The following is a 112954-nucleotide window of genomic DNA, read 5'->3' as shown; positions in this document are numbered from 1 at the left end:
GGCCGGCGCCGCCGTGGGAGTTGCCGCCGTCCTCGATGTACTTGAGGAAGGCGATGACGTTCTCCTTCTCCTGCGGGGTGAGGTTCTGGTCGTTGAACACCGGCATCGACTGCGGGCCGGTGAGCATCGCCTCGTAGATGTGCTGCGGCTCCACGCCCATGAGGGTGGGGGCGTACTTGCCGCGGGTCAGCGCTCCCCCGGTGCCCGAGGAGTTGTGGCACATGGCGCAGTTGGTGCGGTAGGCCGCGCCCCCGGCGGCGATGTCGGCCCCCTCCAGGTCGAGGTACTCCTCGTCGGGCACGTCCGGGCCGGGACCCAGGGAGTCGACGTAGGCGGCCAGCTGGGAGATCTGCTCCTCGCTGAACTGGACCTGCGCGGCGTTGCGCTCGGCCTGCACGCCCGGCGCGGGCAGCGGCATACGTCCGGTGGAGACCTGGAAGTCGACCGAGGCCGCCCCGACACCGATCAGGGAGGGCCCGATCGGGTCCACGCCCTCGGCGTTGGTGCCGTGGCAGGTGGCGCAGTTGGCCAGGAACAACTGCTCGCCGGCCTCGACGTCCTCCTGGGTGGCGGTGGCGGCGGAGGTGCCGGGGGCGGCCTTGGGCGCGAAGGCTGCGTAGGCGGTGCCGGTGAAGGTCAGGCCCAGGAGCAGCAGCACCAGCAGCGCGAGGGGGCTGCGGCGACGTGCGGCGAGAGAACTCACTCGTCGATCCTTCCGAGGGTGATCGGGGTGGGCGGGTGGGCCGCTGTCGGCCGCGGACGGGGTCATGGTGTCACTGGAGCAGGTAGATCACGGCGAACAGCGCGATCCACACGACGTCGACGAAGTGCCAGTAGTAGGAGGTCACGACCGCGCCGGTGGCCTGGGCGTGGGTGTACCGCTTGGCGGTGAAGCTGCGGCCGATGATGAGCAGGAAGGCGATGAGACCACCGGTGACGTGCAGCCCGTGGAAGCCGGTGGTGATGTAGAAGACCGACCCGTAGGGGTCGGCCGTCGGCGTGACCCCCTCGCTGGTGAGCGTGGCGTACTCCCAGACCTGGCCGGCGATGAAGGTGGCCCCGAAGAGGTAGGTCAGCACGTACCACTCGCGCATGCCCCAGCCCTCGGCCCCCAGCGGGTTGCCGATCTTGAAGATGCTGCCGGTGCGGTGCGGGATGCCGCGCTCGGCCTTCCACACCCCGAACTGGCACCAGAGCGAGGAGATCACGAGGATCATCGTGTTGATCGTGGCGAACGTGACGTCGAGGTACTCGGTGCGCTCGGCCCACATGTCCGGCGAGACGGACCGGATGGTGAAGTACATCGCGAACAGACCGGCGAAGAACATGATCTCGCTGGAGAGCCAGACCATCGTCCCGACCGCCGTCATGTTGGGCCTGGTCGCAGGCCCGTGCATGGTCGCGTGGAACCGGTCCGCGTCGGTCATCGTTGCTGCAGGTGTCGTCGCCACCCGGACATTATGGCCCAACGTCGTAGATGAATGTGCACCCCCGGCCCGCGTGCCGCCCCCGGATGTGCCGCCGGGGCACGGATCCCGTGGTCGGAGGCGGTCGCGGCAGGGGTCGGCCGACCTCCCGGCGGGCCCCAAGGTTGGACGACCGGGGCCGACGGCCCGGGCCGCCCACCCGCTACGATCGTGCCCATGACCGTCACCCCCGCCGCGTCCCAGCACCCTGACACCCAGGCCCGCAGCATCTCGGTCCTGCTCTTCAGCGACGACCGCTCGGTGCGCGACCAGGTCCGGCTCGGGGTGGGCGACCACCCGGCCGACGACGTCGTCGTGGAGCGCTGGCACGAGTGCGCGACCGCCCCGGCCGTGGAGGCCGCGGTCGACGAGGGCGGCTACGACGTGCTCATCCTCGACGGCGAGGCCCAGCCCTACGGCGGGATGGGTCTGGCGCGCCAGCTCAAGAGCGAGGTCTTCGACTGCCCGCCGATCGTCGTGCTCACCGGCCGTCCCGTCGACGGCTGGCTGGCGACGTGGTCGCTGGCGGACGCGGCCGTGCCGCGCCCCTTGGACCCCGAGAAGCTGGCCGACACCGTCGCCCACCTCGCCCGCCGGTGACCGGCGGAGCGACCTCCCCCGCCGGCGACGCCGCCGCGACCACCTGGCCGGACCTGCTGACCGCGCTCGTCGGCCGGCACGACCTGTCCCGCGAGGACACCCGCTGGGCGATGGACCGGATCATGTCGGGCGAGGCCGGCCCCGCCCAGGTGGCCGCCTTCCTCACCGGGCTGCGCGCCAAGGGTGAGACGGTCGAGGAGATGGTGGGCCTGTCGGGCGTCATGCTCGAGCACGCCCAGCAGCTGACCGTCGAGGGACCCACGATCGACATCGTGGGCACCGGCGGCGACCGCGCGATGACGGTGAACATCTCCTCCATGGCGGCCGTGGTGACGGCGGCCGCCGGGGCGGTCGTCGTCAAGCACGGCAACCGGGCCTCCTCCAGCCGGTCCGGCTCGGCCGACATGCTCGAGGCCCTCGGCGTGCGGCTGGACCTGTCCCCCGACCAGGTCGCCGACCTCGCCGGCCAGGTGGGCATCACCTTCTGCTTCGCCAACGTCTTCCACCCCGCGATGCGGCACGTCGCCCCGGTGCGTCGCGACCTGGGGATCGCCACGGCCTTCAACTTCCTCGGCCCGCTGACCAACCCCGCCCGGCCCCGGTATGCCGTGGTGGGCTCGGCGGACGCGCGGATGGCCCCCCTCATGGCCGGGGTCTTCGCCGACCGCGGCACCACCGCCGCCGTGTTCCGCGGCGACGACGGGCTGGACGAGGTGACCCCGGCCACGACGAGCCGCCTGTGGTGGGTCGACGGCGGGGGGTCCGTGCAGGAGTGGACGCTGGACCCCACCCGCCTCGGCGTCCCCCTGCACACGGTCGAGGACCTGCGGGGAGGCGACGCCGCGCAGAACGCCCAGGTCGCCCGCGACCTGTTCGCCGGGTCCACCGGTGCCGTGCGCGACGCGGTCCTGCTCAACGCCGGCGTGGCTCTGGCCCTGCTCCAGGCCGGGGAGAACGGCCCCCACCCGCGCACCGAGGACGAGCTGCACGCCCACGTCCGGGCAGGGATGGACCGGGCCGCCCGGGCGATCGACGAGGGCACGGCCGCGGCACTGGTCGGGCGGTGGGTCGAGGCCAGCCGGGCCCTGACGGCCTGACGACCGTCCCGACGACAGCAGAACCCCCGGCCGCATCGGCCGGGGGTTCTGCTGTGCGGGGGGCGGGTCGTCAGCTCAGACGGCCTTCTCGCCGCGGAAGTACTCGAAGGTCCAGCCGAGGATCGAGACCACCAGGAACGGGGTGGCCACGACGGTGAGCCACCAGCCGACCGCGACGCCCAGGACGACGACCGTCGTCGACAGGCCGAGCCACAGCGGCCACCACGAGTACGGCGCGAAGTGGCCGTAGTCCCCGGCCTGGTCGGCGATCTCGCCCTCGAGGTCGTCCTCGGGCCTGGCGTCGACCGTGCGGCCGGACAGCCAGAAGAACCACGCGACGAATCCGGTCATCACGGCCGTCAGGAGCAGGCCCAGGATGCCGACCCACTCGGACAGACCGGTGAAGTAGGCGTAGATGACCCCGACGAGGAGGAAGAACGGGATCAGGTAGGCAAAGACCTTGGCTTCAGCCTTCACGGCTCAGCGCTCCTCTCCGGTGCGACCACCGGTCTCGGTGCCGACCCGGCCACGGGGGTCGGTGTCGGGTCCGCCCAGCAGCTCCTCGGCGACGGACTTGTCCGGCTCGGGCGACTCCATCGTGCCGACCTCCGGGTGGTGCAGGTCGAAGACGGGCCGCTCGGAGCGGATCCGCGGGATGGCGTTGAAGTTGTGCCGCGGGGGCGGGCACGAGGTGGCCCACTCCAGCGAGCCGCCCCAGCCCCACGGGTCGTCGACGGTGACCTTGGGCGTGCGGAAGCTCTGCCACACGTTGTAGAAGAACGGCAGCATCGAGACGGCCAGCACGAACGAGGAGACGGTGGAGACCTGGTTCATCCAGGTGAAGCCGTCCTCGGGCATGTAGTCGGCGTAGCGCCGCGGCATCCCGATGACGCCCAGCCAGTGCTGGATGAGGAAGGTGCCGTGGAAGCCGAGGAAGAGCAGCCAGAAGTGCACCTTGCCCCAGGTCTCGTTGAGCATGTGCCCGGTGAGCTTGGGCCACCAGAAGTAGTAGCCGGCGAACATCGCGAAGACGACGGTGCCGAAGACCACGTAGTGGAAGTGCGCCACGACGAAGTAGGAGTCGGTGACGTGGAAGTCCAGGGCCGGGCTGGCCAGGATGACACCGGTCAGACCGCCGAAGAGGAAGGTCACCAGGAAGCCGACGGCCCACAGCATGGGGGTGTCGAGCTTGACCGAGCCCTTCCACATCGTGCCGATCCAGTTGAAGAACTTCACTCCCGTGGGCACGGCGATGAGCATCGTCATGATGGCGAAGAACTCGAGCAGGATCGCGCCGGTGGCGTACATGTGGTGGGCCCATACCGACACCGACAGGGCGCCGATGGCCATCGTGGCGAAGATCAGGGTCTTGTAGCCGAAGATCGGCTTGCGCGAGAACACCGGGATGATCTCGGTGATGATGCCGAAGAACGGCAGCGCGATGATGTAGACCTCGGGGTGGCCGAAGAACCAGAACAGGTGCTGCCAGAGCATGGCGCCACCGTGGGTCGGGTCGTAGATGTGCCACCCGAAGATGCGGTCGACCGCCATCCCGAAGAACGCCGCGGCCAGCACCGGGAAGACCATGAGGACCAGGATCGAGGTCACCAGGATGTTCCAGGTGAACACCGGCATCCGGAACATCGTCATGCCGGGGGCGCGCATCGACACGATCGTGGTGATGAAGTTGACCGCGCCGAAGATCGTCGCGAAACCGGTCACCGCCAGGCCCAGGACCCACAGGTCGCCGCCGAGGCCGGGGCTGTGCGTCGGGCCGGCGAGCGGCTGGTAGGCGAACCAGCCGAAGGAGGCCGCGCCCGAGGGCGTGAGGAAGCCGCCGACCGCCACGAGGCTGCCGAAGAAGTACATCCAGTACGCCAGCATGTTCAGCCGCGGGAAGGCCACGTCGGGCGCGCCGATCTGCAGCGGCACGAGCGCGTTGGCGAAACCGGCGAACAGCGGTGTCGCGAACATCAGCAGCATGATCGTGCCGTGCATCGTGAACAGCTGGTTGAACTGGTCGGGGTTGTCCACGACCTGCAGGCCCGGGGTGTAGAGCTCGGCCCGGATGATGAGGGCCATGAGGCCACCGACGATGAACCAGGCCATCGTGGTGACGAAGTAGAGGTTGCCGATGACCTTGTGGTCGGTGGTCGTGAGGACCTTGACCGCCAGGCGCACGAAGGAGTCCTTGTCCTCCGGGCGCCGCGGGGAGGTCGTTGCCCCCTGCGTGTCGGGTGAGGTGATGATCGCCATCAGTTCAGGTCCTTGTCTCAGCGGTCGTCGGTGTCGACCGCGCCGTCACGGATGTAGCCCTCGTCGTCGCTCATCCGGTCCCGCTGGTCGATCTGCAGCTCGTACTGGTCCAGCTCGGTGCCCAGGATGCCGGTGTTGCCGGAGTCGCGCAGGTCCTCGATGAAGGTCTCGTACTCCCCCTGGGAGACGACCTCCACCTGGAAGAGCATCTCGGAGTGGTAGGCGCCGCACAGCTCTGCGCACTTGCCCTGGAAGACGCCCTCCTCGGTGGTGGTCACCTGGAAGATGTTGACCCGCCCGGGGACCATGTCCAGCTTCTGCAGGAACTGGGGCACCCAGAACGAGTGGATGACGTCGCGCGAGGTGAGCACGAACTCGACCCGGCTGTCGACCGGCAGGACCATGGTGGGCAGCGTCTCGGGCAGCCCCTCCTCGCCCTTGTTCAGGTCGTTGGCCTGGATGCCGGCGACGTGCACGTCCTCGTTCATGTAGTTGAAGTCCCAGCTCCACTTCTTGCCCACGACGTTGACGACCACGTCCGGGTCGTCCTGCCGCTCGAGCAGGGTGTTCTGGACCTCGACGGTCTTGCCGAAGATCGCCGCGACCATGAGGATCGGCACGACGGTGTAGAGGATCTCCAGCGGCACGTGGTAGCGGAACTGCGGGGGCAGCTCGTCGTCGCTGCGGCGGCGGTAGGCGAAGACGGCCCACAGCATCAGGCCCCAGACGAGCAGGCCGATCGCCAGCGCGGCGATCCACACGGCGTTCCAGAAGAAGACGACCTCGTCGGCGGCCTCGGTGACGGGCTCAGGAAGGTAGCCACGGGTGAAGGCCTCGCCGCACCCGGACAGCAGCACCGCGGCCGCCCCGGCGGTCGCGGTCAGGCCCCACCGTCGGGCGGACCCGCCGCCGGACCTGCTCTTCTCACGCCTCGTCACTGGACACCTCGCACTTCCTCGCACCTACACCGGGCATGACGTCCGCACACCTTACCGTGGCGCACCCGGGGATTCTCGCACGACGTGCGACGTATTGTCGTGCACCCCGCGCCAGCGCTCCGGCAGCTCCTGGGCCACCGCGGCGGCGACCATCCGCAGGTATGCGGTGCGCGGCACCTCGCGCACGCCCAGGGAGGCCAGGTGGGGGGTGGACCACTGCACGTCGAGCACCCACGGCATACCGTCCTCGGAGAGCACCTGCACCAGCCCGACGACGGCGGCCTTGGAGGCGTCGGTGACCCGGCGGAACTTGGACTCGGCGGCGAAGAGCCGACCGACCGCCAGCCCGTAGAGCCCGCCGACCAGCTCCCCGTCGCGCCACACCTCCACCGAGTGGGCCCAGCCGAGCTCGTGCAGCCGGGTGTATGCCGTCGCGACGGCGGGGGTGATCCAGCCCCCGTCCCGCGAGGGGTCGGCGCAGCCGGCGACCACGTCCTCGAAGGCGGTGTCCACCCGCAGCTCGAACCGACGCAGCGACCGGCGCAGCGAGCGGGAGACGTGCAGGTCCCCGGGCAGCAGCACCCCGCGGGGGTCCGGGGACCACCAGCCCAGCGGCGGCGCGCCGTCGACGCCCAGGCCCATGGGGAACAGGCCCGAGCGGTAGGCCCGCAGGACGGTTCCCGGCTCCAGGTCCGCCCCGATGCCGACGAGGTCGTCCCCGGGCGTGGCCCCCTCGGCGGTGAGGTGCCACGGCGTGGGCGGCGGCTCGATCGGCATACCCCCCAGTGTCCCCCCGGCACGACGAACGCCCCCGTCCCGACCGGGACGAGGGCGTGTCGGAAGAAGACGTCAGCTGAAGCTGTCGCCGCAGGCGCAGGAACTGCCCGCGTTGGGGTTGTCGATGGTGAAGCCCTGCTTCTCGATGGTGTCGGCGAAGTCGATCGACGCCCCGTCGAGGTAGGGGGCGCTCATCCGGTCGACGACGACCTCGACGCCGCCGAAGTCGGCGAACAGGTCGCCGTCGAGGGTGCGCTCGTCGAAGTAGAGCTGGTAGATGAGGCCGGAGCAGCCACCGGGCTGGACACCGATGCGCAGGCGGAGGTCGTCGCGACCCTCCTGCGCCAGCAGGCTCTTCACCTTCTCGGCGGCCACGTCGGTCAGGGTCACGCCGTGGGTCGCGGTGCTCTGGGTGGTGTCGGTCATGCTGCGGGTCCTCTCCCTGAGGGTGGTCGGTCTCTCGGAGGCAACGTCGTCGCGGCGGCGGGTGTTCCCGACGCGGCCGAGCCGTCCGGTGCCAGCGTACGTCAGATCCGGTCGTCCTCCGACAATTCGTCGATTCCCGGGGGCCGTGTCATTGCGGCGGCGGCGTCCAGGTGCGGGCGACGCGGGCCGCCGTCGCGTGAAGGTCCTCCCCCGCCCTCGGCTCGTAGCTGCCGCTGACGCCCAGGGCCATCCCCTCGCGGCGACCGACGGCGACCTCGGCGGCGAGCACCACGGTGGGGGTGGCGGTGTCCAGCGCGGCCTTCGCCGTCTCGGCGACCACGCCGTCGTGGACGGTGGCGCCGTCGTAGGCCGTGGTGACCAGGACGAGCAGCGAGCCGGGCAGCCGGTCGCGCAGGCCGAGCTCGTCGAGCAGCAGCCGGGCCCCGGGCACGGTGCGCGCGCCGAGCAGCTGCAGCGCGTAGCCCACGCCTCCCCCGGTACCGGACCCCAGCTCGCGCTCGGGACGGCGCGGGAGACCGGTGAGCAGCTCCTTGACGGGCGGCATCACCTGGTTGACGCGGTCGCTGAGCCGGCCGAGCTCTCCCTCGAGCCGCTGGGTGACCGCGGGGGCCACGCCGAAGTCCTCGGTCAGCAGCGCGCTGGAGCCGTTGAACCCCAGCAGCGTGGCCTCGGTCGTCGCGGCGAGCACGAGGTTGGCGCCGGCCCACTCCTGGCGGACCTCGGGCAGCCGCTCGAGGTCCTCGCCCGCCCCCAGAGCCTGCAGCAGGCCGAGACCGCCGTCGTGGCAGGCGAGGGGGCCCACGCCGACGACGATCCGGTCCACCCCCGTGCCCCGCGCCGCGGTGAGGAGGGCGCCGACGCCGGCGCTCGTCATACCCCCCGGGTCGCGGAGCGACTCCGTGTCCACGAGGTGACGTCCGCAGGCCTGGGCGGTGTCGAGGTATGCGGTGCGCGTCCCGTCGCGCTCGACGAGCGCGATCCCGGCGGGCACCTCTCCCCCGGTCGGCCCGGGGACGACGACGGGGTGGATCGCCCCGCCGAGCGCCCGGGCGACGGCCTCGGCGAACCCGGCCCCGCCGTCGTGGCTGGCGTGGGCCTCGACGGTCGCGTGGGTCGCGGTGGCCGACCAGCCGGCGGCGGCCTGCTCGGCGGCCTCGTGGGGGCCGAGCTCGCCGAAGCCGTCGGCCACGACGACGACGCGGGGGCTGCGCTGGGCCATGGTCAGGCGTAGACCATCTGCATGGCCTCGCGCACCTCGTCGAGGGTGGCGTCGGCGACCTCGTTGGCCCGGGCGTTGCCGTCGGCGAGGACGCGGCGCAGCTGCGCCGGGTCGGCCTCGAGCTCGGCGCGGCGGGCGCGGATCGGGGCGAGGTGCTCGTTGACCGCCTCGGTGACGAGCTTCTTGAGGGTGCCGGAGCCCCCGTCGCCGATCTCCTCGGCGATCGCGCGGGGGTCGCGGCCGGTCGTCAGCCCGGCAATCTGCAGGAGGTTGGACACGCCGGGGCGGGTGTCGGGGTCGAAGGTGATGTGCCGGTCGGAGTCGGTGACCGCCTTCTTGAGCACCTTGGCCGTCTCGTCGGCGCTCATCCGCAGCTCGATGGTGTTGCCGCGCGACTTGCTCATCTTCGTGCCGTCGGTGCCGAGCAGGTTGGGCACCTCGGAGAGCAGGGCGTCGGGGGCCGGGAAGACCGGGGCGCTCCTGTCGCCGGCGCGGCCGTAGCGCTCGTCGAAGCGGCGGGCGACGACGCGGGTCTGCTCCAGGTGGGGCAGCTGGTCCTTGCCGACCGGGACGACGTTGGCCTTGCAGAAGAGGATGTCGGCGGCCTGGTGGACCGGGTAGGTGAGCATGAGGCCGCTCATCGGCCGGCCTCCGGTGGCCTCCTGCTCGGCCTTGACGGTGGGGTTGCGGCGCAGCTCGCTGTCGGTGACCAGGGACAGGAAGGGCAGCATGAGCTGGTTGAGGGCCGGGACCTGGGAGTGGGCGAAGATCGTCGTCCGGGCCGGGTCGAGGCCGACCGCGAGGTAGTCGGTGAGCAGGCTGAGGACGCGCTCCTGCATGTGGTCGACGCCGTCGCGGTCGGTGATGACCTGGTAGTCGGCGATGAGGACGAAGGTGTCCACGCCCTTGTCCTGGAGGGCGACGCGGTTGCGCAGCGAGCCGAAGTAGTGGCCCAGGTGCAGGTGGCCGGTGGGCCGGTCGCCGGTGAGCATCCGGAACTGGCCGGGGTCGGTCTCCAGCTGGCGCTCGATCTCGGCGCTGCGGGCCACGCTGCGGGCGAGCGAGGCGGCGGAGGTGGAGTCGGCCAGGGCCTCGGAGCTGTCGTCCAGGGGGGTCACGGGTGCGTCGGTCACGTGGACCGATGCTACGGGACGGGAGACGGTACGATGGTGCGCGCGTCGGTCCGGGACGGGGGCTTCCCGGCGACCGGCGGAGCGGGCGCTGTGGCCGATGTCTCAGGCGAACCTGGGAGAAACCTGGCGAAACGGGTTGACCCGGGGGACGGGACGGATACAGTGATCTCAGCGCACGCGCGTGATATTCGACGTCGACAAGGGGAACAACCGTGACTTCTCAGCAGACGGGTGGCCTGAAGCCCACCCGCCGTACCTTGGTCAAGGGGGCTGCCTGGAGCGTCCCCGTCGTGGCGATGGGATCGACGGTGGCGGCAGCCAACGTGGCATGCTCCCCGCTCTCGTGCCCGTGCATTACTGCCATTCCTGACCTGGATGCCTGCCGGTGCACCGGAAGCGTCCGCGGATTCACGTACTTCATCGACCTGTGCTTCAAGAGTGACTGTTCGACGGACGTCACGATAACCGTCACTTCTGTGCAATCCGAGAACCGCGTCTTGTGGCAGGGAGAGACCGACGTCCTTATCCCAGCCGGTGGATCGGCGTGCTTCCCCATCCGCGAGTTCAACTCCGACAACTCGGCACAGCGCATCTACGTGTACTTCAGCATCGGCGACCAGCCGGTGGCGGACCCTCTGACCTACAACGCTCCCAATCAGACGGAGTGCCCGGATTGCGCAGGGGTGGAGTCGAGTGCCCAAGAGGACTCTCACTCTGTCGAGTCGCCTGAGGACACCACAGTCGTCGACCCGGCGCCGGCGACCGGGGGTTCGGACGAGACCCAGTCCAACGAACAGGCCGAGGGTGGCACCACCGACGCGAGCACCGGTACCACCGAGGGTGGCACCACCGACGCGAGCACTGGCACCACCGAGGGTGGCACCACCGAAAACGGCTGATGGCCTGAAGCGAGAAAGACCCCCGGTGCTTTCGGACCGGGGGTCTTTCCGTGCGTGGTGCCCGGCGTGGGACTCAGCCGAGCGACTCCCGAGCAGCCGGCTCCTCCCACCCCGACGTGTCCGGCCCCTTCGGCACGACGCCGGTCGGGTTGATGTCCAGGTGCGTAGCGTAGTAGTGCGCCTTGATGTGGTCGAAGTTCACCGTCGAGCCGAAGTCCCACGTCTGCCACAGGTCGCGCGCGTAGGCCCACAGCGCCGGCATCTCGGTCAGCTTGTGCCGGTTGCACTTGAAGTGCCCATGGTAGGCCGCGTCGAAGCGCACCAGCGTCGGCCACAGCCGGACGTCGGCCAGGGTCAGCTGGTCCCCCACGAGGTACCGCTGGCCTGAGAGCCGCTCCTCCAGCCAGTCCATCCGCGCCCAGAGCGCGTCGTAGGCCTTCTCGTAGGCCTCCTGCTTGCCGGCGAACCCGCACTTGTAGACCCCGTTGTTCAGGTCGTGGTAGACGAGCTCGTTGACCTCGGCGATCTCGTCGCGCAGGTGCTCGGGCCACAGGTCCGGCGCGTCGGGGCGGTGGTGGTCGTCCCACTCGGTGACGAAGTCCTGGATGATCTGGTCGAAGTCGTTGGTCACCACCATCCTCGTGCGGGTGTCGACGATCGCCGGCACCGTGACGCCCGACTCGGGGTAGCCGTCCGGCCGTGCGTCGTAGGCGTCCTTGAGCTTGGGGATGTCCAGCACCGGGTCGACCCCGCCGGGGTCCAGGTCGAAGGTCCAGCTGTCCTCGTCGTGCACCGGCCCGGCGACGGCCATCGACAGCACGTCCTCCAGGCCGAGCAGCTTGCGGGTCAGGATCGTCCGGTGCGCCCACGGGCAGGCCCGTGACACGGCGAGGCGGTAGCGGCCCGGCTCCACGGCATACCCGTCCCGCCCGTCCTTGGTGATCCGGGTCTCGATGTAGCGGGCCTTGCGCTCGTAGCTGTCCTGGACGTAGCTCCCGGGACGGCCCTGGCTGCTCTGCTCCTCAGTCATGCGACCCATCCTCGCCCAGAGCGCCGAGGCGTTCCAGCAGGAGCGCCTCGGCGACGCAGACCCGCTCGAACTCGCCCAGGTGCAGGCTCTCGTTGGCCGCGTGCGCGCGGGTGTCGGGGTCCTCGACCCCGGTGACGAGGATCGCCGCGTCCGGGAACTTCTCGGCGAAGGCGGCGACGAACGGGATCGACCCGCCGACGCCGATGTCGACCGGCTCGGTGCCGTCCCACGCGTCGCGGAAGGCGGCGCGCGCCGCGTCGTAGACCGGCCCCTGCGCGTCGGCCGCGAACCCGCGGCCGTCGTCGTCGTGGGTCACGCTGACCTGGCACCCCCAGGGGGCGTTCGCCTCGAGGTGGCGGACCAGGGCCTGGTATGCCGTGCGCGGGTCCTCCGCGGGGTGGATCCGCATCGACAGCTTGGCCCGGCCGACGGGGGTGAGCAGGTTGGCGGCCTTGTCCACCGACGGGGCGTCGATGCCGATGACCGTCATCGACGGCTTGGTCCACTGGCGCGAGAGGATCGAGCCGGTGCCGATCGGCCGCACCCCCTCGGCGAGGCTGGAGTCGCGCCGCAGGTCGTCCTCGGAGTAGTCCAGGTCGGCGGCCTCGCTGCTCATCAGCCCCTCGACCGCGACGTCGCCGGCCTCGTCGTGCAGGGTCGCCAGCAGCCGGCACAGGGCGGTCAGGCCGTCGGGGACGGGACCGCCGTAGAGGCCGGAGTGGACGCCGTGGTCGAGCGCCCGGACCTCGACGACCGCCCGCACCATGCCGCGCAGGGTCGTCGTCAGCGCGGGCACGCCGATCCTCCAGTTGTGCGAGTCGGCCAGGACGATCGCGTCGCAGGCGAGGCGGTCGCCGTGCCGTTCGAGGATGCGCGGCAGGCTCTCCGAGCCGACCTCCTCCTCGCCCTCGACGAAGACGGTGACGCCGACCGGCGGGCGGTCGCCGTGGGCGCGGAGCGCGGCGACGTGGGCCAGGACCCCGGCCTTGTCGTCGGCCACCCCACGGGCGTAGAGCCGCTCCCCCACCAGCGTCGGCTCGAAGACCGGGGTGTCCCAGTCGGCGTCGTCGCCGGGCGGCTGGACGTCGTGGTGGGCGTAGAGCAGGACCGTCGGCGCGCCCTCCGGACCGGGCCGGTGCCCGATGACGGCCGGCCGGCCGCCCTCGCGGACGATCTCGACCTCCAGGCCCTCGGCCCGCAGCAGGTCGGCGACGGTCTCGGCGCTGTCCTCGACGTGGCGCTGGTCGAAGGAGTCGAGGGAGACCGACGGGATGCGCGTCAGCGCCTCCAGGTCGGAGCGGATCCCGGGCATGAGGTCGCGCACGCGGGCGGCCAGCTCCTGGGTGCGCTCGGGAGAGGTGTGGTGGCTCATGCACCCGACCCTAGGGTGCGCCCCGGTGCCTGGCGGGGGCGGGTGGCGCGGCCGCATACACTGGGTCGGTGCTGTTCGGGAAGAAGACGACGGAGACCGCCACGCCCACCACGACCACGGTGGAGCCGGCCCTCGACCCGTCGCGCCCCCACGGCAAGGGCCGCCCGACGCCCAAGCGGCGCGAGGCGGAGGCGGCCAACCGCCGTCCGCTCGTGGCCGGCAGCACGAAGGGGAAGTCCCCGGAGGAGAAGCGCAAGATCCGCGAGCAGCGGGCGCGGATCCGCGAGGGGATGATGCGGGGCGAGGAGAAGTACCTCCACGAGCGCGACCGTGGCCCCGAGCGCCGGTTCCTGCGCGACGCGGTGGACCGTCGGTGGAACATCGGCGAGATCCTGCTGCCGGTGATGCTTCTCATCCTGGCGCTGTCGGTGCTGCCCTTCGGCTGGGCGCAGAACGGGATGTTCCTGTCGGCCTACGCCCTCATGCTCTTCGGCATCGTCGACTCCTGGCTGCTGTGGCGGCGCACCAAGAAGGACTTCGTCGCCGAGTTCGGCCACGAGCCGCGCAAGGGCTCCGCCTGGTATGTCGTGCTGCGCGCCTTCCAGATGCGCGGCTCCCGGATCCCGCGGCCGGCGGTCGACCGGGGCGCCGACCTCGTGCGCCGCTGACGACGCGCGCCTGCTCCCCGGCTACTCCGCCGCGGGGCTCAGGCTCATCGGCCCGTAGACGACCTCCTCGTCCCGCTTCAGCGTGACCGCCTGCACGCCGGCGTCGGCCAGCGTGCCCCACTCCTGGGACAGCCAGGCCTCGGCGTCGGCCTGCGTCGGGAAGGTGACCGAGGCGATGCCCAGGTCGCTGACCGGGGTCCCGTCGGCCTGCTCGTAGGTCCATGTCCAGCATTCGCTCATCCCCCCACCGTAGGTGCCGGAACGGGGCCTCGGCCATCCGGCGGCGGGCGCCCCCGTGTCCCGGCGGCCGACCTGCCGTCGTCGGCCACCGTCACTAGGGTGAGTCGCAGAGGCGGGCCGACCTGGGCCGCCACGACGAAGGGACGACCATGCTCGAGGACCTCATGCGCGCCATCCCGACCGACCAGCTCGCCCAGCGGGTCGGCGCCGGCGAGGACGAGACCCGTCAGGCCGTGCGAACCGCGCTGCCCGCCCTGCTCGCGGGCCTCGGCGCCAACGCCCAGCAGCCGCAGGGGGCCGCGTCGCTGCTGGACGCGCTGGGCCAGCACCAGGACGACCTCGCCGACAACCCGAGGGTGGACGCCGTCGACGAGCAGGACGGCGAGAAGATCGTCAACCACGTCTTCGGCGGGCAGACCGACGACGTCGCCCAGCAGCTCGGCGGGCTCGGCGGCGCGCAGACCTCCTCGCTCGTGCGCAAGCTGCTGCCGATCCTCGCGCCGATCGTGCTGTCCTGGCTGGCCAAGCAGGTGACCGGTCGTGCCGGTGGCGGGGTCGGGGACGCCGGCGGGCGGACGACGGACATGGGCGGGGCGGGCCGCGCCGACACGCGCTCCGGCGGCACCGCCGACGGACCGTTCGGGCGGATGGACGGCGACCGCGACGCCCCGGTCGACGTGGACGTGCCCCGCGAGGGGCAGACCGGCGGCGGCCAGGTGCCGGGCGGCCAGGGCGGCGACCTGACCTCGGTGCTGCAGGACGTGCTCGGCGGTGCGCTGGGCGGGGCGACCGGCCGCGGACAGCAGCCGTCCTCCGGCGGCGGTTCCATCCTCGGCGACGTGCTCGGCGGCATCCTCGGTCGTCGCTGACGCTGCACCCCGGGGCGTCCCTCCCGGCGGGGTGCGGGTCGGTATGCTGTGCCCACCCGCGCCCCGCCCGTCCCGTCCCCCTGCGGCCGGCTCATGCGTCGGTGCGCACCGCGAGCGATACCGACCGAGGAGACGCTGCCCATGACGACGACCCTGGTGATCGGCGGCCCGCGCAACGGAGCGGCCCGGCACGCCCGTTCCCTGCTCTCCGCCCACCCCCAGGTGACGCACCTCGTCACGCACGACGGCCCCGGGACGGAGGAGTCCCCCGACGGGTGGCGGCTCGTGCAGACGCGGGAGCTGAGCCGCTCGATCCTCGGCTCGCGCCACCCCGTCCTCGTGGACGACCTCACCGACTGGCTGCGCGGCACCCTCGACGGCGAGGACCTGTGGGACGACCCGGCCTCGGCGCGGGGTCTCGTGCAGGACCGGCTCGACGAGCTGGCCGTGGCCGCGAGCGCGGTCCCCTTCGACGTGGTGGTGCTCACCACCGAGCCGTCGTGGTCCCTGCCTCCGGCCGACCCCCGCGACGCCTTCCTCGTCGACCTGCTCGCGCACGCCAACGAGCGGGTCTCGACCGTCAGCGGCCAGGTGCACGCGATCGTGGCCGGCCGGGTCCTGGACCTCACCGACGCACCGGCCGTCGGGCGCTGACCGCCCCTTTCCCACGCTTTCCCCCCGCGCACGGACGGCGGCCCCGGACCTGGTCGGTCCGGGGCCGCCGCCGTGCCGGTGCAACCCTCCGGCGTCGGTCGGGCGGGCTACCGCCCTGCCGCCTGGTGGGCCTCGGCGAGCGCCGTCGACCGGTCGGTCCAGGCCTGCATCGCCCGGTCCTGGTCGTACGGTCCCGTCCCACGACCCGCCGGCGAGCTCCTGCTGCATCCATGTCGACCATCTCCTCCCTCGTGTCGACCACCTGAAGGCCGGTGCGGCCTACTCGGCGGCCAGACGGTGGGCGCCGAACCAGGCCGACGCCCTGTTGGGCTCCCACCCGACCGGCGTGTCATCGCACGCGCCGGCCACCACGTCGGTGGGGTAGGTCGGGCCGCCGACCGCGACGGCCAGCCCACCCGCACCCAGGACCCCGGCCAGCGCTCCGGCGGAGACGCTGGTGAGGATCCGACGACGAACTCCTGCGTCCATCTGTCCCATCTCCCTGCTCGACCCCCGCCCGGGCCTGATCGCCCGGGCCGTCGGGGTGCAGCTGGTGCTGCCCCTCCACCGTGCGCCGCCGGCACACCCCCGCGGAATACGACGAACGGAGCACTACGCAGTTCCGCGTATGGCGGCGCCATCCGCCGCGGACCTACCCTGGGACAGCTGGCAGGAACGCCGCCGACGGCGACGGCGCAGCGAGCTCGCAGGGGTGAGCGGGATGGGAAGCAGGGGCGTCACCGGGCACGACATCGGGCTGCTCAAGGAGATCCTCGACCTGGCCAGACCGGGCGGCCATCCGCCGGGCCGGGAGACCGTCGGCCAGGTCCTGCGGCGCATCGAGCAGCTCATCGGCAGCGACTGGGTCAACTTCCAGGACATGAACGTCGGGCCGAGGTTCCGCCGCAGCTGGGTGCAGTTCGTCTCGCACGGCGACGAGGGTGCGGTCTGGGGGCCCGAGCTGGTCGAGATCGACGACGACCCGGCCGTGGAGGTGCTCAGCCACTACTGGTGGCAGCTGGACTGCAGCCTCGTGGACCGCACCGGCCGCCCGAGCGTGTCCGCCTGCTGCCTGTCGCTCGGGGAGCGGACCTGGGCGAACCACCCGGCCAACACCGAGTACGGCCACGGCGTCGACGAGCTGCTGCTCGCCTACCCGCACGGAGGGCCCGGCGGATCGCTGCGCATCCTCGCCGGCCGTGAGGAGGGTCGTCCGTTCGGCGAGCGCGAGCTGGTGCTCATGGAGCTGCTGCTGCCGCACCTCAAGCCGCTGCTGGCGGCCAGCCTCGAGCACGAGGTGGCTCCCGAGCTGCGGGTCGTCCCCGAGCGCCGGCCGCTGACCGAGCGGCAGCGGGAGATCCTGCGGCTGGTGGCCACCGGCATGTCCAACCGGCAGGTGGGCCGGCAGCTGGGCCTGTCGGAGAACACCGTGCGCAAGCACCTGGAGAACGCCTACGCCCGGGTGGGCGCGCAGAGCCGCACCGAGGCGATCGCCTGGCTGCGCGACCTGGAGGCCGCCGCCGGCTGACGCCCGGCCGCGGTCAGCGGGTCGCGCCGGTCAGGAGCTGGCGCCACCCTCGACGAACGGTGGCTTCTTCACCTGCGCGGCGACCTGCCGGCCGCGCACGTCGATGCTCACCTCGTCGCCCTCGGTGACGCCGCGGTCGAGCAGCGCCAGCGCGATCCCCTGCTTGAGCGTGGGCGAGAACGTCCCGGAGGTGACCTCCCCGATCGTCGTGCCGTCGGCGTCCAGCACCGCGCAGCCGGCCCGCGGGATCCCCCGGCCGGTGACGAGCAGACCGCCGGAGAGCCGGGACTCCTTGGCCTCCCGCTGGGCGGTCAGGGCCTCCTTGCCCCAGAAGGTGTCCTTCTTCCAGCCCACGGCCCACCCGGTGCGGCCCATCACCGGGGTGATCTCGCGCGAGAGCTCGTTGCCGTGGAGCGCATACCCCATCTCGGTGCGGAGCGTGTCCCGCGAACCCAGCCCGCAGGGCAGCCCGTCGAACGGCGCCATCGCCTCGACCAGGGCGTCCCAGACCTGCTCGGCGTCCTCGACCCGGCACACCACCTCATACCCCCGCTCCCCGGTGTAGCCGGTGCGGCAGACGGTGACGGGGCGGTCGCGCCAGGTGGTGTCGACGAAGCTCATGTAGTCGTGGCCCACCGGCAGCCCGGCGGCCTCCATCACCTCGTCGACGCGGGGGCCCTGGACCGCGAGGATGGCGAAGTCCTCGTGCACGTTCTCCACCGTGACCCCCTCCGGCGCGGCCTCCTGCAGCCGGCGGACGACCTCGGCGGTGTTGGCCGCGTTGGGGATGAGGAAGACGTCGTCCTCGGAGCGCAGGTAGGCGATGAGGTCGTCCACGACGCCCCCGTCCTCGTCGCAGCACATCGTGTACTGCGCCTTGCCCGGCTCGATCCGCTCCAGGTCGTTGGTCAGGCAGCGGTTGAGGAAGTCCTTGGCGCCCGGGCCGCTCACCTGGGCGTTGCCCAGGTGGGAGACGTCGAAGATGCCGACCCGCTCACGCACGGCGGTGTGCTCGGCGACGACGCCCCCGCCGGGATACTCGATGGGCATCGACCAGCCGGAGAAGTCGGCCATCTTGGCGCCGAGGGCGGTGTGGCGGTCGTGCAGCGGGGACGTCTTCGTCGATGAGTCGCTCATGCCCGCACAGCCTAGCCCCGGGGACCGTCGCAGGGGTGGCTTACCCTCGTGGGGAAACTGACCGGAACGAACCGACGAAGGACGTTGCCCGATGGCCGAGAACCGCCGCACCACGCTCACGCTCACCGACCAGGACCCGGCCGCGGTGCAGGCCGACGCCCTGGTGCTGGCCGCCACCAAGGACGACGGGCAGGTGGCCCTCGTCGCCGACGGCCTCCCGGCCGAGACCGCCGAGCACGTGCAGGAGGCGCTGACCACCCTCGGCGCCGAGGCCGGCGCGGACGAGACCACCCGGCTCACGGGCGTCCCCGGGGTGGCCGCGGGTCTGGTCGTGGTCGTCGGTATGCCGTCGGGCCCGGCTCCCCGCACCGAGCGCCTGCGGCGCGCGGCCGGGGTCGCCGCCCGCGCCCTGGCCGGTCGGGAGAAGGCCGCGTTCGCGCTGGGCCAGTCCACCACCGAGGAGGCCGTGGCCGTGGCCGGCGGCGCCGTGCTGGGGGCCTACACCTTCGCCGAGCACCACGGCGTCGGCAAGGTCGAGTCCGCCAAGCCGGCCCTCGGCGAGGCGGTCGTCACCGGCGTGGCCGCCGACGAGGTCGAGGCCGCCACCGCGCAGGCGACGGCCGTCGTGGACGCCGTCCGCTACGCCCGCGACCTGGTCAACACCCCGCCGAACCTGCTCTACCCCGAGTCCTTCGCCGCCAACGTCGGCGAGCGGCTCGACGGCTCCCCCGTCCAGGTCGAGGTCTGGGACACCGAGCGGCTGCAGGAGGAGCGCTGCGGCGGCATCCTCGGCGTCGGCCAGGGCTCGGGCCGGGGGCCGCGCCTGGTCACCCTGCGCTACGAGCCGGAGGGCGCGACCAGGCACCTGGCCCTCGTCGGGAAGGGCATCACCTTCGACTCCGGCGGCCTGTGCCTCAAGCCCGGCGCCTCCATGGTGACGATGAAGATGGACATGGCCGGGGCCGCCGCCGTCGCCGCGGCCGTGACCGCGGTCGCCGAGCTCGGGCTGCCGGTGCGGGTCACCGCATACCTGTGCCTGGCGGAGAACATGCTGGGCGAGTTCGCCCAGCGCCCCGGCGACGTGGTCACCATGCGCGACGGCCGCACGGTGGAGATCATCAACACCGACGCCGAGGGCCGGCTGGTCATGGCCGACGGGCTGGCGCTGGCGACCGAGCAGGGCCCCGACGCGATCGTCGACGTGGCCACCCTGACCGGGGCCTGCATCATCGCCCTGGGCGACCGCACGATGGGCGTCATGGGCAACGACGACGCGCTGCGCGAGCAGGTCGTCGAGCTGGCCAACGGGGTCGGCGACACCGCGTGGTCGCTGCCGCTGCCCGAGGAGATCCGGCCCAGCCTCGACACCGTCGTGGCCGACCTCAAGCACACCGGGGAGCGGTCGGCGGGCGCCAGCGTCGCGGCGACCTTCCTGCAGGAGTTCGTCGGCAAGCGCGGCGAGGGCGAGGACGCGGAGCAGATCCCGTGGGCGCACCTGGACATCGCCGGCCCGGCGTTCAACGAGAAGTCGCCGTGGGGCTACGTGCCCAAGGGCGGCACCGGCGCGGCCGTCCGCACGCTCGTGGAGCTGGCGCGCACCTACGCGGGCTGACGTCGGCCGACCCCGGCATGTGACACATCGGTCGTCCCAACGACCGATGTGTCACACATGCGGGAGCGCGCGACCGCACGCACGAGGGGCACCGTCCGGTCCGGACGGTGCCCCTCGCGGCCTGCTCGGACGAGGTCCGCTCAGCCGCTCTTGCGGCGGAACATCTGCTGGGTTCCGGAGGTCTTCGCCCCGCGGGCACCGGCGACCTTGCCGCGCTCGGAGTGGTCCGAGACGTCGGTCCCGGCGTGCGCCTGCTTCCGGGCGAGCGCCTCACGGAACTTGGCCTTGACGTCGTCCGCGGCCTGGGAGTCGTTCATCGGCCACCTCCTTCTCCTCGGGGACTGGACGGGTCCAGGGTCCCACCCGGGCGGCGTGCTGTCACCCGATTTTCTCCCGGGTGGCAGGATGTGCCCATGCCGACATCGACGTACGACATCGTGATCCTCGGTGCCGGGAGCGGGGGCTACGCCTGCGCCCTGCGCGCCGCCCAGCTCGGCCTGACCGTGGCCCTCGTCGAGGAGGACAAGGTGGGCGGCACCTGCCTGCACCGCGGCTGCATCCCCACCAAGGCCCTCTTGCACACCGCGGAGGTCGCCGACATGGCCCGCGACAGCGAGCGCTACGGCGTGCTCGCCAGCCTCGAGGGCGTGAACATGACCAAGGTCAACACGTACAAGGACGGCGTGGTGGCGCGGCTCTACAAGGGCCTGCAGGGCCTGGTCAAGGCCGCCGACACGGTCGAGCTGGTCACCGGCACCGGGCGGCTGACCGCCAAGGACACCGTGACCGTCGGCGACCGCGAGCTGACCGGTCGCACCGTGGTGCTGGCCACCGGCTCCTACGCCAAGACCCTGCCGGACGTGCAGATCGGCGGCCGGATCATGACCAGCGACCAGGCCCTGCAGCTGGAGGAGGTCCCGCGGCACGCGATCGTCCTCGGCGGCGGCGTCATCGGCGTCGAGTTCGCCTCCGCCCTGCGCAGCTTCGGCGCGGAGGTCACCGTCGTCGAGGCGATGGACCGGCTGGTCGCCATGGAGGACCCCGCCGTCTCCAAGACGGTCGAGCGGGCGTACAAGAAGCGCGGCATGAAGATCCGCACGGGCGTCAAGGTCACCGGCACCTCCCAGGACGACCAGGGCGTGCGGGTCGAGCTGGAGGGCGGGGACGTCCTCGAGGGCGACCTGCTGCTCGTGGCCGTCGGCCGGGGACCCCGCACCGAGGGCATGGGCTACGAGGAGGTCGGGGTCGAGCTCGACCGCGGCTTCGTGACCACCGACGAGCGGCTCCGCACCAGCGTCGAGGGCGTCCGCGCCGTCGGGGACCTGGTGCCCGGCCCGCAGCTGGCCCACCGCGGGTTCGCCCACGGCATCTTCGTCGCCGAGGACCTGGCCGGCCTGGAGCCGGCACCGGTCGAGGACTCCCTGGTGCCCAAGGTCACCTACTCCGACCCGGAGATCGCCTCCGTCGGGCTGTCCGAGCAGCAGGCCCGGGAGCGGTGGGGCGAGGCGGTGTCCACCTACGAGTACAACCTCGGCGGCAACGGCAAGTCCCAGATCCTGGGGACCGCCGGCTTCGTCAAGCTCGTCCGCTCCGGCCCCGACGGCCCGGTTGTGGGCGTCCACATGGTCGGCGCCCGGATGGGCGAGCAGGTCGGCGAGGCCCAGCTCATCGTCGGCTGGGAGGCCCTGCCCGAGGACGTCGCCCAGTTCCTGCACGCCCACCCCACCCAGAACGAGGCGCTCGGCGAGGCCCACCTGGCCCTCGCCGGCAAGCCGTTGCACGCCCACGGCTGACCCGGCGTCAGCGAAGGCGCGCCTGACCCGCCCCCCAGCCAGCTCGCACCGTAGACTGCAAACCCCCGCCACGAGGAGAGACAACAGATGTCGGAACGCGTATCGATGCCGGCCCTCGGTGAGTCCGTCACCGAGGGGACAGTGACCCGTTGGCTCAAGGAGGTCGGCGACAGCGTCGCGGTCGACGAGCCGCTGCTGGAGGTCTCGACCGACAAGGTCGACACCGAGATCCCCTCCCCCGTCGCGGGCGTGCTGCTGGAGATCCTCGCCCAGGAGGACGACACCGTCGAGGTCGGCGGCGACCTGGCCGTGGTGGGCGAGGAGGGCGAGTCCGCCGGCAGCGGCGGCTCCTCCGACGACGCGCAGGCCGAGCAGGCCGACGAGCCCGAGCAGGAGGAGGCCCCCGCGGAGGAGCCGGCGCAGGAGCCGGCCGCCGACGAGCCGGCCGACGAGCCCGAGCCGGAGGCGTCCTCCGACGACGGCGGCGGCTCCGGGCAGGCCTCCGGAGGTTCCGGCGGCGGGAGCGGCGGTGGCGGCGGGGAGACCGTGACCATGCCGGCGCTGGGCGAGTCCGTCACCGAGGGCACCGTCACCCGCTGGCTCAAGGCCGAGGGCGACACCGTCGAGGTGGACGAGCCCCTGCTGGAGGTCTCGACCGACAAGGTCGACACCGAGATCCCCTCCCCCGTGGCCGGGGTGCTGAGCAAGATCATCGCCCAGGAGGACGAGACCGTCGAGGTCGGCGGCGAGCTGTGCGTCGTGGGCGGAGAGGCCTCCGGCGGGTCCTCCGACGACGGCGGGCAGGCCGCCTCCCAGGAGGCCGAGGAGAGCACCGAGGACGAGGGTGCCTCCGACGCGACCGACAACGAGGTGGACCGCGAGGAGGCGGCGGAGTCCGCCGACAGCGACCTGGCCGAGGAGGCCGAGGTCCAGGAGGAGGCGGCCGCGGAGTCGCAGTCCAAGTCCGAGACCGGCGAGGCCAACGACGACGCGGCGAAGATGGAGGAGCCCGAGCCCGCCGTCGGCGTAGGCGTCAGCTCCTCCGAGAGCGGCACCTCCTCGCACAAGGACGTCTCCGACGTGCCGGCCCCCGGCGACGGTGGCAAGGACCAGGGGAAGGCCCAGCCGCAGCAGGACGTCAGCGCCTACGTCACGCCGCTGGTCCGCAAGCTCGCGGCCCAGCACGGCGTGGACCTGAACTCGCTCGAGGGCACCGGCGTGGGCGGGCGCATCCGCAAGCAGGACGTGCTCGACGCCGCCAAGGCCAAGGAGGCCGAGAAGGCGGCCCCGGCCAAGGAGGCCGAGCAGGCCGCCCCCGCCGAGGAGAGCAAGCCCGCGGAGAAGCCGGCCGCCAAGGCGGCGCCCTCGGGCGGCTCGGACGCCAAGCGCGGCACCACGGAGAAGATGTCCCGCCTGCGCAAGGTCATCGCCACCCGCATGGTGGAGTCCCTGCAGGGCAGCGCCCAGCTGACCACCGTGGTCGAGGTCGACGTCACCAAGATCTCCCGGCTGCGGCGGCGCACCAAGGAGGAGTTCCTGCGGCGCGAGGGCACCAAGCTGTCCTACCTGCCGTTCTTCGCCCTCGCCGCGGTCGAGGCGCTCAAGGAGCACCCGATCGTCAACTCCAGCGTCGAGGACGACTCGATCGTCTACCACGCCTCCGAGCACCTCGGGGTCGCGGTCGACACCCCGCGCGGTCTGCTCGTCCCGGTCATCAAGGACGCCGGCGACCTCAACATCGCCGGGCTGGCCCGCAAGATCGCCGACCTGGCCGAGCGCACCCGCGACAACAAGGTCACCCCGGACGAGCTGTCCGGCGGCACGTTCACGCTGACCAACACCGGGTCCCGGGGTGCGCTGTTCGACACCCCGATCATCAACCAGCCCAACGTCGCCATCCTCGGCACCGGCGCGGTCGTCAAGCGCCCGGTCGTCGTGGTGGACGAGGACGGGATGGAGACGATCGCGATCCGCGACATGGTCTTCCTGGCGCTGAGCTACGACCACCGCGTGGTCGACGGCGCCGACGCGGCCCGCTTCCTCAACACGATGAAGGAACGCCTCGAGGACGCGAGCTTCGAGGTATGAGGTGACGCAGGCACCGGCGCCCTCGGGGCGCACGGTCGCCGTCACCGGGGCCAGCGGGCTCATCGGGTCCGCGCTGTCGCAGACGCTGCTGGGGCGCGGCGACCAGGTGGTGCACCTGGTCCGCCGCGCCCCGCGCGCGCTCGGACACCCCGGTCTGCCGGCCGGGGTGTCCGAGCGCGCGTGGCAGCCGGGGGCCGACCTGGCCGCCGACGTGCTCGACGGTGTCGACGCCGTCGTGCACCTGGCCGGGGCGGGGATCGGCGACAAGCGCTGGACCACGGCCCGCAAGAAGGTCCTCGTCGACTCCCGCGTCGAGGGCACGGGCACCATCGCCCGCGCCGTCGCCGCCCGTCCCGAGGGGGCCCGGCCCCGTCTGCTGTCCGCCTCGGGCGTGGGCTACTACGGCGAGCGCGGGGACGACGTCCTCACCGAGACCAGCGACCTGGGCGAGGGCTTCCTGGCCGACCTGTGCCACGACTGGGAGACCGCCACCTTCCCGGCCGAGGCCGCCGGTGCCTCCGTGGCCCACCTGCGCACCGGGATCGTGCTGACCCGCCGCAGCGGGGCGCTGGCCAAGCTCATGCCGCTGGCCCTGCTCGGGCTGGCCGGACCGCTCGGCGGGGGCGACCAGTTCTGGTCGTGGATCACCCTGCACGACCACGTCCGCGCGATCGTCTTCCTGCTCGACCACCCGACCGTGACCGGGCCGGTGAACCTCACCGGCCCGCACCCGGACACCCAGGCCGACGTCGTGAAGGCGCTGGGCCGCCAGCTGAGCCGGCCCGCCGTGCTGCCGGTGCCCGCGTTCGCCATGCACCTGGTCCTGGGCGAGCTGGCCGGGGAGATCCTCTACAGCCAGCGGGCCCTGCCCACGGTGCTCACCGACGCCGGCTTCGCCTGGGACCACCCCGACCTGACCTCCGCGATGGCCTGGGTCGGCGCCGAGGGCAAGGAGTTCGACCCGCCGACCGACCCCGTCCCGCCGTCCGACCCCACGCCGCCGGGCGACCCGACCCCGCTGGAGCCCCACACCCTCTAGCTCGACGGTCGAGGTCCTCCGGCGTCAGCCGGGGCCGGCTCCCACGACCACAGCAGCCACCGCTCCCCCGCCCGGGCCAGCTCGAGGTCCACGCGCTCGGTGCCGGGCGGCACGGGGTCGAGCCGTCTCCCCTGCCCGTCCCGCCCCTCCAGGGCCGCCCGGGAGACGGTGGCCCGCACGGCGAGGCGGTCGGCGCCGGACGGGGTGTCGCCCTCCCGGACGGTGGCGTCCTCCACCCTGAAGGTCACGTCGGGGTAGCGCACGCCCGACTCCCGCAGCCGGGCCAGCGCCTCGCCCTCGGCGGACTCCGCCGGTGAGCCGGGCGCCACGATGCCGAGCAGCAGGACGTCGTCGGCCCGTTCCCAGGCCGCGCCCCGACCGTCGAGGAGCACCTGGAGGGTGTCGGTCAGCTCACCGTCGCCCGATGCTTCCGTCGGCCCGGCCGGGTCGTCCGTCCGCGCGGCCGCGGCGTCTGTCTGTCTGTCCGGGGCGTCCGTCGGAGCCGCCTCGTCGGCCGGTGCCGGCGCCTCGCCTGCGTCCTGCAGCACCGGGGTCGGAACCCCGGCAGTGCCTGACGCTCCTGCCGTGGGATGGCGGGCGTCGGTCGGCGTCGACGGTGAGCTGGGCCCGAGCGTCCCGGACCCGGCTTCGACGAGCTGGGGGCGGACCACGGCGACGGCGGCCAGGACGAGCAGCAGGGACGCCACCGCCAGGGCCGTGGGCAGCAGCCACGTGGCGGGCCGCCGAACGGACGTCTCTCCAGCCCTTCCCCGGTCACTCCTGCCCCGACCGGCCCCACGTGCGGCCCGGCGGGCGGCCGTGCGTGGGCCGACGGCCGGGTCCTCGTCCAGGTCCTCCCGGGCCTGGCTGCGCAGCCGCTCGGTCAGGCCATGGGCGGGGTCGGCGTCCGGGGCCACCTCGACCGGCTCGGGCGGAGCGGTCGCCAGCAGGGCCAGCGCCACCTCCTCGGCGTCCGGCCGGGCCTCCGGGTCGGGGGCCATGCACCGCAGCACCAGGTCGGCCAGCCCGGGTGGCAGGTCCGGGGCCAGCTCGGCCAGCTCGCCACGGTCGTAGGGCGGACCCGGCGGCTCCCCCGCCAGGCAGCACCAGGCGAGCGCCCCCAGCTGGTACACGTCCGACTCCGGCGTCGGCGGGAAGCCCTCGAGGACCTCCGGGGCCACCATGCCGTCGGCCGCCCCGGTCCCGAGCTGGTGCCCCGGCTCCTCGCCGGTGATCCGCGCCGCCCCCAGGTCGCCGAGCACCGGCATCCCGTCCCGCAGGAACAGCACGTTGCCGGTCGACAGGTCCCCGTGCACGACACCGGTTCCGTGGAGGTCGGCCAGCGCCCCCGCCACCGGTTGCAGGGCGGTGACCAGCTCGCCGGGCGAGAGGATGCGCCGGCGCGCGAGCACCTGGGCCAGCGACCCTCCCCCGGCCAGCTGGGTGGCCAGGGCCACCGCGGCCGGACGCCCGGTCGCCGGGTCGGGCAGCGGCAGCACGTCGTAGAGGTGCACGACGTGCCGGTGACGCACCCGGGCCAGCAGCCCCGCCTCGTGCAGCCCGGCGGTCACGTCCCCTCCTGCCGGACGCAGCACCTTGACCGCCACGACCAGACCGTCGGCCCGCCGGCGGGCCCGCCACACCGACGAGGTGGCGCCCGCGCCCAGGGGCGCGAGCACGTCATACCCCGGCAGGACCGGCGGTCCTGCGGTGTCCACGTCGCCACCTTCCAGGCCCCTGCCGTCCCCGGGCTGCTCCCAGCTGTCCTCTCCCACGCCGCCACCGTGCCAGAGGCCGCGGCATCACCGTCCGGGTTGTCCACAGGCCGCCCCGGCTAGAGTGACGACCATGCGCTTCGAGCACCTCGGGTTCGCCCCCGACTACGTCGACTACCTGCAGGCGTGGGACCACCAGCGGGACGTGCACGCCAGGGTCGTCGCCGGCGAGCTGCCGGACACGGTGCTGCTGCTGGAGCACGCGGCGGTGTACACGGCGGGCAAGCGGACCGAGGCGCACGAGCGTCCGCTGGACGGCACCCCCGTCATCGACGTGGACCGCGGCGGCAAGATCACCTGGCACGGGCCGGGGCAGCTCGTCGGCTACCCGATCGTGCACCTGCCCGGGCCGGTCGACGTCGTGGCCCACGTGCGCCGGCTGGAGGACGTCATGATCGCCGTGTGCGCCGACCTGGGCGTCGAGGTCGGCCGGGTCGAGGGTCGCTCGGGGGTGTGGCTGCCGGCCGACGGCACCCGCCCGGAGCGCAAGATCGGCCAGATCGGCATCCGCGTCAGCCAGGACGTGACGATGCACGGGTTCGCGCTCAACTGCGACTGCGACCTGCGCTGGGCCGACACCATCATCCCGTGCGGGATCGCCGACGCCGGGGTCACCTCGCTGAGCCTGGAGCTGGGCCGCCCGGTGCCGGTCGCCGAGGTGCTGCCGCTGGCCGAACGGCACCTCGAGCGGGTGCTGGACCCGGTGCCCGCCCGGCACGGCTGAGCGGACACGCTGCAACACCCTGCCCCTCCCGGACACACACGCGGTGTTGGATGGAGAGCGCAGGGGCCGGACGTCCGGCCCGGAGGGGAGCCGGATGAGCACCGCGACCGCGGAGCGCACCGACGGCATGGCGGTCGTCACGCGCGGACTGCGCAAGACCTACCCGGGGGTCCGCGGCCGCCGCGTCGCCGTCCAGGGGCTCGACCTCGACGTCCCCGCGGGTGGCGTGCACGGCTTCCTCGGCCCCAACGGCTCGGGCAAGACCACGACCATCCGGATGCTCCTGGGCCTGGCCCGGGCCGACTCCGGGACGATGCACATCTTCGGCACGCCCGTGCCGCAGCGGCTGCCCGAGGTGGTCGGCCGGGTCGGCGCGATCGTCGAGTCGCCGACCTTCTTCCCCACCTTCAGCGGCGAGCACAGCCTCACCCTGCTGGCCGACGCGATCGGGACCCCGCGGTCGCGGGTCGGCGAGGTCCTCGAGCAGGTCGGGCTCGGCGGACGCGGCAAGGACCCCTTCCGCGCCTACAGCCTGGGGATGAAGCAGCGCCTGGCCATCGCGGCGACCCTGCTGAAGTCGCCCGACCTGCTGATCTTCGACGAGCCGACGAACGGGCTGGACCCGGCCGGGATCTCCGACGTGCGGGGCACCATGCGCTCGCTGGCCGACGAGGGGCGCACGGTGCTGGTGAGCAGCCACATCCTGTCCGAGATCGAGCAGATCGCCGACACCGTCTCGATCATCGGCCACGGCCGGGTGCTGGCCCAGGGGTCGGTGGCCGGGCTCATCGGCGGCGGCGGGCAGACGGTCGAGGTGGGCGTGGCCTCCCCCGGCAACGCGATCCGGCTCCTGCGCGAGGCCGGTTTCACGGCGGAGTGGGTGGCCCGGCGCCGGGGCCACGACGCGGCCGAGGAGCTGGCCGGCTACGACCCGACGACCGACGCGGGCACGATCATGGTCACCGGGGCCGAGCCGGCGCAGATCTCCCGCCTGCTCGGCGAGCAGGGGCTGTGGGTGGAGCGGCTGGTGCCGAGCCGCCGGGGGCTGGAGCAGGTCTTCCTCGAGCTCACCCAGGACGAGGGGCTGCCGGCACGACCTGCGGGCGGTGCCGGGCCGGGCGGACCGGCCACGACCGGCGGGACGGAGGCGCGATGAGGCTCCTGCTCGTCGAGCTAAGACGGCTGCTGGCCCGCAAGGTCGTCCTGCTGACCGTCCTGGGCGCGGTCGCCGTGGCCGTCGTCAGCCTCGTCGGGGTCGCCAACCAGGCCCGGCAGCTGGAGTCCGCGCGGGCCGGCGCGGACACCGAGTACCAGCGGATGGTCGAGGACAACGAGCGGGTGCAGGAGGAGTGCCGCCTCGCGGAGGCCGAGGAACGGCGCAGGTCCGGGGACGCCTCCGTCGACTTCGGCTGCGACGACTTCGCCGTGCCCACGATCGAGGAGTTCTACGGCCAGCTGCCCCCGATGGCCGAGCAGCTGCAGTTCCTGCTCCAGGGGGCGTCCTACCCGCTGATGTTCCTGGCGCTGGCGATCGGGTCGACCGCCGTGGCGGCCGAGTTCGCGCACCGGACGATGGCGACGTGGCTGACCTTCGTCCCGCGACGCACCCCGGTGTTCGTCTCCAAGGTGCTCGCGCCCGCCCTGGCCTCGGCGCCGGTCGTGCTCACCGGGCTGGTCCTGCTGCTCGTCGGGACACCTCTCGTATACGCGGTCTTCGGTCTCGACCGCTCGATGCCGGACGGCTGGGGGCCACCCGTGTGGATGTCGCTGCGGATCCTCGTCCTGGGGATGGTCGCCGCGGCCTTCGGCGCGGCCCTCGCCTTCCTCGTGCGGCACACGGGGGTCGTGCTCGGTCTGGTCATCGGCTGGATGTTCATCGTCGAGGGAATCCTCGGTTCGGCGTTCACCGGGGTGGCCCGGCTCGGGCTGGTCCGCAACGTCGCGGCGTTCGTCGAGAACGGGACCACCTGGACGACGTGGACCGACTGCAACGGGCCCCAGGGCTGCCGGGAGGTCGTGGAGACCCTCAGCCTGGCCCACGGAGTCACCGTGCTGGCCGTCGTGCTCGGGGCCGTCCTGCTCGCGGCCTGGGCGCGGTTCCGCCGGGGCGACATCACCTGACGTTCATGCTGCGCCTCCCCACGGCCGCGACGACAAGGGCTCCGGCGAAGGCCACCACCATGCCGACCACCGGCGGGATGAAGAAGGACGCCTCGTTTGCCGCCCAGGCGGTGACGCACGCAACGGCGTAGACGCCGATGCTGTCCCAGCGAACACCGGCGGCAGGCGCGCGGTGCACTCCGGCCTCGGACCACTCCGCGCGGCGGGCGAGGTGGTCTCCCAGGATGACCCCACCCAGTGGAGGAATCAGGATTCCCAGCCACACCAGATAGGTGATGAGTGAGTCGTAGATACCGGTCACCGCGAGCAGCGTCCCGATGACCACTCCGGCGATGACGAACGGCTTCTTGGAGCGCACATCGAACAGCTCAGCCCCGGCCACGCCGACGTTGTAGGCGGTGTTGTCGTTGGTGGTCCAGATGTTGGCCACGAGGAAGAGCAGTCCCCAGACCACCAGCCCGAGGTTGAACAGCACCACGACGAAATCGCCCTCGCCGAAGGCGAGCGCCCCGATCGCGCCGGAGAAGAGCATGAGGAGCTGGGCCCCCAGGAATGCGATCATGCAGGTCCAGAAGCCAGCCATCGGGGTGCGAGCGAAGCGGGTCCAGTTTGGCGCCTGGGTCCCTCCGGAGGCGAACGTACCCACGATCAGGGTCACGGCCATCGCGAGGCCCATCGACTCACCGGGCCGGATCTCCAGCATCGCGCCAAGACCACCGACCTCCTCGAACGCCCTCCAGGCCACCCAGGCGCCGAGGATGAGCATCAACGGCAGCGCGACCAGGGACAGTGCGTACATGCCGCGGTAGCCGAAGTAGGCAGTGACCCCCATGAGCAGGCCGGAGGCCAGCATCAGGGCGCGGGTCGCCAGCTCGCCCTCCCAGCCGAGCGCCTGGCCGGTGAGCAGGGCCAACGTGGCGACGGAGACGCCGTACCACCCGATCTGGGTGCCGCCCAGGAGCACCGAGGACAGCTTGGCGCCGGCCTGCCCGAAGGTCGCGCGCGCCATCATGGCCGTCGTGAGGTTGGTGCTTGCACCGAGCCACCCCAGCGCGCTGACGTAGACGCCGAGCACGAGGCTGCCCAGGAGCAGGACCCCCATGAGCGGGAGGAACGGGAATCCTGCTCCGACCTGGGCCCCCGCCAGCATCGTGGGGGTGAACATCGTGAAACCCACGAGCACGACGGCCAGAGAGAAGGTGGACTTGCGCGCGTGCAGGGGAACCGGGTCGACGGGGTAGTCCGGGTCCACGTGATCATTTCCCTGCGCGCGACTCTCGACGCTGGTCCGGTCTGTCATGGCCGCTCCTCTCCGATGTCCTCGAACCAAAGCTCGGGGTACTGCTCGACAAACTCGGTCATGAGCCTCACGCAGCGCTCGTCGTCGACGACAACCACCTCGACACCGTGCTCAGCCAGCCAGTCGTGACCACCGTGAAAGGTGCGGGTCTCCCCCACCACAAGCCTGGAGATTCCGAACTGGCGCACGAGGCCCGAGCAGTACCAGCATGGCGAGAGAGTCGTCACCATGGTCGTTCCCCGGTAGTGCGGTTGCCGCCCGGCCTTCCGAAAGGCGTCGGTCTCGGCGTGGGCGGACGGGTCCTGATCCTGAACCCGGCGGTTGTGGCCCCGTCCCATGACGCGCCCGTCCGAATCGAGCAGGGCCGCGCCGATCGGGACCCCGCCCTCAAGCAGGCCGGCCTGTGCCTCGGCCAGAGCGATCTCCAGCCCCTCACGGTCACCAGCTCTCAGGCCCGTCTCAGGGATGCGTTCTTCCTTACTCATTCACAACCTCCTCCTCGGGCGTCACCATCGACACCGTGTGGCGCCTGAGGCTGCCAGCCCAAGAAGTCTTGCGGAACAGGCAGCATGTCTTGCTCCTGCGCCTGCAGACCGGACAGGATGTCGGGTGCCCCGACCGATCAGGAGATCCGGATGGCAGTGACCCTCGAGCACTTCCTGTCCCACCCTTGCGTCGCGAACGCCGCGCCACGCTTTCTGGGTCCCCGGTCTGCTCTAGCCCGTACCGTCTCCTGGGTCCACTCCAGTGAAATCTACGAGATCGCGCCTCTGCTGGCTGGTGGTGAAGTCCTGCTGACCACCGGGCTCGGACTGGCCGGTGCTGACGCCGGGTCGAGGCGGCACTGGGTCCGTGAAGTGGCCGCACGGGAGGTCGCGGCGGTGGCGATCGAACCCGGCCGCTCCCTCGTGGAGCTTCCTCCCGAGATCGAGGACGAGTCTCGACGTAGAGGACTCCCCCTGGTCGTGCTCGAACGGGTAGTGCCGTTCGCCCAGATCTGCCGAGAGCTCAACTCGGACATCCTCTCCGCCGAGCTGTCGCAGCTCCGCCGTGCCGACGACCTGTTACGGCAGCTGCACCAAGACGCCTCGGACGGTGCTGGCCTCGCCGAGCTGACCGCTCGGGTCAGCCGTAGCACCGGTGAGCCGGTCTCGATCCGCACGCTGTCCGGCCAGGTGGTCGCCTCCACCGCCGCGTCCGGAACCTCAGGCGTCACAGCCACCGACGACGGAGGCGCCCGGTCCGTCGTCCGTGCAGCAGGGGCCCCGTGGGGACATGTCCTCCTGGGGGCCAGGGACGAGCCTGAGCTGCAGCTGCTGGCCGACCGCCTCGCCGCCCTCGTCGGTCTGGTCGTGGAGCGGACGGCCGGTCCCGGCTCGGCCGCCTCGGCCGTCAGCGTGGCACTGCTCACCGACCTGCTGGACCGGCCCACGTCGACCTCCACGCTTCGCCGGGACGTCGTGACCCGTGCTGGTCTGGCGGGCTTCCATCCAGGCCCGCACCACCGTGTTGTGGGTGTTGCCGGGACCTGTGCCGATCCAGAGCGATGTGCAGTGCTCCTGGCGCGGACCAGCGGCCTGGGCCCTCACCTCCTGGCTCCGGTCCGGGGACAGGTGCTCGGTCTGGTGGCCGTCACTCGGCGAGGGGACCCTGCCGGGGAGGTGGCAGACCGGCTCGATGCTTCGGCCCGCCTGATGGGTGCCTCCCTCGTCGTCGGGCCACCGGTCGAGCTAGAGGACGCCAGTGAGACCGTGACACGAGCCCGGGACGGGATGACCGCCGGACCGTTGAACGTAGGCGCGACCACCTGGCGCACCTCGAGCGTGGACCAGCTCCTCGCCCGCAGGCCTAAGGGAGAGATCGAGACGATCGTTAAGACTTCGTTGGGGCCATTGATCGAGTGGGACCGGACGCATGGGACCCACCTGGTCACCACGCTGGCTTCCTGGCTGAGTCACGGCCTGAGCGTCACGGCAACCGCCCGGGCCATGCGCGTTCGGCGGCAGACGGCCCACGAACGGCTGGCAAGGATCGAGCGTCTCCTGGGTTACGACCCCGCCGTCGGCTCGGAGCCCGCCCATCTCGCCCTCGCGGTGGCGGGCGTCAGGATCACCCACCCCGACCTCCTCGCTGAGTAGCACGCTGCCGGCGTCCCGCCCAGGCGGGTTCGGCATACCCCCCTCCCGCGGCTTAGGCTGGAGGACGCACGCACGCGCCCCCGCGGGCGCGTGCCGACCTCGAAGCAAGGAGCACCTGTGACCGTCGCACCGGAGGGACGCCGCATGCTGCGGGTCGAGGCCCGCAACGCCGAGACGCCCATCGAGCGCAAGCCGTCGTGGATCCGCACCACCGCCAAGATGGGCCCGGAGTACCGCGAGCTGCAGTCGATGGTCAAAGGCGGCGGCCTGCACACCGTGTGCCAGGAGGCCGGCTGCCCCAACATCTTCGAGTGCTGGGAGGACCGCGAGGCGACCTTCCTCATCGGCGGCGACATCTGCACCCGCCGCTGCGACTTCTGCGACATCGCCACCGGCCGGCCCCGCGCCCTCGACCCGGAGGAGCCGCGCAAGGTCGCCGAGTCGATCCGCGAGATGGAGCTGCGCTACGCCACCATCACCGGCGTCGCCCGCGACGACCAGCCCGACGGCGCGGCCTGGCTCTACGCCGAGGTGATCCGCAAGGTCCACGAGCTCAACCCCACGACCGGCGTGGAGATCCTGCCGCCCGACTTCGGCGCGGTGCCCGAGCTGCTCCAGCAGGTCTTCGACGCCCGGCCCGAGGTCTTCGCGCACAACCTGGAGACCGTGCCGCGCATCTTCAAGAAGATCCGGCCCGCGTTCACCTACGACAAGTCGCTCAAGGTGCTGTCGATGGCGCGCGAGAACGAGCTGGTCACCAAGTCCAACCTCATCCTCGGCATGGGCGAGGAGGACCACGAGATCGAGCAGGCGATGCGCGACCTGCACGACGCGGGCTGCGACATCCTCACGATCACGCAGTACCTGCGGCCCTCACCGCTGCACCACCCGATCGACCGGTGGGTCAAGCCCGAGGAGTTCGTGCACTGGTCGGAGCTGGCGGAGGAGATCGGCTTCAAGGGCGTCATGGCCGGGCCGCTCGTGCGCAGCTCCTACCGGGCCGGCAAGCTCTACGCCTCGGCGATGACCAAGTGGGGCCGGCCGATCCCGGAGAACCTGTCCCACCTGCGCGAGCAGTTCGAGGCCGCGGTGCCCGCACGCCAGGAGGCCGCCTCGCTCGTGGCCAACGGCCTGCGTGGCGAGGGCACGCCCGCCGCCCACGTATCCTGAACCGCATGTCCACGAGCACCACCGGCGGCGAGCCGACGAAGAAGCGGCGGTTCGGTCGTCGCGCCAAGAAGGTCAAGGACCCGAACAAGCCGGGTCGGATCGCCCAGCTCCGCCAGGTGCTGACGATGACCCGCAAGGCCGACCCGGCCGCGATCTGGTGGATGCTGCTGTCGGCCCTGGCCGTCATGCTCGTGGCCGTCCTCATCGGTCTGTGGATCGACCAGGTCGTCTACCTCGTCATCATCGGCCTGCCGCTGGCGCTGCTCGCCGCGACCGTCGTGCTGGGCCGCAAGGCCGAACGCGCCGCCTTCACCCAGATCGAGGGTCAGCCCGGGGCCACCTCGGCCGTCCTGGGCCAGCTGCGCCGCGGCTGGTTCTACGACCAGGAGCCGGTGGCCGCCGAGGCCGGCGGCACCGTCCGCGGCATGCGCGACCTGCACAACGCCGCGATGGTCTTCCGGGCCGTCGGCAAGCCCGGGGTCGTGCTCCTCGGCGAGGGTCCCCGCGGTGCCGCCCAGCGGCTGCTCGCGGGCGAGCGCAAGCGGGTCGCCCGCGTCGTCGGCGACACCGTCCCGGTGCACACGATCGTGGTCGGCAAGGGCGACGACGCCACCCCGCTGCGGGGCGTGGTCAAGAAGATGCGCTCGCTGCCCAAGAAGCTGAGCAACGACGAGGCGATGGTCGTCCAGCAGCGGATGAAGGCCCTCGGCGGCAAGAACCGCCCGCCGATCCCCGCCGGTGTCGACCCCACCCGCACGCCGCGGATGAGCCGGCGGGCCCTGCGCGGCCGCTGACACCGCATACCCCTCAGGGACGCAGGAACCAGTCACCCGAGACCGCCAGGTCGGCGATCTCGTAGGCCTCCTCGAGGAGCCCCGCGCCGTCGGCACCGGGCCGCACCCGCCCCTCGGGCGTGACCGCCGAGCCGGTGTGCCCCGCGAGCAGGCTGCGGCCCATGACCGACCCGGCCCACCGCTCGGACGGGACCCCCATCAGCTGGGCCACCGTGGGCAGGACGTCCACCTGGCCGCCGGGGGTGGACACGGTCCGGCCGGTCATGCCGGGGACGTGGACCATGAACGGCACCCGGCCGTCGTTGCCGGTCAGCCACCGCTCGTCCACGGGGGCGTACTTCTGCGGGCCCTCGTGGTCGCCCACCACCACGAACGCCGAGCGCTGCAGCAGCCCCCGCTCGGCGAGCGCCCGCTCGAAGTCGCCCAGCGCCCCGTCGGTGTAGTGCAGCGTCTGCAGGTAGCGGCTGGTCGCGTCGTCGCCCGGCAGGTCCAGCCCCTGCAGGCGTGCGGGCAGCTCCCACGGCGTGTGCGAGGTGGTGGTGATCAGGTGCAGGAACCGCGGCCGGGGCACCCGGTCCAGCTCGCGCAGCGTCTGGTCGAACAGGTCGGCGTCGGCCAGACCCAGGCCCAGCGGCGTCCCGCCGGCGAACTGCTCCTCGGCGACGTAGCGCTCGTACCCCAGGTGCGGGAGCACGCGGTCGCGGTTCCAGAACGAGCCGGCGTCCCCGTGCAGCGCCACCGACCGGTAGCCCTCCTCGGCGAGCAGGCGCGGCAGGGTCGTGTAGCCCTGGTTGTCCGGGAAGCGCAGCACGGTCGCCCCCGACTCCAGCGGGTAGACCCCCGCGAGCATGAGCAGCTCGCCGTCGGAGCTGCTGCCGTCCCGCGTCTGCGCGAGCACCTGGTCGAAGACCACGCTCTCGGAACGCCAACGGTTCAGCGTCGGCGTGACCTCCTGCCCGAACGGCGCCGCGCCCAGCACGACCTGCTCCAGCGACTCGACCTGGACGAGGTAGAGGTCCCGCCCCGCGAGCAGCCCCACCAGGTCCTCGTGCTCGGGCGCCACCCCCTGGTATGCGGCGTTGCGGGCGAACCAGTCCCCGACCCGTTCCCGCTGCGCGGGGGTGAGCTCCTGGTGGGTGTCGACGAGCTCGTCGTAGACCTGGTGCAGGTGGGTCCCCAGCGGCGACAGGCTGACCACCCGCATGCCCGGGTCCGACGTCTGGGTCGCCACCTGGGTGCCGAACGAGAGCACCGCCACCACGGCCACGACCACCGCCGTGCGGACCCGGGTCGAGCGGCGGCGCGGGTCGCGCACCCGGTCGACGAACCCCTGGCCACCGCCTGAGGGGGACGGCCGGGTCCGACGCCGGGCGAGCACGGCCAGCCCGGCGGCGGCGAGCAGGTCGACGTAGAGGAGCACGTCGTGCCAGCGCACCATCGCCAGGACCGAGGACCCCAGCCCGTCGAAGCTGCCGGCGGCGGCCATCATGTGCACGCTCAGCAGCCGGCCGAAGGCCCGGGCGTTGACGAGGTCCGCGAGCAGGAGGGTGGTGACGACCAGGTCGGCCCCGACCAGGTATGCCGTGCGCGTGCGCCCGCGCATCAGCAGCGCCGGGCTGACGAGAAGGGCCACGAGCGGCAGGGCGCTCAGGGCGACGAGCGCGGCATACCGGTCCGGTTCCAGGACGGCGCCCGCGACGAGCACGGACTTGGCCACCAGGGCGGTGACGACGAGGGCGAGCACGGGCGGCGGGGACTCAGCGGGCGTTGACGACGACGCTGCGGGCGGCCCTGTCGTGCAGGCCGCGGCTGTCGGCGTCGAGGATGATGGCCGGCACGAACAGGCCGAGCAGCAGCGCGCGCAGCGCGGCCCGGCCCGGTGGTGGGGGCTGCTGCCCGTCGCCGTCGAGGGAGACGACCCGGATGCCGAGCAGCCGGTGGCCGGGCGTCGTGCCGATCGTGGGCACGAGGACGAGGTTGAGCACGAGGAACAGGCCCAGCGGGGCGAACGCCTGCGCGCCGACGACCTCTCCCCAAGTGAGGTCGAGCAGGGCGGTGGCCACGAGCTGGCACAGGGTCCAGTCGACGAGGATGGCGACCAGGCGGCGCAGGAGGGAGGCGACGGACCCGGGACCCTGCGGCGGCAGGCCGAGGCGCTGGCCGGAGAAGGCGGGGCTCGTCACCGGGCCAGCCTACGGCGTAACACTCCCGAAACAGGAGGGTGACGGTGCCGAAACCGCCACCGCGTAATGTCGTGCCCGACCCCGTTGGTCCACCCAGGAGGCAGTCCATGTTCACAAACGCCGAGGAGGTCCTCGCCTTCATCAAGGACGAGGACGTCAAGTTCATCGACATCAGGTTCTGCGACCTGCCTGGTGTCATGCAGCACTTCAACGTGCCGGCGGCGTCCTTCGACGAGGACGCGTTCAACACCGGCCAGATGTTCGACGGCTCCTCGATCCGTGGCTTCAAGTCCATCCACGAGTCGGACATGAAGCTGATCCCGGACCCCCAGACCGCCTACCTGGACCCCTTCCGGGTCGAGAAGACGCTCATCATGAACTTCTCGATCGTCGACCCGTTCACCGACGAGCCCTACGAGCGCGACCCGCGCCAGATCGCCCGCAAGGCCGAGGAGCACCTGCGCTCCACCGGGATCGCCGACACCGCGTTCTTCGGCGCCGAGGCCGAGTTCTACGTCTTCGACGACATCCGGTTCGCGTCGCAGCCGCAGGGCAGCTACTACCACATCGACTCCATCGAGGCGGCGTGGAACACCGGCCGCGCGGAGGAGGGCGGCAACCGCGGCTACAAGACCCGGTTCAAGGGCGGTTACTTCCCCGTGCCGCCGGTCGACCACTTCGCCGACATCCGCGACCGGATGTGCCTGGACCTGGCCTACGTCGGGATCGGCGTCGAGCGCTCCCACCACGAGGTCGGCACCGCGGGGCAGCAGGAGATCAACTACCGCTTCAACACGCTGCTGCACTCCGGCGACGACATGATGAAGTTCAAGTACGTCATCAAGAACAGCGCCTGGGCCGCCGGCAAGACCGCGACCTTCATGCCCAAGCCGCTCTTCGGGGACAACGGCTCCGGCATGCACACCCACCAGAGCCTCTGGAAGGACGGGGAGCCGCTGTTCTACGACGAGAACGGCTACGGCGGCCTGTCCGACGTCGCCCGGTGGTACATCGGCGGCCTGCTCGCGCACGGGCCCTCGCTGCTGGCGTTCACCAACCCCTCGATGAACTCCTACCACCGGCTGGTGCCGGGCTACGAGGCGCCGATCAACCTCGTCTACTCGGCCCGCAACCGGTCCGCGTGCGTGCGCATCCCGATCACCGGGAGCTCGCCGAAGGCCAAGCGTATCGAGTACCGCGTGCCGGACCCCTCGGCCAACCCCTACCTGGCGTTCTCGGCCCAGCTGATGGCCGGCCTGGACGGCATCCGCAACCGGATCGAGCCGCCGGAGCCGGTGGACAAGGACCTCTACGAGCTGCCCCCGGAGGAGCTGGAGGACATCGAGCAGCTGCCGACCTCGCTGCCGGCCGTGCTCGACGCCCTCGAGGCCGACCACGACTACCTCACCGAGGGCGACGTGTTCACCGAGGACCTGATCCAGACGTGGATCGACTACAAGCGCACCCACGAGATCGACCCGATCCGCCTGCGTCCGCACCCGCACGAGTTCGAGATGTACTTCGACATCTGAGTCGACCGGTCCCGACGGCGGGGAGGGCGTGCAGGGCGCGCCCTCCCCGCGGCGGGTTTGTGTCCCTACCGATCCAGCGCGGACGTGAGCGCAGGTATGTCGTGGGCCACAGATCGATGTACGTGGCAGTGGTGTCACACCGGTCGTCCAGACGACGGGTGTGACACAAGAGCCGCCGGGCTTGTGGGCGCAGACCGCCCATGTCGGGCGTGAGGGTGTGTTAGCCCGCGAGACCTGTCGGGCAGCAGGCGTCAGCCCGCGAGTTCCCCATCTGGGTCCGTCGCCGACGGGACCACGCGCACGTTCGGCCGCGGGCCCTCCAGGCCGACGGCGACCACCGCGCGCAGCCGCTTCAGGAACCGTTCGGGCCTGGAGTAGAGGGTCCAGGGAGAGACGCCCACCACCCGCACCCCGGCCGCCGTCATGTCGCTGTCCCGCTCCACGGTGCTGGCCCACTGGTCACCGCCCTGGTCGTCGAACCCCTGGTGGTACTGGCGCGAGTGCACCTGCACAGCCACGCCTGCCGCCTCGAAGTAGCCGTCCGGCGTGCCCACCAGGGTCCGGCCGTCCGCCGTGAGGAGTCGGCAGTTGGTCTCTAGCGGCGGGAGGCCACCGTCCCCCTCCACGACCTCCCGCAGGACAGCCTCCGGGCGCGACCACGCACCACCACGGAAGGCGGCCAGCCCCTTCCACAGCGGTTCGACCTTCGCGCGGGGCCGCAGGTAGAGCTCGCGTTCGAGGATCTCCGGGGTGGTCCGCCCGCGCTGGAGCACGGAGATCGCCAGGTGCTGCAGGTCCTGCGGCGCGTGGCGCTCGTAGACGGCTGCGTCCGCCAGGGCCCGGGACGGTCCTGACACCCGCACGACACCGACGTTGCCGGCCACCGCGGGCTTCCTGCTCGAGCGGTGGAGACGTACAGCTCCGTGGGAGCGCGAGCGCGAGTTCACCCCTACGACGAACGACACCTGGTCGGTGCGTGCGGGCTTGAGGCCGAGCCGGACCAGCGCGTGGGCACCAGTCAGGACCGCTGCCTCGGGCCCTGCCCACAGGGCCTGCGCCACTAGGAGGGTCGTCGTGTCGATGGGTCCACGGTGCGGCACCAGCACCCGGGGGAGCGGCTCCTGCCACGACGTCCTCCGCTTCACCCGCACGGCGGACACCGTCCAACCGGCCTCGAGCAGCTGAGCCACCGTCGCCAGGCCCCTCTGCCCGCGGATCTGCGGGAAGTCACGGTCCGTCCGGTCAGGCATGGCCGACAGCATGCTCCAGTTCCGCGTCGCCGTGCGTCGTGTCAAAGCAGACCTGTGGATGACGGTCGGCGTACGTGGGGGGCGGCAGTTGGTGACCTCCGACCGTTGTACCGCGCAGTCGTGTCACATCGGTCGCTGGGACGACCGATGTGACACGAAACCCAAGGGGGCTCCCGGCTCAGTACCTCAGGATCGCCGCGACCGGCGCGCCCTTGGGCAGCTCCTCGACCATCCGGATCGCCCCGCCGTTGCGCAGCGTGGCACGGGCCGCCGCGTCCGCGAGCCCGCAGTAGTCCTCGGGGCTGCGCAGCGGCAGGACGACCTGGGGCGCGCCGTTGCCGACGTAGCATCCTCCGGTCGTCATCAGCAGGGTGTCGACGCGGCCTTCGTTCGCGGCCGTGAGCGTCTGGTCCACACCGAGCGCGCCCGAGCCGTGGCCGCGCTGCTCGTTGAAGCGGTCCAGAAGCCGCTGGTTCTCCTTCTGCAGCCGGCTCGAGACTAGGTCCCAGGCCGCGATCCGCAGGTCGTCGGCGGACATGTCGTCGGGGTTGCGCTCGATCGCTCCGTCCACCAGGTGCGGGTAGGAGGCGATGTCCCGGTAGATCGACACCCACTCGGGCAGGCCCGCGAGGATCATCGGGATCGACCGGCCGGCGAGGTGCTCGTCGACACCGCGGGCGACCTCGCGGAAGAACTCGACGACCTCCTCCTTGTGCGCGTTGTCCAGCGAGCTGGCGCCGTAGTAGACCGCTCCCCCGGGCCCTGACCGCCCGGAGGCGTTGGGCCGCGGGACGGAGTCAGACTGGGGGCCGTCGGCGACGAAGACGTCCTCGAACGCCTCGGGCACCGACGGCAGGTCCAGCTCGCCGATCCGGTCGCGGCTGCCACGCAGCACGCGCACGTGCTTCTGGCTGAGGGTGAGCACGACGTAGTTCTGGTCGCTGAGCAGGGGCAGCACCGGGCCGAGGGTGTAGCCGGAGCTCACGGCCGCGAGCTCGGGCAGCTCGAGCGGCACCCGGTAGGAGGCGGACCACCCCTGGGTGAGGTACATCGCCAGGCCGTCGGCCATGTGGCTCCAGGCCATCCCGTCGTGGTGCAGCTCCCACGCGGGGGCCAGCAGCTCGTCGACGTCGCGGCGCTCGTGCCCCTCCTTGAGCAGGGTGTCCTCGACGGCACCCAGCAGGTTCTTCCACCGCAGCCGGTCCTCGTCGCTCTCCTTGGTGGTCCCCACCCGGTGCGTCGGGACGAACAAGGACAACCTCGTCCCGTCGCCGTCACCCACCAGCTCCTCGAACTCGGCCCGGGTCATCAGATCCATGAAGTCCTCCTTGAGGTCGGGTGCTGGGCCTTCCGGCCACGTGCTGCGAGCCTACGCCGAGGACCGCTCCCGCCGCAGGGGCAGGGCCGGATCGGTCCGTCGCTTGCGCAGGGCCGGCCCGGTGACCAGACTCCGGGCATGGACGCCAAGGCCCCGCCGACCCGACGCCGCGCCTGGACCTTCCTAGGGCTGGGCCTGGTCGCCGCCCTGGTCGCGGCCCTCCTGCTCACGCTCGACGTCGGACGTGGGGCGGTCTGGAGCCTCGTGGGCCTGGCCCTGGGCGCCCTCCTCGTGGGTGCGACCCTGTTCGCCTCGAGCCGCGACCGCGAGCACAGCTAGCCCGCGGCGTCACCCCCGGGCAGCACCGCACGCAGGCGGGCGGCGTACTCCCCCGCCTCCCCCTGCGCATACTTCGTCCGGGGCCAGAAGAAGCCGCGCAGGCCGTCCCCCTTGGTCCGCGGCACCACGTGCACGTGCAGGTGCGCCACCGACTGGCTGACCTGGTTGTTCATCGCCACGAACGACCCCTGCGCACCGAGCCCGTCCTTGACACCTTGGGCCAGGGTGCGGGCGGCGGTGAACAATGGACCGACGAGGGCGTCAGGCAGGTCGGTGAGGGTATGCACGTGCTGCCGGGGGACGAGGAGCACGTGCCCCTTGAAGACGGGTCGGGTGTCGAGGAAGCCCACGACCTGCTCGTCGGCGAGGACGACCTCGGCGGGCTCCTCCCCCGCCACGATCCGGCAGAACGTGCAGCTGCTCATCCCTCGACGAGCTCGGTCGCGCCCAGCTGGTCGAGCATGAACGCGATCTCGAACGCCGTCTCCTTCCAGGCGTCGTAGCGGCCGGTCTTGCCGCCGTGGCCGGCGACCATCTCGGTCCTGAGCAGGATGGGCCGCGTGGCCGGGTCGTTGGTGACCGTCTCGCGCAGACGGGCCACCCACTTGGCCGGCTCGACGAAGAAGACCCGGGTGTCGTTCAGGCCGGTGGTGGCCAGGATCGCGGGGTACTGCACCGGGCGGACGTTCTCGTAGGGCGTGTAGGTGCGCATCAGCTCATAGACCTCGGCCGAGTCGACCGGGTTGCCCCACTCCTCCCACTCGCCGACCGTCAGGGGCAGCGAGGGGTCGAGGATGGTGGTCAGTGCGTCGACGAACGGCACACCGGCGTGCACGACCCGGAACCGCTCGGGCGCCAGGTTGAGCACCGCGCCCATGAGCAGGCCGCCAGCCGAGCGTCCCTCCGCGGCCAGCCGGTCGGGGGCGACCCAGCCGGTGCCGACGAGGTGGTCGGCGCAGGCCAGGAAGTCGGTGAAGGTGTTCCTCTTGTGCTCCATCCGGCCCAGCTCGTACCAGCTGCGGCCCATCTCCCCGCCGCCGCGGACGTGGGCGATCGCGTAGACGACTCCCCGGTCGAGGTAGGAGAGCCGGGACACCGAGAAGTAGGGGTCGATGGAGATCTCGTAGGACCCGTAGCCGTAGAGCAGCCCCGGGTTGGTGCCGTCCGGGCCCAGTTCCTTGCGGGCCACGAGCGAGATCGGGATGCGGGTGCCGTCCTCGGCGGTCGCCCAGAGCCGGTGCTGGACGTAGTCGGCCGGGTCGTAGCCGCCCAGGACCGGCTTGCGCTTGACCAGAGTGAGGTCGCCGGTGGCCAGGTCCAGGTCGTAGATGCTCGGCGGGGTGACGAGCGACTCGATGACCACCTGCAGGGTGTCGGTCTCGTAGGAGGGGTTGGCCCCGGTGTCGATCGACCAGACCTCCTCCTGCACCGGTACGTCGTAACCGTCGTCGACGGGGAGGCCGTCGTCGCCCAGCGGGAGGATCCGCACCTGCGTCAGCCCGTCCTTGCGCAGCGACACGGCCAGGTGGCCGGAGAAGGCCTCGACGCCGGCGACCCGCATCCCCTTGCGCCCGGGCAGCACGGCCCGCCAGTCGTGGTCGGAGGTCGACCCGATCGGCGCCACGGCCAGCTCGAAGTCGCGGTGGTCCCGGTTGTGCACGATCCAGAGGCGCCCGCCCGCGGGCGCGACGTCATACTCGACCCCCTCCCGCCGCGGCGCGACGACCCGGAACTCGCCGGTGGGGTCGGAGGCGGCCAGCAGGCGGTACTCCGAGGTGTTCTTGCTGCCGAGGGCGATGACGACGTGCTCGTCGTCGCGGGAGGCGCCCACGCCCATCCAGTAGCGCTCGTCGTCCTCCTGGTGGACGAGGACGTCCTGGTCGGCGGGGGTGCCCACCTCGTGGCGCCACACCTGGAAGGGGCGCCACGCGTCGTCGACGCGGACATAGAACAGGTATGCCGCGTCCGCGGACCAGGCGGTGCCGTAGCCGATGCCGGTGACCGCGTCGTCGACGATCTCGCCGGTGGTCAGGTCCTTGATCCGCAGGTCGAAGCGCTCGTCGCCGGTGCTGTCGACGGCGTAGGCGAGCAGGTCGCCGGCCGGGCTGGTGTCGAAGGTGCCCAGGGAGAAGAACTCCAGACCCTCGGCCTCGGCGTTGCCGTCGAGCAGCACCTGCTCGCCGTCCGGCACCTCGCCGGGGTCGAGGACGGGGCGCTGCGGGGAGTCACCGACGGCGATCCGGCCGTGGACGGCGTACTGCTGACCCTCGACGGTGCGCGAGTAGTACCACCAGTCGCGGTGCCGGACCGGCACGGACAGGTCGGTCTCCTGGGTGCGGCTCTTGATCTCGCCGAAGATGCGCTGGCGCAGGTCGTCCAGGTGGGCGGTCATCGCCTCGGTGTAGGCGTTCTCGGCCTCGAGGTGGGCCAGGACCTTGCGGTCCTTCTTGTCCCGCAGCCACTCGTAGGGGTCGGTGACGTCCTCGCCGTGGTGGCGGCGGACGACCGGGATCTGTTCGGCGACGGGCGGGGTGGGCAGGGAGGTCTCGGCGGTCACCCGGTCAACGCTACCTGCGCCCGGTGACCGCGTCCTCATCCGCGTCGTCGCCCACCTCGATGGTCAGCACGACCAGGTCGGTGGACCCGTCCTCGGGGAGCGAGACGGTCAGCCGACCGGGCCCGGCGGGCAGCGACCTCGTGGCGACGAACGGCAGCTCGCCCTCCTCGACCTGCGGCATCCAGCCCTGGGCGAAGGACTGCTCCACCAGCCGCGCGACGGCCTCCTCCACCGTGCCCTCGAGCGGTCGCAGGTGGCGGGTGATCCGGGCGCGGACCAGCCGGCTGTCCCCGTCCTCCTCGACCTCGGTGCCGCGGGTCACCGCGTGGGTCTCGACCTCGAAGCCCTCGATCTCGTCGGTGGCCAGCGGGACCCCGCGGAGCACCTCCTCGGTCGTCACCTCGTGGGTGCAGGCGGAGAGCACGGAGCCTACGAGGAGGAGCGCGACCAGGACCCGGAGGAGGTGACGCAGCGGCATCAGGACGGGCGGCTCCCCGGCACGAAGGCGTCGGGTCGCAGGGCCGCGTGGACCCGGTCGAGCAGCTCGGACTGGGCCACGGCCTGGGCGTCCAGCTCCTGCCACTCGGCGGGGTCCATCTGCAGACGGGGGGCGAGGGCCTCCATCACCTGCCACAGGCCGCGCTTGGCGTTGACCGCGCCCCGCATGAGCTCGGTCTCCAGCAGCGGCGTCATCGGGGAGCGTTGCGTCAGGCGCCGGTTGAGCTTGAGCCTTCCCAGCTTCTCCCCGACCGTGGCGGCCAGCTGCCGGTAGCGCAGGGTGTCCAGGCCCAGCTCCTTGATGAGCCGGTCGACCCGGTCCCACTCCTCGTCGAGCTGTCGGGCGAACCTGGTGAGCTCGCCGGCGACCGGCAGGTCCGCGTGATCCTCGGCCATCCGGTGCGCCCGGTCCCGCCCGCCGGTGGCGCCGGCCAGGTGGTCGTTGAGGTAGAGCTCGAGCACGGAAGTGTCCAGCCCGGCCTGCTCGGCGGTCAGTGGCACGGCATCCTCCTGGTTCGCGGAACGTCGGTCTGAGGCCATCGTGCCAAGACCGGCATCCCTCGGCATGCCGAGGTAGGTCCTGCGCCCGGCCTGGGTCGCACCCACCCCGCCGCGGAGCAGCGGCATGGAGAGCCTCTGCGTCCCTCCGGCCGACCCCGGCACGCTCAGGTCTGCTGGGTCGACACGGCGCTCACCCGGCACTCGCGGCACCAGAACGCATACATCAGCCCCTCGGTCCAACTCTCCCACCCGAGGATGTCATCGAACGGCGTGAGCCCGTCCACCTGCGCCAGGACAGGCATCGACCTACGGCAGCGCGGGCAGGACGGGTAGATGGCGTCCTGGATCCAGCTGCCGGCCCCGCCCAGGCGGTTGAGGTTCTGCGTGCCGTTGCTCCACATCCAGTCCTGCAGCTGCCACCGGGCCGGAGCCGGGTGGAACGACACGGGTAAGACGGGCAGGACCTCCGGCCTGGGCTGCCAGTCGGCCCGTGGTCGGGCCGGCCGCTCGATCGGCCTGGCGGCGCCGTCGGCGTGGTCGAAGAACTGCTCGTCCCAGGTGCAGTTGAAGGCGACGCAGGTGACGAGCTCACCGGGCAGCTCACGGTCGTCCGCCCCGGGGAAGGTGCCGAGGTCGAGGAGCCGGTGCAGCTCCCAGCCGCACTCAGGACAACACGTCGACAGCTCCCCGCCGATCCGTCCGTGACCGACAGCCGGGGTCCTGGGGTGCCACGTGGGGCTCGGCGCCGACAGGGCCGCCCAGCCGGTCACGGGGTCGGTCCGGACGACACCCTCGGGGAGTACGAGGTGATGGGCCGGCAGAAGCACGAGCTCGCGGTCACCTTCCCAACGCTCCTCGAGCCCTCCTCGGCGACGCGGTCCAGCGCAGCGACGCTGACCGTCAACCCGAGCTCGACGTCCAGGCGCAGGGCCTCCAGGAGCAGGTCGAGCGGGGCGTCCACCTGCCTGAGCCGGTGCGTCACGGCCTCGTCGTCCGCCATCGTGGTCTCCCTCCAGCCTGCGCCCAGCCCACCCTGGACTGGTCGACGACGCGTTGCCGGGCAGGACTCAGCCGGCGATGCAGTGCGGCCCCAGGAGTGCCTTGAGGTCGCCGAAGAGCTCGGGCGAGGCGGTGACGCGCAGGGTCTCGTCGAGGCGGAGAAGCACGGTGCGCCCGGGCTGGGTGAGCCGGACCTGGACCTCGGTGCTGCCGGGGTGGTCGGCCAGCACGGTCTTGAGCTTGTGCGCCAGCCCGTCGGTGGCCCTGGTCAGCGGCAGGCTGAGCACGACCGGGCCGCGCGGGCCCTGCTTGATGTCGGGCAGGAGCAGCTCGTTGGCCAGCAGCTCGGCGCCGTCGTCGCCCTTCTTCAGCCGGCCCTTGACCACGGCCACGGTGTCCTCGGCGAGCATCGTGGAGATGGTCATGTAGACCTTCGGCCAGAACACCACCTCCAGGGAACCGGCCATGTCCTCGATCGACAGCCGGGCGTAGGGGTCGCCGTTCTTGGTCCGCTTCAGCTGCAGGTTGGTCAGCAGGCCGGCGACGGTGACGAAGTCGCCGTCCCGGGCCCCGTCCTCGCCGACGATCTCCAGGATCGAGGAGTTGGAGTGCTGGGCCAGGATGTGCTCGATCCCGTTGAGCGGGTGGTCGGAGACGTAGAGCCCCAGCATCTCCCGCTCGAAGGCGAGCAGGACCGACTTGTCCCACTCGATGTCCGGCACCGGCGGGAGGGTCACGATCTGCATACCCTCCTGCTCCTGCTCGTCGTCGCCGAAGCCGAACCCGGAGAAGAGGGAGTCCTGCCCGATGGCCTCCTGCTTCTTCTCGTCGACGAGGGCGTCGACGTAGCGCTCGTGCACGGTGACCAGGCCCTGCCGGGTGTGGCCGAGGCTGTCGAAGGCGCCCGACTTGCACAGCGACTCGACGGTGCGCTTGTTGCACACGACCGCCGGCGACTTGCGCAGGAAGTCCTCGAAGGAGGTGAAGGCACCCTTCTCCTCGCGGGTGCGCACGACGGCGCCCACGACGTTGTGCCCGACGTTGCGCACGGCCGACAACCCGAAGCGGATGTCGTCGCCGACGGCGGCGAAGTTGGCCACCGAGGCGTTGACGTCGGGCGGGAGCACCGCGATGCCCATCCGGCGGCACTCGGCCAGGTAGAGGGCGGTCTTGTCCTTGTCGTCGCCGACGCTGGTGAGCAGGGCGGCCATGTACTCGGCCGGGTAGTTGGCCTTGAGGTAGGCGGTCCAGTAGGAGATGACGCCGTAGGCCGCGGTGTGGGCCTTGTTGAAGGCGTAGTCGGAGAACGGCACGAGCACGCCCCACAGCGAGGCGATCGACTCCTCGTTGTAGCCCTGGGCCTTCATCCCGTCGGAGAAGGGGATGTACTCGGCGTCGAGCACCTCCTTCTTCTTCTTGCCCATCGCCCGGCGGAGCAGGTCGGCGTTGCCCAGCGTGTAGCCTGCCAGCTTCTGGGCGATCTCCATGACCTGCTCCTGGTAGATGCAGTTCGAGAGCACCAGGCCGCTGGAGACGAAGTTGTGCACGTCGTCGACGGTGATGTCGTAGACGGGCTCGGGGTCACCGACGTGGATGTCCTCGACGATGGCCCAGTCCAGCTCCGGGTATGCGGTCTCGCGCCCCCCGGTCGCACCCTGGGTCGACATCCCGCCCGCAACACCGGCAGCCGCCATCGCGGGCTCAGGAGCCGCGACGCGCTCGTCCGAGCTGCGGGCGATCGCATCCACCCCGGCCACGAGCTCGCCCGCCGGGACCCAGCCCCGGGTGGTGAGGACCTTGTGGTCCGCCGACAGGCGGAGCTCCTGACCGGCGCCCGTGCGCACCGTGAGCACCGGCTTGGCGGGCATCTCCCACCAGTGCGTGACTCGGCGTCGGACGACCTTGCCGCGATCGTCGACACCGAAGGTGAAGAACCCTTCCGTCACCCGGTCGGCGAGCTCGTCGATGCGCACCCGCTCCCCGGTGTCGGCGTCGACGATGGGGGTGTCCCCCGCAACGCACAGGCCGTACGTGTTGCCCAGGATCGGCTCGAGCGCCTCGACCATCTGCGGCTGCAGCTTGCCCTTCAGCTGCGGGTCGAGCGGGACGACCTCCTGCTGGCCGTTCTTGCGCAGGGCGAAGTTGGTGTGCGCGTTCACCCCCATCGGGCCGGGGCGATAGAGCGCGAGCGCCGCGGAGATGTCCTCGAAGTTGTCCGGGCGCATGAGCCGCAGCAGCTGGCGCATGCCGTTGCCGTCGAGCTGGAACACGCCGAGGGTGTCGCCGCGGCCGAGCAGCTCGTAGGTCTTCCGGTCCGTCATGTCCTTGGAGAGCGCGTCGAGGTCGATCTCCTCGCCGCGGTTCTCCCGGATGTTGACGATCGCGTCGTCGAGGACGGTGAGGTTGCGCAGGCCCAGGAAGTCCATCTTGACCAGCCCGAGCGTCTCGCACGTCGGGTAGTCGAACTGGGTGATGATCTGGCCGTCCTGCTCCCGGCGCATGATCGGGATGAGGTCGATGAGCGGCTCGCTGGACATGATGACGCCGGCGGCGTGCACGCCCCACTGACGCTTCAGCCCCTCCAGCCCCTTGGCGGTCTCGAAGATCTCCGCGGCGTGCTGGTCCTCGGCCAGCATCTGGCGGAACTCGCCGGCCTCGCCGTACCTCTTGTGCTCCGGGTCCTGGATGCCGGTGAGCGGGATGTCCTTGCCCATCACCGACGGCGGCATCGCCTTGGTGAGCTTCTCCCCCATGGCGAAGGGGTAGCCCATCACCCGGGAGGCGTCCTTGAGCGCCTGCTTGGCCTTGATCGTGCCGTAGGTGACGATCATCGCGACGCGGTCGTCGCCGTACTTCTCGGTGACGTAGCGGATGACCTCCGAACGCCGCCGGTCGTCGAAGTCGACGTCGAAGTCGGGCATCGACTTGCGCTCGGGGTTGAGGAAGCGCTCGAAGATCAGCCCGTGCGGGATCGGGTCCAGGTCGGTGATGCCCATCGCGTAGGCGCACATCGAGCCGGCGCCGGAGCCCCGTCCCGGTCCGACGCGGATGCCGTTGCGCTTGGCCCAGTTGATGAAGTCGGCGACCACCAGGAAGTACGACGCGTAGCCCTTGCCGATGATGACCTCGGCCTCGTAGGCCGCCTGCTTGCGGGCGTAGTCCGGCACCCCCTCGGGAAAGCGCCGGTGCAGCCCGGTCTCCACCTCGGCGAGGAACCAGCTCGTCTCGTCGTGGCCCTCGGGGCAGGGGAACTTGGGCATGTAGCGCCCCTCCCCCTCGGTGAAGGAGATGTCGCAGCGCTCGGCGACCACGAGCGTGTTGTCGCAGGCCTCGGGCAGCTCGCGCCACAGGTGCCGCATCTCCTCGGCCGTCTTGAGGTAGTAGCCGTCGCCGCCGAACTGGAACCGGTTGGGGTCCTGCATGGTCGAGCCGGACTGCACGCACAGCAGGGCCGAGTGCGCCTTGGCGTCCTCCTGCTTGGTGTAGTGCAGGTCGTTGGTCGCCAGCAGGGGCAGGTCGAGCTCGCGGGCCAGCTTGAGCAGGTCCTGGCGCACCTGCCGCTCGATCTGGATCCCGTGGTCCATGAGCTCGCAGTAGACGTTCTCGTGGCCGAAGATGTCACGCAGGTCGCTGGCGTGCTGGACGGCCTCGCGGTACTGCCCCAGCCGCAGCCGGGTCTGGATCTCCCCCGACGGGCAGCCGGTGGTGACGATCATCCCCTGGCCGTAGGTCTCCAGCAGCTCCTTGTCCATGCGGGGCTTGAAGTAGTAACCCTCCATCGACGCCAGCGAGGCCATCCGGAACAGGTTGTGCATCCCGTTGTTGTTCCGGGCCAGCATCGTCATGTGGGTGTAGGCACCGCCGCCAGAGACGTCGTCACGCCCGCCGTCGCCGTACTTCACCCGGGTCTTGTCGGTCCGGTGGGTGCCCGGCGTGAGGTAGGCCTCGAGCCCGATGATCGGCTTGACGTCGTACTTCTGCGCCGTCTTCCAGAACTCGTAGGCCCCGAAGATGAACCCGTGGTCGGTGGTCGCGATCGCCGGCATGCCCAGGTCGTGCGCCGTCGAGAGCATGTCGTCGATCCGCGCCGCACCGTCGAGCATCGAGTACTCGGTGTGGTTGTGCAGGTGGACGAAGTTCCCGGAGCTGGCTGGCGCTGACATCGCCCCCGATCTTAGGTCCCTCCACCGACAGGTAAGCCCCCGCGCCGGGGCCGCGCGCGACGGTGCAGGTGGGGGGCCTGCGGGGGTCTTCCGGCGGGGCGGCCGACCCCCTCAGCGGCGGTGCGGCAGCCGCACGTCCACCCACACGAGCCGGTGGTCGCTCGTCGGGAACGGGTAGGTGCCCACGAGCCGGAAGAGCGGGTCGTCGGAGGTCGGCCAGAAGACGCCGGCGTCCTCGATCTTCAACGACCGGCCGGGCAGGACGTAGTCGACGCGGAGGTTGCCCGGCGGCTCGGAGAAGTCGGCCGTGTCGAACGCCGGGTCGCCCCGGTGCTCGAGGTTGACGCCGCCCTGGAGGAGGGCCTGCTCGACCCCGCCCTCGCTGGCGGGGGCGACCGTGGTGTTGACCCGCGGGTGGTCGAGCAGCTGGTCGATCGCGCCGTTGAGCGAGTCCCCGTCGTGCGGGTCGGCGTTGTAGTCGCCGACGACCACGAAGCGCTCGCCCGGCTTGAGCCCGCCCCGCTGCCCCTCGTCGTCGTAGATGTAGGCGGACTGCTTCGGCGATCCGACGTAGTCGGCCCAGAACCGGATCTCGTCGTGGTTGCGCCGGCCGTTGCGGTCCTCGGGCCCGTCGAAGGTCGGCGGGGTCGGGTGGGCGGCGAGCACGTGCACGGTCCTGTTGCCGACCTCGACGGGGACGTCCCAGTGGGACTTGCTCGACAGGCGCAGCACCTCCTGCGCCTCCTGCGAGTAGTAGTCGGTCGGCATGAGGTTGCCCGGCATGTCGGCCCAGCGAAACGTCTGGAAGGTGCGCACCTCGTCGGCGTCGATCGGGTAGCGGGAGTAGACGACCATCCCGTACTGCCCGGGGAAGTACCCGAAGCCGAACGCGTCGTCGGGCCCGCCGACGGTCCTGTCGCCGTTGAGGTCGACCCCGCTGGGGATCCCGGTGTTGGACGGGGCGATGTAGGCGTAGGGGTAGTCGATCGCCTCGGCACCGTTCTGGGGCACCTCGAGGTAGTTGTCGCGGAACAGGTCCTCGTTGCCGGCCGCGTAGTCGAACTCGTTGACGAGCACGACGTCCGGGCGGGTGCGCTGGATCGTCTCGGCGACGTTCTGCGCCTGGAGGTTCTCCCCGGTGGACAGGTCCCGCGCGAGGTCGCCGTCGTTGAAGCGGTTGAGCGAGGCGTTGAAGGTGGCGAACCGTACGTCCAGGTCGGGCTCGCCCTGCCCCCGCTCGGGTCCGGCGGCGGCCGGGAGCGCGGCGGCGCCCAGCCCGAAGACCAGGGCGAGGGTCGAGGTGGTCGCGATCGTGCGGCGGGCGGCGGAGGTCATACCGCGCAACATAGGCGGGTATGCCGTGCCGCGCACCCCCAGGTGGGTGCACCCGGGCGCACGGGTCGGGACCTCCCGTCAGCAGCCGGCGCGCTCCACGCCGTCGACCTCCACGGGCAGCCGGCCCGGTGCCGGCGCGTCCCCGGTGAGGACGGCGACGAGCGCTTCCATGGCGCCGGGGGTGTCGCCGTAGAGCGCCACCTTCGTCGGGGCGCCGCTGGCGGCGAGCAGGTATGGCGTCTCGAGGGCCACCGAGACCTGTGCCCCGTACGGGCCCTGGCCCGGGCGCAGCAGCTCGACGGTGGTGCCGGTGCCCAGGGGCAGGCCGGCCCGTTCGGCGGCCCGTTCGAACCGCTGGACCGCCAGCCGGTCGCCCATGGGGACGACGCCGCCGTCGACCAGCGGCCCGTCGCAGTCGCCCTGGACCACGGTGACCGCGGCCTGCGACACCTCGCGGGCGACGTCTGCGGCTCCGCCGGGTTCGAGTGCCTCGACCATCCCCCGCTCCTGCGCCTCGAGCAGCGCCGTGACCTGGCGGACGACGGCCTCGTCGAGCCGCTCCTGCGCCAGCGTCCCGTCGCCGACGGCGGCGACGATGGCGTCCCGGGCAGCCAGCGGGTCCGAGGGCATGAGGAGCACGTCCGCACCGGCCTGCAGGGCGGCGACGGAGGCCTGGCCGGGGCCGTAGGCGTTGGACACGGCGGCCATGTTGAGCGCGTCGGTGACGACCAGGCCGTCGAAGCCCAGATTGTCGCGGAGCAGCCCGTCGACTACCTCCGGCTCCAGCGACGAAGGGAGCTGGGACTCCAGCGCCGCGACCTGGATGTGCCCCACCATGACCGCCGGCAGGCCGGCCTCGACGGCCGCCGCGAACGGGACCAGGTCGCTGTCCCGCAGCTCCTCGAGCGTGCGGGTCTGGACGGGCAGCTGCACGTGGCTGTCGGCAGGGACCGAGCCGTGCCCGGGGAAGTGCTTGACCACGGGCAGGATGCCAGCGTCCAGGTAGCCGAGTCCGGCGGCGGTCGCGTGCTCGGCGACCAGCTCCGGGTCGCCGCCCGGCGACCTCGAGCCGATGGTGGGGTCGGAAGGGCCCATCGTCACGTCCACCGTCGGGGCGAAGACCGCGGTGAACCCCACGCCCCGCAGCTCCGCCCCCGAGGCCGCCGCCGCACGCCGTGTCAGGTCGGGGTCGTCCGCGGCGCCCAGGCTCATGAACGTGGGGAACCGCGTCAGATCGCCCTTGGCCCGCTCGACGAGGCCACCCTCCTGGTCGACCCCGAGGAAGACCGGCCACTCCCTTCCCGCCGTCTCCCCCGCCTCGGTCATCGCCGCGTTCAGCCCGGCCAGCTGGTCGGTGGTCAGGTCGGGGTCCATGACGATGATCCCGCCGAGGTGGTGGTCGGTGACCAGGCCGACCGGCGGCGTCGCCCCGAGGTGGGCGGCGACGACGACCTGGCCCGCCTTCTCCTCCAGGGTCAGGTCCTTCACCAGCTCGGCGGCCTCGTCCTCGAGCGCCGGCTCGGGCTCCGGGGGCTCGGTCGTGCGGTCGGCCTCGTCCGACGGCTCCGGGTCGGGTGCCGGCGCGGGCGCCGGGGTCGCTGTCGTCTCCGGGGCGGGCTCCACCGTCGTCGTGCTGCCGGCCGGGGAACTCGTCGGTGCGGGCGTCTTGACCGCGCAGGCCCCGAGGGGGACGAGCAGCACGACGGCGCCGACGACGCCGGACCTGGCGACCCCTCTCATGCCCCCTGACCTCTCCTCAGCCCCGGACGACGTCCAGCGCGTGCTGCAGGTCGTCGGGGTAGGGCGAGTCGAACTCGACGTACTCCCCGCTGCCGGGGTGCTCGAAGCCCAGCTTGACCGCGTGCAGCCACTGCCGCTGCAGCCCCAGCCGCTTGGCCAGGGTGGGGTCGGCGCCGTAGGTCAGGTCGCCGGCGCACGGGTGGTGCAGGGCGGAGAAGTGCACCCGGATCTGGTGGGTGCGGCCGGTCTCGAGGTGGATCTGGAGCAGGCTGGCCGAGCGGTGCGCCTCGAGCAGCTCGTAGTGGGTGATGCTGGCCCGCCCCTCGCGGCGGACGGCGAACCGGTAGTCGTGCCCGGGGTGCCGTCCGATCGGGGCGTCGATGGTGCCCTCGTGGGGGTCGGGCAGGCCCTGGACGAGGGCGTGGTAGGTCTTGTCGACCACCCGGTCGCGGAAGGCCTGCTTGAGCACGGTGTAGGCCCGCTCGGACTTGGCCACGACCATCAGCCCGGACGTGCCCACGTCGAGGCGCTGCACGATCCCCTGCCGCTCGGGGGCCCCCGAGGTGGAGATGCGGTAGCCGGCGGCCGCCAGCCCCCCGACGACCGTCGGCCCAGACCACCCGACGCTGGGGTGGGCGGCGACGAAGGCCGGCTTGTCGACGACGACCATCTCGGTGTCGTCGTGCACGATCCGCATCCCCTCCACCGGTTCGGCGACGACCTCCAGGGCGGGCGGCGGCCCGACGGGCGGGAGGGTCACCTCCAGCCACGCCCCGGCCATGACCCGGTCGGACTTGCCGACCACCTTGCCGTCGACGGTCACGTGCCCGTCGGCGGCCAGGTCGGCCGCCTTGGACCGGGAGAGCCCGAGCAGCCGGGCGAGGGCGGCGTCGACCCGTTCACCCTCAAGGCCTTCCGGGACGGCGAAGGCCCGCGAGTCGCTCACGGCTCCTGCCCCTCGCGGGTGCCGTCGAGCCGCAGCCCGCGCAGCGCGAGGATCCCGATGAGCACCGCTGCGCTGGTCACCCCGATGTCGGCGACGTTGAAGATGGCGAAGTTGGGCAGCCGGATGAAGTCGACGACGTGCCCGAACAGCGGCCCCGGCTCGCGCAGGTAGCGGTCGATCTGGTTGCCGACCGCGCCGCCGAGCAGCAGCCCCAGCGCCACCGCCCACGGCAGGCTGCGCACGCGGAAGGCCAGCCACACGACGGCCACGGAGATGACGGTGCCGACCACGGTGATCACCGGCGTCAGCGAGGTGCCCATCGAGAAGGCCGCCCCGGAGTTGTAGGTCAGGTGCCACCTCAGCAGGTCGCCCACGGCCTGGACCGGCTCCCCCTGGGTCAGGGCCCGCTCGGCCCAGACCTTGGTCAGCTGGTCGAGCACCACCCAGCCGGCGGCCAGGCCCAGCACGACGACGGTCCGCCGGCGGGGGCGGACCGTGGAGGGGGTGGGGGCGTGGGTCAGCGGCGTTCCTGCTTCTGCTTGCATGTCATGCATAGGGTCGCACGGGGGAAGGCCTGCAGCCGCATCTTGCCGATGGGGTTGCCGCACGCCTCGCAGTCGCCGTAGGAACCCGAATTGATCCGCTCCAGCGCCCGCAGCGTCTGCATGAGCAGGTCGCGGGCGTTGTTGGCCAGGGACAGCTCGTGCTCGCGCTCCCAGGTCGCCGCGCCCGCGTCGGCCTGGTCGTCCCCCGCCCCGTCGGCGTAGCTGCGCATCATCTCGACGAGGTCGTGCTCGGCCTCGTCCAGCTCGACCCCGAGCCGGGCGACGTCGGCCTCCAGCTCGGCGCGCACCTCGGCCAGCTCCTCGGCCGTCCAGGCGTCCTCGTCGTGCCGGACGCTCAGGGACTCGTGCGCGGTGCCCCCACGCTTCTTCGCAGTGCTGGCCACGAGGTGCCTTCCTGTGTGCAAGAACCCACGGTCGGCCGGCGGCCGGTCGTGGGCAACGGTGCGCAGAGGATATGTCACGCAGCCCCTGGAGACAACGTCCTTCCCAGCCGCCACGCCGGTCCCGTCCGGCAAACCACCCCTGGGGGTGGGAGAGGACGCCCCCTACGCGTCCACGCCGCCCTCCCCCGGGTATGCCGCGACGCGACGGGCGCCCCGGGAGGTCCCGGGGCGCCCGTGCTCACGTGCGGGGTGGGGTGACCACCCGGTGGGGGTCAGCGCTGCTGGTCCCCGTCGATGCGGGAGAGCTGCTCGGACAGGAACGTGCGCAGGCGGTCGCGCAGGTCGGTCTCCTGGGTCTGCAGCTCGCCGATCCGGCCGGTCAGCGAGTTCTGCTGGGTGTTGAGCTCCTCCAGGATCGCGGTGCGGCGCTGCTCGGCCTCGCCGACCATCTGGTCGCGCGAGCTCTGCCCCTCGCCCACGAGCCGGTCGTGGGTCTGCTGGCCGGTGCTGACCAGCTCGTCGTGCCGGCTCTGGCCCTCGGTAACGAGCTGCTCGCGCTGCTGGCGGCCCTCGTCGACGAGGCGGTCGTGGGTCTGCTGACCGGTGCTGACCAACTCGTCGTGGCGGGTCTGCCCCTCCTGCACCAGGCGGTCGTGGGTCTCCTGGCCCGTGCTGACGAGCTCGTCGTGGCGGGTCTGGCCCTCGTGCACGAGCCGGTCGTGGGTCTCCTGACCGGTGGTCACCAGCTCGTCCCGGCGCTGGTCGGCCTCGGCGACGGTGCGGTCACGGTAGCCCTCGGCCTCCTCGATGAGCTGACGCTTGGTCGTCTCACCCTCGGCGACGTGCTGGTCGTGCAGCCGCTGGGCCAGCGAGATGATCTTCGAGGACTCCTCGCCGGCGGCCGGCCCAGCCGCGGCGGCAGCCAGCGGGGCGGCCTGCCCCTGCTCGGCGGCGCGCTCCTCGGCGTCCCGGCGGGCCTGCTCGGCCTCGGCCCGGGCCTGCTCGGCCTGCTCCTCGGCGGACCGGGCGCGGTCCTGCGCCTCGGAGAGCTGACCCTCGAGCTCACGGACGCGCTGGTCGGAGGCGGCCACCCGGCCGCGCAGGTCCTCCAGGTCGGCAGAGGCACCCTCGGCACCCTCGACGCGGGAGCTCTCGGCGGCCTGGGCCCGCTCCTCGGCCTGGGCGCGGGCCTCCTGGCAGGCGGCCAGCTCGCGCCGGGCCTCCTCCAGCTCGGCCTGCAGCTGCTCGGCGCGCTCGTCGGAGGCGCCCGACTCCATACCCGGCACGGCGGCGGCGGGGGTGAAGCGTTCGGTGTCGTCGCCGCCCATCCCCCGGCTGGCACGGCAGTCCTCGAGGTCGGTGCGCAGCGAGTCGTTCTCCGCCAGCAGACGCCGCAGCTCGACGACCACCTCGTCGAGGAAGTCGTCCACCTGGGTCTCGTCGTAGCCGCGACGCAGGTGGGTCGCACTGAAGCTCTTCTTGATGACGTCTTCGGGGGTCAGCGCCATGTTTCACCTCGTGTCGGGGAGTCACCGCCGCAGCCCGGCGCACGGGTCGTCAGGGCAGGGTCGATGACGCGCGGTCTGCACGTGCAGGGTCACTCTAACGCACCGGGGGCACCCCGACGGGTGGGCCGTCAGAACGGCAGCGTGACGGCGAAGCCGCGGGCCAGGCTCACCGCGAGGATGAGCACCAGGAAGCCGAGGTCCAGGGCGATCCCGCCGAGCCGCAGCGGCGGGATGACCTTGCGCAGGGCCTTCAGCGGCGGGTCGGTGAGCGCGTAGATCCCGTTGGCCAGCACGAGGACCGGGCCCTTGGGCCGGAAGTCCCGGGAGAAGACCATGATCCAGTCGAAGACCAGCCGGCCGATGAGGACGAACAGGTAGAGGCTCAGGACTGCGTAGAGGATCTGTCCGACCATGGGGACAGCCTACGTGCTGGCGGAATCAGCTCTGGTTGAAGGGACCCGAGCCCTGGCGCTGCCGCTCGGCGGTGCCGCCCTCGACCTCGATGTGCTCGGGCGAGAGCAGGAAGACCTTGCTGGTGACCCGTTCGATGGAGCCGCGCAGGCCGAACGCCAGGCCGGCGGAGAAGTCCACCAGCCGCTTGGCGTCGGCGTCGTCCATGTCGGTGAGGTTGATGATGACCGGGATCCCGCCGCGGAAGGACTCCCCGATGTCCTTGGCCTCGTTGTAGGTCCGCGGGTGGATGGTGGTGATGCGGTTCAGTTCGCTCATCTTGGGCTCCCGGACGACCTGGCTGACCGGCGTGCGACGCGGCAGGGGGGTGACCTCGGCGTCCTGGTCGGGACGGTCGTCGTCCTCGTCCCGGACGGCGCGCACGGCGCCGCCGCGGTGGGCCTCGGCCGGCTCATCCGGGTAGGCGTCGTAGTCGTCGTACCGCTCGTCGGACTCGGCGAGTCCGAGGTACTCCATCGTCTTGCGCAGCGCCCCGGCCATGTAGCGAGCTCCTTGGTGCGTACGGGCGTGCTACCCGTGGTGGATCGGTCGCTGCCGACGCTACCGCCGTGCTCCCAGGATTCCGGTCCCGACACGCAGGTGTGTCGCACCGTGCGTCACAGCAGTTTCCAGGTCGCCGCTCATGCCGGCCGAGACCCAGGTGGCCTCCGGGTGGTCGGCGCGCAGGCGTGCGGACAGGTCGGCGAGCCGCTGGAACGCCGCGGCGGTGCCGTCCTCGTCGAGCCCGAGGGGTGCCACGGCCATCACGCCGCGCAGCCGCAGGTGCTCGGCGGCGGCGACCGCGTCGGCGAGGGCGGGGACGTCGGCGGGCACGGCCCCGCCGCGTCCGGCGTCGGCCCCCTCCCCCAGGTCGACCTGGATCGTCACCTCGAGGGGGGTATGCCGCGCGCCCTCCGCCAGGGCGGCACCCGCCCCGCGGTCGAGGGACTTGACGATCTTGGGCCGGTCGACGGACTGGACGACGTCGGCGTAGCGGGCGACGTGGCCGGCCTTGTTGCTCTGCAACTGGCCGACGAAGTGGACGGTGAGCAGCTCGCGGACCTCGGCGGGGAGCTCGGCGACCTTGGCCCCGGCCTCCTGGTCCTTGTTCTCCCCCACGTGGCGCACGCCGAGGTCGGCGAGGTGCACGACGTCGGCGGCGGGGAAGAACTTGGTGACCGCGACCAGGGTGAGCTCCGCCGGGTCGCGGCCGGCGTCGGCGCAGGCGGTGGCGATCCGCTCGTGGACGGTGCCCAGGTTGGCCTGCAGCTCGGTCCTGCGGTCGGTCATCAGGCGACCTCCTCGGGGGGCAGCAGCCGGACGATGCCGGCGAACCGGCCCGTGGTGCCGTCACGTCGGTAGGAGTAGAGGTTCGGGTCCTCGCGGGTGCAACCGGGCAGCCAGCGCGCGCTGACGCCGTCGCGGGCGAGCTGGTCGACGACGGCGCCAGCGACGTCGATGGCCGGGGTGCCGGTCCAGCTGACCGACGGGGCGACCTGGCTGACCCGCGCGGCCTCGTCGCGCATACGTGCGGGGACCTCGTAGCAGCGGGGGCACACCGACGGGCCGACGACGGCCTCAATGTCCCTGGCCCCGAGGGTGCGCATCCAGGCGAGGGTGGCCGGGACGACGCCGGACATCATCCCGGGGCGTCCGGCGTGCACCGCGGCGACCAGTCCCTCGCGCCGGTCGAGAAGCAGGACGGGCGTGCAGTCCGCCACCAGGACCACGAGCGCCTCGTCGGTGCGGCCGGAGACGAGCCCGTCCACGGCGGGCGCGGGGGCATCGGGGCTGCCCACCTCCGGAACCAGGTCGTCGTGGGTACCGGGAGTGACGGCGACGTCGCACCCGTGCCGCTGGTCCATGAACCGCAGATCGGCCGCCCTCAGCCCGAGCTCGTGGGCCACCCGGTGCCGGTTGGTCTCGACGGCGTCCGCGTGGTCGCCGACGTGGTTGGCGAGGTTGAGCCCGTCGAAGGGAGGCTGGCTGGAGCCCTCGTGGCGGTCGGTGAAGGCCCACTCGACGCCGAACTCGGTGCCGGCCGGGTCGATCCGCTCGCGCCAGAGGAACACGGGTGACAGGCTATGCCCCCGGCCGATCCAGAGTTCAAGTCAGGACGGACGCCCGGAGTTGTTCGAGGCAGCATCATGGAGACGCTGCGCAAGTCGACCGAGCACCGCGATGTCCTCCATCGGATCGCCGGTGGGTTCCGTCCGCTGGTCAGGGTCCAAGGGTTGAACTCGCGACTCAGCGTCCAGCCGTAGACGGCGCAGCTCCGACAGCAGGGAATCGTACGCAACTCGTAGATCGTCGTGGGCAGCCTGCAGCGACGTCAGACGGCTCTGGGCATCAGCCACCTGCGCGCTCAATGCCTGCATCTCGCTCACTACCTCCTGCCGTTCGGTTCGGATCAGGTCGATCTGCTCACGCTCCCGTGCAATCCGATCCGAATGCATCCCCTCCGCGGACGGTCGCTGCAACCGGACGAGCAGCTCTTCCTTCTCCCGGTCCCGTCGCCGGAGGTCGGCGACAACTTCCTCCAGGAAAGAGTCGACCTCCGATGCATCGTAACCACGCCTGATCAGGGACGACGTGAACGACTTGCGGATGACATCTTCAGGGCCAAGTGGCACGGGATTTTCTCTCCTTCGTCATCCAGCGGTCGGGACGATGAGCCCGCCGGTGAACGCCTCAATGATGTTGATCACGGCTGGGCCCAGGACGACCACCAACAGGGCGGGGAAGATGCACAGGAACAGGGGAAGCGCGACGAGGACCGGGATCCGCATGGCCTTCTCCTCAGCGCGCAGACGCCGCGTGACGCGCATCTCCGACGCCTGGATGCTCAGGACCCGCGCCACCGAGATGCCATGCTCCTCGGCCTGGATGATGGCCCGGAGGAACCGACGCAGCTCAGGCAACTCGATGCGCTCTCCAAGCAGCTGATAAGCGACCTTTCGAGGCACACCCACCTGGATGTCCTGCAAGGTGCGGACCACTTCGTCGGACAAAGGCCCCGTGGTATTCCGTGCCACGTGGGCCAGGGCCCCCTCGAACCCCAGACCAGCTTCGACCGCGATCGAGAGCTGATCTAACATGTCGGGCATCTTCAATGCGATCTGTTCCCGCCGCCTGGTAGCGCGGACCGACAGAAGCATCTCTGGGAGGAAGACGAGGAAGGCGGTCACGAGGACAGCGATCACCAGTCTCAGAGCCGACGGCTGGGTTCGCCAGAGGAAAACCCCCATCAACACACCGGTGCCGGTAAGGATGACCTTGGTGACGAGGATCCGCTCCATCGGCCACCCGGCAGGTCGCCCCGCGCGGCGATGGAGCCGGTCGAGATTGCGCAGCAGCGGACGAGGAACCAGCCGAGGAACTATCGAGCCCATGGCCGACGGTGCAGCTGACATGTCCGGCTCAGAGCCGTCACGGTGCTGGTCAAGCTCGCGCTGCAGGTTGGTCAACATGGTGCGCCGGTCACCGACTGAGCGAGTGAAGATCGCCCAGACAACCAGCGGGGTCCCCAAGGCCAGGAACACCGCCCCGATGAGAACCGTGGTAGCCAGATCACCCATCAGAACTCCACCGTCACTACCTTGCGCATCCAAAGCGCTCCGACGACCATCGATATCGCTCCGTAGACCAGCATGGCGATGCCGAGAGGGCGGGTCCATAGCAGAGACGCATAGTCGCGGTTGATCATGGCACTCATCAGGCCGACGAAGATTGGCAGGACGAGCAGCACCCAGGCTGAGATTCGCCCCTCTGCGCTGAGCGCCTTGACCCGCTTGCGCACCTGCTGCCGCTCCCTGATGGTGTTGCTGACCGAGTCGAGCACCTCGCCGAGGTTGCCGCCGACCTGACGATGGATCGTGATGGCCTGGGCGACCCAGCGGAAGTCGTCGCTGTCCATCCGCTCCGACGTCTCAGTGAGGGCGATCCCTAGGTCTTGTCCGATCCGCACCTGCTTGACCGCCCGCAGCAGCTCCGACCTGGCGGGCTCCTCTATCTCGTGACCGACCGTCTCGAGCGCCTGCACGGTGCTGTGGCCTGCGCGCAAATTCGTAGCTAGGTGCTGGACGATGTCGTCCAGCAGGCTTGCGAAAGCTGTCTTACGCCGCTCGGAGCGCACCGCGATGACGGCGATCAGGCCGACGAAGCCCAGGAAACTGAGAAGTATTCCCAGAAATAGGCCGCTCAGGACGAATCCCACCGCGAAGGTGATGAGCCCCAGCACCGTCACGAGAACGACGAACTCCGCAATCGGCAGCCGGATACCTGCGCGATCCAGAGCGTAGGCCCATCGGCGTACGACCGAGTTTCGACCCACCTTCTGATCGACCCAATCGACGACGCTTGCGCCCCAGCCTGTGTGTTGCCCCTCGACGGCCTGCCAGCGTCGGCGACTCACGGGCACGGTGCGGGATGGCACGGTCACGAGCCAGGTGGCCACCAGGAGTGCCAGCGCCACCAGCGTCGCCGCGGCCCAGACGATCCCCTGACCGATCATCGTCGGCGCCGGTCCGCGAACGCGTCGAGCGGATCGAACATGTCAGGCGGCAGGATGATCCCCAGGTGGTGGAAGCGGTCAGTGAAATGCGGCCGGATCCCGGTCGACTTGGTCGTCCCAAGGAACGTGCCGTTCTCGTCAACACCGGCGGCGTAGTCGAAGACAAACGCATCCTGCAGGGTGATGATGTCTCCTTCCATACCCTGGACCTCCGTCACATGCGTGACCCGGCGACTCCCATCACGCAGACGGCTGACGTGGACGATGAGGTCCACGGCCGAGGAGATCTGCTCACGGATGGCGCGTAGAGGCAGGTCCATCCCCGCCATGAGGACCATGGTCTCCAGGCGCGCGATCGCGTCCCGGGGCGTATTGGCGTGCAGGGTGGACAAAGACCCGTCATGACCGGTGTTCATGGCCTGAAGCATGTCGAGGCTCTCGCCGCCGCGGACCTCGCCCACGATGATCCGATCGGGCCGCATACGCAACGAGTTACGGACCAGATCCCGGATGGTGACCGCACCCTTGCCCTCGATGTTCGGTGGCCTGGACTCAAGTCGGACGACGTGGTCCTGCTGCAGTTGCAGTTCCACCGCGTCCTCCACGGTCACGATCCGCTCGTCACCCGGTATGAAGGACGACAGGACGTTGAGCATGGTCGTCTTCCCGGTGCCGGTGCCCCCGGACACGAGGACGTTCAGCCGTGCCTCCACGCAGGCGCGCAGAAGCCCGACCATGCTGGGGGACATCGAGCCCTTCTCGACGAGATCTTTGACCGTCAGCGGAGTCTTCCCAAACTTCCGAATCGTCAACGTGGGACCAGTGAAGGCCAAGGGGGGGATGATCGCGTTGACACGCGAACCGTCCTCGAGCCGCGCGTCGACCAAGGGTGAGGACTCGTCGATCCGCCGACCGACCCGGGATACGATGCGTTCGATGACGCGGCGAAGGTGCTCGTCGCTCGTGAAGGTCACCGCGGTGCGGTGCAACCGCCCCCCAGTCTCAACGAAGACGTTGTCCGGGCCGTTGACCATCACCTCGGTGACTGAATCATCGTCCAGCAATCGCTGCAATGGACCGAGGCCTAAGACATCGTCAGAGATCTCGCGGATCAGCAATCTGCGCTCGTCAGGCTTGAGCGCCACGGTAGAAGCCTGGATGAGTTTGGTGAGTTCGCTCCGCACGAGCGCCTGCAACTGCTGTTCCGCCATGTTCGGGTCGCTCAGTCGCGCGCCGAGCCGTTCGAAAAGCTCTTCCCTCGCACTGGCCTTGAGCCGCACGACGGCCTCCGAATCACCCAGGGGCCGTTGGGCCGCCGCTGCATCCCTCACGGCGGACTTCTGCGGAACTTCGGTTTGCTGGGCCGAGGTGGTGGAATCCAGAGGTGAGACACCGCTCCCCAGCCCGTTCGCGGGCTGCAGGTTCGACTCCGGACGCGAAAGACGGTCGCTCAAACTCATGGCTTGCTCCAGATCCGGGACGTGCCTCGACGGCCACGCCGGGAAGCCAGTGGTGCGAAGCGGGAGACGAGTGACTGTAGGTCTTGCGACACCTTGTCCCTCGGGTGCAGCGACACGAGGGGCGTTCCCTGGTTCGTCGACCGAGCCACCCTCGGACTGCGCGGCAGTACGATGTCGGCATTGTGCTTCAGCGTGGCCTCCGCATCTGTCACGCTGATCCCACCAGTCCGGTCGAACATGTTGATCACGATGTGCCGTGTGTGCGGGGGAAGTCCGAGCTCCTCGAGCAGGTCTAGCTCCTTGCGCAACCCCCGGATGCCGGGGACGTCTAAGGTGGTCACCAGCACCAGGTCGGTGGTGTGGTCGAGGGCCGTCAAGGTCTCCTCGCTCATCCCGGGAGCACTGTCCACGACGACGTATCGGAACTCGCGCCGCAGGACCTGCAGCAGCTCCCCAACCAGTCGGGGGTCGATACGGTCGGCCTCTGCCGGTGACCGGACGCCGGCCACCACCTGCAACCCGGACGGGTGCTGGGTGAGCAGTGCCTTGAGCCCTATCAGGTCTGGCACAGCTGTCGTCGCGACGTCACCGAGGGTGTAGGTGGGCTCCAGATCGAGGGCCGCAGCCACATCACCAAACTGAACATCCAGATCGACGATGACCGTACCTTGAGGTGACTTCTCGGCCAGGCTGGCCGCGATGTTCGTGGCGACCGTCGTCTTACCCACTCCTCCCTTGGGAGATGCGACCGTGATGACTCGTCCGAATGCGGAGTCGTCCGCGACGGCCGACCTTCCGCTTCGTCGGCCAGCCACCTCCTCGGCTGCACGCAAGGTGACCCGCAAATCTTCGATGCCGATCCCGACGGGCACGATGTCCTGAACCCGGGCCCGCATGGCTGTGAGCGCCAGAGTGTCCGGCTGATCGCTGACGAGAAGAACGGCGAGAGGGTTGGCTTGGCTGTCCAACCGGCGGCTGAACTCGAGAGCGCGGTCCCTGTCCACTTGGCCGTCGGTCACATCGAGCACCAAGGTGGTCACCTCGACGTCCTCATCGAACATTGCCAGCAACTGACCTGGCGTGGCCGGGACCTGGTCGGGGCGGATGACGGTGAGCCGGTCCTCGGAAGCCAGTCGGAGCCGCTTGGTCAGGTCGATTGACGTGCTCGCGGCGATGATGTGACTCACTGCAGCACGTCCTCGCCGCGCTCGGGAAGGGTGACGACGATGCTGGGCACTTCGTCCTCGGGTGCACCCTCGGGCTCGTAGGAAAGGTAGACCGATCCCCACTCAGCCGCGAAGACCAAGCGTGCTGCTGGTTCAGGCTCCAGGGCCAACGTCACAAAGACCTGATCCTCGGCTCCCTGTTCCGAGTTCCCAGCGTCGCCCGCTGTCACAGGGTCGGCGACAAACGCTCCCTCGACCCGCACGACGGGGATCTTGTGCAAGGTCAGGTCCGTCACGTTCACCTGGTTTCCTCCCGCCACGAGCGGCCTACCGGCCTCGTCGGTCGCCTCCTCGTTCGCAGTCCCATCATCGGCGCCGCCGTCCGCTTCAGTATCGATCTCAAAGGACATGAACACTCCGACGGTGTCCCCCGGGGCGATGTTGCCGCCCAAGGCGTTCGCCTTGTTGAGCAGGAGGGTTACCTGGTGGTGATCCGTCAACTCCTCGGGCAGCTCAGTCTCGCCGCGAGCACGCAACTCCTCCGGTGTCACGAGCCGCGACCTCGTCAGCTGCTCTCCAGGCACAGTCGCGGTGGTGATCACCAAGTTCTGTACATCCTGCAGGTCCCGAACCGCTCCCTCGACGACAGCAGACCTGGGGATCTGCCGCACCTCGACGCGGTCACCGAACTCGGTTACCGGCGTCCCCACCGGAATTTCTTCGAGCGCGACCACCACCGGGCCGGTTTCCAGGTCGGCAGCCGCCCTCTCATCGGCGTTGTTGGCGTAGTTGATGACCAGGAGAGCCCCGACGACGGCCAGGATGACACCGGCCAGGGCAGCGATGACGCGACGCATTAGGAGAGCTTAGTCCTTTAGTCTGATGACAAGGGTGTTGGGATCGGTAACGGGCCCGAGAATAAATTCTTCATCGATGGACTGGTAACCCTGGAACTCCAAGAGCATGCACATCGTCGGTCCGGTGGGCAGTCCCGCGCACGCCGGCGTGCCACCACTCTTTGGGTTCCCGGACAACGTGTTGAAATGGAAACTTCTTAGAATGACTCCGGCGTAACCCGCGATATGGTATTCACCGCCACTTCCCACACCCCGGTTGTCATCGAAGACGGGCAGAAGAAAGAGCCGGTCGATCAGCGGCAGGAAATCAGCCACCGAGCATTCGGACGGGACGTTGTTTCCGGTGTCTCCGGGAACCCAATTGCCCACGGACGTGAAGGCCTCGCACCCGCCGGTCGGGTCGAGCCAACTGAAGCCGCCGGCAGGATAGTCACCGTAGTCGCAACCACTCGTCAGGTCCGACGGCTGCGGGATGTTGAGGTTGACGGTGTCGCCGATGTTGGCGTCGCCGAAGGCATCCCAGTAGGAGCAGTAGGAGATCGCAATGGGGATGACGGACGTCCCCTCGATCGGCGAGCCCCACTCGACAGTCGCCGAGGCGGGAACGCGGATTGGATCAGCTCCGACAGCCTGGAGGAAGAAGGGCGGCTGTTCGGCGCTCGCCACGACCTGCACGGAGTTCGCTTCGCAAACGACCTTGTCAATGCCGGTGGTGTCGTTCTCGTTCGGCACGTTCGGCTTGGCGTAGGTCAGGGCGAGGCCCTCGTCCTCGACACAGCCCGTGAGTGCGTACTCCTGGGCGACGGCGAAAGCTGCGGCGTCTGCCCCAGTCTGCACGTGCTGTCGCTTCGCGTAAACGGCCGCCCCATCGATGCCCAGGCCGATGAACCCGAGGAGAATCATCATGAAGAGCGCGAATGTGACAATTGTGGCTCCACCCTCAAGCTGGCGACGGAATTCTCGCCTCAACCGTTGCATCGCATTGCCCCCGTGCCTCGAAGGGTGAACGTGGTGGGCCAGAAACCCGTGATCATGCCTGTGGAGTAGGTGAGGGAAGCCGTCGCGCTCTGATCCGGAGCCGGTGGAGGGGGACATGCTGCGCTGTTTGCGCTGTCCCAGGCGACTGAACCAAACGGGAACGCGTCGTTGGCGCGCGCCAGTGCCTCCGCTTGGTCCCCACCGATCGCCAACACCCTGGCGGCATCGCGCGCTGCTGACCCCAGACTGGCCTGGAGGAAGAAGAGCCTCCCCCCCTCCAAGACGGCGATGAACATGCTGAAAAGGAGCAGGAAAATGAGGGCAAACTCGACGACGGCGGCGCCCCTATCGCCCTGGGCTCTCATCAACCTGCTCCTACCGTGTTCCTCACCGACGCATTGCGCTGCTCAACCACGTCGGCTCGCCAGGGTCACGTGCCCCTGGCGAGCCGGTCGCGAAGACCTTGATCAGGGAGTAGTAACGAGGCCGTTGAGGTACGCCCGGATGTCATTCCAGACATTGGTTAGGCCAGTGTTCAGGGCGGTAGCGCCCAGGATGAGCACGATGGAAATACCGCCGATGACGAGCGCGTACTCCACAACGCCAGCGCCGCGTTCCTTGTCGCCGAGACGCGCCTTGAGGGTGGCGAGGGTGTAGAAGAGAGCAGCCATGAGGACTCCTATGGGTGACGCAGGTCTACCCCCCAGGGGAGTCCTGCTGATGGTGAATAGGTCAACCGGAGTGGGGACCCGCTCCAGCCACGGCCGAGTCTGCCTCACAGGTTCCTCCAAGGCAAGACCCAATTTGATCTTCAACGTCACGGCCTGATAACGGCTACGTCGCAGGTGTGCCGCCCGTCACCTTTACCGAGGCTTTACCTGACCTTGACGAACCCTGAACGTCGCAGGTGGGGGGTTGCCACGGGACGCATCAAGCCCCGCCAGCACCACGTCCGGCGGGGCTCGATGTGTCGTTGATCACTTGAGGAAGTCAGGCACGTCCAGGTCGTCGTTCTCGTCCTCGAACGTCACCTGACGCGGGGGCTGCTGCACCGGGCGCTGGGCCTGCGGGGCCGGCTGCTGCGGGGCCTGGGCCGGCTGGGCCTGCGGGTTTCCTTCGCCCTGCTGGCCCTCGCCCTGTCCCTGCTCGGCACCGTGCTGACCCTGCTGGCCGCCGCCCTGCCCACCGAACTGACCACCCTGCTGGGTCGCGGCCTGGGGCGTCGCCCGGCCCTGCTGACTGCCCTGCGGGCCCCCCGGAGCACCGACCGGGCGCTGCTGCGCCTGCTGGGCAGCCGGCTGCTGGGCCGAACGCTGCTGCTGCGGCTGGCGGCCCGGCTGCACCTGGCCGAGCGCACGCTCGTCGCTGCGGGTCTGCGGGGCTCCCCCGTCGAACCCAGCGGCGATGACAGTCACGCGCACCTCGTCGCCGAGGGAGTCGTCGATGACCGCACCGAAGATGATGTTGGCCTCCGGGTGCGCGGCCTCCTGCACCAGGCGGGCCGCCTCGTTGATCTCGAACAGGCCCAGGTCCGAGCCGCCCTGCACCGACAGCAGCACCCCGTGCGCCCCCTCGATGCTGGCCTCCAGCAACGGCGAGCTGATCGCCAGCTCGGCGGCCTGAACGGCCCGGTCCTCGCCCCTGGCGGAGCCGATGCCCATGAGCGCCGACCCGGCACCCTGCATGACCGACTTGACGTCGGCGAAGTCGAGGTTGATCAGGCCCGGCGTGGTGATGAGGTCGGTGATGCCCTGCACACCCGACAGCAGCACTTGGTCGGCCGAGCGGAAGGCGTCCAGCATGCTGACCGTGCGGTCGGAGATCGACAGCAGCCGGTCGTTGGGGATGACGATGAGGGTGTCGACCTCGTCGCGCAGCGAGGCGATGCCGGTCTCGGCCTGGTTCGCGCGACGCCGGCCCTCGAAGGTGAACGGCCGCGTCACGACACCGATGGTCAGCGCGCCCAGCGACTTGGCGATCTTGGCCACGACCGGCGCGCCACCGGTGCCGGTGCCGCCGCCCTCGCCGGCGGTGACGAAGACCATGTCGGCCCCGCGCAGGGCCTCCTCGATCTCCTCGGTGTGGTCCTCGGCGGCACGGCGACCCACCTCGGGGTCGGCGCCGGCGCCCAGACCGCGGGTCAGCTCGCGGCCTACGTCGAGCTTGACGTCGGCGTCGCTCATGAGCAGCGCCTGGGCGTCGGTGTTGATGGCGATGAACTCGACACCCTTGAGGCCGACCTCGATCATCCGGTTGATGGCGTTGACGCCACCACCGCCGATGCCGACGACCTTGATGACGGCTAGGTAGTTCTGCGCAGCGGACACAAGTGGACCTTTCGGGGCTTCGATCAGTGCTGGGACGTGCGTGGTGCTCGTCCGGCGATCATAGGTGGGCACCCCCACCCCGGGTCGAGACCGTGAACCTCGACCTCAGGTTCACCCTTCCGTGTCCGCCAGGCCCTGCGGTCAGCCCTCCGGCGGCGCCGGCGGGATCCCCTGCACCGACGGGGTGTCGGGGGTCCGCACGTCGATCGTCTGCGGGGCCCAACCCTGGGGGTCGATGCTCTCCTGGTCGACGAGCGCCCGCACGACCTGCCACTTCTTCTCGGTGTCCGTGGGCTGTCCCCACAGCACGGTGAGCTGGTCGACCGTCAGGGTGACCGCGCCGCTGCGGTCCATCCTGGGCGTGTCCAGCTCCCCCTCGAGCTCGGCGGGGTCGGGGCGGGTGCGCCACAGCTCGACCAGCCCGCGCACCGTCTCCTGGTCCAGGTCCGCCGGCTCCTCGGACACCCTCACCGCAGGGAGCTTGTTGGACGCCTCGTCGACCTGCTCGAAGACCACGCCGCCCTCGTCGGCCAGCCACGTCTGCTTGCCCTTGCGCAGCGCCAGCGCCGGCTCGCGCAGCTCGACGGTGTAGCTGATCGAGGAGGGGTAGTCGCGGTCCAGGGTCACCGACCGCACCCGCTTCTCCCCCTCGAGCACCCGTTGCGCCAGGTTGTGCTCGGACACCCGCGCCAGCGGCCGGCCCATCGGGATGTCGGCGTGGTGGACGACGCTGTCGGCCAGCTCGCCCTCGGCGCCCTCGACCGTGATCTCCTCGACGACGAAGGCCGCGGAGTAGAAGAACAGGAACACCAGGCCGCCGGCGAACAGGGCCACGAGCAGCCCCCACAGCAGGAAGGCGCGGCGCACGGCCCCCGGCCGCGGCGGGCGGGCCAGCCGTTCCTCCCCCTCCCCCCGTCGTCCCGGCAGCCGGTCCGCGACGGCGTCCGGCACCCACCTCACCGCCGGCTCACCGCCTCGTCGTCGTCCAGCAGCTTCAGCAGCCGCGGCCCCACCGTCGTCACGTCGCCGGCACCCACGGTCACCACGAGGTCGCCGGGCCGCACGAGGTCGGCGAGCACCCCCGGCGTCGCGTCCAGGCTCTCGGCCACGACCACCCGCTCCGGTCCGCCGAGCGCCTCGACCCGGTCGGCGAGCAGCTGGCTGGTGACCTCCGGATACTGCTCCTGGGTCTCCCGCGCCCCGTAGACCGGCATGAGGACGAGCACGTCGGCCCCGGCCAGCCCGGCGGCGAACCCGTCGACGAAGTCCCTCGTCCGGGAGAACAGGTGCGGCTGGAAGGCCACCACCACCCGTCGCCCGTCCGCCGCCGACCGCGCCGCGGAGACCACGGCGGCGACCTTCGGCGCGTTGTGCGCGTAGTCGTCGACCACCTCGACGCCGCCCGCCTCGCCGACCCGCTCGAAGCGCCGGTGCGCCCCGGGGAAGAGGGCCAGCCCGGCGAGCACCCGCGTCGGGTCCGCGCCCAGGCCCACGGTCGCCGCCAGCAGCGCCGCCGTCGCGTTGTGCGCGCTGTGCTCCCCCGGCACCGGCACGACCACCTCGAGCTCCTGGGCCTGCGCGAACGGGCCCACGGCGCGCCGCACCCGCAGGGTCGCCCGCGCCGTCATCCCCCGGGAGGTCACGTCGCGCAGCAGCACGTCCGGCCCCGCCCCCGTGCCGTCGTCCTCGCCGTCGGGCGCGCCCGCACCGGTCCCCCAGGTGAGCACCTCCACGTCGGGACGGGTATGCCGCGCGCGCTCGGCCAGGCGCGCGGCCCCCGGGTCGTCGACGTTGGTGACGAGCAGCCCGCCGGGCGTGATCGTGCCGACGAACTCCTCGTAGGCCCGCTCGACCTCCTGGGCCGTGCCGTAGAAGTCGAGGTGGTCGGGCTGGACGTTGGTCACGACCGCGACCTGCGGCCGGTAGACGACGAACGTGCCGTCGCTCTCGTCGGCCTCGACGACCACCGGTGCACCCGGTGCCCCGGGCGCGGCGTTGGTCGGGACGGCGGCGGCCGGGTCCCCGGCAGCGGCCGCCTTCCCTTCGGCGCCCCGCTCGACCGACGGCGCCACGGCCAGCGGCGCGCCGATGACGAAGCCCGGCTCCAGCCCGGCCGCCTGCAGGGCGACCGTCGTCATCGCGCTCGTCGTCGTCTTGCCGTTGGCCCCCGCCACCGCCACGGCCGGCCGGCCGTGCAGCAGCGCGGCGATGCCCTGGGAGCGGTGCAGCACCCGCAGGCCCCGCTCCCGGGCGGCGGCCATCTCGCTGTTGTCCTCGGGGACCGCCGACGACACGACGACCGTGTCGACCCCGTCGACGTGCGCGGCGTCGTGACCGACGAACACCGTGGCCCCCTCGGCCTCCAGGGCCCGCAGGGTCGGCGAGTCGGCCCGGTCGCTGCCCGAGACCGGCACGCCGGCCGCCATGAGCATCCGGGCGACGCCGGACATCCCCGACCCGCCGATGGCCACGAGGTGGACGCGGCCCAGCGCGGCGGCGGGCGGCACGTCGGCGGACAGGTCGAAGCGGGACGGGGTGCGCCCGCCCGTCGGGCCGGTGCCCGTCGGGCGGCCGGTCACCGGTGCCCCGCCGCGTCGAGGACGAGGTCGACGAGGACGTCGTCCGCGTGCCGCTCCCCGTGCTCCGCCGCGGCCGCGCCCATGGCCGCGAGCCGCTCGGGGTCGGTGACGAGGGGCAGCACGGTCGAGCGGACCCGGTCGGCGTCGAGCAGGGCGTCCTCGACGACGATCCCGCCGCCGGCCGCCACCACCTCTGCGGCGTTGAGCCGCTGCTCGCCGTTGCCGATCGGCAGCGGCACGTAGACCGCGGGAAGGCCCACCGCGGCCAGCTCGCTGACCGTCCCGGCGCCGGAGCGTCCCAGGGCCAGGTCGGCCACGGCGTAGGCCAGCTCCATCCGGTCGGTGTAGGGCAGCGCGACGTAGCGGGCGCCGGTCCCCGGGTCGGCCTCCGGCACGTCCACGTCCTTGCCCGCCCCGGTCAGGTGCAGCACCTGGACCCCGGCGGCGAGCAGGTCGCCCGCGGCGCCGGCGACGGCCTCGTTGAGCCGCTGGGCCCCCAGCGACCCGCCGAAGACCAGCAGGGTCGGCCGGCCGTCGTCCAGGCCGAAGTGCGCCAGCCCCTCGGCGCGCGTCGCCGCCCGGTCGAGGTCGCGGATCTCGGCGCGCAGCGGCAGCCCCACCCGGCGGGCGTTGGGCAGCGCGGTCGTCGCGAACGTCGTGGCGACCGCCGTGGTGAACCGGGCCCCAAGCCGGTTGGCCAGCCCCGCCCGGGCGTTCTGCTCGTGGATGACGATCGGCACGCCCGCGCGTCGGGCGGCCAGGTAGGCCGGGGTCGCGACGTAGCCGCCGAAGCCCACGACCACGTCGGCGTCCTTGTCCCGCAGCACCGCCAGCGCGGTGCCGACGGCCCGCTGCAGCGAGCTGGGAAAGCGCACCGCGGCCATCCCCGGCCGGCGCGGGAAGGGCACCTTGGGCACGGTCGTCAGCTCGTAGCCGCGCTCGGGCACGAGCCGGGCCTCCAGGCCCTCGGCGGTACCGAGCACGGTGATGGTGGCGTCGGGCACCCGGCGGCGCAGGGCGTCGGCCGTGGCCAGGAGCGGGTTGACGTGGCCGGCGGACCCGCCGCCGGCGAGGACGACGGACAGCGGGCTCATCGACGGCCCTTCGGTCCGCCACGGGGACGAGGCGCCGCCCGGGTGCTCCCCCGCGGCGCTGCCCGCGTGGCAGCCCGCGGCGTGGCGTGCGTGGACGTCCGGGGCGTGGTCCGCCCGGTCGTGCGCGCCGCGCCCGGCCTGCTCCCGCGGCCGGCGCCCGAGCGGCCGGTGGTGACCGCGGCGTACGTCCGGTCCAGGCTGGAGGTGCGCTGGGCCAACGCCTCCCGAGCCCCGGGCAGCGAGCGGGCCAGGGACAGCAGCAGGCCGATGCCCATGAGCGCCGCCAGCAGCGCCGACCCGCCGGAGGAGACCAGCGGCAGCGGCACCCCGATGATCGGCAGCATCCCGATGACCGAGCCGATGTTGAGCACGGCCTGGCCCAGCAGCCAGATGAGCATCCCGGCGGCGGCCAGCCGGGTGAACATGTCCTCGGCCTGGGACACGATCCGGAAGATGGCGTAGGCCAGCACGGCGAACAGGGCCAGCACGCCCATCGTCCCCGGCAGCCCCAGCTCCTCGCCGATGATGGCCAGGATGAAGTCGTTGTGCGGCTCGGGCAGCAGCCCCCACTTCTCCCGCGACTCCCCCAGGCCCAGGCCCCACCAGCCGCCGTCGGCCAGGGCGTACTCCGCGTGCACCTTCTGGAAGCAGCCGTCGACCTGCGGGCTGTCGCAGACGTCGCCGAGCCAGACCTGGATGCGCTGCATGCGGTTGGCGCTGCCCGCGGCCAGGTAGGCCACCCCCAGCACGGCGACCGCGCCGACGCCGAGGAACCAGCGGGCGGGCAGCCCTGCCGCCCACAGCAGCCCGACGAGGATGGCCAGCATGATCATCCCGGTGCCCAGGTCCTTGCCCTGCAGCACCAGCCCGACGAGGACGATCCCGACCGGGAAGACCAGCGGCACGCTGGCCTGCCAGACGCGGTGCACGACCTTGCGCTTGGCGGCCAGCACGGCGGCACCGAAGACGACGAGCGCCAGCTTGCCGAACTCCGAGGGCTGCACGGTGCGCCCGGCGATCTCGATCCAGTTGCGGTTGCCCTGGAACTCCACGCCCATGCCGGTGAACACCGCGGCCTGCAGGCCGAGGGCGAGGATCACCGCGGGCCAGGCCAGCCGTTTCCACGCCACGACCGGCAGCCGCGCCCCCAGCGCGGCCAGGGCGACGCCGGCCACGGCGTAGAACACCTGGGCCAGGAAGACGGTGTAGCTGTTGCCGCTCTCGACGTAGGACCGCACGCTGCTGGCGGAGAGCACCATGACCAGGCCGAGCCCGGTGAGCAGCCCGGCGGAGACGAGCACGAGGTAGTAGGGCGCCACCGGCGAGCGCAGCCAGTCGCCCACCGACTCCATCGTCCAGCCCTGGCGGGCTCGGGCTCGGGAGGGGTATGCGGTCGCGCCGCCCGGGGCGGAGCCCCCGCCCCGGGCGGACCCGGGCCCGGCGGGACCGGGCGTGCGCGGACGGGTGGTGGTCGTCATACCCCCTCCTGCTCCCCCAGGCCGAGGTGGCGGCGCACGGCCGCGGCGAAGACGTCGCCGCGGGAGCCGTAGCTGGGGAACATGTCGAGGGAGGCGGCGGCCGGCGAGAGCAGCACGACGTCGCCCGGGGACGCCAGCTCGGCGCACCGGGCGACCACCCGGTCCATGAGCGCGTGCAGGCCGTCCATGTCCCCATGGTCGGCGACCCCGGCGTCGTGGACGGGGACATCCGGCGCGTGTCGGGCCAGCGCCTGCGCGACGAGGTCGCGGTCGGAGCCGAGCAGCACGACGCCGGAGAGCCGGCCGGAGACCAGGCGGACGAGCTCGTCGACGTCGGCTCCCTTGAGCTGGCCGCCGGCGACCCAGACGATGCGTTCGTGCGCGGCGAGGGCGGCCTGGGCGGCGTGCGGGTTGGTCGCCTTGGAGTCGTCGATCCAGGTGACGCCGTCGACCTCGGCGACGATCGCGGTGCGGTGGGCGTCGGTGCGGAAGGAGCGCAGCCCCTCGCGGACGGCGACAGGGGCGATGCCGGCGGCCCGGGCCAGCGCGGCGGCGGCGAGGGCGTTGGCGACCAGGTGCGGCGGGGCCGGGGTGGACCCGTCGCCGCCGGAGGCCTTCGCCAGGTCGGCCAGGGTGCCCAGCTCGGCGGCCGAGGTGGCCCGCTCCTCGACGAAGGCGCGGTCGGCCAGCACGTCCTCGACGACGCCGACCATGGACAGGCCGGGGATGCCGAGGGTGAAGCCGACGGCACGGCAGCCCTCGACGACCTCGGCCTGCTCGACCATCGTCTCGGTGCGCGGGTCCTCGACGTTGTAGACGCAGGCCACCTGGGTGCGCTCGTAGACGCGGGCCTTGTCGGCGGCGTAGGCCTCCAGGCCCCCGTGCCAGTCGAGGTGGTCGGGGGCCAGGTTGAGCACGGTGGAGGCCAGCGGGCTCATCGTGTGGGTGAAGTGCAGTTGGAAGCTGGACAGCTCGACCGCCAGCACGTCGTAGGGCTCGGGGTGCTGCACGGCGTCGAGCACGGGGGTGCCCACGTTGCCGACCGCGGCCGCCCGCAGCCCGGCCGCCTGCAGGATCGAGGCGAGCAGCTGCACGGTCGTGGTCTTGCCGTTGGTGCCGGTGACGACCAGCCAGGGGGCGGCGCCGACGCGGGGGCGCAGCCGCCAGGCGAGCTCGACCTCGGACCAGACGGGTACGCCGCGGTCGACGGCGCCGGTCAGGACGGGGTGGTCGGGCCGCCAGCCGGGCGAGGTGACGACGAGGTCGACCTCGAGGTCGCCGCCGCCGTCGGCGGTCGGCCAGCCGGCGACGTGCTCGGCCCCGCGCCGCACGTCGGCGCCGAGGATGCCGAGGATCCCGGCCTGGGTCTCCTGCCGCTCCCCGCCGGAGCCGGCGTCGAGCACGGTGACCTGCGCCCCGTGCTGGATCAGCGCGTCGGCGGCGGCGAAGCCGGTGACCCCCAGGCCGGTGACGAGCACGCGCAGACCGGCCCAGTCGGCGTCGCGGTGGGTCAGCTCCTCCAGCGGCGCGGTCACAGGTTCGCCACCCACTCGCCGTAGAACAGGCCCAGCCCGATGGCCACGCAGATGCCGGCGATGATCCAGAACCGGATGACGATCGTCACCTCGGCCCAGCCGAGCAGCTCGAAGTGGTGCTGCAGCGGTGCCATCCGGAAGACCCGTTTGCCGGTCAGCTTGAACGAGGCGACCTGGATGATGACCGAGAGGGTGATGAGGACGAACAGCCCGCCGAGGACGGCCAGCAGCAGCTCGGTGTGCGTGGTGATCGCCAGGCCGGCCAGGCCGCCGCCGAGGGCCAGCGAGCCGGTGTCGCCCATGAAGATCTTCGCCGGGGAGGCGTTCCACCACAGGAAGCCGAACGTCGCCCCCGCGACCGAGGCGGCCACGACCGCCAGGTCGAGGGCGTCGGAGACGTCGTAGCAGTTGGGGCCGGGGGCCAGCTGGCAGTTCTGGTTGTACTGCCAGATCCCCATGATCGAGTAGGCGCCGAAGACCATGACCGAGGCCCCGGTCGCGAGCCCGTCGAGGCCGTCGGTGAGGTTGACCCCGTTGGACGCCCCGGCGATGAGGAGGTTGGCCCAGACGATGAACAGGATCGTGCCGAGCACCGGCCCGGCGACCGCCAGGTCGAAGGAGGTGTCGCGGACGAAGGAGATCGCCGTCGAGGCCGGGCTGCGGGTCGCGTCGCCGGGCTTCTGCAGGGCCAGGATCGCGAAGATCACCGCCACGAGCGTCTGCCCGGCCAGCTTCTCCACCGACGTCAGGCCCAGGGACCGCTGCTTGGCGATCTTGGTGTAGTCGTCGAGGAAGCCGATGAAGCCCAGCCCGGTGATGAGGAAGAGCACGAGCAGCGCGCTGATGGTGAACCGGCTGTGGGTGACCTCCACGAAGCCGGACATGTCGAGCAGGATGAGCGCCAGGTGGGAGATCCCGTAGCCGAGCAGGGTCGCGCCGATGATCACCGCCCCGCCCATCGTGGGCGTGCCCCGCTTGGTGTGGTGGCTGGTGGGGCCGTCGTCGCGGATGAACTGGCCGTAGCCGCGCCGGACGAGGAAGCGGATGAACAGCGGGGTGCCGAAGAGCGCGACGAACATCGCCACCGCCCCGGCGAGGAGCACGTTGACCATCAGACGTCGCCCTTCCCGGCGAGCTCGTCGCCGAGCAGACGCAGGCCGGAGTCCCGGCTGGACTTCAGCAGCACCACGTCGCCGGGGCGCAGCAGCCGGCCGAGCACCTCGGCGGCCTCGTGCCGGTCCTCGACGTGGGTGGTGGCGGCTCCGCCGCCGGCGGTGTATGCCGTGCCCGCCGGCCGGGCGAGCCCGCCCACCGTGACGAGGTGGTCGGTGCCGAGCTCCGCGGCCAGTGCGCCGACGCCGGCGTGCTCGTCGTCGCTGCCCGGGCCCAGCTCGAGCATCCCGCCGACCACGGCGACGGTGCGGCCGTCGGCGCGGCGCATCGACGCCAGCGCGCGCAGGGCGGCCCGCATCGACTCGGGGTTGGCGTTGTAGGCGTCGTTGACGACCGTCACGCCGTCGGGCCGTGCGGTGACCTCCATCCGGTGGCGCGACCGGGGCTGCGCGGCGCCGAGCGCGTCGGCGACCTGCTCCCACGGCATACCCCACTCGGCGGCGACGGCCGAGACGGCCAGGGCGTTGCCGACCTGGTGCTCCCCCACGACCTGCAGGGTCACGGGCAGGCCCTCGGGGTCCGTGCCCGGCGCACCGCCCTCGACGGCGCGGGCGTGCAGGCGGAAGGTGGCCCGGCCCTGCTCGTCGAGCCGCACGTCGTCCGCGCGCAGGTCCGAGTCGGCGGACCGCCCGACGAGCACGGTGCGGGCACCGGCGGCGTCGGCGTGCCGGCGCATGCCCCGCACGACCTCGTCGTCGGCGTTGAGCACGGCCAGCCCCCCGGCGGGCAGCGCCTGGACCAGCTCGGACTTGGCCTCGCCGATCGCCTCGCGGGAGCCGAACTCGCCCAGGTGCGCGCTGCCGACGTTGAGCACGACGGCGACCTGGGGCGGGGCGACGGCGGTGAGGTGGGCGATGTGCCCCCGGCCGGAGGCGCCCATCTCGGCGACGAGGTAGGCGGTCTCCTCGGTGAGCCGGCAGACGGTCAGCGGCACGCCGACCTCGGAGTTGTAGGACGCCTCCGGCGCCAGCGTGCGGCCCAGCCGCTGCAGCACCTGGGCCATGAGGTCCTTGGTGGAGGTCTTGCCCGAGGAGCCGGTGATCCCGACGGTGCGCAGGCCCCCGGCGGCGGTGCACCGGTCGACGACCTCGCGGCCGAGGGCGGCGAAGGCGCGGGTGACGGCGTCGTAGGGCGGCCGGTCGGGCCGCTCGGAGAGGCGCTGCGGGTCCTCCTCGACGACGACGCAGGGCAGCGCGTCCACGGGACGGTTGGTCAGCGCGGCGGCCGCCCCCTGCCGGGCGGCGGCCGCGACGAAGTCGTGCCCGTCGGCGCTCTCGCCCCGACGGGCGACGTAGAGCCCGCCGGGTCCGGCCTCCCGGGAGTCGGTGACGACGGCGCCGGTGATGGTCACCTGCGCCGTCTCGTCGGTGGCGGGGACGACCCGCCCACCGGTCACACCCGCGATCTCGCGGAGTGTCAACGGGATCACTCAGCCGGTCCCTTCGTCTCGAATCGCGGTCCGACCCAGTGTCGCACCGGATCCGTCGGGGGCAGGCTCGGCGGGGTCGTACTCCAGCGGCACGGTGGGCGGCGCCGTGGTGGCCGGCTCCACCCCCTCCTTGACGAGGGCGTAGCGCATGATCTTGCTGAACACCGGGCCGGCGATGACGCCGCCGAAGGTGTGGATCCGGGTCGGCTTCTGGATCGCGACGGCCACGACGAACCGGGGGTCGTCGGCGGGTGCGAAGCCCATGAACGAGCTCGTCACCCCCTCGTAGCGGCCCTTCTCCTGGTCGTAGCGGTCGGCGGTGCTCGTCTTGCCGGCGACGTGGTAGCCCTCGATCGCCGCGGCCGGCGCGGTCCCGCCGGTGCTGGCGACCTGCTGCATGATCGTCGTCAGCGTCTCGGCCGTCTCCTCCTGGATGACCCGCTCCCCGGAGGGCACCGAGGTCTCGGTGTAGCGGCCCTCGGCGTCGGTGGTGCCGGCGACGATCGAGGCGGGAACCCGGACCCCGTCGTTGGCGATCGTCTGGAAGACCGTGGCCTGCTGGAGCAGGGTGGAGGAGACGCCCTGGCCGTACATCACCGTGTAGCGGGTGGTCGCGCTCCAGGTGCCCGGCTCGGGCAGCAGGCCGACCGACTCGCCCGGCAGGCCCAGGCCCCTGGTCGTGCCGATGCCGAACTTGCGGAACCAGTCGTAGAGCTCCTGGTCCTCCAGGTCCTCCCCGTAGAGGATCGTGCCCATGTTGGAGGAGCGGGCCAGCACGCCGGCGAAGGTCAGGTGCCGCAGCGGGTGCTCCTCGGCGTCCTTGAAGGTCGTGCCGCCGCGCTGCAGCCGGACGGGCACCTCGATCGGCGTGTCCATCTGCACCAGCCCCTTCTCCAGGGCGGCGGCGGCGGTGATGACCTTGGCGGTGGAGCCGGGCTCGTAGACGTCCTCGACGGCCGCGTTGCGCATCCCCTCCGACGTCTGGGAGTCGTCGGCGGGGTCGAAGGTGGGGTAGCTGGCCAGCGCCAGCACCCGGGAGGTGCGCGCGTCGAGGATGACGGCATACCCCGACAGGGCCCCGGCCTCCTCGACCCGCTGGCGGACGGCGTCGTAGGCGTACCACTGCAGGTCGGCGTCGAGGGTCAGCCGCACGTCCTGGCCGGGCTCGGCGTCGTCCTCCTGGTAGAGGCCGGTGGTGATCCGCTCCCCCTCGCGACCGACCTCGAAGACGGCCTCCCCGGGGGTGCCGGTGAGCTGCTCGTCGTGGACGAGCTCCAGGCCGCCGGCCGGCATCTCGCCGGCGCCGATCCAGCCCACGAGCGGGGCGGCCGCCTCGCCGAGGGGGTAGTCGCGGCGCATGACGTTCTCGGCGGACAGGCCGCGCACGTTGCGCGAGCGCAGCTCCTGCCAGGTGGCGGGCGACTCGTCGGGGGCGACGACGGCGTACTGCTCCCCCAGCGGCTCCTCGAGCCGGCGCAGTACGTCGGCCTCCTTCTCGCCGGTGACCTCCGCCACGACCTGGGCGACGGCGGCGAACCCCCTGGCGACCTCCTCGCCCTCGTCGTCGCGCAGCACGTAGTCCTCGGCCAGCGTCGGGTCGGCGATGACCTTGCGGCGCTCGACGCTGACGGCGAGCCCGGCGCCGTCGACGTCGGTGATGGCCCCGCGCGGGGCGGGGATCGCGGTGACGTTGAGCCGGCCGTCGAGCGCGGCGGCCGAGACGCTGGCGGCGTCCAGGCCCTGGAGGCGCACGAGCTGGGCGCCGAACAGGCTCAGGACGAGCAGGACCGCCAGCAGCAGGACCCGCGTGCGAGTGCGCGGGTGCCCCACCCCGGGGTGGACGGCCCCCAGGGACCGTCTGCCACCGCGTGCTGCTGCCACTGGAAGGTCACCTCGCGGGAGTCGGTCGGGAGGGTCGGTCGGTCAGTCGGAGGCGGCCGTCCCGGCCGGGTCCGCCACGCCCGTCGCGGGCAGGTCAACGGTAATCGTGCGACCGCCGTCGCTCATGGAGGCCACGCCGGTGATGGCGCCGTCGGACAGCCGCAGCGTGGCCGTGGACGGGGCCGGGACCATGCCGAGCTTGCGGGCGGCCTTCGCCAGCGTCTCGGGCGACTCGAGCCGGTCGAGCTCGGCCTGGAGGGTGACCTTCTCGTCGTGCAGCGCGGTCTGCTCGGCGGCCAGCCGCCCCAGCACGTAGGAGCCCTCGGCCCGGTGGGTGTTGAGGACCAGGACCACGCTCACCGCGGCCATGATGATGAACAGGCACAGCAGCCGGTATGCCGTGTGCCCGCTCGCGGGGGCGGCGTCCACGACGCGGGTGCGCGACGTGCGCGCGGCCCGGGCCCCGGGCAGGGCCACGGCGGCGGTGGCACCGCCGGAGCGGCGGGGGGCGAACGCGGGGGCGGTGGCGCGGCCGAGCCGGGCACCGACGGTCATCTGGGTCATCGCTGCACCTCGGGGTTGTCGCTGCTGGTCGTCGGGGGCTGGTCGGGGGTGTCGCTGCTGGTCGTCGGGGGCTGGTCCGGGGTGGCACGGGTCCGCTCGGCGGCGCGCAACCGGACGGAGGCGGCCCGGGGGTTGAGGCCGGTCTCGGCGGCGTCGGCCTGCTCGGCGCCGCGGACGAGCAGCCGCAGCCAGGGCCGGTGCTCGGGCAGCTCGACCGGGAAGCCGGGCGGGGCGGTGCTGGTGGCGCCGCCGGCCAGGCCGCGCTTGGTGATCCGGTCCTCGAGCGAGTGGTAGGAGAGCACGACGATGCGGCCGCCGACGGCGAGGGCGGACAGGGCCGCGGTGAGCGCCTGCGACCAGACCGACAACTCGGCGTTGACCTCGATGCGCAGCGCCTGGAAGGTGCGCTTGGCCGGGTGGCCGCCGGAGCGCTGCGACGCGGCGGGGACCACGTCGTGGAGCAGCTCGACGAGCGGGCCGGAGGTGGTGAACGGCTCGGTCTCGCGCCGCCGCACGACCGCCCGGGCGATCTGGCGGGCGAACTTCTCCTCGCCGAAGGTGCGCAGCACGTGGGCGAGGTCGCGGGCGTCGTAGGTGTTGAGCACGTCGGCCGCGGTTCTCCCGGTCGACTGGTCCATCCGCATGTCCAGCGGGGCGTCGGTGCGGTAGGCGAAGCCGCGGTCGACCTCGTCCAGCTGCAGGGAGGAGACCCCCAGGTCGAAGAGGACCGCGTCGGCGCGGCCGCGCGGCGGGGTGAGCGAGGCGAGCACCGCGGGCAGGTCGTCGCTGACGGCGTGGACCGGCACGAACCGGTCGCCGAACGGGGCCAGCCGCTCGCTCGCCAGGGCCAGCGCCTGCGGGTCGCGGTCGATGCCGACGGCGGTCGCCTGCGGGCACGCCCGCAGGACGGCCTCGGTGTGGCCGCCCATGCCGAGGGTGCCGTCGACGAAGAGGGCCCCCTCGTGCTGCAGCGCGGGGGCCAGGAGCTCGACGCAGCGCTCGAGCAGGACGGGGACGTGCCGGTCCGCGGTGGGGACCGGCGGGAGCCCGTCGTCGGGAAGGTCGTCGGTGGGGTCGTCGCTCATGGTGTCGGGCCCGTCGTCAGGTGCGGCGCGACCCGGGGGCCTCCTCCTGGGTCCTGGTCCCCCACCGCCCTGCCGGGTGCCCGCCCGGCACCGGGGAAGAGGTGTCGGGTGCGGCGGTCGGGTCCGGCACGGGGGAAGTCGTGCCGGCGTCCGGTCCGGGATGCTCCGGCGCGGGGGAAGTCGCGTCGGAACGGTTCGGGCGGGGGGAGACCAGGGACCAGGCGGGCGTGCCACCGGGTCACATGACTCCGGGCACCACCTCCTCCGACTGCTCGGCGAAGGCGTCCTCGGTGGCGGCCAGGTAGTCCTCCCAGGCCTTGCTGTCCCACACCTCGACGCGGTTGCCGGCACCGATGACGGTGCAGTCCGAGCTCAGGCCGGCGTAGTCGCGCAGGATCGGCGGGATGGTGACCCGGCCCTGCTTGTCGGGCACCTCGTCGGAGGCGCCGGAGAGGAAGACACGCTGGTAGTCGCGCACGGCCCGCGACGACGTCGGGGTGCTCTGCCACTGGAGGGCGATCCGCTCGAACTCGTCCTGGGCGTAGACGACGAGGCACCGGTCCTGCCCGCGGGTGATGACCAGCCCGTCCTCGAGCTTCTTGCGGAACTTGGCCGGAAGGATGAGCCGGCCCTTGTCGTCGAGCTTGGGCGTGTAGGTCCCGAGGAAGAGCACTCGGACCACCCCCTTCTCGCTCGACGGGTCGTTCTCGCCTCCAGTGCGCCCCACCATACCCCACTTCCCTCCCTCGACAAGAGAAAAGTGGCGGATTTCCCGCACCCAGTATGACGTAGGCCCAGGTCAGACGCGGTGGTGGGAGGTGGGGGGAAACTCTGCGCGGACCACCCTGGAGGCGGCCGACCTTGCCGTCGGAGCGGCCGGGGACCCGCCCCGGGCCGGCCGCGACGACGCCCGCGGAGACGCGGTGGGGAGGGATGTGGAGGACCGGGGTGGGGCGGGGTGGAGGCCGCCGTGGGGCAGGGTGGAGGACCGCCGACCCAGCAGCAGCACGGCCGGGGGTGGCAAGATCGACCCATGGCCGAACCGACGTCGTCCCCGCCCGCGCCCGACTCCGTCGACCTCGACACCGTCCGGCGCGTGGCCGGGGGCATCCACGAAGCCATCACCACGGTCATCGAGGGCAAGGACGAGGTGGTCACCACCGCGGTCACCGTCCTGCTGGCGGAGGGCCACCTGCTCGTCGAGGACGTGCCGGGCGTCGGCAAGACGATGCTGGCCAAGTCGCTCGCGCGGGCGATCGACTGCCAGGTCTCGCGCGTGCAGTTCACCCCCGACCTGCTGCCCAGCGACATCACCGGCGTGAGCGTGTTCAACCAGGACACCCGCCAGTTCGAGTTCCGCCGGGGCGCGATCTTCGCCAACGTCGTGGTCGGCGACGAGATCAACCGCGCCTCCCCCAAGACGCAGTCGGCGCTGCTGGAGTCGATGGAGGAGCGCCAGGTCACCGTCGACGGGCACACCTACCCCCTCCCCCGGCCCTTCCTCGTCATGGCCACCCAGAACCCGATCGAGATGGAGGGGACCTACCCCCTGCCCGAGGCCCAGCGCGACCGGTTCATGGCCCGCCTGTCGATGGGCTACCCCTCGGCCGCCTCCGAGATGGCGATGCTCGCCTCCCACGGCGGCGTCTCCCCGCTGGAGGCGCTGACCCCGGTGACGACCTCCGAGGAGGTGCAGGCCCAGATCGAGGCCATCCGCGAGCTGCACGTCTCCGAGGCGCTGCGCCGCTACGTCGTGGAGCTCATGGCCGCCTCCCGCCACCACCGGATGCTGCGCCTGGGCGCCTCCCCGCGCGCCGGGCTGCAGCTGCTGCGGGCGGCCCGGGCGCACGCCGCCCTCGCCGGCCGCGACCACGTCGTGCCCGAGGACGTGCAGGCGATCGCGGTCCCGGTGCTCTCGCACCGCGTGCTGGCCACCGGGGAGGCGTCGCTGACCCGGCACACCACCGCCGACATCGTCCGGGACGTCGTCGAGCGCACCGCCGTCCCCGCGGGCCGCTGAGGGGACCGATGAGGTCCCCCTGGAAGGTGCTCACCGCCCGGGGCCGGGCGTTCGTCGTCCTCGGGGCGGTGGTGGCCGTCGCCGGCGTGCTCCTGGGCTACGAGGACGTCACCCGCATCGGGCTGGTCCTGCTCGCCCTGCCGCTGCTGGCCCTGCTGCTCGTCCCCCGCCGCACCCCCAAGGTGCGCGTGCTGCGGGAGGTGGAGCCGGTCCGGCTCAGCCCGGAGGAGCGCGGCACCGTCACCGCCCGCTTCACCAACGTCGGCCGCCGCTCCACCCCCGTCTACCTGGCCGAGGAACGGCTCGACCCCCAGCTCGGCGAGCGGCCGCGGTTCGTCCTGCCCCGCCTCGTGCCCGGCGAGGAGAAGCGCCTGCGCTACACCGTCCGCAGCCGCCACCGCGGCGCCTACCACCTCGGCCCGGTGCTGCTGCGGCAGCGGGACCCGTTCGGGCTGACCTTCCTCACCCTGCAGCTGTCCTCGACCGCCGAGGTGCTCGTCCTGCCCCGCCTGCACCTGCTCGGCGAGGGCCGGGTGCGGGGCACCTCCCGCGGCAGCGAGGGTGAGATGCCCCAGATGGTCGCCCTCCACGGCGAGGACGACGTCTCGATCCGCAACTGGCGCCAGGGCGACGAGCTGCGCCGGGTGCACTGGCCGGCGACGGCCCACCGCGGCGAGCTCATGGTGCGTCAGGAGGACCGGCCCGCCCGCCGCCGGGCGCTGCTGCTGCTCGACTCCCGCGACGGGGCCCACCCGGGCTCGGGGGTGCGCACCTCCTACGAGTGGGCCGTCTCCGCGCTGGCGTCGGTGGCCCGGCACCTGGTGGCGGACGGGTTCGTCGTCCACCTGCTCACCGACACCACCCTGCGGGAGGGCACGACCGACCACCCGGTCGACCTCGACGTCGCGCTGACCGCCCTGGCCCGGGTGCAGCCCGACCAAGAAGCCCGGCTCGACCGGCTGGCCGCCGCGGCCGCGCCGTTCACCACCGGCGGGGTCCTGGTGATCGCCGCCGTCGTCGCCGACGACGAGGAGTCGCTGCGCACCCTCGCCGCGATCCGGCAGCCGGGCTCCCGGGCCCTGGCGTTCGTGCTCGACCCGGAGCGCTTCGGCGGCGGCGCGCGCAGCCGCCGGTCGGACCGGGAGGCCGCGCGGGAGGGCGAGCGTCGGGGCCGTCGTCGCGCCGGCGCCGGTGCGGACGCCGGTGCCGAGGGCATCGGCGGTGCCGGCGCCCCCGGCGGCGAGACCGCCCGGCACCGCGAGCTCGCCCCCACCGCCGTCCTCGCGGACGCGGGCTGGCAGAGCGTCGTGGTGGGACCGCATACCGAGATCCCGCAGGCCTGGGCCTCCCTCACCGCCACGGGCGGGCTCGTGGGGACCCCCCGGTGAGGCTGGACCAGGAGGCGTTCGCCCGGGGCATGTGGCCCGAGGGGCTGGTCGCCGCGCTCGCCACGCTCGCCGTGGCGTGGCCGCTCACCGAGCTCCTGCGCGACAGCAGCTGGCTGTGGGCGGCCGTGCTCATGGTCGCCGTCGTGGCCCTCACCGGTGCCGTGCTGCGCACCCTGGACGTGCCGCCGAGCCTCGTCGCCCTGGCCCAGCTGCTGCTGGGCCTCACCGGGCTCATGCTGACCTACCTGCGCGAGACGCTGTGGCGGGGGCTGCTGCCGACCGGGGAGACCCTCGACCAGGTGGGCGTGCTCCTCCGGGAGGCCGGGACGGTCCTGCAGACCTACGCCGCACCGGCGCCGGTCACCGAGGGCGTGTCGTTCCTGCTCGTCTCGGTGCTCACCCTCACCGCCGTCTCGGTCGACTCCATGGGCGTCACCGGACGGGCCCCGGCCGGGGCGGGGATCCCCCTGGCGGCCGGGTTCCTCGTGTCCGTGTCCAACACGGGGCGGGCGATGGAGCCGTGGTACTTCGCGGCCGTGGCCGTCCTCTGGCTGATCATGCTCGCCCAGCAGGGCCACCGCGTGCTGGCCGGCTGGTCCTCGGCGGACCGGCGCGAGGCGCGCGGCGACGACATCGGGGTCAAGGTGCCCTCCTACCGGGGCCTCGGGCAGGTGCTCGGGGCGCTGGCGCTGGTGGCCGCCGTGCTGGGGGCGGCCGCGCTGCCCCACCTGCCGCCGACCTTCTTCGGCGACGGGCTCGCGCGCAACCCCGACGCCCGGACCGCCGGCGGCGGCGGGGACGTCACCTTCACCGAGACGATGGACCCGGCCCAGGACCTGCGGAACCAGTCCCGCACGCCCGTGCTGACCTACCGGACCACCGCCACCCGGCTCGAGCCGCTGCGCGTCACCGCCACCGAGCGGTGGGAGGACGGCCGGTGGGTCGCGCCGCAGCGCACGCAGAGCGGGCTGACGCAGGTGGGCGAGCCGATCCCCCCGCCCCCCGGCCTCGGCGACGACGTGCCCGTGCAGGAGCAGCAGCTCACCGTGACGGGCAACTCCCTGGAGCCGCCGCACCTGGCGACCTCCACCCCGCTGGTGGCCCTCGACCTGCCCGAGGACGCGGCATACCGCTTCGACCCGGACGACCGGACCGTCGTCCTGCAGACGCCGGCGACGTCGTACGGGACGACCTACCTGGCGGTGGGTGGCTCGGGCTCGCTGCCGGAGGGGGTCGGCGCGTCGCCGGCCGACCCGGGGCAGTTCGACCCCGAGGTGCTCGAGGTCGACCCGGTCTCCCGGGCGGCGGTCGAGGAGCTGACCGCCGAGGTCGTCGGGGAGGAGACGAACACCCTGGAGACGGCCGTGCTCATCCAGGACCACCTGCGCTCCAGCGCCTACACCTACTCGCTGACCCTCGCGCCGGAGGCCCAGGACGACGCCAGCGACCCGATCGGCGGGTTCCTCGACACGCGGCAGGGCTACTGCGTGCAGTTCGCCACCGCGATGGTGATGATGGCGCGCACCGAGGGCATCCCGGCGCGGATGGCCGTGGGCTTCCTGCCCGGCGACCCACAGCCGGACGGCACCCGGTCCGTGGTCGCCTCGGACGCGCACACCTGGCCCGAGCTGTGGATCGAGGGGATGGGCTGGACCCGGTTCGAACCGACCCCCGGGGTGCGGAGCGAGGCTCCGCCGGCCTACGCCCGGGCGCAGGAGGGCGGCGACACCGAGCCGACCACGACGACGGTCACCCAGACGCCCACGCCGACCGAGACCGAGGCGCCCGCCCCGGCCCCGGAGCCGGAGGAGACCTGGCAGGACCGGCTGGGCGACCTGCTGCCGCTCATCGGCAAGATCCTGCTTGGCCTGCTCGTCATGGGCCTGCTGCTGGCGATCGTGCCGTGGGCCGGCAGGCGCCACCGCGAGCGCGCGCTGGCGGAGGCCACGACCCCGGCCGAGCAGGCGGAGGCCCACTGGACGTGGCTGACCCGCAGCCTGCGGGACCTGTCGGTGCCCGACCCGCCGGAGCGCAGCCCCCGGGCGATGGGCCGGCACTACCGGTCCGTGACCACGCTGAACCGCTCCGGGGAGGCCGCCCTGGCCCGGCTGACCGCGGTTCTCGAGCAGGCGCGCTACGGCCGGCCGGGGTCGGTGACCCCGGGCCAGGTCGAGCCGCTCGGCGACGACGTGCGCCGGGTCGTGGAGCAGGTGCGCGAGGCCACGCCGTGGAACGTGCGGGCCAACGCGGCCCTGCTGCCGCGCAGCGGGATGGAGGGGATCAGGTCGATGCTCGGGCGTCGGCGCTGAGTCGACCCCCACGACCGAGGCGCGGAGGCGCCGGGATCCGTCCTCCCGGTCCGGCAGCAGCCGCAGGTCGTCGCCGACGGTGACGTAGAGACCCGTCGGCGTTCATGTCGTACACGGCCGCAGCTCCTGCGGTGCCCAGCGTCGGTGCCGTCGCGGCAGCCACCGCGACGAGGCGGCGTCCCATGGTGCGATCTCCCCGAATGTGCCGGCGCGTTCCACCGGCGGACGTCCCGCCCCGCCTCCTCACACCGGGCGGGCCATCTCCAGGTCGCGCTGACCCGCCAGCCGCGGGTGCGGCAACGAGGCGCCGGTCAGACGGTAGCCGTGCCGCTCGTAGGCCCGCCGTGCGGCGAGGTTGGCCTCCCCCACCTGCAGCACCAGCCGGGTGCAGCCGAGCTCCCGGGCCAGCCCGTGGGACGCCTCGAGCAGCAGATCCACGACGCCCCGCCCCCGGGCGGCGGGCACGACGTAGACCGCCAGCACGAGCGCGTCCCCGCTGCCGGCCTGCAGCCCCAGGACCTGGTTGGTCTCGCGGGTCAGCACGGTCGCGGTGCCCAGCGGCGTGCCGTCGGCGTCGCGCACGTGCAGGGTGCGGTCGTGCGACCGCTGCCGCCAGTCCTCCTCGGCAAGGTGCTGCACGTCCGCCAGCTGGGTCCAGAAGGCGTCCGGCGCGTCGCGCAGCATACCCAGGCGCAGCTCCCGGTAGTCGCGCCAGTCGTCCGGCCCCAGCCGGACGACGTGCAGCCCGACGGGCACCACGGGTCTCAGTCCAGGTAGTCGCGCAGCACCTGGGACCGGCTGGGGTGCCGCAGCTTGGACATCGTCTTGGACTCGATCTGGCGGATCCGCTCGCGGGTCACGCCGTAGACCTTGCCGATCTCGTCGAGCGTCTTGGGCTGGCCGTCGGAGAGGCCGAAGCGCATGGAGACCACGCCGGCCTCCCGCTCGGAGAGGGTGTCCAGCACCGAGTGCAGCTGCTCCTGGAGCAGCGTGAAGGAGACCGCGTCCGCCGGGACGACCGCCTCGGAGTCCTCGATGAGGTCGCCGAACTCGCTGTCGCCGTCCTCGCCGAGGGGCGTGTGCAGCGAGATCGGCTCGCGGCCGTACTTCTGGACCTCGACGACCTTCTCGGGCGTCATGTCCAGCTCCTTGGCCAGCTCCTCCGGGGTGGGCTCACGGCCCAGGTCCTGGAGCATCTGGCGCTGGACGCGGGCCAGCTTGTTGATGACCTCGACCATGTGCACCGGGATGCGGATGGTGCGGGCCTGGTCGGCCATCGCGCGGGTGATCGCCTGGCGGATCCACCAGGTGGCGTAGGTGGAGAACTTGTAGCCCTTGGTGTAGTCGAACTTCTCGACCGCACGGATCAGCCCGAGGTTGCCCTCCTGGATGAGGTCCAGGAAGAGCATCCCGCGGCCGGTGTAGCGCTTGGCCAGGGAGACCACGAGACGCAGGTTGGCCTCGAGCAGGTGGTTCTTGGCGTTCTTGCCGTCCTGGGAGATCCACCACAGCTCGCGCTTGAGCTTGGCGTCGATCTTCTCGCCCGAGTTGAGCTTCTCCTCGGCGAACAGGCCGGCCTCGATCCGCTTGGCGAGCTCGACCTCCTGCTCGGCGTTGAGGAGGGCGACCTTGCCGATCTGCTTGAGGTAGTCCTTGACCGGGTCGGCGGTCGCGCCCGCGGTGACGACCTGCTGGGCCGGCGCGTCGTCGTCGTCGGCGCTGGTGAGGACGAAGCTGTCGTCCTCGCTCTTGGTGGCGGGCTTGACGCCCTCGGCCACCGGCGTGGCCACGGTGGTGTCCTCGGCCGGGGTGGTCGACTCCTCGACCACGAGGTCGGCGTCCGCCTCCACCGCCTCGGCGTCGGGCTCGACGTCCGCAGCCGCGGCCTCGGCGGCCGCCTTCTTGGCGGCGGCCTTCGTGGTGGTGGCCTTGGTCGCCGCGGCCTTCTTCGTGGTGGCGGACTTCGTCGCGGCGGCCTTCGTGGGAGCGGCCTTCTTGGCGGCGGCCTTGGTGGTCGCAGCCTTCGTGGCGGTCTTGGTCGTCCTGCGGGCGGGGCGCGAGGCGCTCGAGGTGTCGTCCCCGGCCGTGGCGTCGTGCTCGGCGTCCTCCGCGGGCGCCTGCGTGGTCGGGGAGGTCGCGGTGGTCTTCTTCGCAGCCGTCTTCTGCGCGGCCGGGGCCGTCTTCTTCGCAGCCGTCCTCTTGGTGGCGGCCGGGGCCTTCTTGGCCGCGACCGGAGCCGTCGCCTCGACGCCGGCGCCGTCCGCGCCCGCGTCCTGGGCCTGGCCATCGGTCGGGGCGGCCTTCTTGGTCGTCCGCCGCGCCGACGTGCCGCGGGTGCGCTTGGTCGTGGTCTGGGCGGTGCCGTCGTCGCGCACCTCGATGGCCGCGTCGCTGAAGACGCGCAGCACCTTCTTGCGCGCGGCGGCGGTGCCGACCTCGGCGACCTCCAGCGCCTCCCGGACCTGGGCCAGCGCCACGTGCCCGTCCTGTGCGCCCTGGGCCAGCAGCGTGCGCAGCGCCTCGTGCTCGAAGGCGGGCGGCAGGTCGGTCGGGACGGCGGGGCGGGTGGTCTTGGCTGTCACGGGAAGAACCAACTCTTTTCGGGCGTGGGCGGGGCGGCCGGGCAGGAGGGATCTGCGACGTGATCCGGACGGCGGAGTGCGTGACCCTGCCGCTCGCAGCAGGTGACCCTCGACATTATAAAACGTCGAGGGCCACCGAAGTATGCCGAGGTCCCCCGCGTCCCTCCCCGGCAGGGCCGGACGGCGCTGGTCGCAGGCCGGCCGGGGACGGGACCTGGGGGGCTGGTCCCGGAGCGGCGGAGGACTACTCGGTGTCGCCCGCCTTGACGGCCAGGACGGGGCAGGACGCCTCGAGGAGGATCCGCTGGGCGTTGCTGCCCAGGATGAGCTTGCCGATGGGGGTGCGCCGCCGCAGGCCGATGACGATCAGCTCGCCCTCGCTCTCCTCGGCGACGTCGACCAGGTCCTCGGCCGGCTCGTTGCCGCGCACCAGGGCGCGCACCTCGTGCTCGATCCCGGCCTCGTCCAGGGCGCGCTGGACCTTGCCCAGCTCGTCCTCGAACCGCTGGGCCTCCTCGGCGTCGAAGTCGCGCCCGCCGCGGTGGGAGTTGACGACCACGAGCTTGGTCTTGCGCAGCATGGCCTCCCCGCTCGCCGCGCGCAGGGCCGCCCGACCCTCACGGGTGGGGATGTAACCGACGATGACCGACATGGGCACCTTCCTCCTTCGACGGGTCCTGCTCGGAGGCTACACCGCGCGCTCAGGCGGCCCGCCCGCGGCCCCGGCGGCGCCCCCGTCGGGCCCCGGCGTCGGTCGCCGCAACGCCCAGGTCGGGCGGCAGGCCGTGCTCGAGGGCCTGCCGCAGCAGCTGGGCCATGCGGTAGTCCGGTTCCAGCTCCAGCGCGAGGTCGGCCGCCTCGTTGGCCAGCGTGCCCTCCCCGGTCCCCCAGGCGACCAGCCCCGCCAGCGTGACGAACGGGACCGACAGGTCGAGGGGCACCTGGCCGGCGAGGGCGATCAGCCGGCCCAGCGCCTCCCCGTCATCGCCCGGCCACGCCGGCAGCAGGTCCTCCACGAGCTCGACCGCCGACGGCTCGAGCAGGTCGTCCAGGGTGAACAGCTGCGGCAGCCACCGCGCCAGGACGACGTCCCGCAGCGTCCTGTCCTGCAGCACCAGGGTCACCGCGGCCAGCTCCCGCGGCGTCGGGGGCCCGGCGAAGGACCCGCCCGCGACCCACCGGCCCAGCGCGCCCAGGGCCTGGAGCCCGTCCAGCTCCCCCGGCGCGACCTCCCGCAGCGCGGCCTCGGTGGCCCTGCTGGTCTCCTCGTCCCGGGCGCGCACCACGGCGACCGCGTCGTCCCGGCCGGGGGCGACCCCGCGGCCGCGCAGGACCAGGTCGGCGACCAGCGGCACGTCGGCCGGGGAGGGCAGCGGCCGCCACCGTCCATCCTGCACCGGCTCCCCCGCCTCGACGAGGGGCAGGTAGGCGTCGGTCCCCACGAGGACCAGGTCGTTGAGGGCGACCTCGTGCGCGTCGGCGAAGGGTCCCAGCCGGGCCGCGGCCAGCCGGCCGAGCTCCTCGTCGGCGTCCCAGAGGAAGCAGTGCAGCACCAGCCGGTGGCCGTGCCGGCGCCGCAGCCGGGCGACCGGGCCGGCGAGCAGCTCCACGGCCTGGTCCAGGTCGTCGGGTCCGGCGAGGTCGGCCCGGGTGGTCATCGCCATCCGGCCGCGCAGCCGGTCGGCCCGTCCCGGCCGGCCGGGGGCGGTGGTCTCCACGGCCGTGGCCACGACCACGAGCGAGTGGCCGGGCCGGTAGCCCAGCAGGTGCGGGAGGGCCGTCATGAGGTGGGCCGGGCCCTGCACGAGCGGGGTCTGCCCGGCGGCCGGGGATGCAGGGGTGGGGCGGTGCGGTCCTGTCGTCTCGTCCATGGGGCCCACAGTGCCGAAGGCGGGCCCGGTCGTGCCGGGCCCGCCCTCGAGATCTGTGGATAACCCCGACGGGGTCAGCCGTGAGTCGTCGTCCGTCAGCCGGCGACGGCGCTCCCGCCCGGCGAGGTCTGGACGAACTCGCGCCGCGCGTGGTCGGCCAGCCGCTTCATGAGCACCCCGTCCAGGCCGGCGCCGACGACGCCACCGGCGATCGGGACGAACCGGATGAGCTTGCCCAGCGCCCGGCCGCCCACGGTCGTGAGCAGGCGGAAGCCGACCGCCTTGTTGACCATCATCCCGGCGGCCTTGGGCATCCGGTCCATGGCCATCCGGGCGAGGCGGCCCGAGCCGGTCATCCCGGCGGCCACGGACAGCCCGGTCTTCTGCAGGATGTCCTCGGCGTCGGCCCCGACGAGGGCCAGGCTGATGGCGGCGCGCGCCCCCGGCGCGTTCACGTCATACCCGCGCAGCTCGGCGATGGCGGCCACCATCCGGGTGGCCAGCACGTAGAAGCCCAGGACGTTGGCCGGCAGCGAGACGGGCATGGTCACCAGGCCGCCCACGCCGGTGACGAACCCGCCGGCGCTCGCCTTCTTGACGTGGTCGGAGACGATCTCGTCCACGGCCTTGCGGACGTCGCCGCCGGACTCCTTCAGCGCCTTCTGCGCCACGTGGTGGGAGGAGGCCATCGGCCCCGGCCCCTTGATGCCGGCGTCCACGATGCGCCCGACGAAGGCGTTGGCCAGCGACTCCAGCGGCCCGTCCGGCTCGGTGTTCTCGGGCGTCGTGTCGTCCTTGCGGTCGAAGAGACCCACGGGTGTCCTCCTGGGGTAGGTGGTGGTCGGGCGACATCGTCGCACGGCGGCGCAGGCACCGCCTGTCGCAGCGGACGGGCCGGGGTCAGGCCTGCGGGTCCGTGTCGTCGTCCGAGGGCTCGTCGACGACGGTGCCCTCCTGCGGGGCGGGTCCGGCCACGCCGGGGTCGCGCAGGAACTTCTCCAGCTCGGCCCCGATCTCCTCGGCGTTGGGCAGCTTGGCCGCCTCGGCCGCGAGCAGGCTGCGCTTCTTCATCCCCTCGACGAAGTGGTCGTAGCGCTGCTCGAGGCTCTCGACGACCTCGCGGGCGTCGTGGTTCTGCGCCAGCTCGGTCTCGATCTGGGCCCGGGTCAGCCCCGCCATCGCGATGAGCTCGGCGGTCGGCAGCACCAGGCCGGTCAGGTCCATGACCGCGTCGGCGGCCGCCACGATCGCGTCGCCGAACTGGGCCTCGGCCAGGTAGTGCGGCACGTGCACCGCCACGCCCAGCGTCGTCAGGCCGGCCTCGGCCAGCCGCAGGTGCAGCAGGCTCTCGGCGCTGCTGGGGATCTTCACCTGGCCGAAGACGGGGGTGTGCTCCCCGAGGAGCTCCCGGTCGCTGGCGAAGCGGGTCATCCCCACGGGCCGGGTGTGCGGCACGGCCATCGGGATGCCGTGGGCGCTGACGACCCGGCGCACCCCGAAGTAGAGCCCGAGCTGGCGGACCGCCTCGATGAACCCCTCCCAGCGGAAGTCGGGCTCGAAGCCGTGCAGCAGCAGGAACGGCTCGCCCGCGGCGTCCTGCACGCGGTAGAGCACGAGCGAGGGGTCGTCGTAGTCGGCGTAGTGGTCGGAGTCGAAGGTCATCAGCGGCCGCCGCGAGCGGTAGTCCACCAGCTCGTCGGCCACGAAGCTGGCCACCACCTCGTGGTCCAGGTGCTCGAGCAGGTGCTCGGCCAGGGTGGAGCGCACCTGCCCGGCGTCGATGAACCCGTCCAGCGCGACCATGAGGAGGGGTGCGGGCTGGGGCTGCCGGGCGGCGTCGGTCTCCAGGCGGAACAGCGGTGAGCTCGTCGTCACGGGGGGTCCTCTCGTTCTCGTCTGGCAGGTGCAACGTCCCGGGTGCGTCAGGGCATTCCAGAGGGTATGCGGTGCCCGCGACGGTGCGACATCGTCGGACGGGGGTGGTATCACAGAGGGCATGACCGCACCTGCGTCCCAGTCCCGGACCCCCGCGTCCGTCTTCCACGACCTCGACCACTACGTGGCGGTGCCGCGCCTGTCCGGCCTGGCCCTGTCCCCCGACGGCTCCCGGCTGGTCACGACGGTGGCGACCCTCAACCGCAAGGGCACCGGCTACGCGTCGGCGCTGTGGGAGGTCGACCCCACCGGCCGGCAGCAGGCGCACCGGCTGACCCGCAGCAGCAAGGGCGAGTCCGGCGCCGCCTTCGCCGCCAACGGCGACCTCTACTTCACCTCCTCCCGGCCCGACCCGGACGGCGACGAGGACTCCCCGACCCCGGCCCTGTGGCTCATCCCCGCCCGTGGCGGCGAGGCGCGGGTCGTGCTGAGCCGGCCCGGGGGCGTCGGCGGGGTCCGGTGCGCCCGCGACGCCGACCGCACGGTCGTCACCGCCGACCTCTTCCCGGGTGCCGCGGACGAGGAGCAGCACGCCGCCCTGGCCAAGGCCCGCAAGGACGCCGGCGTGGACGCGATCCTGCACTCCGGCTACCCGGTCCGGTTCTGGGACTCCGACCTCGGGCCGGCCCGTCCCCACGTCTTCGCCGTGGAGCAGGGAGCCGGTCCGTCGTCGGGCGCGGTCGACGCCCACGGCGAGGTCGACGGGGTCCACCCGCACGAGAGCGAGGAGGAGGCGGCCGCCCCCCTCCCGGGCACCGTGGACCGCTCCCCCGCGCTGCGGCTGCGGCTGCTGACCGCCGACCTGCCGGCGCCGCTGCACGAGCCCTCGCCGGTCCTGTCCCCCGACGGCACCTTCGCGCTGCTGTCGATCCCGGTGCCGCAGAAGGGCGCCGACCAGCGGTCGGCCCTCGTCCGCATCGACCTGGCCAGCGGCGAGCGGCGCACGCTGATCGACCGGGACGGCGTCGAGGTCGACGCCGGCCCGGTCAGCCCGGACGGCACCCGCGCGGTCGTCGTGCTCGACCGGGTCACCACCCCGACCGACCCGCCGCAGCCGCAGCTGCACCTGGTGGACACGGCCACCGGGGAGACCACGCCGCTGGCGCACGACTGGGACCGCTGGCCCAGCCCGGTGGCCTGGACCCCCGACGGCTCGGCCGTGCTCGCGCTGGCCGACAGCGACGGCCGCCGGCCGGTGTTCCGCATCGACGTCGCCTCCGGCGAGGTGCGCCAGCTGACGTCCGACGACGCCGCCTGGTCCGACCTCGTCGTCGCCCCCGACGGCACGGTCGCCTACGGCGTGCGCAGCTCCTACCTCTACCCTCCCGAGGTCGTCCGCCTCGACCTGGCCAGCGGCGAGGTCACCGTGCTCGACGGCCCGGTGGAGCGCCCCCGCGTCCCCGGGCGGCTCGAGGAGGTCGGCACGACCACGCCGGACGGCACCCGGGTGCGCGGCTGGCTCGCCCTGCCCGAGGACGACGTCGCCGGCGGGCACCCGCTCCTCCTGTGGATCCACGGCGGCCCCCTCGGCTCGTGGAACGCCTGGACCTGGCGGTGGAACCCCTGGCTCATGGTCGCCCAGGGGTATGCCGTGCTCCTGCCGGACCCGGCCCTGTCCACCGGCTACGGGCAGGACTTCATCCAGCGCGGCTGGGGCGCCTGGGGCGACGCGCCCTACACCGACCTGATGGCCATCACCGACGAGGTGGAGGCCCGCGACGACATCGACGCCTCCCGGACCGCGGCGATGGGCGGCTCGTTCGGCGGCTACATGGCCAACTGGGTCGCCGGGCACACCGACCGGTTCGACGCGGTCGTCACGCACGCCTCGCTGTGGGCGCTGGACGGGTTCGGGCCGACCACCGACGCCTCGTTCTACTGGCAGCGCGAGATGACGCCCGAGATGAGCGAGAAGCACAGCCCGCACCGGTTCGTGCAGGACATCGTCAGCCCCGTGCTCGTCATCCACGGCGACAAGGACTACCGGGTGCCGATCGGCGAGGGGCTGCGCCTCTGGTACGAGCTGCTCTCCCGCTCCGGGCGGCCCGCCGAGGCGGACGGCTCCACCGTGCACCGGTTCCTCTACTTCCCGGCGGAGAACCACTGGATCCTGGCGCCCCAGCACGCCAAGGTCTGGTACCAGGTGGTCAGCGCGTTCCTGGCCGAGCACGTCCTGGGCCAGGAGCCGCCGGCCCTGCCCGAGGTCCTGGGCCTGACGGCGCCCTCGAAGCAGGACGCCACGGAGGGGAAGGACGCGAAGGGGTAGACGCCGGACGGGCGGGCCGCGCCACCACCGTCAGTGGTGCGGCATCCCGTCCGCCGGCTGCCCCTTCTGCTCCGGGCCGACCCGGTAGGGCCGCATCATCTCGTTGTCCTCGTGCTCGAGCACGTGGCAGTGCCAGACGAACTGGCCGGGGTTGCGGAAGGTCATCCGGATCCGCGTCATCGTGCCCGGGTAGGAGATGACCGTGTCCTTCAGGCCGCGGTCGCCGGGCGGGACCGGCAGCGGGCCGCCGACGTCGGTGACGTACTCGGCCTCCTCCACCGTGATCTCCCGCCGCTCCAGGACCTGGAACGGGGTCTCGTGGACGTGTACCGGGTGGGCGTCGGCCGTGAGGTTGTAGATCTCCCACTCCTCCGTGTCGCCGACGTCGGGGTTCTCGGTCACCGGGTCGGCCCAGGTCAGCGGGTGCGCCTCCAGCCCCTTGCCCTCGTGCGGCCGCATCACGCCCAGGAGCGCGGCGGCGGGCGCCTCGCCCTCCTCCACCTCGTGGTCGTCGACGGCGTGCATGTGCTCCAGCAGGGCGAGCTTGCGCGTGCGCACGGCGGTCCCGTCCGCGGGGAGGCCGGGCAGCTGCAGGTGCTCGGCGGGGGTGGTCCGGTCGCGACCGGTGGCCGGGACGACGCGCAGCTGCATCACCCGACCGGTGGTGGTCGGGTCGGCCGGGTCGAAGTCCACGCCGGGCTCCCCTCCCCCGTACGGCTCGTCCGGGCCCAGGTTGGTGATGACGTGCTCGCCGACGGGCACGTCCGTGAGGTCGAGGATGACATCCGCCCGCTCGGCCGGGGCCATCAGCAGACGCAGGCCGTCCTGCGCCAGGTCGTGCGGCGCGGGCAGGAAGCCGCCGTCGTTGCCGATCTGGTGGGCCCTGACCCCGGGGATGCCGGAGAGGTCGAGGATGAGGAAGCGCGAGCCGCAGCCGTTGAGCAGCCGCAGCCGGTAGCGCCGCTGCTCGACCTCGTGGAAGGGCCACGTCCGGCCGTTGACGATGAGCGTGTTCCCGAAGAACTCCGGGTTCCAGACGGGGTGGATGGGGCTGTCGGGCACGTAGGGACCCTCGTAGCCGTCGAAGAAGGCCCTGGTGTCCGGGTAGAACAGCGACCCGTCGGCGTTGAACGAGCGGTCCTGGATCGCCAGCGGCAACTCGTAGGTCGGCACCCGACCCCGGCCGCGCGCACTGACCGGGGCGTTGGCCGGCAGCACCGCGCGCCGGCCGGTCCGGGCGTCGGTGACCTCGTCCTCGCCGTGCGGGCCTCCCCGCAGCAGGTAGAAGCCGGCGGGCCCGGCATACACGTTGAGCCGGGTGATGCCCAGGGTGTGGTCGTGGAACCACAGGGTGGAGTCGCGGTTGTCGTTGGGGTAGTGGGCGACCTGCTCGCCGCGCCGCCACATCTCGCCGTAGCGCTGGAGGGACCGGCGGGCGAAGAACTCGTACCAGGTGCCGTGCTCGGCGTGCTCGCCAAGGTCCCACGCGTCCGGGAGGTACCAGGCCTCCGGGTAGCCGTCGGACTCGTCGCCCATGCCCATCGCCCCGTGCAGGTGGACGACCATCGGGACCGGGCCCTGGTAGGTGGAGTACTGGGTGTCCGGGTCCACGGGCTCGCCCGGCGGCACGTAGGTCAGGCCGGAGAAATCGGGGCGGACGTCGGTGCGCGGCACGCCGTCCGGCCCCGGCCCCGGCCGCAGGTCGGGGTTGGCCCAGTGCAGGGTGGGGTCGACGGGCAGCAGGTGGGGCAGGGCCCGGCCCTGGTCGTCGACGAGGTCGTTGACCCACCGGATCCGCACCGGGACGCCGTGCGCCGCCTCGATCGTCATCGACGGGGCGTGGTGGAGCCGCCGGCCCACCCCTCCGTCGGCCGGCCCGTAGCCCCAGACGGTCGTCGCCGGGTGCTCCTTGGGCAGCATCTGCTGGGCGAACTGCCGCACCGAGATGTCGTAGTGGTCGACCGGGCCGCCCTTCGCTCCGCTGCGTCGCGTGCGCGGCATGGTCGGCGGCACGAGCAGTGGCGAGGCGAACGGCCGGATGTCGCCGGCCGGGAGCGTGCCCCCCGGCAGCTCCTCGGCCACGACCCGGCGCACGCCGGTGACCGGGTCGGTGACGACGAGGGCGAGCGTGCCCGCGGCCGTCCAGGTGAGGAAGGAACGGCGGGAAACCTGGTGCATCGGGACCACCTCGGGCAGGTCGGACGAAGGACCCCGGCCCCGGCCCCCAACGCCGGAGTCGGCGAGTGACCCAGCAGACTACTCCGCGTAGGACTCAGGCGCCAGGGTCCGGGGAGGATTCCTCCACCCGGCACCGGACCTGCCAGCGGGGATCCGCGCCCAGCACCAGCCCGCGGTCGACCACGAAGCCGACCCTGGCGAGCCGACGGACGACGGCGGGGTCCTGCAGGTCGGCGTCCGCGGGCACCGGCAGCACCAGCTCGCACCGCCCCCCGCGGTCGCCCTCGCAGCGCAGCGCCGTGACCCTTCCCTGCCCCCCGACCACGCCGGCGATCCGGCGCAGCGAGCGTTCGGCCCTGGCCCGGCAACGCCCGTTCTCGGTCGGCGTGGCCCCGTCGGCCAGCTCCTCCCAGGAGGACCAGCCGTGCCGCAGGTTCTCCTCGAAGGGCGCGAGCCGGTCCTCCCAGAGAAGGTCCACCGCGCGGTGGAGGTCCTCGACCGTGCCGGAGTTGTCGAGCAGCACGTCGGCGGCGGCCGCGCGCTGCTCGTCGGTCGCCTGGGCACCGATGCGTGCCCTGACCTGGTCCGGGTCCATCGCGCGCAGCTCGACCAGCCGGCGGAGCCGCTCGTCGGCCGGCACGTCGACGACGACGGTCAGCGCGTAGTCGGCCGCGCGGTCCAGCTCCACCAGCAGGGGGATGTCGTGCACGACGACGGCGTCGGCCGGGGCGTCCGAGACCAGCTCGAGGGTCCGCTCGGCGATCCGGGGGTGGGTGATGGACTCCAGGTCGCGGCGGGCCTGCTCGTCGGCGAAGACGACCTGGCCCAGGGCGGCCCGGTCGAGGACCCCGTCCTCCCCGACCACCTGTGGGCCGAAGCGCTCCCGGATCTCGGCGAGCGCCGGCATACCGGGCTCCACCACCTCGCGCGCCACCCGGTCCGCGTCCACGACGACCGCCCCGTGCTCGGCCAGGCGCGCGGAGACGGTGGACTTGCCCGACCCGATCCCACCCGACAGTCCGACCCACAGCATGGGGTCAGGGTATGCGGTGGGGTGCGGCGCGGCTCAGCCCCGGCGCCCCGTGGCCGAGGCGAACCCCAGCCAGGTGTGCCGGTTGCCGGCCCAGCACCAGCCGACCTTGGGGGCGCCGCGGCGCTCGCGGCCGTCGCGGCCGGTGCCGCGGGAGATCCAGACGGCCGGGGTGCGGCTGTCGAGGCGGCCGTCGTCCTTGCGCCGGCGGGAGCCGATCGTCATGTAGCAGTGGTTGTCGGCGACGACGCCGGGCGCCTGCAGGGCCCAGTGGACGCCCTCGGCGAGCAGCAGCGGGCTGCGGCCGCGGCGGGCGAGCTCGGGAAGGGCCTCCTCGGGGGACCAGTTGGCCAGGTCGTCGCCGCGGTCGGGCGACAGGACGAGGTAGAGCGGGCCCTCGGGCACCTCGATCCCGTCGACGGGGGCGAAGTCGTCGACGTCGGTCATGTCCTCGACGACGAAGCCGGAGCGCTCGCCGCCCCGCACGGGCAGCCGCATCAACGGGGCGAGCGCCGACGGCGGGACGAGCCGGGAGGAGACGACGAGCAGGGCCTCTGCCTGTTGTCCCGGACCCCGCGGGTGTCCCGGACCCGGCAGGTCGGCGGCCAGCCGGGCGGCCTCGGCGCGGAGCTCCTCGGCCGGCAGCCCGGCGAGCTCGTGCACCCCCAGCGCGACCAGCCGTTCGGCCTGGTCGGCGACGGGAGGCAGGGCGGGGACGGTCGGCGCGGTCGGGGTGTCGGCGGGGCGGGTGTCGGCGGGTCGGGGCACGCGGTCCTCCGGGTCGTGGGGCGAGGGACTGGTCAACCGGTCGCCGGGCGCCCTTGTTCCCCCGCGGGAGGCCGACCCTGCGTTACCGGCCGGTAGAGTCGCCCACCATGCGGTGGCGGTCGGTGGTCGAGTTCGAGCACGCCGGGACCAGGACCCACGTCCACCGGCTGGGGCCGGACACCGACCAGCAGCACGTCCTCGTGCACGGCATCGGGATGGGCCGCCACTACCTCACCCCGCTGGCCGAGTCTCTCGCCGGCTCCGCCGGGGTGCACGTGCTGGAGCTGCCCGGGTTCGGGGACGCGCCCACGCCCGATGAGCCGCTGACCGTCGAGCAGCTGGCCGCGGTCGTCGTCGCCTACGTCCGCAGGACCGGGATGACCCGACCGGTGCTCGTCGGCCACTCCATGGGCGCCCAGGTCGTCGTCGAGGCGGCCCTGCAGGGTCCGGACGTCGTGGGGCCGGTCGTGGCGGTCGCCGGGGTCGTGGACCCGGGCGCCCGGTCCGCCGGCCGTCAGGGGATGCGGATGCTGGCCGACCTGTTCGTCGAGACGCCGTCGACCGTCGCGGCGCTGGTGCGCGACTGGCTGCGCACCGGCCCGCGGCGCTACCTGGAGACCGTCCCGCTCATGCTCGCCTACCCGACCGAGGAGGCCGTCGCCCGGCTGCCGGTGCCGCTGCTCGTGGTCCGCGGCGACCGCGACCCGGTCGCCCCGCACGACTGGGCCGACCAGCTGGCCAGGCTGGCGCCGGACGGGCGGCTCGTGGAGGTCCCAGGCGCCCATGCGGTCATGTTCACCCGCCCGGACGAGGTGGCGGAGCAGATCGTGCTCCACGGGCTCCGGGGGGCCACCGCGGCGGGCGAGGACGTGGCGGGCGAGGACGTGGCGGGCACGGTCCGGTGATCCGGCGGGCGGTGCGGGCGGCCCTCGGCCGCGGCCGGGCCTGGGTGCTCGACTACGCCTACGCCGCCGGCCGGCAGACGTCCGGCCTGCTCCGCCCGGCCGACCCCGCCGGCTACCCGGACCCCGCGGGGCCTGCCCGACCGCCGGTCGTCCTGGTCCCGGGCGTCTACGAGCGGTGGCAGTTCCTGCGGCCGCTCGCCGACCGGCTGCACGGCCTCGGGCATCCCGTCCACGTGGTGGACCGGCTCCGCTGGAACACCGCCCCCGTCCGCGCGGGCGCGGAGGCCGTCGCGGCATACCTGGAGGAGCACGACCTGCGCGACGTGGTCGTGGTCGCGCACAGCAAGGGCGGTCTGATCGGCAAGTACGCGATGGTGCACCTGGACCCCGGGCGGCGGATCGACCGGATGGTCGCGGTCGCCACGCCGTTCGGCGGGTCGGTCTACGCCCGGTTCCTCCTCGTGCCGTCGGTGCGGGCCTTCTCCCCCGGCGACCCGACCCTGCGCCGGCTGGCCGAGGAGCTGCGGGTGAACGGGCGGATCACCTCGATCTGGGGCGAGTTCGACCCGCACATCCCCGGCGGGTCCCGGCTCGAGGGGGCCGCGAACGTCGAGCTGCCCGTGCAGGGGCACTTCCGGATCCTGGCCAGCCGCGAGCTGCTCGCGGCGGTCGAGGAGGCCCTCAGTCCTCCGGCATGACCGTGGCCGCCAGCACCGCGCCCAGCTCCCCGCACGCGGCCAGGTCCTGCGCGTCCGGCTGCCCCGTCAGCTCCAGGACGGGGGCGACGGGCTCCCAGCCGAGCGCGGTGGTGATGCCGCGGAGCGCCCGCACGGCCCCCTCGAGCCCCTCGTTGCCGTGGACGTAGGCCGCGAACGGGCGGCCCGTCGTCTCCTGCAGGCACGGGTAGTAGATCTGGTCGAAGAAGTGCTTGAGCGCCCCGGAGAGGTAGCCGATGTTGGCGGGGGTGCCCAGCAGGTAGGCGTCGGCCTCCAGCACGTCGACCACCCCCGCCGTCAGCGCCGGCCGGACGACGACGTCGACGCCCTCGATCTGCTCGTCGCGGGCCCCCGCCAGGACCGCCTCGAGCATCGCCTGCATCCCCGGCGAGGGCGTGTGGTGCACCACGAGCAGCGTGGTGCGTCGGTCGGCCGCCATTCCCCCAGGCTACGAGGTGGGCCGGTCCGTTCGTCGGCCGGACGCCGTGTCGACACCTCCCGTCCACCCGGGCGGCCTACGGTCGGAGGGTGACCTCCCGGCCGCCCGCACGCCCCCTCGTGATCGGTCACCGGGGCGCCAGCGGCTACCGCCCCGAGCACACCCTCGGCGCCTACGAGCTGGCGGCCCGGCTGGGGGCGGACTATCTCGAGCCCGACCTGGTCGCCACCCGGGACGGGGTGCTCGTCGCCCGGCACGAGAGCGAGATCACCTTCACCACCGACGTCGCCCGGCACCCGGAGCTGGCCGACCGCCGCACGACGAAGGAGGTCGACGGCCTCGAGCGGACCGGCTGGTTCGTCGAGGACCTCACCCTGGCCGAGCTGCGCACGCTGCGGGCCGTCGAGCGCCTTCCCCACCTGCGCCCGCGCAGCGCCGGTCACGACCGGACCGAGCAGGTCCCGACGTTCGCCGAGGTGCTGCAGCTGCGCGAGCGGCTCTCCGAGAAGCTGGACCGCGAGATCGGCGTCTACCCGGAGACCAAGCACCCCACCCACTTCGCCGGTCTCGGCCTGCCCCTGGAGGAGCCGCTCGTCGACCTGCTCGACCTGCACGGGCTCAACCGGGCGGACGCACCCGTGTTCGTGCAGTCCTTCGAGCTGGACAACCTCGTGGCCATGCGGACGCGCCTGGGGCTGCGGGCCAGGACCGTCTTCCTCCTGGCCAGGCCGGAGGGGTATGGCGTGCCCGCCCCGCCCGACGACGCCCACCTCACGCGGCTGGCCCGGGCCGGGATCGACGGGCTCGGGCCCCAGCTGGAGCTGGTGCTCGCACCCGGGGAGGACGGTGAGCTCGTCGACACGGGGCTGGTCGCGCGGGCGCACGCCGCCGGCATCGTCGTGCACCCGTGGACCTTCCGGGCCGAGAACGCCTTCCTGCTGCCGCCGTTCCGCTCGGGCGACGACCCCTCGGCGCACGGCGACCTGGCCGGACAGGTCACGGCCTTCCTCGACGTCGGGGTCGACGGGCTCTTCGTCGACCACGTGGACGTGGCGGTCGCGACCGTTGCCGCCCGCTGGCCCCGGCCCGCTCTTGTGTCACAGCGGTCGCCCGGACGACCGGTGTGACACAACCGCGACGACCGACGGGCCGGCCGCCGACGACCACCGACGGGCCGAGGGACCGACGGCCGGTCAGGCCCCGTGGACGAAGTGGACGCCGGTGAGGGTGGACCGCCACGCGGTCACCTCGGCGGCGACGTCCTGGTCGCCGGCGAGCCCCCGCACGAGCAGCGAGGCCAGCCGCGGCATGTCCTCCTCGTCCAGGCCGATGCGCACGATCTCGGGGGTCCCCAGCCGCAACCCGTTCATGTCCCCCTCGACCGGGGCCACGGGCAGGCCGATCCCGCAGGCGAGCAGGTTGGCCCGGCGCAGGGTCCGGGCGGCGGCCTGACCACCGCCCCACGCCTCCGCCCGCAGGGCCAGCTGGTGGGAGCGGGTCGGCCCGTCGACGGTCTGGAAGACCGGGGCGCCGAGCGCACCCAGCTCCTCGGCGAGGCGCCGGGCGGCGGCGACCATCGCGGCGGCATACCGGTGTCCGTGCTCCTGCCAGTCGACCATGGTGACGGCCAGGGCGGCCGTCTTGCCGACGTCGAAGTTGGCGGTCAGGCCGGGGAAGGCGATGGCGTCGAGGCGCTGGGCGAGCTCGTCGTCGTCGGTCACCACGACGCCGCCGGGCGGCCCGCCCAGGCTCTTGTAGGTGCTGAAGGTCATCAGGTGAGCCCCCTCGCGGAGCGGGTGGGGCCAGGTGCCGCCCGCCACCATCCCGCACAGGTGGGCGGCGTCGAAGAGGACCTTGGCCCCCACCTCGTCGGCGATCTCGCGGACCTGGGCCACCGGGTGCGGCAGGAGGTTGAGGCTGCCGCCGAGGGTGATCAGCCTGGGCCGCACCTCGTGGGCGAGGGTGCGCAGCGCGTCGACGTCGACGGTGCATCGGGTGGGGTCGACGGGGGCGGGGACGGTGCGGAGGCGGTACATCCCGGCCGAGCCGCCCGCGTGGTGGGTGACGTGGCCACCGATCGAGGGCGGTGGCGCGATGATCGTGTCCCCCGGCTCGCAGGTGGCCAGGAAGGCGTAGAGGTTGGCGATCGCGCCGGAGGGCACCCGGATCTCCGCGTGGCGGGCGTCGAAGACCTCCGCGACCAGGCGCGACGTCAGCACCTCGATCTGCTCGATCGCCTCCAGGCCGGTCTCGTACTTCTCCCCCGGGCGGCCGAGGGACGGCCGGGAGCCCAGGTGCGCCGACATCATCGCCTCGGCGCGAGGGTTCATGACGTTGGCTGCGGGGTCGAGGTTGAAGCACTCGTGGGCGTGGATGCGGTCGTTCTCCGCGACGAGCCGGTCGAGCTCGCCGAGCTGCTCCTCGGCGCGGCGTGCGGCGGCATCGGCCCGCTGGTCGATCATCCGCGGCCCTGCCACGTGCACAGGCAGACCTCGTTGCCCTCCGCGTCGGCCAGCACCCACCAGGCGGGGGCGAACTCGTCGGTGACCAGCCGGCCCCCGGCCGCGAGCGCCGCGGCGAGACGTTCCTCCACGACGTCGTGGGGGACGGTGAGGTCGAGGTGGAAGCGGTTGCGCTCCGTCCGGGGCGCCTCCATCTGCTGGAACCACAGCCCGGCGTGCCGTCCGGCGGGGTCGATCAGGCAGTCGTCCTCGCCGCCCTCGGTCTCGGGCTCGTAGCCCAGCACCGCCCGCCAGAACGGGGCGACGTCGGCCGCGACCATGACGTCGAGGCCGATCTCCAGGGTGCTCAGCTCCTGGGGCACGGCGACCAGCCCGAGCTCGTCGGCCAGCGCGGCGACCGCGACCGCGAGCCGTCGGTCCCGGCGGGTAAGCCGGCCCACGTCGTGGCTCACGGTGGTGACCGTCACGTGGCGGTAGCGCAGGTCGATGTCCGGGTGGTGGTCGAGGTGGTCGGCCAGGGCGGCGACCCCGGCCACGAACTGCGCACCCTGGGCGAAGCTGTCGGTCCGCCACCGCCCGGCGAGACGGCCCAGCAGGACCCGCCAGGAGGCCAGCTCGGGGTCGGCCGAGAGCTCGGCCGCGGTGGGCGGAGGCGACATCGGTCCGGTCATGGCGCCCAGACTGGCACAGGGGTCCGTCAGTCCGTGGCGTCCTCGGCGGCGTCCATCGCCGCGTAGATCCGCTTGGGCGAGATCGGGCCGGCGGTGCCGAGGCGCTGGGCGAAGAGCGAGACGCGCAGCTCCTGCACCGACCAGACGACGTCGAGGACGTCGGGGTCCTGCCGCCGGTGCGGAGGCAGCTTGTCCAGGAACGCCGCCAGCTCCTCCTCGACGACGTGCACGTCCGCCGTCCGCTGCCGGTCGCGGGGCAGGTCCTGCACGCCCTTGTCGAGCCGCTCGGCCATCCCGCGCAGCCAGACGACCATCCGGGGCAGACGGGCGTAGCCGACCTCGGCGACGAACCCGGGCCGCACCAGCCGGTCCAGCTGGCGACGCAGGTCGGTGGCCATGTCGGCGGCCGCCGGGGTCGTCAGGCGCTGGAGCCGCAGGGACACCTGGCGGGCGGTGTCCAGGATCGGCACGAGTGCCTCGACGATCTCCAGCACCCGCGGCACGGACTGCTGACGCACCGCCACGAGGGCCTGCTCGAACTGTGCCGGGGTACGCACCCCCGACGCACCTCCCAGGTCTGCCACGACGGAGTCGACGGCCGCGGCCAGGGCGTCCTCGAGCAGGGCCGGGACCGAGCCGTGCGGGTTGTGGCCCAGGGCCAGCTTCTGCTCGTTGGTCAGCAGCGCGAGCAGCCGCTTCCACGGCGGGGTCGTGCTGAGCAGGAGCAGCCGTCGGATCCCGCGGGTGGTCTCCCGGTCGGCCTCGGACCGGGTGGCCAGCACCCGGACGTCGACGGCGGTGCCGGTATCCACGAGAGCCGGGAAACCCTGCACGACACGGGGTCCGACCTGCCGGGAGAAGGTCTGCGGCAGCGGGTCCAGGTCCGCGGGCCAGGTGGTCAGGCCGGTCCGTTCGACGCCCGAGGCCGCGGCGGCCATCGTCGTGCGGACCTGCCCGGCCAGCTGCTCCTGCAGGGCCGCGAGGTCCTTGCCCTCGCCGAGCACCTCGACCCGGCCCTTGCTGCGGGACTGGCGCCCCTGTCCCCCGCTCTGTCGCCCGCCGGGCTGCTCGCCGCCCTTGTGGTCCCCGCCCGGCCGCACTGCCCGCTCGACCCGGAAGGTCATCCGCAGGTGGTCAGGCACGCGGTCCCACTCGATGTCCGTGGCCCGCACCCGGACCAGGCCGCGGCGGGTCAGTTCCTGCGCCAGCGCCTCGTCGACGGGCACGGTCCCGACGGTGCCGGCCTCCTGCATACCCCTCAGCGCGGCGCGCGCGTGGTCGGGGGCGGGCACGAAGTTGCGGCGCACGTCCTTGGGCAGCGCCTTGACGAGGGCGGTGACCAGCTCCTCGTGCATCCCGGGCACGAGCCAGTCGAAGCCGTCGTCCTGCACCTGGTTGAGCACCTCGACCGGAAGGTGCACGGTGACGCCGTCCGCGTCGGCGCCCGGCTCGAACTGGTAGGTCAGCGGGAAGGTGAGCTCGCCCTGCGTCCAGCTCGTCGGGAAGTCGTCCCCCCGGACCGCGTCGGCGTGCTCCTCGTGGACCAGCAGCTCCTCGGTGAAGGTCAGCAGGTGGGGCTGGGTGCGTCGGGCCTTCTTCCACCACGCGTCGAAGTGCGCGCCGGAGACGACGTCGGCGGGGATGCGCTGGTCGTAGAACTCCACGAGGGTCTCGTCGTTGACGAGGATGTCCCGCCGCCGGGCGCGGGCCTCCAGCTGCCCGAGCTCGTCGACCAGACGCCGGTTGGCGTGGAAGAAGTCGTGCCGGGTGTCCCAGTCGCCCTCGACGAGCGCGGTGCGGATGAAGAGGTCGCGCGCAGTCTCGGGGTCGGTGCGTCCCAGGGGCACGGCGCGCCCCGCCACGAGGGGTATGCCGTAGAGCGTCACCCGTTCGTCGGCCACCGCGGCGGCCGCCGAGCGGGACCAGCGGGGCTCGCTGTAGCTGCGCTTGACCAGGTGCTGCGCCGAGGCCTCGACCCAGGCGGGGTCGATCGCGGCGTTGGTCCGGGCCCACAGGCGGGTCGTCTCGACCAGCTCGGCGGTTATCACCCACTCGGGGTTGCGGCGGTGCAGGACCGAGCCGGGCTGCAGGACGAAGCGGGCGTTGCGGGCGCCCTGGTAGTCGCGCCGCTCCTTGTCGTAGAGGCCGACGTGGGAGAGCAGGCCTGCTAGGAGCGACTGGTGGATCCGGTCGGCGTCGGCCGGGTGGTCGTTGAGCTGCAGGCCGAGGCCCTTGGTCGCCTGCCGCAGCTGGGTGTGCAGGTCCTGCCACTCGCGGACCCGCAGGTAGTGCAGGAACTCGGCCTTGCACAGCCGCCGGAAGGCGCTGCCGGAGAGGTCCTTCTGCTGACGCTGGAGGTAGCGCCACAGGTTGAGCAGGACCAGGAAGTCGGACGTCACGAGGTCCTGCTTCTGCTCCTTGGGACCACGGCCGTCGGCGCCCTGGACCCGGACCGGGCGGTTCTTCCCGGCACCCCCGGCGCCCTTCCCCGCAGCGACGACGTCGGCCCGGTCGCCCCCACGGTCGGCACCGCGGTCGGCCCTGCCCTCGCTGCGGGGGACCCCGCCCACCCGGCGGAACCGGGCGTGCAGCTGGTCGGCGCGCTCCTGCTGGTCGACGGGCCGCTCGCGGACGTCCTGGATGGACAGCGCGGCGACGATGACGAGCACCTCCTTGAGGGCGCCGTTCCTCTCCGCCTCGACGAGCATGCGGGCCAGCCGCGGGTCGACGGGGAGGGCGACGATGGCCCGGCCGTAGGGGGTGATCCGCTGGCGGGGCAGGTGGGCCGGCGCCGTGGGGTCGATGGCCTGCAGCTCTGTGAGCAGCCGCACGCCGTCGGCCACCTGGCGGGAGTCCGGCGGCTCGAGGAAGGGGAACCGCTCGATCTCCCCCAGCCCGAGGTTGGTCATCTGCAGGATGACGCTGGCCAGGTTGGTCCGCAGGATCTCGGGGTCGGTGAACTCCGGGCGGGACTCGAAGTCCTCCTGGCTGTAGAGCCGGATCGCGATGCCGTCGGCGAGCCGCCCGCAGCGTCCGGCCCGCTGGTTGGCGCTGGCCTGGCTGATCGGTTCGATCGGCAGCCGCTGGACCTTGAGCCGCTGGGAGTAGCGGCTGATCCGGGCGGTACCGGTGTCGATGACGTAGCGGATCCCGGGGACGGTCAGCGAGGTCTCGGCCACGTTGGTCGACACGACGATCCGCCGGCCGGGGTGCCGGGCGAAGACGCGGTGCTGCTCGGCGGCGGAGAGCCGCCCGTAGAGGGGCAGCACCTCGGTGCCGGGAAGCTGCATACCCTCCAGGGCGTCGGTGGCGTCCCGGATCTCCCGTTCGCCGGAGCAGAAGACGAGGATGTCCTCCCCCGCGCCGTCACGGCCCGAGCCCTCGGTCCACAGCTCCTCGACGGCCTCGCAGATGCCGGTGACCTGGTCGACCTCGACGAAGGTCGCCTCGCCCTGCTTGGTCGGCGGCCCCTCGCGCTGGAGCGGGCGGTAGCGGACCTCGACGGGGTAGGTGCGTCCGGAGACCTCGATGACCGGTGCGGGCCGACCGTCGGCGTCGGCGAAGTGGGCGGCGAACCGGTGGACGTCGATCGTCGCCGAGGTGATGACGACCTTCAGGTCCGGCCGGCGCGGCAGCAGCTGGCGCAGGTAGCCCAGGATGAAGTCGATGTTCAGGCTGCGCTCGTGCGCCTCGTCGATGATCAGCGTGTCGTAGCGGCTGAGCATCCGGTCGCGCTGCAGCTCGGCCAGCAGGATGCCGTCGGTCATCACCTTGAGCAGGGTGTCCTGCCGGGACGTGTCGGTGAACCGCACCTGGTAGCCCACGAGCGTCCCGAGCTCGGTCCCCAGCTCCTCGCTGACGCGCTCGGCGACCGAGCGGGCGGCGATCCGGCGGGGCTGGGTGTGCCCGATCATCCCCTCGACCCCGCGGCCCAGCTCGAGGCAGATCTTGGGCAGCTGGGTGGTCTTGCCGGACCCGGTCTCGCCGGCGACGATGACAACTTGGTGGTCTCGGATCAGCGCCTTGATCTCGTCGCGGCGCTCGCTGACCGGCAGCTCGGGCGGGTAGTGCAGGGCGTCGGGGGCCGGGAGCGCGGCCCGGCGGGCTGCGACCGCCTCCTGCCGGCGGGTATGCCGCTCCGCGCCCCGCTCTCGTCCCGGCCCCTGTCCGCTCCCACGGCCGTGGGAGCGGCCGCGGCCTCGTCCCCGCCCACGTCCGTGCGAGCGGTCCCCCTCACGTGCTCCTCCACCCCCGCGCGCCTTTCGGTCGTCCCCGTCGCGGGCAGGCCGGGGTGACGGCGAGGTGGGATCGGGCACGCCCTCCACTCTACGAGCGCGGGCAAACCGGTTCCGCGCAGCAGCAGCTGTGAGGGCTGGGCGCCGACGAGCCGGAAGGCCCCTGCCGTCCCCTGCTGCGGGGCGCCGGAGAAGTTTCCCTCCCGGAAACATCGCGGGAACGGTCGCGCAACACACGCTGGCTAGCGTCGACGTCGTCGGGACGAGCTCCCGGCCCGACGACCCGTCGGCGCACCGTCGGCCCCTCCTGGCCGGCCTGGTGCGCCCCGCACGAGGAGGCGACCATGTCCGCAGCGACCTTCCGCACCGGGCACGAGGTGCTGGTCCGTGCCCCCGTCCACCGTGTCTGGCGGACGCTGACCGGCGACGTGGGCTCGTGGTGGTCCACGGTGAGCCGCCACGGGGCCGTGTCCGCCTCGCTGGAGCCGTACGTCGGCGGTCGGGTCGTCGAGGAGAACGCCAGCCGTCCGTGGGGCACCATCACCGGCTGGTGCCCGGCAGGCCACCTGGAGGTGCGCGGACGGATGGACCTGCCCGCCGGGGTGAGCGGGCTGCTGGAGGTGGAGCTCGAGGAGACCGCCGACGGCACGTGGCTGCACGTGCTGCACCAGGTCGCCGGGCCGTGGGAGACGGCACGGTGGGTCCGCAGCACGGACTCCTGGCGCACCATGGCCGAGCAGGTCGCGCTGCTGGCCGAGCAGTCACGCGGCTCCCTGGGCCTGGTCCCCGACGTCCTGCAGGCCGGCGGCCACGGGTAGCCGGTCGATCCCGGTGCCGGTGACCACGTAGGTGCCGAGCAGCGGCAGCTGGGCCCGCCGGCACATCGCCAGGATGTGCTCGTGCAGCGCGCGGTCGTCGTCGTCGACGCCTCCCCACGGCTTGACGATACCCACCACCAGGCCGCCCACGCCCGGCAGCGTCACGGCGGTGAGGACGGTGCTGCCGACCGTCTCGCGCCGGGCGGCCTCGTGCGGGATCTGCCCGACGAACACCGGTTGGCTCAGGCGTCCGTCGCCCCGGCACAGGAGGAAGCTCAGGCCCCCCTGCATCCGGTCGCGGTCGTTGACCACGAGGTCGAGGACGTCGGCCGCCAGCACGGGGTCGGCCAGGGAACGGGTGGGCCAGTCCTGAGGAAGGTCGTCGAAGCTCATGTGCCGAGCCTGCCGGGAAACGCCGGAGCGCCCTCGTGGTTTTCCACAGTGCCGGACGTGTCCGCGGGACGCGTCGCGACCTGGCCTCAGCGGGACAGGTGACGCCCCACGATCAGAGGAACTGCGAGACCGTGTGGATCACCAGGCCGACGAGCGCCCCGACGACGGTGCCGTTGAGCCGGATGAACTGCAGGTCGCGACCGACGTGGAGCTCGATCTTGTCGGACGCCTCGGCGGCGTCCCAGCGCCGGATCGTGCCGGAGATGACCGAGGTCAGCTCCGGGCCGTAACGCGCCACGAGGGCCACGACGGTGTCCGCGGTCCACTCCTCCAGGCGGGCCCGGAGCTCCGCGTCGTCCTGCAGACGACGACCGAACGCCCGCAGCTCGGTCTCCATCCGCGTCCGGAGGTGGCCGGCGGGGTCGTCCAGCGCCTCGAGGATCGAGCTGCGCAGGGTCTCGCCCAGCCGCACGGCGGTGTCGCTGACCTGCGGGTGGTCGAGGAGGCGCTCCTTGAGCCGCTCGAACCGCTCCGCCGTCCGCGGGTCGTCCTGCAGGTCGCGGCCGAGCTCGGCGAGGTAGGAGTCGATCGCGGCCCGGACGTTGTGATGGGGGTCGTCCTTGATGTCCCGCGCCCAGCGCAGCACCTCCTGGTAGACCCGCCGCGTGACCTGGTCGTTGACCCACGTCGGCGCCCACTGCGGCGCGCGGGATCGCACGATCGCCTCGACCTCGTCCTGGTGCAGCGCGAGCCAGGCGTGCAGCTCGCGGGCGCCCAGGTCGACCAGGCCGTGGTGGGCGCCCTCGTCGACGACCCGTTCGAGCAGGTGGCCGGCCAGGGGGGAGAGGTCCTCCCGGCGCACCCGCGGGATCAGGACGTTGTCGACGAGGGACCGCAGCTCGCGCTCGTCGACCCGGTCGACGAGCCGCCGCAGGAAGGGGGACGCCTCGGTCACGACGCGCTGGGCGTTCTCGGGCTCGGCGAGCCAGTCGCCCAGCCGCAGCATGACCCGCGCGTCGAGGATCTTCTCGCGGAGGACCTCCGGGGTGAGGAAGTTGTCGCTGACGAACTGCTCCAGGCTGTCGCCGAGCTCGTCCTTGCGGCGACGCACGAGCGCGGTGTGCGGGATCGGGATCCCGAGCGGGTGGCGGAACAGCGCGACCACGGCGAACCAGTCCGCGATGGCCCCCACCATGCCGGCCTCGGACGCGGCGTTGACGTAGCCCCAGAACCCCTCGCGCCCGTGCGTGAGCACGTAGACGACGGCCATGAGCACGAGCAGCCCGGTCGCCACGGCGCGCATGCGACGCAGCCCGGCACGGCGCTCCTCGTCGGTCACGGAGGTGCGGGTGACGGGGGTCGCCGGTGCGCGTGGGGGCTCGGCCCGTCCGGTGGTCAGCGTCACTGCTCGTGTCCCCTTCGTCCCCGGTGGCACCCGGTCCGGGGTATGCGGTGGTGCCGGTGGGTGAACCGGTGCTCGGGACCACCGTATTCCGCTGCGGGCCCCACTCCATACCGGAGCGTGTTCTGGTGGTTTGATCGGGGGCATGTACTTCATCGTGGTCAAGTTCCCCGTCAAGCCCGAGCACGCCGAGCAGTGGCCGGAGATCGTGCGGGAGTACACCGAGGCGACGCGCGCCGAACCGGGCAACAAGTGGTTCGAGTGGTCGCGCAGTCTGGAGAACCCCAACGAGTTCGTCCTCGTCGAGGCGTTCGAGGACGACGGCGCCGGCCCGCACGTGCAGTCCGAGCACTTCGCCAAGGTGACGCGCGAGTGGCCGCAGTACCTCACCGCGACCCCCCGGATCGTCTCCCGCCAGGTCGAGGGCGACGGGTGGGAGGAGATGGGCGAGATCCGCGTCGACTGATCAGCCGCGGCCCGGCCCGCGGTCCATGGCCGACCGGGGGTGTGGCCGCCGACCAGAGGAGTTCCCATGTGGCTGACCGGATGGTCCGACCTCTATGCCGTCGTCGTCGTGGGCCTAGCCTGCTACCTGACGGTGGTCGTCCTCCTGCGCGCAACCGGCAAACGGACGCTGACGAAGCTCAACGCCTTCGACTTCGTCGTGACGGTCTCCATCGGCTCGTTGCTGGCGACCGGGGTGCTCGACCCGGCCACCAGCTGGGCGGCCGTCGCGACCGGCATCCTGCTCCTCGTCGTGGCCCAGTGGGTGATGGCGAAGGTGACCTCGACCTGGCCGCGGAGCCGGTGGTTCGTCACGGCCGAGCCCACGCTGGTCCTGCGGGACGGGAAGCTGCTCCAGGATGCGCTCCGACGCAGCCGGGTGGCTCCTTCCGAGGTGCTGCAGGCGGTCCGGACGAGCGGGTCGGGGTCGCTGGCCTCCGTGGCCGCGGTCACGCTGGAGCCGGACGGCTCGCTCAGCGTGATCCCCAAGGACAGCCTCGGTGACGGCTCGGCCCTCGCCGACGTGCCGGGCGTGAGCGACAAGGTGCCGGACGTCGCCGGTCTGCCGCAGCCGGACGACGGGCACGCCTGACGGACGGGCGGGCCTGACGGACGGGCGGGGCCTGATGGGGGCCGCCTCGGCCGGCAGCGCAACGGGGAGGGCGTCGCTGGCCGTCCACATCGTCGGCGTTCGCTCCTCTTCGTCCCCAGGGGTGCTGGCGGCCGGGTCGCAGACCCGGGTATGTCGTACAGGTGTCCTAGCATGGGTGCATCGTCGGAAGGTTCGGCGA

At 72.4% G+C, this 112954-nt stretch carries 104 protein-coding genes (1 of these 104 cut by a window edge); 29 read left to right on the top strand and 75 right to left on the bottom strand.

The features are described 5' to 3' along the window. Nucleotides 1–703, bottom strand: partial view of a cytochrome bc1 complex diheme cytochrome c subunit gene (qcrC, locus tag FJR00_RS08440; RefSeq protein WP_141338329.1) — the 5' portion only. 101 nt of this gene lie to the left of the window's left edge; 703 of the gene's 804 nt are visible here — the first part of the coding sequence; its start codon is at nt 701–703; the stop codon falls past the left edge of the window. A 70-nt stretch (nt 704–773) separates the two neighbouring features. Beyond that, the gene (gene ctaE, locus FJR00_RS08435; protein ID WP_181409556.1) at nt 774–1427 is read right to left on the bottom strand and encodes an aa3-type cytochrome oxidase subunit III; all 654 of its coding nucleotides are present in this window, start codon (nt 1425–1427) and stop codon (nt 774–776) included. Nucleotides 1428–1643: 216 nt separating this feature from the next. On the opposite strand from ctaE, the gene FJR00_RS08430 reads away from it, so the two are divergent. Continuing rightward, nucleotides 1644–2066, top strand: a complete 423-nt coding sequence (locus tag FJR00_RS08430) for a DNA-binding transcriptional response regulator (protein ID WP_141338328.1) — start codon at nt 1644–1646, stop codon at nt 2064–2066. Further along, complete coding sequence (gene trpD / locus FJR00_RS08425; protein ID WP_141338327.1) at nt 2063–3163, top strand: anthranilate phosphoribosyltransferase; 1101 nt, start codon at nt 2063–2065, stop codon at nt 3161–3163. Before FJR00_RS08430 ends, trpD begins: the two co-directional genes overlap by 4 nt. 75 nt (nt 3164–3238) lie before the next feature. Here trpD and FJR00_RS08420 read toward each other — a convergent pair whose 3' ends face one another. The 7 genes from FJR00_RS08420 to trpS all read right to left on the bottom strand — a co-directional run bounded on the left by FJR00_RS08420 (nt 3239) and on the right by trpS (nt 9933). Continuing rightward, the gene (locus FJR00_RS08420; RefSeq protein WP_141338326.1) at nt 3239–3640 is read right to left on the bottom strand and encodes a cytochrome c oxidase subunit 4; all 402 of its coding nucleotides are present in this window, start codon (nt 3638–3640) and stop codon (nt 3239–3241) included. A 3-nt stretch (nt 3641–3643) separates the two neighbouring features. Continuing rightward, nucleotides 3644–5419 carry an aa3-type cytochrome oxidase subunit I gene (ctaD, locus tag FJR00_RS08415; RefSeq protein ID WP_141338325.1) on the bottom strand — a complete coding sequence of 592 codons (1776 nt, stop codon included), beginning with the start codon at nt 5417–5419 and terminating at the stop codon, nt 3644–3646. Nucleotides 5420–5436: 17 nt separating this feature from the next. Beyond that, nucleotides 5437–6357 carry an aa3-type cytochrome oxidase subunit II gene (ctaC, locus tag FJR00_RS08410; protein ID WP_141338324.1) on the bottom strand — a complete coding sequence of 307 codons (921 nt, stop codon included), beginning with the start codon at nt 6355–6357 and terminating at the stop codon, nt 5437–5439. Between the two features lie 51 nt (nt 6358–6408). Next, the gene (gene aat / locus FJR00_RS08405) at nt 6409–7134 is read right to left on the bottom strand and encodes a leucyl/phenylalanyl-tRNA--protein transferase (protein ID WP_141338323.1); all 726 of its coding nucleotides are present in this window, start codon (nt 7132–7134) and stop codon (nt 6409–6411) included. Nucleotides 7135–7206: 72 nt separating this feature from the next. Next, a complete protein-coding gene (locus FJR00_RS08400) occupies nt 7207–7560 on the bottom strand; it encodes a HesB/IscA family protein (RefSeq protein ID WP_141338322.1) in 354 nt (117 codons plus the stop codon). 148 nt (nt 7561–7708) lie between these two features. Further along, on the bottom strand, nt 7709–8800 hold the full coding sequence (locus FJR00_RS08395; RefSeq protein ID WP_141338321.1) for a glycerate kinase: 1092 nt from the start codon (nt 8798–8800) through the stop codon (nt 7709–7711). 2 nt (nt 8801–8802) lie between these two features. Then, nucleotides 8803–9933 (bottom strand): tryptophan--tRNA ligase, encoded by a 1131-nt coding sequence (trpS, locus tag FJR00_RS08390; protein WP_446685929.1) that lies wholly within the window; start codon nt 9931–9933, stop codon nt 8803–8805. A 212-nt stretch (nt 9934–10145) separates the two neighbouring features. Between trpS and FJR00_RS15735 the strand changes: the two genes are divergently transcribed. Next, nucleotides 10146–10832 carry a hypothetical protein gene (locus tag FJR00_RS15735; protein WP_181409551.1) on the top strand — a complete coding sequence of 229 codons (687 nt, stop codon included), beginning with the start codon at nt 10146–10148 and terminating at the stop codon, nt 10830–10832. A gap of 73 nt (nt 10833–10905) precedes the next feature. Here the strand turns inward: FJR00_RS15735 and FJR00_RS08380 are convergent, their stop codons facing one another. Further along, the gene (locus FJR00_RS08380) at nt 10906–11862 is read right to left on the bottom strand and encodes a glutathione S-transferase family protein (protein ID WP_202876625.1); all 957 of its coding nucleotides are present in this window, start codon (nt 11860–11862) and stop codon (nt 10906–10908) included. Beyond that, nucleotides 11855–13234: a dipeptidase gene (locus tag FJR00_RS08375; protein ID WP_141338319.1), complete on the bottom strand. Its 1380-nt coding sequence runs from the start codon at nt 13232–13234 to the stop codon at nt 11855–11857. The genes FJR00_RS08380 and FJR00_RS08375 overlap by 8 nt, the downstream gene beginning before the upstream one ends. 68 nt (nt 13235–13302) lie before the next feature. Between FJR00_RS08375 and FJR00_RS08370 the strand changes: the two genes are divergently transcribed. Continuing rightward, complete coding sequence (locus FJR00_RS08370; protein WP_141338318.1) at nt 13303–13902, top strand: DUF3043 domain-containing protein; 600 nt, start codon at nt 13303–13305, stop codon at nt 13900–13902. A 21-nt stretch (nt 13903–13923) separates the two neighbouring features. Here FJR00_RS08370 and FJR00_RS08365 read toward each other — a convergent pair whose 3' ends face one another. Continuing rightward, nucleotides 13924–14142, bottom strand: coding sequence for a hypothetical protein (locus FJR00_RS08365; protein WP_141338317.1), 219 nt, complete (start codon nt 14140–14142; stop codon nt 13924–13926). A gap of 149 nt (nt 14143–14291) precedes the next feature. On the opposite strand from FJR00_RS08365, the gene FJR00_RS08360 reads away from it, so the two are divergent. Beyond that, complete coding sequence (locus FJR00_RS08360; RefSeq protein ID WP_202876624.1) at nt 14292–15011, top strand: DUF937 domain-containing protein; 720 nt, start codon at nt 14292–14294, stop codon at nt 15009–15011. 141 nt (nt 15012–15152) lie between these two features. Then, nucleotides 15153–15665, top strand: coding sequence for a bifunctional adenosylcobinamide kinase/adenosylcobinamide-phosphate guanylyltransferase (locus FJR00_RS08355; RefSeq protein ID WP_181409550.1), 513 nt, complete (start codon nt 15153–15155; stop codon nt 15663–15665). Nucleotides 15666–15944: 279 nt separating this feature from the next. Here the strand turns inward: FJR00_RS08355 and FJR00_RS08350 are convergent, their stop codons facing one another. Then, nucleotides 15945–16154 (bottom strand): hypothetical protein, encoded by a 210-nt coding sequence (locus FJR00_RS08350; RefSeq protein WP_141338315.1) that lies wholly within the window; start codon nt 16152–16154, stop codon nt 15945–15947. Between the two features lie 232 nt (nt 16155–16386). Between FJR00_RS08350 and FJR00_RS08345 the strand changes: the two genes are divergently transcribed. Further along, nucleotides 16387–17193 (top strand): helix-turn-helix transcriptional regulator, encoded by an 807-nt coding sequence (locus tag FJR00_RS08345; RefSeq protein ID WP_181409549.1) that lies wholly within the window; start codon nt 16387–16389, stop codon nt 17191–17193. 30 nt (nt 17194–17223) lie between these two features. Here the strand turns inward: FJR00_RS08345 and gcvT are convergent, their stop codons facing one another. Then, nucleotides 17224–18330, bottom strand: coding sequence for a glycine cleavage system aminomethyltransferase GcvT (gcvT, locus tag FJR00_RS08340; RefSeq protein ID WP_141338313.1), 1107 nt, complete (start codon nt 18328–18330; stop codon nt 17224–17226). A gap of 91 nt (nt 18331–18421) precedes the next feature. Here gcvT and FJR00_RS08335 point away from each other — a divergent pair, with 91 nt between their 5' ends. Then, nucleotides 18422–19942, top strand: coding sequence for a leucyl aminopeptidase (locus FJR00_RS08335; RefSeq protein ID WP_141338312.1), 1521 nt, complete (start codon nt 18422–18424; stop codon nt 19940–19942). A 140-nt stretch (nt 19943–20082) separates the two neighbouring features. On the opposite strand, the gene FJR00_RS15730 is transcribed toward FJR00_RS08335, so the two are convergent. Beyond that, a complete protein-coding gene (locus tag FJR00_RS15730) occupies nt 20083–20259 on the bottom strand; it encodes a DUF5302 domain-containing protein (RefSeq protein ID WP_158068706.1) in 177 nt (58 codons plus the stop codon). Between the two features lie 96 nt (nt 20260–20355). Here FJR00_RS15730 and lpdA point away from each other — a divergent pair, with 96 nt between their 5' ends. The 3 genes from lpdA to FJR00_RS08320 all read left to right on the top strand — a co-directional run bounded on the left by lpdA (nt 20356) and on the right by FJR00_RS08320 (nt 24862). Continuing rightward, nucleotides 20356–21735 (top strand): dihydrolipoyl dehydrogenase, encoded by a 1380-nt coding sequence (gene lpdA / locus FJR00_RS08330; protein ID WP_141338311.1) that lies wholly within the window; start codon nt 20356–20358, stop codon nt 21733–21735. Between the two features lie 87 nt (nt 21736–21822). Continuing rightward, nucleotides 21823–23823, top strand: a complete 2001-nt coding sequence (gene sucB / locus FJR00_RS08325) for a 2-oxoglutarate dehydrogenase, E2 component, dihydrolipoamide succinyltransferase (protein ID WP_141338310.1) — start codon at nt 21823–21825, stop codon at nt 23821–23823. Between the two features lies 1 nt (nt 23824). After that, nucleotides 23825–24862, top strand: coding sequence for a TIGR01777 family oxidoreductase (locus tag FJR00_RS08320; protein ID WP_141338309.1), 1038 nt, complete (start codon nt 23825–23827; stop codon nt 24860–24862). On the opposite strand, the gene FJR00_RS08315 is transcribed toward FJR00_RS08320, so the two are convergent. Continuing rightward, complete coding sequence (locus FJR00_RS08315; RefSeq protein ID WP_141338308.1) at nt 24859–26637, bottom strand: serine/threonine-protein kinase; 1779 nt, start codon at nt 26635–26637, stop codon at nt 24859–24861. The genes FJR00_RS08320 and FJR00_RS08315 overlap by 4 nt on opposite strands. A 73-nt stretch (nt 26638–26710) precedes the next feature. Between FJR00_RS08315 and lipB the strand changes: the two genes are divergently transcribed. From lipB to FJR00_RS08300, 3 genes are all read left to right on the top strand, one after another. Beyond that, complete coding sequence (lipB, locus tag FJR00_RS08310) at nt 26711–27361, top strand: lipoyl(octanoyl) transferase LipB (protein WP_141338307.1); 651 nt, start codon at nt 26711–26713, stop codon at nt 27359–27361. 94 nt (nt 27362–27455) lie between these two features. Next, nucleotides 27456–28517 (top strand): ABC transporter ATP-binding protein, encoded by a 1062-nt coding sequence (locus FJR00_RS08305; protein ID WP_141338306.1) that lies wholly within the window; start codon nt 27456–27458, stop codon nt 28515–28517. Beyond that, nucleotides 28514–29482, top strand: coding sequence for an ABC transporter permease subunit (locus FJR00_RS08300; protein ID WP_141338305.1), 969 nt, complete (start codon nt 28514–28516; stop codon nt 29480–29482). The genes FJR00_RS08305 and FJR00_RS08300 overlap by 4 nt, the downstream gene beginning before the upstream one ends. Here the strand turns inward: FJR00_RS08300 and codB are convergent. Further along, on the bottom strand, nt 29475–30782 hold the full coding sequence (codB, locus tag FJR00_RS08295; protein WP_141338304.1) for a cytosine permease: 1308 nt from the start codon (nt 30780–30782) through the stop codon (nt 29475–29477). The two genes, FJR00_RS08300 and codB, sit on opposite strands and share 8 nt — an antisense overlap. Then, on the bottom strand, nt 30779–31267 hold the full coding sequence (locus tag FJR00_RS08290) for a nucleoside deaminase (protein WP_141338303.1): 489 nt from the start codon (nt 31265–31267) through the stop codon (nt 30779–30781). Before FJR00_RS08290 ends, codB begins: the two co-directional genes overlap by 4 nt. Nucleotides 31268–31351: 84 nt before the next feature. Here FJR00_RS08290 and FJR00_RS08285 point away from each other — a divergent pair, with 84 nt between their 5' ends. The 3 genes from FJR00_RS08285 (at nt 31352) to FJR00_RS08275 (ending at nt 34884) form a co-directional block, all read left to right on the top strand. Beyond that, entirely contained in the window at nt 31352–32920 is a 1569-nt protein-coding gene (locus FJR00_RS08285) for a PucR family transcriptional regulator ligand-binding domain-containing protein (RefSeq protein ID WP_141338302.1), read from the top strand. Between the two features lie 117 nt (nt 32921–33037). Further along, complete coding sequence (gene lipA / locus FJR00_RS08280) at nt 33038–34090, top strand: lipoyl synthase (RefSeq protein WP_141338301.1); 1053 nt, start codon at nt 33038–33040, stop codon at nt 34088–34090. A 5-nt stretch (nt 34091–34095) separates the two neighbouring features. Continuing rightward, nucleotides 34096–34884: a DUF4191 domain-containing protein gene (locus FJR00_RS08275; RefSeq protein ID WP_141338300.1), complete on the top strand. Its 789-nt coding sequence runs from the start codon at nt 34096–34098 to the stop codon at nt 34882–34884. Between the two features lie 13 nt (nt 34885–34897). On the opposite strand, the gene FJR00_RS08270 is transcribed toward FJR00_RS08275, so the two are convergent. Together FJR00_RS08270 and FJR00_RS08265 are read right to left on the bottom strand one after the other, a co-directional pair. Continuing rightward, on the bottom strand, nt 34898–36628 hold the full coding sequence (locus FJR00_RS08270) for an LTA synthase family protein (RefSeq protein WP_141338299.1): 1731 nt from the start codon (nt 36626–36628) through the stop codon (nt 34898–34900). A 13-nt stretch (nt 36629–36641) separates the two neighbouring features. Next, nucleotides 36642–37067, bottom strand: coding sequence for an RDD family protein (locus tag FJR00_RS08265; RefSeq protein ID WP_141338298.1), 426 nt, complete (start codon nt 37065–37067; stop codon nt 36642–36644). A 107-nt stretch (nt 37068–37174) separates the two neighbouring features. Here FJR00_RS08265 and glnA point away from each other — a divergent pair, with 107 nt between their 5' ends. Then, nucleotides 37175–38599 (top strand): type I glutamate--ammonia ligase, encoded by a 1425-nt coding sequence (gene glnA, locus FJR00_RS08260; protein ID WP_141338297.1) that lies wholly within the window; start codon nt 37175–37177, stop codon nt 38597–38599. Nucleotides 38600–38850: 251 nt separating this feature from the next. Here the strand turns inward: glnA and FJR00_RS08255 are convergent, their stop codons facing one another. Next, entirely contained in the window at nt 38851–39849 is a 999-nt protein-coding gene (locus tag FJR00_RS08255; RefSeq protein WP_141338296.1) for a hypothetical protein, read from the bottom strand. 178 nt (nt 39850–40027) lie between these two features. Continuing rightward, the gene (locus tag FJR00_RS08250) at nt 40028–41167 is read right to left on the bottom strand and encodes a baeRF3 domain-containing protein (RefSeq protein ID WP_141338295.1); all 1140 of its coding nucleotides are present in this window, start codon (nt 41165–41167) and stop codon (nt 40028–40030) included. 138 nt (nt 41168–41305) lie between these two features. On the opposite strand from FJR00_RS08250, the gene FJR00_RS08245 reads away from it, so the two are divergent. After that, nucleotides 41306–41506: a hypothetical protein gene (locus tag FJR00_RS08245; RefSeq protein WP_141338294.1), complete on the top strand. Its 201-nt coding sequence runs from the start codon at nt 41306–41308 to the stop codon at nt 41504–41506. On the opposite strand, the gene FJR00_RS08240 is transcribed toward FJR00_RS08245, so the two are convergent. From FJR00_RS08240 to mraZ, 38 genes are all read right to left on the bottom strand, one after another. After that, nucleotides 41503–41931, bottom strand: coding sequence for an HIT family protein (locus tag FJR00_RS08240; RefSeq protein WP_141338293.1), 429 nt, complete (start codon nt 41929–41931; stop codon nt 41503–41505). The genes FJR00_RS08245 and FJR00_RS08240 overlap by 4 nt on opposite strands. Next, a complete protein-coding gene (locus tag FJR00_RS08235) occupies nt 41928–44102 on the bottom strand; it encodes a S9 family peptidase (RefSeq protein WP_141338292.1) in 2175 nt (724 codons plus the stop codon). Before FJR00_RS08235 ends, FJR00_RS08240 begins: the two co-directional genes overlap by 4 nt. After that, a complete protein-coding gene (locus FJR00_RS08230; protein WP_141338291.1) occupies nt 44074–44541 on the bottom strand; it encodes a hypothetical protein in 468 nt (155 codons plus the stop codon). Before FJR00_RS08230 ends, FJR00_RS08235 begins: the two co-directional genes overlap by 29 nt. Continuing rightward, the gene (locus FJR00_RS08225) at nt 44541–45062 is read right to left on the bottom strand and encodes a hypothetical protein (RefSeq protein ID WP_141338290.1); all 522 of its coding nucleotides are present in this window, start codon (nt 45060–45062) and stop codon (nt 44541–44543) included. Before FJR00_RS08225 ends, FJR00_RS08230 begins: the two co-directional genes overlap by 1 nt. Before the next feature lie 164 nt (nt 45063–45226). Then, nucleotides 45227–45832, bottom strand: a complete 606-nt coding sequence (locus FJR00_RS08220) for a hypothetical protein (RefSeq protein ID WP_141338289.1) — start codon at nt 45830–45832, stop codon at nt 45227–45229. Beyond that, nucleotides 45829–46062 (bottom strand): hypothetical protein, encoded by a 234-nt coding sequence (locus FJR00_RS08215; RefSeq protein WP_141338288.1) that lies wholly within the window; start codon nt 46060–46062, stop codon nt 45829–45831. Before FJR00_RS08215 ends, FJR00_RS08220 begins: the two co-directional genes overlap by 4 nt. 67 nt (nt 46063–46129) lie before the next feature. Then, nucleotides 46130–50224 (bottom strand): DNA polymerase III subunit alpha, encoded by a 4095-nt coding sequence (gene dnaE, locus FJR00_RS08210; RefSeq protein ID WP_141338287.1) that lies wholly within the window; start codon nt 50222–50224, stop codon nt 46130–46132. A gap of 111 nt (nt 50225–50335) precedes the next feature. Next, nucleotides 50336–51559: an endonuclease/exonuclease/phosphatase family protein gene (locus tag FJR00_RS08205; RefSeq protein WP_141338286.1), complete on the bottom strand. Its 1224-nt coding sequence runs from the start codon at nt 51557–51559 to the stop codon at nt 50336–50338. Between the two features lie 78 nt (nt 51560–51637). Then, nucleotides 51638–53299, bottom strand: a complete 1662-nt coding sequence (locus FJR00_RS08200) for a glycoside hydrolase family 3 protein (RefSeq protein ID WP_141338285.1) — start codon at nt 53297–53299, stop codon at nt 51638–51640. A 16-nt stretch (nt 53300–53315) separates the two neighbouring features. Further along, nucleotides 53316–54245 carry an RluA family pseudouridine synthase gene (locus FJR00_RS08195; protein WP_141338284.1) on the bottom strand — a complete coding sequence of 310 codons (930 nt, stop codon included), beginning with the start codon at nt 54243–54245 and terminating at the stop codon, nt 53316–53318. Further along, nucleotides 54242–54790: a signal peptidase II gene (lspA, locus tag FJR00_RS08190; RefSeq protein WP_141338283.1), complete on the bottom strand. Its 549-nt coding sequence runs from the start codon at nt 54788–54790 to the stop codon at nt 54242–54244. The genes FJR00_RS08195 and lspA overlap by 4 nt, the downstream gene beginning before the upstream one ends. Further along, complete coding sequence (locus tag FJR00_RS08185; RefSeq protein ID WP_238330393.1) at nt 54763–55194, bottom strand: TraR/DksA family transcriptional regulator; 432 nt, start codon at nt 55192–55194, stop codon at nt 54763–54765. The genes lspA and FJR00_RS08185 overlap by 28 nt, the downstream gene beginning before the upstream one ends. Before the next feature lie 272 nt (nt 55195–55466). After that, nucleotides 55467–56702, bottom strand: coding sequence for a DivIVA domain-containing protein (locus FJR00_RS16520; protein WP_141338281.1), 1236 nt, complete (start codon nt 56700–56702; stop codon nt 55467–55469). A gap of 128 nt (nt 56703–56830) precedes the next feature. Then, nucleotides 56831–57115: a YggT family protein gene (locus FJR00_RS08175; protein ID WP_075958873.1), complete on the bottom strand. Its 285-nt coding sequence runs from the start codon at nt 57113–57115 to the stop codon at nt 56831–56833. Between the two features lie 25 nt (nt 57116–57140). Beyond that, nucleotides 57141–57653 carry a cell division protein SepF gene (locus tag FJR00_RS08170; protein ID WP_141338280.1) on the bottom strand — a complete coding sequence of 171 codons (513 nt, stop codon included), beginning with the start codon at nt 57651–57653 and terminating at the stop codon, nt 57141–57143. 60 nt (nt 57654–57713) lie between these two features. After that, complete coding sequence (locus FJR00_RS08165; protein ID WP_141338279.1) at nt 57714–58442, bottom strand: YggS family pyridoxal phosphate-dependent enzyme; 729 nt, start codon at nt 58440–58442, stop codon at nt 57714–57716. Continuing rightward, complete coding sequence (locus tag FJR00_RS08160; protein WP_141338278.1) at nt 58442–59224, bottom strand: purine nucleoside phosphorylase YfiH/LACC1 family protein; 783 nt, start codon at nt 59222–59224, stop codon at nt 58442–58444. Before FJR00_RS08160 ends, FJR00_RS08165 begins: the two co-directional genes overlap by 1 nt. A gap of 39 nt (nt 59225–59263) precedes the next feature. Further along, nucleotides 59264–59785, bottom strand: a complete 522-nt coding sequence (locus FJR00_RS08155; protein WP_141338277.1) for a DivIVA domain-containing protein — start codon at nt 59783–59785, stop codon at nt 59264–59266. 18 nt (nt 59786–59803) lie between these two features. After that, the gene (locus FJR00_RS08150) at nt 59804–60730 is read right to left on the bottom strand and encodes a type II secretion system F family protein (protein ID WP_181409547.1); all 927 of its coding nucleotides are present in this window, start codon (nt 60728–60730) and stop codon (nt 59804–59806) included. After that, nucleotides 60730–61665 (bottom strand): type II secretion system F family protein, encoded by a 936-nt coding sequence (locus FJR00_RS08145; protein ID WP_141338275.1) that lies wholly within the window; start codon nt 61663–61665, stop codon nt 60730–60732. The genes FJR00_RS08150 and FJR00_RS08145 overlap by 1 nt, the downstream gene beginning before the upstream one ends. Beyond that, nucleotides 61662–63125 (bottom strand): TadA family conjugal transfer-associated ATPase, encoded by a 1464-nt coding sequence (locus FJR00_RS08140; protein WP_141338274.1) that lies wholly within the window; start codon nt 63123–63125, stop codon nt 61662–61664. The genes FJR00_RS08145 and FJR00_RS08140 overlap by 4 nt, the downstream gene beginning before the upstream one ends. Continuing rightward, complete coding sequence (locus FJR00_RS08135; RefSeq protein WP_141338273.1) at nt 63122–64312, bottom strand: CpaE/TadZ family protein; 1191 nt, start codon at nt 64310–64312, stop codon at nt 63122–63124. The genes FJR00_RS08140 and FJR00_RS08135 overlap by 4 nt, the downstream gene beginning before the upstream one ends. Further along, a complete protein-coding gene (cpaB, locus tag FJR00_RS08130; RefSeq protein WP_141338272.1) occupies nt 64309–65148 on the bottom strand; it encodes a Flp pilus assembly protein CpaB in 840 nt (279 codons plus the stop codon). Before cpaB ends, FJR00_RS08135 begins: the two co-directional genes overlap by 4 nt. Before the next feature lie 9 nt (nt 65149–65157). Beyond that, nucleotides 65158–66126: a TadE/TadG family type IV pilus assembly protein gene (locus FJR00_RS08125; protein WP_272949579.1), complete on the bottom strand. Its 969-nt coding sequence runs from the start codon at nt 66124–66126 to the stop codon at nt 65158–65160. Further along, entirely contained in the window at nt 66114–66491 is a 378-nt protein-coding gene (locus FJR00_RS16650; RefSeq protein ID WP_141338270.1) for a TadE/TadG family type IV pilus assembly protein, read from the bottom strand. Before FJR00_RS16650 ends, FJR00_RS08125 begins: the two co-directional genes overlap by 13 nt. Before the next feature lie 102 nt (nt 66492–66593). Continuing rightward, on the bottom strand, nt 66594–66797 hold the full coding sequence (locus tag FJR00_RS08115; protein ID WP_141338269.1) for a Flp family type IVb pilin: 204 nt from the start codon (nt 66795–66797) through the stop codon (nt 66594–66596). Between the two features lie 306 nt (nt 66798–67103). Next, nucleotides 67104–68453, bottom strand: coding sequence for a cell division protein FtsZ (ftsZ, locus tag FJR00_RS08110; RefSeq protein ID WP_141338268.1), 1350 nt, complete (start codon nt 68451–68453; stop codon nt 67104–67106). 141 nt (nt 68454–68594) lie between these two features. Further along, entirely contained in the window at nt 68595–69413 is an 819-nt protein-coding gene (locus FJR00_RS08105) for a cell division protein FtsQ/DivIB (RefSeq protein ID WP_141338267.1), read from the bottom strand. Further along, complete coding sequence (gene murC, locus FJR00_RS08100) at nt 69410–71032, bottom strand: UDP-N-acetylmuramate--L-alanine ligase (RefSeq protein ID WP_337678388.1); 1623 nt, start codon at nt 71030–71032, stop codon at nt 69410–69412. Before murC ends, FJR00_RS08105 begins: the two co-directional genes overlap by 4 nt. Further along, on the bottom strand, nt 71029–72126 hold the full coding sequence (gene murG, locus FJR00_RS08095; protein WP_141338266.1) for an undecaprenyldiphospho-muramoylpentapeptide beta-N-acetylglucosaminyltransferase: 1098 nt from the start codon (nt 72124–72126) through the stop codon (nt 71029–71031). The genes murC and murG overlap by 4 nt, the downstream gene beginning before the upstream one ends. Beyond that, nucleotides 72123–73604 (bottom strand): putative lipid II flippase FtsW, encoded by a 1482-nt coding sequence (gene ftsW / locus FJR00_RS08090; protein ID WP_141338265.1) that lies wholly within the window; start codon nt 73602–73604, stop codon nt 72123–72125. Before ftsW ends, murG begins: the two co-directional genes overlap by 4 nt. Then, nucleotides 73601–75139 carry a UDP-N-acetylmuramoyl-L-alanine--D-glutamate ligase gene (murD, locus tag FJR00_RS08085; RefSeq protein ID WP_141338264.1) on the bottom strand — a complete coding sequence of 513 codons (1539 nt, stop codon included), beginning with the start codon at nt 75137–75139 and terminating at the stop codon, nt 73601–73603. Before murD ends, ftsW begins: the two co-directional genes overlap by 4 nt. Further along, on the bottom strand, nt 75136–76251 hold the full coding sequence (gene mraY, locus FJR00_RS08080; RefSeq protein ID WP_075958867.1) for a phospho-N-acetylmuramoyl-pentapeptide-transferase: 1116 nt from the start codon (nt 76249–76251) through the stop codon (nt 75136–75138). Before mraY ends, murD begins: the two co-directional genes overlap by 4 nt. Then, nucleotides 76251–77741: a UDP-N-acetylmuramoyl-tripeptide--D-alanyl-D-alanine ligase gene (locus FJR00_RS08075; protein WP_141338263.1), complete on the bottom strand. Its 1491-nt coding sequence runs from the start codon at nt 77739–77741 to the stop codon at nt 76251–76253. The genes mraY and FJR00_RS08075 overlap by 1 nt, the downstream gene beginning before the upstream one ends. Next, nucleotides 77742–79622, bottom strand: coding sequence for a peptidoglycan D,D-transpeptidase FtsI family protein (locus FJR00_RS08070; RefSeq protein ID WP_141338262.1), 1881 nt, complete (start codon nt 79620–79622; stop codon nt 77742–77744). Nucleotides 79623–79664: 42 nt separating this feature from the next. Next, entirely contained in the window at nt 79665–80186 is a 522-nt protein-coding gene (gene ftsL / locus FJR00_RS08065) for a cell division protein FtsL (protein WP_141338261.1), read from the bottom strand. After that, nucleotides 80183–81271: a 16S rRNA (cytosine(1402)-N(4))-methyltransferase RsmH gene (gene rsmH / locus FJR00_RS08060; protein ID WP_141338260.1), complete on the bottom strand. Its 1089-nt coding sequence runs from the start codon at nt 81269–81271 to the stop codon at nt 80183–80185. Before rsmH ends, ftsL begins: the two co-directional genes overlap by 4 nt. A gap of 238 nt (nt 81272–81509) precedes the next feature. Then, on the bottom strand, nt 81510–81944 hold the full coding sequence (gene mraZ, locus FJR00_RS08055; RefSeq protein ID WP_237770264.1) for a division/cell wall cluster transcriptional repressor MraZ: 435 nt from the start codon (nt 81942–81944) through the stop codon (nt 81510–81512). A gap of 360 nt (nt 81945–82304) precedes the next feature. Here mraZ and FJR00_RS08050 point away from each other — a divergent pair, with 360 nt between their 5' ends. Genes FJR00_RS08050 through FJR00_RS08040 form a run of 3 tightly spaced genes read left to right on the top strand, consistent with a single transcriptional unit; the run spans nt 82305 to nt 86988 of the window. Beyond that, nucleotides 82305–83291 carry an AAA family ATPase gene (locus tag FJR00_RS08050; protein ID WP_141338259.1) on the top strand — a complete coding sequence of 329 codons (987 nt, stop codon included), beginning with the start codon at nt 82305–82307 and terminating at the stop codon, nt 83289–83291. A gap of 8 nt (nt 83292–83299) precedes the next feature. Continuing rightward, on the top strand, nt 83300–84679 hold the full coding sequence (locus tag FJR00_RS08045; RefSeq protein WP_141338258.1) for a DUF58 domain-containing protein: 1380 nt from the start codon (nt 83300–83302) through the stop codon (nt 84677–84679). Then, a complete protein-coding gene (locus FJR00_RS08040; protein WP_141338257.1) occupies nt 84676–86988 on the top strand; it encodes a transglutaminase TgpA family protein in 2313 nt (770 codons plus the stop codon). Before FJR00_RS08045 ends, FJR00_RS08040 begins: the two co-directional genes overlap by 4 nt. Nucleotides 86989–87231: 243 nt before the next feature. Here the strand turns inward: FJR00_RS08040 and FJR00_RS08035 are convergent, their stop codons facing one another. From FJR00_RS08035 to FJR00_RS08010, 6 genes are all read right to left on the bottom strand, one after another. Next, on the bottom strand, nt 87232–87747 hold the full coding sequence (locus FJR00_RS08035) for a GNAT family N-acetyltransferase (protein ID WP_141338256.1): 516 nt from the start codon (nt 87745–87747) through the stop codon (nt 87232–87234). A gap of 5 nt (nt 87748–87752) precedes the next feature. Then, on the bottom strand, nt 87753–89570 hold the full coding sequence (locus FJR00_RS08030) for an RNA polymerase sigma factor (RefSeq protein ID WP_141338255.1): 1818 nt from the start codon (nt 89568–89570) through the stop codon (nt 87753–87755). Between the two features lie 244 nt (nt 89571–89814). After that, nucleotides 89815–90222 carry a universal stress protein gene (locus FJR00_RS08025; protein WP_075958856.1) on the bottom strand — a complete coding sequence of 136 codons (408 nt, stop codon included), beginning with the start codon at nt 90220–90222 and terminating at the stop codon, nt 89815–89817. Between the two features lie 49 nt (nt 90223–90271). After that, entirely contained in the window at nt 90272–91441 is a 1170-nt protein-coding gene (locus tag FJR00_RS08020) for a DUF4192 domain-containing protein (protein WP_141338254.1), read from the bottom strand. A gap of 95 nt (nt 91442–91536) precedes the next feature. Next, entirely contained in the window at nt 91537–92256 is a 720-nt protein-coding gene (locus FJR00_RS08015) for an EcsC family protein (protein ID WP_238330392.1), read from the bottom strand. Between the two features lie 85 nt (nt 92257–92341). After that, nucleotides 92342–93316: a PAC2 family protein gene (locus FJR00_RS08010; protein ID WP_141338253.1), complete on the bottom strand. Its 975-nt coding sequence runs from the start codon at nt 93314–93316 to the stop codon at nt 92342–92344. A 121-nt stretch (nt 93317–93437) separates the two neighbouring features. Between FJR00_RS08010 and FJR00_RS08005 the strand changes: the two genes are divergently transcribed. Beyond that, complete coding sequence (locus tag FJR00_RS08005; protein ID WP_141338252.1) at nt 93438–95642, top strand: S9 family peptidase; 2205 nt, start codon at nt 93438–93440, stop codon at nt 95640–95642. A gap of 30 nt (nt 95643–95672) precedes the next feature. Here the strand turns inward: FJR00_RS08005 and FJR00_RS08000 are convergent, their stop codons facing one another. The 3 genes from FJR00_RS08000 to FJR00_RS07990 form a co-directional block, all read right to left on the bottom strand. Then, nucleotides 95673–97820, bottom strand: coding sequence for a multicopper oxidase family protein (locus FJR00_RS08000; protein WP_141338251.1), 2148 nt, complete (start codon nt 97818–97820; stop codon nt 95673–95675). Between the two features lie 94 nt (nt 97821–97914). After that, nucleotides 97915–98853, bottom strand: coding sequence for a dephospho-CoA kinase (gene coaE / locus FJR00_RS15970; protein WP_202876622.1), 939 nt, complete (start codon nt 98851–98853; stop codon nt 97915–97917). Nucleotides 98854–98886: 33 nt separating this feature from the next. Continuing rightward, nucleotides 98887–99618, bottom strand: coding sequence for a DUF5701 family protein (locus FJR00_RS07990; RefSeq protein WP_181409545.1), 732 nt, complete (start codon nt 99616–99618; stop codon nt 98887–98889). 107 nt (nt 99619–99725) lie between these two features. Between FJR00_RS07990 and FJR00_RS07985 the strand changes: the two genes are divergently transcribed. Together FJR00_RS07985 and FJR00_RS07980 are read left to right on the top strand one after the other, a co-directional pair. Further along, the gene (locus FJR00_RS07985; RefSeq protein WP_141338250.1) at nt 99726–100523 is read left to right on the top strand and encodes an alpha/beta fold hydrolase; all 798 of its coding nucleotides are present in this window, start codon (nt 99726–99728) and stop codon (nt 100521–100523) included. Further along, a complete protein-coding gene (locus FJR00_RS07980) occupies nt 100520–101221 on the top strand; it encodes an esterase/lipase family protein (RefSeq protein WP_141338249.1) in 702 nt (233 codons plus the stop codon). Before FJR00_RS07985 ends, FJR00_RS07980 begins: the two co-directional genes overlap by 4 nt. Here FJR00_RS07980 and FJR00_RS07975 read toward each other — a convergent pair. After that, nucleotides 101205–101678 (bottom strand): flavodoxin family protein, encoded by a 474-nt coding sequence (locus tag FJR00_RS07975; RefSeq protein ID WP_075958851.1) that lies wholly within the window; start codon nt 101676–101678, stop codon nt 101205–101207. The genes FJR00_RS07980 and FJR00_RS07975 overlap by 17 nt on opposite strands. Before the next feature lie 89 nt (nt 101679–101767). Between FJR00_RS07975 and FJR00_RS07970 the strand changes: the two genes are divergently transcribed. Beyond that, nucleotides 101768–102805, top strand: a complete 1038-nt coding sequence (locus FJR00_RS07970) for a glycerophosphodiester phosphodiesterase family protein (RefSeq protein WP_141338248.1) — start codon at nt 101768–101770, stop codon at nt 102803–102805. Nucleotides 102806–102871: 66 nt separating this feature from the next. Here FJR00_RS07970 and FJR00_RS07965 read toward each other — a convergent pair whose 3' ends face one another. From FJR00_RS07965 to hrpA, 3 genes are read right to left on the bottom strand one after another with little or no spacing between them, the layout of a single operon-like run. Next, complete coding sequence (locus FJR00_RS07965; protein ID WP_141338247.1) at nt 102872–104140, bottom strand: serine hydroxymethyltransferase; 1269 nt, start codon at nt 104138–104140, stop codon at nt 102872–102874. After that, nucleotides 104137–104811 (bottom strand): VOC family protein, encoded by a 675-nt coding sequence (locus FJR00_RS07960; RefSeq protein ID WP_238330391.1) that lies wholly within the window; start codon nt 104809–104811, stop codon nt 104137–104139. Before FJR00_RS07960 ends, FJR00_RS07965 begins: the two co-directional genes overlap by 4 nt. A gap of 26 nt (nt 104812–104837) precedes the next feature. Beyond that, nucleotides 104838–109127 carry an ATP-dependent RNA helicase HrpA gene (hrpA, locus tag FJR00_RS07955; protein WP_141338246.1) on the bottom strand — a complete coding sequence of 1430 codons (4290 nt, stop codon included), beginning with the start codon at nt 109125–109127 and terminating at the stop codon, nt 104838–104840. 263 nt (nt 109128–109390) lie between these two features. Here hrpA and FJR00_RS07950 point away from each other — a divergent pair, with 263 nt between their 5' ends. Beyond that, entirely contained in the window at nt 109391–109864 is a 474-nt protein-coding gene (locus FJR00_RS07950; RefSeq protein WP_141338245.1) for an SRPBCC family protein, read from the top strand. Here FJR00_RS07950 and FJR00_RS07945 read toward each other — a convergent pair. Next, nucleotides 109808–110257: a hypothetical protein gene (locus FJR00_RS07945; RefSeq protein ID WP_141338244.1), complete on the bottom strand. Its 450-nt coding sequence runs from the start codon at nt 110255–110257 to the stop codon at nt 109808–109810. The genes FJR00_RS07950 and FJR00_RS07945 overlap by 57 nt on opposite strands. Before the next feature lie 112 nt (nt 110258–110369). Further along, complete coding sequence (locus FJR00_RS07940) at nt 110370–111662, bottom strand: DUF445 domain-containing protein (RefSeq protein WP_238330390.1); 1293 nt, start codon at nt 111660–111662, stop codon at nt 110370–110372. A 142-nt stretch (nt 111663–111804) separates the two neighbouring features. Here FJR00_RS07940 and FJR00_RS07935 point away from each other — a divergent pair, with 142 nt between their 5' ends. Beyond that, nucleotides 111805–112125: a putative quinol monooxygenase gene (locus FJR00_RS07935; protein WP_075958844.1), complete on the top strand. Its 321-nt coding sequence runs from the start codon at nt 111805–111807 to the stop codon at nt 112123–112125. A 66-nt stretch (nt 112126–112191) separates the two neighbouring features. Continuing rightward, nucleotides 112192–112755, top strand: a complete 564-nt coding sequence (locus FJR00_RS07930) for a DUF421 domain-containing protein (protein ID WP_141338243.1) — start codon at nt 112192–112194, stop codon at nt 112753–112755. Nucleotides 112756–112954 lie beyond the last annotated feature (199 nt).

It is taken from the genome of Ornithinimicrobium kibberense (assembly GCF_006519705.1).
Lineage (GTDB): Bacteria > Actinomycetota > Actinomycetes > Actinomycetales > Dermatophilaceae > Ornithinicoccus > Ornithinicoccus kibberensis.
This window is presented reverse-complemented; position numbering and strand designations above follow the sequence as displayed.

Excerpts from the sequence above, each read along its gene's own strand:
- FJR00_RS08050 (WP_141338259.1), top strand. The coding sequence starts at position 82,305 with ATGGCCGAACCGACGTCGTCCCCGCCCGCGCCCGACTCCGTCGACCTC.
- coaE (WP_202876622.1), bottom strand. The coding sequence starts at position 98,853 with ATGCTGTGGGTCGGACTGTCGGGTGGGATCGGGTCGGGCAAGTCCACC.
- FJR00_RS08350 (WP_141338315.1), bottom strand. The coding sequence starts at position 16,154 with ATGGACGCAGGAGTTCGTCGTCGGATCCTCACCAGCGTCTCCGCCGGA.
- FJR00_RS08205 (WP_141338286.1), bottom strand. The coding sequence starts at position 51,559 with ATGACCTCCGCCGCCCGCCGCACGATCGCGACCACCTCGACCCTCGCC.
- FJR00_RS08025 (WP_075958856.1), bottom strand. The coding sequence starts at position 90,222 with ATGTCGGTCATCGTCGGTTACATCCCCACCCGTGAGGGTCGGGCGGCC.
- FJR00_RS08230 (WP_141338291.1), bottom strand. The coding sequence starts at position 44,541 with ATGCCGCTGCGTCACCTCCTCCGGGTCCTGGTCGCGCTCCTCCTCGTA.
- FJR00_RS08250 (WP_141338295.1), bottom strand. The coding sequence starts at position 41,167 with ATGGATCTGATGACCCGGGCCGAGTTCGAGGAGCTGGTGGGTGACGGC.
- lspA (WP_141338283.1), bottom strand. The coding sequence starts at position 54,790 with ATGCAAGCAGAAGCAGGAACGCCGCTGACCCACGCCCCCACCCCCTCC.
- FJR00_RS07985 (WP_141338250.1), top strand. The coding sequence starts at position 99,726 with ATGCGGTGGCGGTCGGTGGTCGAGTTCGAGCACGCCGGGACCAGGACC.
- FJR00_RS08235 (WP_141338292.1), bottom strand. The coding sequence starts at position 44,102 with ATGAGGACGCGGTCACCGGGCGCAGGTAGCGTTGACCGGGTGACCGCC.
- murG (WP_141338266.1), bottom strand. The coding sequence starts at position 72,126 with ATGAGCCCGCTGTCCGTCGTCCTCGCCGGCGGCGGGTCCGCCGGCCAC.
- ftsW (WP_141338265.1), bottom strand. The coding sequence starts at position 73,604 with ATGACGACCACCACCCGTCCGCGCACGCCCGGTCCCGCCGGGCCCGGG.
- rsmH (WP_141338260.1), bottom strand. The coding sequence starts at position 81,271 with ATGAGCGACGACCCCACCGACGACCTTCCCGACGACGGGCTCCCGCCG.
- FJR00_RS08395 (WP_141338321.1), bottom strand. The coding sequence starts at position 8,800 with ATGGCCCAGCGCAGCCCCCGCGTCGTCGTCGTGGCCGACGGCTTCGGC.
- FJR00_RS08145 (WP_141338275.1), bottom strand. The coding sequence starts at position 61,665 with ATGATCGGTCAGGGGATCGTCTGGGCCGCGGCGACGCTGGTGGCGCTG.
- FJR00_RS08240 (WP_141338293.1), bottom strand. The coding sequence starts at position 41,931 with ATGAGCAGCTGCACGTTCTGCCGGATCGTGGCGGGGGAGGAGCCCGCC.
- mraY (WP_075958867.1), bottom strand. The coding sequence starts at position 76,251 with ATGGTCAACGTGCTCCTCGCCGGGGCGGTGGCGATGTTCGTCGCGCTC.
- FJR00_RS15730 (WP_158068706.1), bottom strand. The coding sequence starts at position 20,259 with ATGAACGACTCCCAGGCCGCGGACGACGTCAAGGCCAAGTTCCGTGAG.
- FJR00_RS08175 (WP_075958873.1), bottom strand. The coding sequence starts at position 57,115 with ATGGTCGGACAGATCCTCTACGCAGTCCTGAGCCTCTACCTGTTCGTC.
- lpdA (WP_141338311.1), top strand. The coding sequence starts at position 20,356 with ATGCCGACATCGACGTACGACATCGTGATCCTCGGTGCCGGGAGCGGG.
- FJR00_RS08290 (WP_141338303.1), bottom strand. The coding sequence starts at position 31,267 with ATGAGTAAGGAAGAACGCATCCCTGAGACGGGCCTGAGAGCTGGTGAC.
- FJR00_RS08045 (WP_141338258.1), top strand. The coding sequence starts at position 83,300 with ATGAGGTCCCCCTGGAAGGTGCTCACCGCCCGGGGCCGGGCGTTCGTC.
- FJR00_RS08380 (WP_202876625.1), bottom strand. The coding sequence starts at position 11,862 with ATGACTGAGGAGCAGAGCAGCCAGGGCCGTCCCGGGAGCTACGTCCAG.
- FJR00_RS08115 (WP_141338269.1), bottom strand. The coding sequence starts at position 66,797 with ATGGCTGCTCTCTTCTACACCCTCGCCACCCTCAAGGCGCGTCTCGGC.
- FJR00_RS08360 (WP_202876624.1), top strand. The coding sequence starts at position 14,292 with ATGCTCGAGGACCTCATGCGCGCCATCCCGACCGACCAGCTCGCCCAG.
- FJR00_RS07935 (WP_075958844.1), top strand. The coding sequence starts at position 111,805 with ATGTACTTCATCGTGGTCAAGTTCCCCGTCAAGCCCGAGCACGCCGAG.
- FJR00_RS08245 (WP_141338294.1), top strand. The coding sequence starts at position 41,306 with ATGGACGCCAAGGCCCCGCCGACCCGACGCCGCGCCTGGACCTTCCTA.
- FJR00_RS08375 (WP_141338319.1), bottom strand. The coding sequence starts at position 13,234 with ATGAGCCACCACACCTCTCCCGAGCGCACCCAGGAGCTGGCCGCCCGC.
- FJR00_RS07965 (WP_141338247.1), bottom strand. The coding sequence starts at position 104,140 with ATGATCGACCAGCGGGCCGATGCCGCCGCACGCCGCGCCGAGGAGCAG.
- FJR00_RS08140 (WP_141338274.1), bottom strand. The coding sequence starts at position 63,125 with ATGAGTTTGAGCGACCGTCTTTCGCGTCCGGAGTCGAACCTGCAGCCC.
- lipB (WP_141338307.1), top strand. The coding sequence starts at position 26,711 with ATGCGCTTCGAGCACCTCGGGTTCGCCCCCGACTACGTCGACTACCTG.
- ftsL (WP_141338261.1), bottom strand. The coding sequence starts at position 80,186 with ATGACCCAGATGACCGTCGGTGCCCGGCTCGGCCGCGCCACCGCCCCC.
- FJR00_RS08430 (WP_141338328.1), top strand. The coding sequence starts at position 1,644 with ATGACCGTCACCCCCGCCGCGTCCCAGCACCCTGACACCCAGGCCCGC.
- FJR00_RS08300 (WP_141338305.1), top strand. The coding sequence starts at position 28,514 with ATGAGGCTCCTGCTCGTCGAGCTAAGACGGCTGCTGGCCCGCAAGGTC.
- FJR00_RS08170 (WP_141338280.1), bottom strand. The coding sequence starts at position 57,653 with ATGGCCGGGGCGCTGCGCAAGACGATGGAGTACCTCGGACTCGCCGAG.
- FJR00_RS08400 (WP_141338322.1), bottom strand. The coding sequence starts at position 7,560 with ATGACCGACACCACCCAGAGCACCGCGACCCACGGCGTGACCCTGACC.
- FJR00_RS08345 (WP_181409549.1), top strand. The coding sequence starts at position 16,387 with ATGGGAAGCAGGGGCGTCACCGGGCACGACATCGGGCTGCTCAAGGAG.
- FJR00_RS08000 (WP_141338251.1), bottom strand. The coding sequence starts at position 97,820 with ATGCACCAGGTTTCCCGCCGTTCCTTCCTCACCTGGACGGCCGCGGGC.
- FJR00_RS08165 (WP_141338279.1), bottom strand. The coding sequence starts at position 58,442 with ATGACCGACCGCAGGACCGAGCTGCAGGCCAACCTGGGCACCGTCCAC.
- FJR00_RS08200 (WP_141338285.1), bottom strand. The coding sequence starts at position 53,299 with ATGAGAGGGGTCGCCAGGTCCGGCGTCGTCGGCGCCGTCGTGCTGCTC.
- aat (WP_141338323.1), bottom strand. The coding sequence starts at position 7,134 with ATGCCGATCGAGCCGCCGCCCACGCCGTGGCACCTCACCGCCGAGGGG.
- cpaB (WP_141338272.1), bottom strand. The coding sequence starts at position 65,148 with ATGCGTCGCGTCATCGCTGCCCTGGCCGGTGTCATCCTGGCCGTCGTC.
- FJR00_RS07960 (WP_238330391.1), bottom strand. The coding sequence starts at position 104,811 with ATGACCGGACCGATGTCGCCTCCGCCCACCGCGGCCGAGCTCTCGGCC.
- FJR00_RS07975 (WP_075958851.1), bottom strand. The coding sequence starts at position 101,678 with ATGGCGGCCGACCGACGCACCACGCTGCTCGTGGTGCACCACACGCCC.
- FJR00_RS08365 (WP_141338317.1), bottom strand. The coding sequence starts at position 14,142 with ATGAGCGAATGCTGGACATGGACCTACGAGCAGGCCGACGGGACCCCG.
- ctaE (WP_181409556.1), bottom strand. The coding sequence starts at position 1,427 with ATGACCGACGCGGACCGGTTCCACGCGACCATGCACGGGCCTGCGACC.
- FJR00_RS07930 (WP_141338243.1), top strand. The coding sequence starts at position 112,192 with ATGTGGCTGACCGGATGGTCCGACCTCTATGCCGTCGTCGTCGTGGGC.
- gcvT (WP_141338313.1), bottom strand. The coding sequence starts at position 18,330 with ATGAGCGACTCATCGACGAAGACGTCCCCGCTGCACGACCGCCACACC.
- FJR00_RS08275 (WP_141338300.1), top strand. The coding sequence starts at position 34,096 with ATGTCCACGAGCACCACCGGCGGCGAGCCGACGAAGAAGCGGCGGTTC.
- FJR00_RS16650 (WP_141338270.1), bottom strand. The coding sequence starts at position 66,491 with ATGAGAGCCCAGGGCGATAGGGGCGCCGCCGTCGTCGAGTTTGCCCTC.
- sucB (WP_141338310.1), top strand. The coding sequence starts at position 21,823 with ATGTCGGAACGCGTATCGATGCCGGCCCTCGGTGAGTCCGTCACCGAG.
- FJR00_RS07945 (WP_141338244.1), bottom strand. The coding sequence starts at position 110,257 with ATGAGCTTCGACGACCTTCCTCAGGACTGGCCCACCCGTTCCCTGGCC.
- FJR00_RS08305 (WP_141338306.1), top strand. The coding sequence starts at position 27,456 with ATGAGCACCGCGACCGCGGAGCGCACCGACGGCATGGCGGTCGTCACG.
- FJR00_RS07950 (WP_141338245.1), top strand. The coding sequence starts at position 109,391 with ATGTCCGCAGCGACCTTCCGCACCGGGCACGAGGTGCTGGTCCGTGCC.
- codB (WP_141338304.1), bottom strand. The coding sequence starts at position 30,782 with ATGACAGACCGGACCAGCGTCGAGAGTCGCGCGCAGGGAAATGATCAC.
- FJR00_RS08215 (WP_141338288.1), bottom strand. The coding sequence starts at position 46,062 with ATGGCGGACGACGAGGCCGTGACGCACCGGCTCAGGCAGGTGGACGCC.
- FJR00_RS08020 (WP_141338254.1), bottom strand. The coding sequence starts at position 91,441 with ATGGACGAGACGACAGGACCGCACCGCCCCACCCCTGCATCCCCGGCC.
- FJR00_RS08355 (WP_181409550.1), top strand. The coding sequence starts at position 15,153 with ATGACGACGACCCTGGTGATCGGCGGCCCGCGCAACGGAGCGGCCCGG.
- FJR00_RS08005 (WP_141338252.1), top strand. The coding sequence starts at position 93,438 with ATGACCGCACCTGCGTCCCAGTCCCGGACCCCCGCGTCCGTCTTCCAC.
- FJR00_RS08335 (WP_141338312.1), top strand. The coding sequence starts at position 18,422 with ATGGCCGAGAACCGCCGCACCACGCTCACGCTCACCGACCAGGACCCG.
- FJR00_RS08150 (WP_181409547.1), bottom strand. The coding sequence starts at position 60,730 with ATGGGTGATCTGGCTACCACGGTTCTCATCGGGGCGGTGTTCCTGGCC.
- FJR00_RS08125 (WP_272949579.1), bottom strand. The coding sequence starts at position 66,126 with ATGCAACGGTTGAGGCGAGAATTCCGTCGCCAGCTTGAGGGTGGAGCC.
- dnaE (WP_141338287.1), bottom strand. The coding sequence starts at position 50,224 with ATGTCAGCGCCAGCCAGCTCCGGGAACTTCGTCCACCTGCACAACCAC.
- FJR00_RS16520 (WP_141338281.1), bottom strand. The coding sequence starts at position 56,702 with ATGGCGCTGACCCCCGAAGACGTCATCAAGAAGAGCTTCAGTGCGACC.
- glnA (WP_141338297.1), top strand. The coding sequence starts at position 37,175 with ATGTTCACAAACGCCGAGGAGGTCCTCGCCTTCATCAAGGACGAGGAC.
- ctaD (WP_141338325.1), bottom strand. The coding sequence starts at position 5,419 with ATGGCGATCATCACCTCACCCGACACGCAGGGGGCAACGACCTCCCCG.
- FJR00_RS08255 (WP_141338296.1), bottom strand. The coding sequence starts at position 39,849 with ATGCCTGACCGGACGGACCGTGACTTCCCGCAGATCCGCGGGCAGAGG.
- FJR00_RS08285 (WP_141338302.1), top strand. The coding sequence starts at position 31,352 with ATGTCTTGCTCCTGCGCCTGCAGACCGGACAGGATGTCGGGTGCCCCG.